The organism is Marinomonas fungiae, assembly GCF_001418205.1.
Lineage (GTDB): Bacteria > Pseudomonadota > Gammaproteobacteria > Pseudomonadales > Marinomonadaceae > Marinomonas > Marinomonas fungiae.
In genome coordinates this window covers 345,888-451,933 of sequence record NZ_LIQF01000002.1, presented here as the reverse complement: position 1 = coordinate 451,933, position 106,046 = coordinate 345,888, and the positions used below count along the sequence as shown (strand labels likewise).

At 46.1% G+C, this 106,046-nt stretch carries 108 protein-coding genes, 1 tRNA gene and 1 riboswitch (1 of these 110 only partly in view); of the genes, 26 read left to right on the top strand and 83 right to left on the bottom strand.

Annotated features, from left to right (window positions below; genetic code table 11):
• Position 1: 1 nt before the first annotated feature.
• Positions 2-76 (top strand) — tRNA-Gln (locus tag ASC49_RS04615).
• 95 nt (positions 77-171) lie between these two features.
• Positions 172-825, top strand: a complete 654-nt coding sequence (locus ASC49_RS04610) for a TIGR04219 family outer membrane beta-barrel protein (protein ID WP_055462042.1) — start codon at positions 172-174, stop codon at positions 823-825.
• Between the two features lie 86 nt (positions 826-911).
• On the opposite strand, the gene clpB is transcribed toward ASC49_RS04610, so the two are convergent.
• The 3 genes from clpB to rluD form a co-directional block, all read right to left on the bottom strand.
• On the bottom strand, positions 912-3,506 hold the full coding sequence (gene clpB, locus ASC49_RS04605) for an ATP-dependent chaperone ClpB (protein ID WP_055462041.1): 2,595 nt from the start codon (positions 3,504-3,506) through the stop codon (positions 912-914).
• 100 nt (positions 3,507-3,606) lie between these two features.
• Positions 3,607-4,350: a peptidoglycan editing factor PgeF gene (gene pgeF, locus ASC49_RS04600; RefSeq protein WP_055462040.1), complete on the bottom strand. Its 744-nt coding sequence runs from the start codon at positions 4,348-4,350 to the stop codon at positions 3,607-3,609.
• Positions 4,351-4,497: 147 nt separating this feature from the next.
• A complete protein-coding gene (gene rluD / locus ASC49_RS04595; RefSeq protein WP_055462039.1) occupies positions 4,498-5,475 on the bottom strand; it encodes a 23S rRNA pseudouridine(1911/1915/1917) synthase RluD in 978 nt (325 codons plus the stop codon).
• A 108-nt stretch (positions 5,476-5,583) separates the two neighbouring features.
• Here rluD and ASC49_RS04590 point away from each other — a divergent pair, with 108 nt between their 5' ends.
• Positions 5,584-6,429 (top strand): outer membrane protein assembly factor BamD, encoded by an 846-nt coding sequence (locus ASC49_RS04590; RefSeq protein WP_055462038.1) that lies wholly within the window; start codon positions 5,584-5,586, stop codon positions 6,427-6,429.
• 76 nt (positions 6,430-6,505) lie between these two features.
• On the opposite strand, the gene ASC49_RS04585 is transcribed toward ASC49_RS04590, so the two are convergent.
• Entirely contained in the window at positions 6,506-6,718 is a 213-nt protein-coding gene (locus ASC49_RS04585; protein ID WP_055462037.1) for a cold-shock protein, read from the bottom strand.
• Positions 6,719-7,201: 483 nt separating this feature from the next.
• On the opposite strand from ASC49_RS04585, the gene ASC49_RS04580 reads away from it, so the two are divergent.
• Complete coding sequence (locus ASC49_RS04580) at positions 7,202-8,413, top strand: ammonium transporter (RefSeq protein WP_055462036.1); 1,212 nt, start codon at positions 7,202-7,204, stop codon at positions 8,411-8,413.
• Positions 8,414-8,508: 95 nt separating this feature from the next.
• On the top strand, positions 8,509-8,985 hold the full coding sequence (locus ASC49_RS04575) for a tRNA-uridine aminocarboxypropyltransferase (protein ID WP_055462035.1): 477 nt from the start codon (positions 8,509-8,511) through the stop codon (positions 8,983-8,985).
• On the opposite strand, the gene ASC49_RS04570 is transcribed toward ASC49_RS04575, so the two are convergent.
• The 3 genes from ASC49_RS04570 to ASC49_RS04560 form a co-directional block, all read right to left on the bottom strand.
• Positions 8,982-9,683 (bottom strand): fumarylacetoacetate hydrolase family protein, encoded by a 702-nt coding sequence (locus ASC49_RS04570; RefSeq protein ID WP_055462034.1) that lies wholly within the window; start codon positions 9,681-9,683, stop codon positions 8,982-8,984. The two genes, ASC49_RS04575 and ASC49_RS04570, sit on opposite strands and share 4 nt — an antisense overlap.
• A 9-nt stretch (positions 9,684-9,692) precedes the next feature.
• On the bottom strand, positions 9,693-10,334 hold the full coding sequence (locus tag ASC49_RS04565; RefSeq protein ID WP_055462033.1) for a cupin domain-containing protein: 642 nt from the start codon (positions 10,332-10,334) through the stop codon (positions 9,693-9,695).
• Positions 10,335-10,563: 229 nt separating this feature from the next.
• Positions 10,564-11,505, bottom strand: coding sequence for a porin (locus ASC49_RS04560; RefSeq protein ID WP_055462032.1), 942 nt, complete (start codon positions 11,503-11,505; stop codon positions 10,564-10,566).
• 484 nt (positions 11,506-11,989) lie between these two features.
• Between ASC49_RS04560 and ASC49_RS04555 the strand changes: the two genes are divergently transcribed.
• Entirely contained in the window at positions 11,990-12,748 is a 759-nt protein-coding gene (locus ASC49_RS04555) for a sulfite exporter TauE/SafE family protein (protein ID WP_055462031.1), read from the top strand.
• A 70-nt stretch (positions 12,749-12,818) separates the two neighbouring features.
• Here ASC49_RS04555 and ASC49_RS04550 read toward each other — a convergent pair whose 3' ends face one another.
• Entirely contained in the window at positions 12,819-13,028 is a 210-nt protein-coding gene (locus ASC49_RS04550) for a cold-shock protein (protein WP_055462030.1), read from the bottom strand.
• A 339-nt stretch (positions 13,029-13,367) separates the two neighbouring features.
• Here ASC49_RS04550 and ASC49_RS04545 point away from each other — a divergent pair, with 339 nt between their 5' ends.
• The 3 genes from ASC49_RS04545 (at position 13,368) to gloA2 (ending at position 15,881) form a co-directional block, all read left to right on the top strand.
• Positions 13,368-14,378, top strand: coding sequence for a 2-hydroxyacid dehydrogenase (locus tag ASC49_RS04545; RefSeq protein WP_055462029.1), 1,011 nt, complete (start codon positions 13,368-13,370; stop codon positions 14,376-14,378).
• Between the two features lie 146 nt (positions 14,379-14,524).
• Positions 14,525-15,481: a LysR family transcriptional regulator gene (locus ASC49_RS04540; RefSeq protein WP_055462028.1), complete on the top strand. Its 957-nt coding sequence runs from the start codon at positions 14,525-14,527 to the stop codon at positions 15,479-15,481.
• A complete protein-coding gene (gene gloA2 / locus ASC49_RS04535) occupies positions 15,471-15,881 on the top strand; it encodes an SMU1112c/YaeR family gloxylase I-like metalloprotein (RefSeq protein ID WP_055462027.1) in 411 nt (136 codons plus the stop codon). The genes ASC49_RS04540 and gloA2 overlap by 11 nt, the downstream gene beginning before the upstream one ends.
• A 65-nt stretch (positions 15,882-15,946) precedes the next feature.
• Here gloA2 and grxD read toward each other — a convergent pair whose 3' ends face one another.
• Positions 15,947-16,282: a Grx4 family monothiol glutaredoxin gene (grxD, locus tag ASC49_RS04530; RefSeq protein WP_055462026.1), complete on the bottom strand. Its 336-nt coding sequence runs from the start codon at positions 16,280-16,282 to the stop codon at positions 15,947-15,949.
• Between the two features lie 199 nt (positions 16,283-16,481).
• Here grxD and argF point away from each other — a divergent pair, with 199 nt between their 5' ends.
• Positions 16,482-17,387, top strand: a complete 906-nt coding sequence (gene argF, locus ASC49_RS04525; RefSeq protein ID WP_055462025.1) for an ornithine carbamoyltransferase — start codon at positions 16,482-16,484, stop codon at positions 17,385-17,387.
• A gap of 92 nt (positions 17,388-17,479) precedes the next feature.
• Complete coding sequence (locus ASC49_RS04520; RefSeq protein ID WP_141656790.1) at positions 17,480-18,406, top strand: LysR family transcriptional regulator; 927 nt, start codon at positions 17,480-17,482, stop codon at positions 18,404-18,406.
• Between the two features lie 30 nt (positions 18,407-18,436).
• Here ASC49_RS04520 and ASC49_RS04515 read toward each other — a convergent pair whose 3' ends face one another.
• The 6 genes from ASC49_RS04515 to ASC49_RS04490 all read right to left on the bottom strand — a co-directional run bounded on the left by ASC49_RS04515 (position 18,437) and on the right by ASC49_RS04490 (position 23,782).
• A complete protein-coding gene (locus ASC49_RS04515; protein WP_055462024.1) occupies positions 18,437-19,927 on the bottom strand; it encodes an ATP-binding protein in 1,491 nt (496 codons plus the stop codon).
• 5 nt (positions 19,928-19,932) lie between these two features.
• Positions 19,933-20,652: a winged helix-turn-helix domain-containing protein gene (locus tag ASC49_RS04510; protein ID WP_055462023.1), complete on the bottom strand. Its 720-nt coding sequence runs from the start codon at positions 20,650-20,652 to the stop codon at positions 19,933-19,935.
• 43 nt (positions 20,653-20,695) lie between these two features.
• Positions 20,696-21,157: a DUF1499 domain-containing protein gene (locus ASC49_RS04505; protein ID WP_245624632.1), complete on the bottom strand. Its 462-nt coding sequence runs from the start codon at positions 21,155-21,157 to the stop codon at positions 20,696-20,698.
• A gap of 35 nt (positions 21,158-21,192) precedes the next feature.
• Positions 21,193-22,107 (bottom strand): 23S rRNA pseudouridine(2605) synthase RluB, encoded by a 915-nt coding sequence (rluB, locus tag ASC49_RS04500; RefSeq protein WP_055462022.1) that lies wholly within the window; start codon positions 22,105-22,107, stop codon positions 21,193-21,195.
• A 141-nt stretch (positions 22,108-22,248) separates the two neighbouring features.
• On the bottom strand, positions 22,249-22,869 hold the full coding sequence (locus ASC49_RS04495; protein ID WP_055462021.1) for an L-threonylcarbamoyladenylate synthase: 621 nt from the start codon (positions 22,867-22,869) through the stop codon (positions 22,249-22,251).
• Positions 22,870-22,936: 67 nt separating this feature from the next.
• Entirely contained in the window at positions 22,937-23,782 is an 846-nt protein-coding gene (locus tag ASC49_RS04490) for a PHP domain-containing protein (protein WP_055462020.1), read from the bottom strand.
• 66 nt (positions 23,783-23,848) lie between these two features.
• Here ASC49_RS04490 and ASC49_RS04485 point away from each other — a divergent pair, with 66 nt between their 5' ends.
• Positions 23,849-24,385, top strand: coding sequence for a septation protein A (locus tag ASC49_RS04485; RefSeq protein ID WP_055462019.1), 537 nt, complete (start codon positions 23,849-23,851; stop codon positions 24,383-24,385).
• A 3-nt stretch (positions 24,386-24,388) separates the two neighbouring features.
• Positions 24,389-24,685 carry a YciI family protein gene (locus tag ASC49_RS04480; RefSeq protein ID WP_055462018.1) on the top strand — a complete coding sequence of 99 codons (297 nt, stop codon included), beginning with the start codon at positions 24,389-24,391 and terminating at the stop codon, positions 24,683-24,685.
• Between the two features lie 64 nt (positions 24,686-24,749).
• Here ASC49_RS04480 and ASC49_RS04475 read toward each other — a convergent pair whose 3' ends face one another.
• Entirely contained in the window at positions 24,750-25,043 is a 294-nt protein-coding gene (locus ASC49_RS04475; RefSeq protein ID WP_055462017.1) for a SelT/SelW/SelH family protein, read from the bottom strand.
• Between the two features lie 87 nt (positions 25,044-25,130).
• On the opposite strand from ASC49_RS04475, the gene ASC49_RS04470 reads away from it, so the two are divergent.
• Together ASC49_RS04470 and mnmC are read left to right on the top strand one after the other, a co-directional pair.
• Positions 25,131-25,682, top strand: a complete 552-nt coding sequence (locus ASC49_RS04470; RefSeq protein ID WP_055462016.1) for a peptidylprolyl isomerase — start codon at positions 25,131-25,133, stop codon at positions 25,680-25,682.
• A complete protein-coding gene (gene mnmC, locus ASC49_RS04465; RefSeq protein WP_055462015.1) occupies positions 25,672-27,624 on the top strand; it encodes a bifunctional tRNA (5-methylaminomethyl-2-thiouridine)(34)-methyltransferase MnmD/FAD-dependent 5-carboxymethylaminomethyl-2-thiouridine(34) oxidoreductase MnmC in 1,953 nt (650 codons plus the stop codon). Before ASC49_RS04470 ends, mnmC begins: the two co-directional genes overlap by 11 nt.
• 18 nt (positions 27,625-27,642) lie before the next feature.
• On the opposite strand, the gene ASC49_RS04460 is transcribed toward mnmC, so the two are convergent.
• On the bottom strand, positions 27,643-27,972 hold the full coding sequence (locus ASC49_RS04460) for a hypothetical protein (protein WP_055462014.1): 330 nt from the start codon (positions 27,970-27,972) through the stop codon (positions 27,643-27,645).
• Between the two features lie 116 nt (positions 27,973-28,088).
• On the opposite strand from ASC49_RS04460, the gene cysE reads away from it, so the two are divergent.
• Positions 28,089-28,892 (top strand): serine O-acetyltransferase, encoded by an 804-nt coding sequence (cysE, locus tag ASC49_RS04455; protein WP_141656799.1) that lies wholly within the window; start codon positions 28,089-28,091, stop codon positions 28,890-28,892.
• Positions 28,893-28,942: 50 nt separating this feature from the next.
• Here the strand turns inward: cysE and ASC49_RS04450 are convergent, their stop codons facing one another.
• The 12 genes from ASC49_RS04450 to ccmA all read right to left on the bottom strand — a co-directional run bounded on the left by ASC49_RS04450 (position 28,943) and on the right by ccmA (position 39,036).
• Positions 28,943-29,176 (bottom strand): YheU family protein, encoded by a 234-nt coding sequence (locus ASC49_RS04450; RefSeq protein ID WP_055462013.1) that lies wholly within the window; start codon positions 29,174-29,176, stop codon positions 28,943-28,945.
• Positions 29,176-31,212 (bottom strand): NAD-dependent DNA ligase LigA, encoded by a 2,037-nt coding sequence (gene ligA, locus ASC49_RS04445; protein WP_055462012.1) that lies wholly within the window; start codon positions 31,210-31,212, stop codon positions 29,176-29,178. Before ligA ends, ASC49_RS04450 begins: the two co-directional genes overlap by 1 nt.
• A gap of 65 nt (positions 31,213-31,277) precedes the next feature.
• Positions 31,278-32,294, bottom strand: a complete 1,017-nt coding sequence (gene zipA, locus ASC49_RS04440) for a cell division protein ZipA (protein WP_055462011.1) — start codon at positions 32,292-32,294, stop codon at positions 31,278-31,280.
• Between the two features lie 66 nt (positions 32,295-32,360).
• Positions 32,361-33,539, bottom strand: coding sequence for a c-type cytochrome biogenesis protein CcmI (gene ccmI / locus ASC49_RS04435; RefSeq protein WP_055462010.1), 1,179 nt, complete (start codon positions 33,537-33,539; stop codon positions 32,361-32,363).
• Entirely contained in the window at positions 33,536-33,955 is a 420-nt protein-coding gene (locus ASC49_RS04430) for a cytochrome c-type biogenesis protein (protein ID WP_055462009.1), read from the bottom strand. Before ASC49_RS04430 ends, ccmI begins: the two co-directional genes overlap by 4 nt.
• Complete coding sequence (locus ASC49_RS04425; RefSeq protein WP_055462008.1) at positions 33,952-34,464, bottom strand: DsbE family thiol:disulfide interchange protein; 513 nt, start codon at positions 34,462-34,464, stop codon at positions 33,952-33,954. Before ASC49_RS04425 ends, ASC49_RS04430 begins: the two co-directional genes overlap by 4 nt.
• Before the next feature lies 1 nt (position 34,465).
• Positions 34,466-36,403 (bottom strand): heme lyase CcmF/NrfE family subunit, encoded by a 1,938-nt coding sequence (locus tag ASC49_RS04420; RefSeq protein WP_055462123.1) that lies wholly within the window; start codon positions 36,401-36,403, stop codon positions 34,466-34,468.
• Positions 36,404-36,418: 15 nt separating this feature from the next.
• Complete coding sequence (ccmE, locus tag ASC49_RS04415; RefSeq protein WP_055462007.1) at positions 36,419-36,850, bottom strand: cytochrome c maturation protein CcmE; 432 nt, start codon at positions 36,848-36,850, stop codon at positions 36,419-36,421.
• Positions 36,851-37,027: a heme exporter protein CcmD gene (gene ccmD, locus ASC49_RS04410; RefSeq protein WP_055462006.1), complete on the bottom strand. Its 177-nt coding sequence runs from the start codon at positions 37,025-37,027 to the stop codon at positions 36,851-36,853.
• The gene (locus ASC49_RS04405; protein ID WP_055462005.1) at positions 37,017-37,763 is read right to left on the bottom strand and encodes a heme ABC transporter permease; all 747 of its coding nucleotides are present in this window, start codon (positions 37,761-37,763) and stop codon (positions 37,017-37,019) included. The genes ccmD and ASC49_RS04405 overlap by 11 nt, the downstream gene beginning before the upstream one ends.
• Complete coding sequence (gene ccmB, locus ASC49_RS04400; protein ID WP_055462004.1) at positions 37,763-38,425, bottom strand: heme exporter protein CcmB; 663 nt, start codon at positions 38,423-38,425, stop codon at positions 37,763-37,765. Before ccmB ends, ASC49_RS04405 begins: the two co-directional genes overlap by 1 nt.
• Complete coding sequence (ccmA, locus tag ASC49_RS04395; protein WP_055462003.1) at positions 38,422-39,036, bottom strand: cytochrome c biogenesis heme-transporting ATPase CcmA; 615 nt, start codon at positions 39,034-39,036, stop codon at positions 38,422-38,424. The genes ccmB and ccmA overlap by 4 nt, the downstream gene beginning before the upstream one ends.
• Before the next feature lie 105 nt (positions 39,037-39,141).
• Here ccmA and fliK point away from each other — a divergent pair, with 105 nt between their 5' ends.
• Positions 39,142-40,947 (top strand): flagellar hook-length control protein FliK, encoded by a 1,806-nt coding sequence (gene fliK / locus ASC49_RS04390; RefSeq protein WP_141656789.1) that lies wholly within the window; start codon positions 39,142-39,144, stop codon positions 40,945-40,947.
• Positions 40,948-41,226, top strand: coding sequence for an EscU/YscU/HrcU family type III secretion system export apparatus switch protein (locus ASC49_RS04385; protein ID WP_055462001.1), 279 nt, complete (start codon positions 40,948-40,950; stop codon positions 41,224-41,226).
• A 7-nt stretch (positions 41,227-41,233) separates the two neighbouring features.
• On the opposite strand, the gene ASC49_RS04380 is transcribed toward ASC49_RS04385, so the two are convergent.
• From ASC49_RS04380 to bioB, 40 genes are all read right to left on the bottom strand, one after another.
• Positions 41,234-41,644 (bottom strand): DUF2802 domain-containing protein, encoded by a 411-nt coding sequence (locus ASC49_RS04380; RefSeq protein ID WP_055462000.1) that lies wholly within the window; start codon positions 41,642-41,644, stop codon positions 41,234-41,236.
• Between the two features lie 27 nt (positions 41,645-41,671).
• Complete coding sequence (locus ASC49_RS04375) at positions 41,672-42,166, bottom strand: chemotaxis protein CheW (protein WP_055461999.1); 495 nt, start codon at positions 42,164-42,166, stop codon at positions 41,672-41,674.
• Positions 42,167-42,182: 16 nt separating this feature from the next.
• Positions 42,183-43,433, bottom strand: coding sequence for a chemotaxis protein CheW (locus ASC49_RS04370; RefSeq protein ID WP_055461998.1), 1,251 nt, complete (start codon positions 43,431-43,433; stop codon positions 42,183-42,185).
• Between the two features lie 5 nt (positions 43,434-43,438).
• Positions 43,439-44,212 carry a ParA family protein gene (locus tag ASC49_RS04365; RefSeq protein WP_055461997.1) on the bottom strand — a complete coding sequence of 258 codons (774 nt, stop codon included), beginning with the start codon at positions 44,210-44,212 and terminating at the stop codon, positions 43,439-43,441.
• 68 nt (positions 44,213-44,280) lie between these two features.
• A complete protein-coding gene (locus tag ASC49_RS04360) occupies positions 44,281-45,087 on the bottom strand; it encodes a flagellar motor protein MotB (protein ID WP_055461996.1) in 807 nt (268 codons plus the stop codon).
• A complete protein-coding gene (locus ASC49_RS04355; RefSeq protein WP_055461995.1) occupies positions 45,080-45,817 on the bottom strand; it encodes a flagellar motor protein in 738 nt (245 codons plus the stop codon). Before ASC49_RS04355 ends, ASC49_RS04360 begins: the two co-directional genes overlap by 8 nt.
• A complete protein-coding gene (locus ASC49_RS04350) occupies positions 45,817-46,887 on the bottom strand; it encodes a protein-glutamate methylesterase/protein-glutamine glutaminase (RefSeq protein WP_055461994.1) in 1,071 nt (356 codons plus the stop codon). The genes ASC49_RS04355 and ASC49_RS04350 overlap by 1 nt, the downstream gene beginning before the upstream one ends.
• 21 nt (positions 46,888-46,908) lie before the next feature.
• Positions 46,909-49,218 (bottom strand): chemotaxis protein CheA, encoded by a 2,310-nt coding sequence (locus ASC49_RS04345; RefSeq protein ID WP_055461993.1) that lies wholly within the window; start codon positions 49,216-49,218, stop codon positions 46,909-46,911.
• A gap of 15 nt (positions 49,219-49,233) precedes the next feature.
• Complete coding sequence (locus ASC49_RS04340) at positions 49,234-50,028, bottom strand: protein phosphatase CheZ (protein ID WP_055461992.1); 795 nt, start codon at positions 50,026-50,028, stop codon at positions 49,234-49,236.
• A gap of 9 nt (positions 50,029-50,037) precedes the next feature.
• Positions 50,038-50,418 (bottom strand): chemotaxis response regulator CheY, encoded by a 381-nt coding sequence (locus ASC49_RS04335; protein ID WP_425324508.1) that lies wholly within the window; start codon positions 50,416-50,418, stop codon positions 50,038-50,040.
• A 57-nt stretch (positions 50,419-50,475) separates the two neighbouring features.
• Entirely contained in the window at positions 50,476-51,195 is a 720-nt protein-coding gene (locus ASC49_RS04330; RefSeq protein WP_055461990.1) for an RNA polymerase sigma factor FliA, read from the bottom strand.
• A gap of 122 nt (positions 51,196-51,317) precedes the next feature.
• Positions 51,318-52,658 (bottom strand): flagellar biosynthesis protein FlhF, encoded by a 1,341-nt coding sequence (flhF, locus tag ASC49_RS04325; RefSeq protein WP_055461989.1) that lies wholly within the window; start codon positions 52,656-52,658, stop codon positions 51,318-51,320.
• Positions 52,659-52,756: 98 nt separating this feature from the next.
• Positions 52,757-54,853 (bottom strand): flagellar biosynthesis protein FlhA, encoded by a 2,097-nt coding sequence (gene flhA / locus ASC49_RS04320; RefSeq protein WP_211262010.1) that lies wholly within the window; start codon positions 54,851-54,853, stop codon positions 52,757-52,759.
• A 54-nt stretch (positions 54,854-54,907) separates the two neighbouring features.
• Positions 54,908-56,047: a flagellar biosynthesis protein FlhB gene (flhB, locus tag ASC49_RS04315; RefSeq protein WP_055461987.1), complete on the bottom strand. Its 1,140-nt coding sequence runs from the start codon at positions 56,045-56,047 to the stop codon at positions 54,908-54,910.
• Positions 56,040-56,822: a flagellar biosynthetic protein FliR gene (gene fliR / locus ASC49_RS04310; RefSeq protein ID WP_055461986.1), complete on the bottom strand. Its 783-nt coding sequence runs from the start codon at positions 56,820-56,822 to the stop codon at positions 56,040-56,042. The genes flhB and fliR overlap by 8 nt, the downstream gene beginning before the upstream one ends.
• A complete protein-coding gene (gene fliQ, locus ASC49_RS04305) occupies positions 56,822-57,091 on the bottom strand; it encodes a flagellar biosynthesis protein FliQ (RefSeq protein WP_055461985.1) in 270 nt (89 codons plus the stop codon). Before fliQ ends, fliR begins: the two co-directional genes overlap by 1 nt.
• A gap of 2 nt (positions 57,092-57,093) precedes the next feature.
• Positions 57,094-57,852, bottom strand: coding sequence for a flagellar type III secretion system pore protein FliP (fliP, locus tag ASC49_RS04300; RefSeq protein ID WP_055461984.1), 759 nt, complete (start codon positions 57,850-57,852; stop codon positions 57,094-57,096).
• Entirely contained in the window at positions 57,842-58,183 is a 342-nt protein-coding gene (gene fliO / locus ASC49_RS04295; protein WP_141656797.1) for a flagellar biosynthetic protein FliO, read from the bottom strand. Before fliO ends, fliP begins: the two co-directional genes overlap by 11 nt.
• Positions 58,184-58,235: 52 nt before the next feature.
• Positions 58,236-58,697, bottom strand: a complete 462-nt coding sequence (fliN, locus tag ASC49_RS04290) for a flagellar motor switch protein FliN (RefSeq protein ID WP_055461982.1) — start codon at positions 58,695-58,697, stop codon at positions 58,236-58,238.
• A 9-nt stretch (positions 58,698-58,706) separates the two neighbouring features.
• The gene (gene fliM, locus ASC49_RS04285) at positions 58,707-59,678 is read right to left on the bottom strand and encodes a flagellar motor switch protein FliM (protein ID WP_055461981.1); all 972 of its coding nucleotides are present in this window, start codon (positions 59,676-59,678) and stop codon (positions 58,707-58,709) included.
• 10 nt (positions 59,679-59,688) lie between these two features.
• On the bottom strand, positions 59,689-60,207 hold the full coding sequence (locus ASC49_RS04280) for a flagellar basal body-associated FliL family protein (protein ID WP_055461980.1): 519 nt from the start codon (positions 60,205-60,207) through the stop codon (positions 59,689-59,691).
• Between the two features lie 93 nt (positions 60,208-60,300).
• The gene (locus ASC49_RS04275) at positions 60,301-62,148 is read right to left on the bottom strand and encodes a flagellar hook-length control protein FliK (protein WP_055461979.1); all 1,848 of its coding nucleotides are present in this window, start codon (positions 62,146-62,148) and stop codon (positions 60,301-60,303) included.
• A 47-nt stretch (positions 62,149-62,195) separates the two neighbouring features.
• Positions 62,196-63,890, bottom strand: coding sequence for a SpoIIE family protein phosphatase (locus tag ASC49_RS04270; RefSeq protein WP_055461978.1), 1,695 nt, complete (start codon positions 63,888-63,890; stop codon positions 62,196-62,198).
• 18 nt (positions 63,891-63,908) lie between these two features.
• The gene (locus ASC49_RS04265) at positions 63,909-64,208 is read right to left on the bottom strand and encodes an STAS domain-containing protein (RefSeq protein ID WP_055461977.1); all 300 of its coding nucleotides are present in this window, start codon (positions 64,206-64,208) and stop codon (positions 63,909-63,911) included.
• Positions 64,209-64,251: 43 nt separating this feature from the next.
• Positions 64,252-65,988, bottom strand: coding sequence for a hypothetical protein (locus tag ASC49_RS04260; protein WP_055461976.1), 1,737 nt, complete (start codon positions 65,986-65,988; stop codon positions 64,252-64,254).
• Position 65,989: 1 nt separating this feature from the next.
• Positions 65,990-67,699: a hypothetical protein gene (locus ASC49_RS04255; RefSeq protein WP_055461975.1), complete on the bottom strand. Its 1,710-nt coding sequence runs from the start codon at positions 67,697-67,699 to the stop codon at positions 65,990-65,992.
• Positions 67,699-68,136, bottom strand: coding sequence for a flagellar export protein FliJ (gene fliJ, locus ASC49_RS04250; protein ID WP_055461974.1), 438 nt, complete (start codon positions 68,134-68,136; stop codon positions 67,699-67,701). The genes ASC49_RS04255 and fliJ overlap by 1 nt, the downstream gene beginning before the upstream one ends.
• Before the next feature lie 49 nt (positions 68,137-68,185).
• Entirely contained in the window at positions 68,186-69,523 is a 1,338-nt protein-coding gene (gene fliI, locus ASC49_RS04245; RefSeq protein ID WP_055461973.1) for a flagellar protein export ATPase FliI, read from the bottom strand.
• A 9-nt stretch (positions 69,524-69,532) separates the two neighbouring features.
• Positions 69,533-70,315, bottom strand: coding sequence for a FliH/SctL family protein (locus ASC49_RS04240; protein WP_055461972.1), 783 nt, complete (start codon positions 70,313-70,315; stop codon positions 69,533-69,535).
• A 3-nt stretch (positions 70,316-70,318) separates the two neighbouring features.
• A complete protein-coding gene (fliG, locus tag ASC49_RS04235) occupies positions 70,319-71,326 on the bottom strand; it encodes a flagellar motor switch protein FliG (protein ID WP_055461971.1) in 1,008 nt (335 codons plus the stop codon).
• Position 71,327: 1 nt separating this feature from the next.
• Positions 71,328-72,998, bottom strand: a complete 1,671-nt coding sequence (fliF, locus tag ASC49_RS04230) for a flagellar basal-body MS-ring/collar protein FliF (RefSeq protein ID WP_055461970.1) — start codon at positions 72,996-72,998, stop codon at positions 71,328-71,330.
• A gap of 25 nt (positions 72,999-73,023) precedes the next feature.
• Positions 73,024-73,383 (bottom strand): flagellar hook-basal body complex protein FliE, encoded by a 360-nt coding sequence (gene fliE / locus ASC49_RS04225; protein WP_055461969.1) that lies wholly within the window; start codon positions 73,381-73,383, stop codon positions 73,024-73,026.
• 71 nt (positions 73,384-73,454) lie between these two features.
• Complete coding sequence (locus ASC49_RS04220; protein ID WP_055461968.1) at positions 73,455-74,798, bottom strand: sigma-54-dependent transcriptional regulator; 1,344 nt, start codon at positions 74,796-74,798, stop codon at positions 73,455-73,457.
• A 1-nt stretch (position 74,799) separates the two neighbouring features.
• Positions 74,800-75,951 carry a sensor histidine kinase gene (locus ASC49_RS04215; protein WP_055461967.1) on the bottom strand — a complete coding sequence of 384 codons (1,152 nt, stop codon included), beginning with the start codon at positions 75,949-75,951 and terminating at the stop codon, positions 74,800-74,802.
• On the bottom strand, positions 75,952-76,422 hold the full coding sequence (locus ASC49_RS04210) for a helix-turn-helix domain-containing protein (protein ID WP_055461966.1): 471 nt from the start codon (positions 76,420-76,422) through the stop codon (positions 75,952-75,954).
• A gap of 109 nt (positions 76,423-76,531) precedes the next feature.
• A complete protein-coding gene (gene bioD, locus ASC49_RS04205) occupies positions 76,532-77,218 on the bottom strand; it encodes a dethiobiotin synthase (RefSeq protein WP_055461965.1) in 687 nt (228 codons plus the stop codon).
• On the bottom strand, positions 77,211-78,011 hold the full coding sequence (bioC, locus tag ASC49_RS04200) for a malonyl-ACP O-methyltransferase BioC (RefSeq protein ID WP_055461964.1): 801 nt from the start codon (positions 78,009-78,011) through the stop codon (positions 77,211-77,213). Before bioC ends, bioD begins: the two co-directional genes overlap by 8 nt.
• The gene (locus ASC49_RS04195) at positions 77,992-78,798 is read right to left on the bottom strand and encodes an alpha/beta fold hydrolase (RefSeq protein ID WP_055461963.1); all 807 of its coding nucleotides are present in this window, start codon (positions 78,796-78,798) and stop codon (positions 77,992-77,994) included. The genes bioC and ASC49_RS04195 overlap by 20 nt, the downstream gene beginning before the upstream one ends.
• Positions 78,799-78,803: 5 nt before the next feature.
• Positions 78,804-79,988 (bottom strand): 8-amino-7-oxononanoate synthase, encoded by a 1,185-nt coding sequence (bioF, locus tag ASC49_RS04190; protein ID WP_055461962.1) that lies wholly within the window; start codon positions 79,986-79,988, stop codon positions 78,804-78,806.
• Positions 79,975-81,024: a biotin synthase BioB gene (bioB, locus tag ASC49_RS04185; RefSeq protein WP_245624630.1), complete on the bottom strand. Its 1,050-nt coding sequence runs from the start codon at positions 81,022-81,024 to the stop codon at positions 79,975-79,977. Before bioB ends, bioF begins: the two co-directional genes overlap by 14 nt.
• A gap of 221 nt (positions 81,025-81,245) precedes the next feature.
• On the opposite strand from bioB, the gene ASC49_RS04180 reads away from it, so the two are divergent.
• Together ASC49_RS04180 and bioA are read left to right on the top strand one after the other, a co-directional pair.
• A complete protein-coding gene (locus ASC49_RS04180; protein WP_055461961.1) occupies positions 81,246-81,779 on the top strand; it encodes a ComF family protein in 534 nt (177 codons plus the stop codon).
• An 80-nt stretch (positions 81,780-81,859) separates the two neighbouring features.
• On the top strand, positions 81,860-83,152 hold the full coding sequence (gene bioA, locus ASC49_RS04175) for an adenosylmethionine--8-amino-7-oxononanoate transaminase (protein ID WP_055461960.1): 1,293 nt from the start codon (positions 81,860-81,862) through the stop codon (positions 83,150-83,152).
• 74 nt (positions 83,153-83,226) lie between these two features.
• Here the strand turns inward: bioA and ASC49_RS04170 are convergent, their stop codons facing one another.
• From ASC49_RS04170 to rpsF, 6 genes are all read right to left on the bottom strand, one after another.
• Positions 83,227-84,789 (bottom strand): methyl-accepting chemotaxis protein, encoded by a 1,563-nt coding sequence (locus ASC49_RS04170; protein WP_055461959.1) that lies wholly within the window; start codon positions 84,787-84,789, stop codon positions 83,227-83,229.
• A gap of 76 nt (positions 84,790-84,865) precedes the next feature.
• On the bottom strand, positions 84,866-86,242 hold the full coding sequence (gene dnaB / locus ASC49_RS04165; RefSeq protein WP_055461958.1) for a replicative DNA helicase: 1,377 nt from the start codon (positions 86,240-86,242) through the stop codon (positions 84,866-84,868).
• Positions 86,243-86,396: 154 nt separating this feature from the next.
• Positions 86,397-86,843 carry a 50S ribosomal protein L9 gene (gene rplI, locus ASC49_RS04160; RefSeq protein ID WP_055461957.1) on the bottom strand — a complete coding sequence of 149 codons (447 nt, stop codon included), beginning with the start codon at positions 86,841-86,843 and terminating at the stop codon, positions 86,397-86,399.
• A 31-nt stretch (positions 86,844-86,874) separates the two neighbouring features.
• Positions 86,875-87,699, bottom strand: coding sequence for a hypothetical protein (locus ASC49_RS04155; RefSeq protein ID WP_245624629.1), 825 nt, complete (start codon positions 87,697-87,699; stop codon positions 86,875-86,877).
• 58 nt (positions 87,700-87,757) lie between these two features.
• Entirely contained in the window at positions 87,758-87,988 is a 231-nt protein-coding gene (gene rpsR / locus ASC49_RS04150; RefSeq protein ID WP_055461955.1) for a 30S ribosomal protein S18, read from the bottom strand.
• 22 nt (positions 87,989-88,010) lie between these two features.
• Entirely contained in the window at positions 88,011-88,412 is a 402-nt protein-coding gene (gene rpsF / locus ASC49_RS04145; protein ID WP_055461954.1) for a 30S ribosomal protein S6, read from the bottom strand.
• A 291-nt stretch (positions 88,413-88,703) separates the two neighbouring features.
• On the opposite strand from rpsF, the gene ASC49_RS04140 reads away from it, so the two are divergent.
• Entirely contained in the window at positions 88,704-89,603 is a 900-nt protein-coding gene (locus ASC49_RS04140; RefSeq protein ID WP_055461953.1) for a DMT family transporter, read from the top strand.
• A gap of 1 nt (position 89,604) precedes the next feature.
• Here ASC49_RS04140 and ASC49_RS04135 read toward each other — a convergent pair whose 3' ends face one another.
• The 4 genes from ASC49_RS04135 to thiB are packed head-to-tail and all read right to left on the bottom strand — an operon-like array spanning position 89,605 to position 93,775.
• Positions 89,605-90,462 (bottom strand): DMT family transporter, encoded by an 858-nt coding sequence (locus tag ASC49_RS04135; protein WP_055461952.1) that lies wholly within the window; start codon positions 90,460-90,462, stop codon positions 89,605-89,607.
• A gap of 45 nt (positions 90,463-90,507) precedes the next feature.
• Entirely contained in the window at positions 90,508-91,212 is a 705-nt protein-coding gene (locus ASC49_RS04130) for a thiamine ABC transporter ATP-binding protein (protein WP_055461951.1), read from the bottom strand.
• A complete protein-coding gene (gene thiP / locus ASC49_RS04125) occupies positions 91,199-92,779 on the bottom strand; it encodes a thiamine/thiamine pyrophosphate ABC transporter permease (RefSeq protein ID WP_055461950.1) in 1,581 nt (526 codons plus the stop codon). The genes ASC49_RS04130 and thiP overlap by 14 nt, the downstream gene beginning before the upstream one ends.
• Positions 92,780-92,782: 3 nt before the next feature.
• Positions 92,783-93,775, bottom strand: a complete 993-nt coding sequence (thiB, locus tag ASC49_RS04120; protein WP_055461949.1) for a thiamine ABC transporter substrate binding subunit — start codon at positions 93,773-93,775, stop codon at positions 92,783-92,785.
• Positions 93,776-93,820: 45 nt separating this feature from the next.
• Positions 93,821-93,926, bottom strand: a riboswitch (TPP riboswitch).
• A 223-nt stretch (positions 93,927-94,149) separates the two neighbouring features.
• On the opposite strand from thiB, the gene ASC49_RS04115 reads away from it, so the two are divergent.
• From ASC49_RS04115 to ASC49_RS04100, 4 genes are all read left to right on the top strand, one after another.
• Positions 94,150-94,734, top strand: a complete 585-nt coding sequence (locus tag ASC49_RS04115) for an RNA polymerase sigma factor (protein WP_055461948.1) — start codon at positions 94,150-94,152, stop codon at positions 94,732-94,734.
• Positions 94,735-94,770: 36 nt separating this feature from the next.
• Positions 94,771-95,784, top strand: a complete 1,014-nt coding sequence (locus tag ASC49_RS04110) for a FecR family protein (RefSeq protein WP_055461947.1) — start codon at positions 94,771-94,773, stop codon at positions 95,782-95,784.
• A gap of 175 nt (positions 95,785-95,959) precedes the next feature.
• Positions 95,960-98,392 carry a TonB-dependent siderophore receptor gene (locus ASC49_RS04105; protein WP_055461946.1) on the top strand — a complete coding sequence of 811 codons (2,433 nt, stop codon included), beginning with the start codon at positions 95,960-95,962 and terminating at the stop codon, positions 98,390-98,392.
• Between the two features lie 247 nt (positions 98,393-98,639).
• Positions 98,640-100,409: a DUF4153 domain-containing protein gene (locus ASC49_RS04100; protein ID WP_055461945.1), complete on the top strand. Its 1,770-nt coding sequence runs from the start codon at positions 98,640-98,642 to the stop codon at positions 100,407-100,409.
• A gap of 66 nt (positions 100,410-100,475) precedes the next feature.
• On the opposite strand, the gene ASC49_RS04095 is transcribed toward ASC49_RS04100, so the two are convergent.
• The 4 genes from ASC49_RS04095 to hldE are packed head-to-tail and all read right to left on the bottom strand — an operon-like array spanning position 100,476 to position 105,428.
• The gene (locus ASC49_RS04095; protein ID WP_082443694.1) at positions 100,476-100,970 is read right to left on the bottom strand and encodes an Lcl C-terminal domain-containing protein; all 495 of its coding nucleotides are present in this window, start codon (positions 100,968-100,970) and stop codon (positions 100,476-100,478) included.
• Positions 100,971-101,000: 30 nt separating this feature from the next.
• On the bottom strand, positions 101,001-102,230 hold the full coding sequence (locus ASC49_RS04090; RefSeq protein ID WP_055461943.1) for a 3-deoxy-D-manno-octulosonic acid transferase: 1,230 nt from the start codon (positions 102,228-102,230) through the stop codon (positions 101,001-101,003).
• Between the two features lie 4 nt (positions 102,231-102,234).
• A complete protein-coding gene (gene msbA, locus ASC49_RS04085) occupies positions 102,235-104,001 on the bottom strand; it encodes a lipid A export permease/ATP-binding protein MsbA (RefSeq protein WP_055461942.1) in 1,767 nt (588 codons plus the stop codon).
• The gene (gene hldE / locus ASC49_RS04080) at positions 104,001-105,428 is read right to left on the bottom strand and encodes a bifunctional D-glycero-beta-D-manno-heptose-7-phosphate kinase/D-glycero-beta-D-manno-heptose 1-phosphate adenylyltransferase HldE (protein ID WP_055462121.1); all 1,428 of its coding nucleotides are present in this window, start codon (positions 105,426-105,428) and stop codon (positions 104,001-104,003) included. Before hldE ends, msbA begins: the two co-directional genes overlap by 1 nt.
• A 64-nt stretch (positions 105,429-105,492) precedes the next feature.
• On the opposite strand from hldE, the gene ASC49_RS04075 reads away from it, so the two are divergent.
• Positions 105,493-106,046, top strand: partial view of an AGE family epimerase/isomerase gene (locus ASC49_RS04075; RefSeq protein ID WP_245624628.1) — the 5' portion only. It continues 598 nt past the right edge of the window; 554 of the gene's 1,152 nt are visible here — the first part of the coding sequence; its start codon is at positions 105,493-105,495; the stop codon falls past the right edge of the window.

The window sequence follows — 106,046 nt, the reverse complement described above, 5'->3', positions numbered from 1 at the left end:
TTGGGGTATAGCCAAGCGGTAAGGCAACGGGTTTTGATCCCGTCATGCGTTGGTTCGAATCCAGCTACCCCAGCCATCAAAAACTCTTCACTTTCTTCTTTCAGCCCTTAGATTTTAACTCACGCTTCGTTATAATTCGTGAAAATCAATATCAACATAGGGATTCCTTTCATGAAGAAAGCTTTGATTGCTTCTACTCTACTTCTTGCAAGCACGGCGCAAGCCGATGTTTTAGGGTTAACTGCTGAAGTAGGTCAGTTCTCTCCTGACGTTTCTTTTGATGGTCGACTAAACGATCAAAACGCCAATGTAGACTTTAGCGGCGAAGATAACACCTACTACGGCATTGCCTTAGAACACCCAGTACCATTGATCCCTAACGTACGCCTGCAAGGCTCAACCCTTGAAGGACGCAGCGCCAGTGTGGACATGAAGGTAGAAAGCACCGACTACACGCTTTACTACGAAATCCTAGATGGCCTAGCATGGATTGACTTGGATCTTGGTATCTCGATTCGAGACATGGACATCGATGCTCGCGTCAACAACAGCCGCGACTCTGAAAGCATTGTTATTCCGACTGGCTACCTATCTGCTTATTTCACAATTCCAACGCTACCTATTCAAATTGGTGGTGAGGTAAAAGCCATTTCAGCTGGCGATTCCAGCATGACCGATACAACGTTTAAAATTAAATACCAATCACCATTTATTGTCGGTCTAGAAGGTGGCTACCGCAACGCAAACTTTGACATTGACGAAGGTGGTATTGACTCTGAAATCGAGTTTGACGGTTTCTTCGTGGGCGTTTTCGCGGATTTCTAATCAGCTACTTAAAAAGCTATGATTTTGAACCATAAAAAAAGCCAGCTGATTTAAGCTGGCTTTTTTTGCATTAGGAAGTTTTACGCTTACAGCACTTCAGGTAAAGCTTCAAACGTCATGCCCTGCTCATTAACGTCGACCTTAATAAGATCACCGGCAACAAACTTACCGCCTAATAATTCATTCGCTAATGGGTTTTCAATCCATTTTTGAATGGCGCGCTTCAATGGACGAGCACCGTAAATCGGATCATAGCCCACCTCCGCTAAACGCTCCATTGCCGCTTCACTTAGAGTCATCGACATTCCCATTTCCGCTAGGCGGTCATTCAGATGTGCCAATTGAATCTTAGCAATGCCTTTAATTTGCGATTGCAACAAAGGATGGAACACTACGGTCTCATCAATACGGTTAATAAACTCAGGGCGGAAATGCATACCCACCACTTCCATCACCTTGCTCTTAATCGCTTCATACTCATCATTACTTCGGTACTCTTGAATCATGTCGGAACCAAGGTTCGAAGTCATCACCACTACCGTATTACGAAAGTCGACAGTACGGCCTTGACCATCTGTTAAGCGTCCATCATCCAATACTTGCAGCAAGATATTAAACACATCAGGATGGGCTTTCTCCACCTCATCTAGCAGCAATACCGAATAAGGACGTCGACGTACAGCCTCGGTTAGATAGCCGCCTTCTTCGTAGCCCACATAACCTGGAGGCGCACCAATCAAACGCGCCACAGAGTGTTTCTCCATAAACTCGGACATATCCACTCGTACCATGGCCTGTTCAGTATCAAATAAGAACTTCGCTAGCGATTTACATAACTCTGTCTTACCCACCCCGGTTGGACCTAAGAATAGGAACGAACCATTCGGACGATTAGGATCTGCAAGCCCTGAACGAGAGCGACGTACCGCATTCGATACCGCTGTCACCGCTTCATCTTGACCAATTACAGATTCGTGCAACGCATCTTCCATACGCAGCAACTTATCACGCTCACCTTCGAGCATTTTATCCACTGGAATCCCGGTCCAACGAGAGACAACGGTAGCAATCTCTTCTTCGGTAACACGATTTTTCAGTAACTGCGTTTGCGCTCCACTTTCTTCCGCTAGGGCAGCTTTTTCAATCTCCGCTTCCAGCATTGGGATCACGCCATATTGGAGCTCAGACATCTTCGCCAAGTTACCTTGACGACGCGCTTCTTCCATTTCTTGACGCACCCCTTCAAGCTCTTCTTTGAGTTTTTGAGCACCTTGAACCACGGCTTTTTCAGCATTCCAGATCTCTTCTAAATCTGAAAACTGTTTCTCAAGGGTTTCAATTTCACTTTCCAACTCCTCTAGTCGCAGCTTAGAAGCCTTATCTTTCTCTTTTTTCAGCGCCTCTTGCTCAATCTTAAGCTGGATCAAACGTCGCTCTAAGCGGTCCATTTCCTCAGGCTTAGAGTCCATTTCCATACGAATACGGCTAGCCGCCTCATCAATCAGGTCAATCGCTTTATCCGGCAATTGACGATCCGTAATGTAACGCTGAGATAATTTCGCTGCCGCAATGATTGCAGAATCCGTAATGTCTACACCGTGGTGCACTTCGTAACGTTCTTTCAAGCCACGCAAAATGGCAATGGAATCCAATACGCTTGGCTCTTCCACCAACACTTTCTGGAAGCGACGTTCAAGTGCCGCGTCTTTTTCAATGAATTGGCGATACTCATCTAAAGTGGTCGCGCCGACACAGTGCAATTCCCCACGCGCCAAGGCAGGTTTTAGCATATTGCCCGCGTCCATCGAGCCCTCTGACTTACCCGCACCCACCATGGTGTGAATTTCATCAATAAAGAGAATGATCTGGCCTTCTTGCTTCGCCAACTCATTTAACACGCCTTTTAAACGCTCCTCAAACTCGCCGCGATATTTAGCGCCAGCAATCAAAGTCCCCATATCTAAGGATAATACACGCTTATTTTTAAGGCCTTCTGGCACTTCACCATTGATGATCCGCTGCGCCAACCCTTCTACAATGGCTGTTTTACCAACCCCAGGCTCACCAATCAGTACAGGGTTATTTTTACGACGACGCTGTAAGACCTGGATAGTACGACGAATTTCATCGTCACGACCGATCACTGGATCGAGTCGACCTTCCGCAGCTCGCGCAGTTAAGTCCACAGTGAACTTATCCAACAATTGACGGTTTTCTTCAGCGTTCGGGTCATTCACTGCATCACCACCACGAACCGAATCGATCACACTAGCAATATCAGCCTTGGTCACCCCAGTGGCCTTCAACGCCTTAGCCACATCATCTTTGCCATCAAACATAGCCAACAGCAATAACTCTGAAGAAATGTATTGGTCTTTGCGCTTCTGCGCTTCTTTATCAGCAAGGTTTAGCAAGCGACCCAACTCTGGTGACATTTGCACATTACCATCGTGATGGCTGACCTTTGGCATGCGCTCTAAGATCGCCTTTAGCTCCTCACGGAACTTAGTGGCTTGTACACCTGCTTGTTGCAGGATAGGGCGCACTCCGCCCCCCTGCTGATCGAGCAAAGCAATTAACACATGCACCGCTTCGATATAATTGTGATCTTGCCCTAGTGCTACGGACTGAGCATCTGATAAAGCAACTTGTAATTTACTGGTTAATCGATCAATTCGCATACTGACCTCCGATGAATCGATAACAAAATTGAGCTTCTACATGCTTTATAGGTACTCTCATTTGCTTTTCAATGGCTGACCGTCATTTTTTTGACAGTCATCACTTTTCTATCCATATTAAGGTCGCCATACGCCCCGTTACACCATCACGACGGTAGGAGTAAAAGCGCTCTTGATCGGCATAGGTACAGAAATCACCACCATAAATCTGCCCACAGCCGAGTGCCGCCAAACGTTGCCTGGCTAGCTGATACAGATTGCCTAACCATTTACCTTCATTATGGGAAGGCTTAAACGCTTGCTGCGCTTGAGCATCGACCGCTATGAAGGCTTCACGCACTTCAGGGCCCACTTCAAATGCATCAGGACCTATCGCAGGGCCCAACCACACCAAGACTTCAGCGGGGTTTGGAAAGGTTTTTAGCGTTTCTTCTAGCACCCCATCACACAGACCACGCCAGCCAGCATGGGCGGCCGCTACTTGAGTACCATTTTTGTCTGTAAAAATCGCGGGCAAACAATCCGCTGTTAATACCGCACAAACAGTGTTCGTTTGCTTTGTATAACACGCATCTGCAGTACGGTCTTGCTGATCGGTAGGCAACTCAATAGCAATACTCGAGTGCACTTGATTGAGCCACTGCACGTCACCAGAAAAGCCCACTAAGTGTTTGAGCTCATTTCGGTTAGCTTCCACGTGTTTGGCTTGGTCTCCAACATGGGCTCCTAGGTTTAACCCTTGATAAGGCGCATTACTTACGCCTCCCAAGCGAGTGCTGACAAAGGCTTTAACGTGCACTGGTGCAGGCCAGTTGGGAATGATCAGTTGCTCTAGTTTTGCCATACTACAAACGTCCATCTATAGGTTTAGCTAATAAAAAGGCAGCCTAGCGCTGCCTTTGTTTGTTTGTTTGTTTGTTTGTTTGTTTGTTTGTTTGTTTGTTTGTTTGTTTGTTTGTTTGTTTGTTTGTTTGTTTGATTCTATTATGGATTACATATATTGGTTTTGGCCGCCATTTTTCAAATCGGCTTCCAACACTTCGATTAATTCCAACATATCTTGTGGAAGTTCAACTTCCCATTCCATCCACTCACCTGTTGCAGGATGAGAAAGCTCAAGCTTCTTCGCATGCAACGCTTGGCGACGAAAGCCACGCAGCGCATCTTGTAGCTCAGGCGAACAACCTTTTGGCATTTTCAAACGACCAGCATATTGCGGATCACCTACCAATGGGTACTGAATATGCGCCATGTGCACACGAATCTGGTGCGTACGACCGGTTTCTAACTTCAAACGAATATGGGTGTGGTTGTTGTAGCGCTTGATCAAACGATAATGAGTAATCGCTTCTTTGCCATGAATTGGCTCAACCGCCATTTTCTGACGATTGTGCGGATGACGACCAATTGGCTCATCGACCACACCACCTCCCGTCATCGCACCAATGGCAATGGCTTCGTACTCACGCCCCATACTGCGCTCTTGCAGCTGAGCCACCAGATCCGTTTGTGCCTGCAAGGTCTTGGCAACCACCATCAAGCCAGTTGTTTCTTTATCCAAGCGATGAACAATGCCTGCCCGCGGCACCGTGCCCGTTTCTGGCGCATGATGCAAAATCGCATTAAGCAGTGTGCCATCGCTGTGACCTGCAGCAGGATGAACAACTAGACCAGCAGGCTTATTAATCACCAAAATATCATCATCTTCATAGACGATATTCAAAGGAATCTCCTGAGCATCGTGCACTGCTTGCTCTTCTAATTCCACATCTAACGTAATTTTCTCACCGCCAAAGAGTTTTTCTTTTGGTTTAGTCTGTTTGCCATCAACCAGCAACACGCCCTCTTTGATCCAACTCTGGATGCGAGAACGTGAATAATCTGAAAATAATTCGGTAGCAATTTGATCAAATCGCTGACCAGAGAAATCCAATGAAACTTGGGCTTCTTTTACTATGCGCTCTGCCATACAATAAACTTTCTATGCTCGATGCTGCGTCATCGCGACGCGAAATATGCCAACCGCATAGCAATCTGTTAGAAATGCTATGCCTCGTTTACTAGGGTTGTATTATACATGGGATTTAATAAGACATTGTCACGATTTCTGACAATTGCAGGCTTTTACACCGCTTTGACAGCCTGTTCAAGCAACCAACCAACCGTAGAACCAGACCTACCGGAAAAAGAATATTTTCGCTTAGCTCAAGAGGCGTTGGACAATAGCCTTCCAACGACCGCAGCAGAACAGTTAAAAGAGCTCGAAACACGCTACCCATTTGGTGAATATACGGTTCCAGCACGTTTGGATCTGATTTATGCTCAGTTTGAAGCAGGCAATTACGCTGCCGCTCATGCTACCGCTGATCGCTTTATCAAGAACTACCCTGACCAAAGCAATATTGATTACGCCTACTATATGCGTGGCTTGTCGACTTACCGCGGCGCAGAAACATTCCTTGGTCGCTACCTAGACCTTAACGCAGCGGAGCGTGACACGGCAGAGTTTGATAAAGCTTTTGCCGAGTTTGCCGATTTTTTACGCCGCTTCCCTGATAGCCAATTTGCACCGGATGCAAAGGCTCGCATGATCTATCTGCGCAATCTGATTGCCGAGCATGAGGTGAGCATTGCCCACTACTACTTCAAACGCAAAGCACCTCTTTCAGCATTGCGTCGCGGACAAGAAGTGATACAAAACTATCCATCCACGCCTGCAGTAGAAGAAGCCTTGGCAATTACAATTCAAGCTTATATGGATTTGAAACTGTACGATGAAGCCAAACTGAATCTGTCCGTATTGGCTGATAGCTTCCCGAACAGTAAATTCTTAAACAAAAACAAAAAGTTCATCCCTTTTGAACTGCCACGCGAAGCCGATCCAGACCTGCTGTATTGGGTGAGCCTAGGTCTTATCAACTAATAGAACCTCGCTCAGGACGGTATTGCAGACACAAAAAAGCCAAGCATATTGCTTGGCTTTTTCCGTTTATGTCAGATCAAACAATCGTGACATTCTCAGCTTGAGGGCCTTTTTGGCCTTGAGTTACTTCAAACGTAACTTTTTGCCCTTCTTGCAAAGTGCGGCGACCTGTACCGTTGATTGCACGGTAGTGAACAAACACATCTGAACCACTATCGCGTTCAATGAAACCAAAACCTTTCTCATCGTTGAACCATTTAACGATACCGGAAACCAATTGATCTGACATAACAACCTCTTTTACGCTGACTACCCTGCAACGGTAGCTTATTCATCATCCATCTTGCTTAGTGCAAGACATTGTTCCTTTGTGCTGCCTAAATCCCTTTACATTTGAGTTATTTTTAAACAGCGACCTTTCGATAATATGTCGTGCGAAAAAAAATATAAACCCCCTATCTACACAAAGTGTACACAGTAGATCCATTTTCCTACCTATTCGTGACAAAATCGAAAACCAGTTTAGCATCACTCTATGACAGCCGTTTGACAGACAGTGACCAAGGTTTAGTCACTTCAACACCCCAACTCCCAAAAGAGAGCACCACCCAAGGATATAGCACCAAATATAAGCAATTTGGGCACATTAATTGCTTAATCTGATTCACGCCGAGGAATGGACACCTCAAAATCGCCATTTTCGCCCCATTAAATGGCAAACATAAAATAAAATTAACCAAACTGGTGCGTAAACACCTATTTAGGAGTGCATGTGGATCACATTAATAGTGCAGTTGAGACACTAGTCTCTAGCTCAAACACTTTATTTATTTTACTCGGCGCCATCATGGTTTTTGCAATGCACGCAGGCTTTGCGTTTTTAGAAGTCGGTACCGTACGCCATAAAAACCAAGTGAACGCTCTTGTTAAGATTATGACTGACTTCGCTATCTCAGCCTTGGTCTATTTCTTTGTCGGCTATCAAATCGCTTATGGTGTGACCTTCTTCGATAGTGCCGAAGTATTATCCGAGAATAACGGTTACGCCTTGGTAAAGTTCTTCTTCCTAATGACCTTTGCAGCCGCGATTCCAGCGATTATTTCTGGCGGTGTGGCTGAACGCGCCAAGTTCTATCCAATGCTGATTTCAGCAGCCATGATTGTCGGCGTGGTTTATCCATTCTTTGAAGGCATCATCTGGAATGGCAATTACGGTTTCCAAGCATGGCTGGAAAGCAGCTTTGGTGCGGGCTTCCATGACTTCGCGGGCTCGGTAGTGGTCCACGGTGTGGGTGGCTGGGTCGCTCTAGCGGCTATTATCTTATTGGGCACTCGTAATGGTCGCTTCCGCCAAGGCCGACTAGTCGCCTTCGCACCTTCTAACATCCCCTTCTTGGCTCTCGGGGCATGGATTCTGTGTATTGGCTGGTTTGGCTTCAACGTCATGTCAGCACAAACCTTAGATGGCATCAGCGGTCTTGTTGCGGTGAACTCTCTAATGGCAATGGTCGGCGGCGTCATCACATCGATGCTAATCGGTAAAAACGACCCTGGCTTTATTCATAACGGGCCTTTAGCAGGCTTGGTAGCAGTTTGTGCAGGCTCTGACATCATGCATCCTATTGGTGCTCTCGTTACTGGTGCTGTCGCTGGCGCACTGTTTACCGTTTTATTCACTTGGATCCAACAAAAACTTCATTCCGTCGATGACGTTCTAGGTGTTTGGCCACTGCACGGCATCTGTGGCGCTTGGGGCGGTATCGCCACCGGTATATTTGGTAGCACAGCATTTGGCGGATTAGGTGGTGTAAGCTTTACCGCCCAAGTTATTGGCACCTTAGCAGGAATCATCATTGCGTTACTAGGAGGCTTTGTCGTGTACGGTGCAAGTAAAGCGATTTCAGGAATCCGCCTAAGTGAGGAAGATGAATTCAACGGAGCGGATTTAAGTATTCATAAAATTGGCTCTATCGGAAAAGAGTAATACTTCCTAATTAGCTTAGATTTCAAAGGGGTGCGGACAGCACCCCTTTTCATTTTTTGATAACATAGCTTTTTCCCTGTTCGATATTTTATTCCATGCATATTTGGCTACTGACACACTCTGAAGAATTAAAAAAAGCTAACGGCACTGGCCAGTTGGTTCATGCTCATTTGCCGACCCTAGCCTCAGTGATTGTTTGGCAGCGAGCCACCCCATCAGAAACACTGCAAAACTTACCTCTCGACAATACCTTGTTGATATACCCATCAGCTATTGAAAAAGCGAGCGATGCGTTCTCTCCAGAGCTAGATGCACACAATGCCAAGCACTTTATTATTCTCGACGGCACTTGGCAGCAAGCCCGAAAAATATATAACCGCAGCCCCTATTTGCATCGCTTTAAAACCTATGAAATCCGTGGTGAAAACTCGCAGTACTTGCGTCGTAGGAACCAACAAAAAAGCGGACTTTGCACCGCAGAGTCCGCCATTCATTTGCTTCGAAAACAGAAACGAATCCTTGAAGCTACACAGCTAGAAGAGGCTTTTCTAGCGTTTAATATTGAGCGCTAGACTACTACCAGCTCCAACTCAGCAACTCCTTCAAGGGATGCACAGATACGATCCCCTACTATCACAGGACCCACATTTTCTGGCGTTCCTGTCATAATCAAATCGCCTGGATGCAGCTCAAACAGCTCAGATAATTTAACAATAACCTCAGCAATGTCCCATGTTAAATGGGACAAGTCGCTACTCTGCTTAATATCTCCATTAACCGATAACTCAATTCGACCTCGATTCAATAACGCAGCGCCACTACGAGGCACAATTGACGTCATTGGCGCACTGGCTTCAAAGGACTTCCCAGCCTCCCAGGGACGCCCCTTCTGTTTCGCTTGGCTTTGTAAATCTCGACGAGTCATATCCAAGCCTAAACTATAGCCAAAGACTGCAGCGTCAGCTTCTTCTATTGTTAGATTACGTCCCCCACTGGTTAGAGCAACCACCAACTCTACTTCATATTCAAACTTTCCGGTCGCTTCAGGATATACCAAGCTATTTTCCTGAGTCGGATTTATCCATTGCACACAAGTACGATCCTTACAGAAAAAGAATGGTAAGTCTCGACTTGGATCATCACCCATTTCACGAGCATGCTCGGCATAATTACGCCCTACGCAGAATACACGTCTAACAGGAAACAACTGATCCATACCGATAATGGGTAGAATCACCTCAGGTTCGGGCGTTATCAAATACTGAGTCATATCTGTTCCTTAAAAATGTCCAAATTTGAGCCATAGCATGCTGCTCTCTTTTGCTTTCAAATGATTAAGATCTATAGAAGGTGTACGCAACCAGCTTAGCGCTGACAGATCTTTCTCTTGATAACTCACTCGTCCTTCCACAACTAGAAGCTCGAAGGCCTCATTGACCTCATCGAATAATACTGAAAAATCAGAGTTGGCATTAACACGCAATAAATAGACTTGTTCTGTTTGATATTGATGCAGCAAGTGTGGCTGATTGCAAGGTAAGTCGTTAAAAACCTCTGCCGCCACCAACACCTGCTTACTATCAAGCGGAGCAAATTGATGCAACTTAACGAATAATACGCAGCCATCGGGGCTAAAAGGCGCATGACTGGAGCCTGGAGGATTACGGAAATAAGTTCCAGCAGGATAATGTCCTGTTTCATCACAAAACACACCTTGCAACACCAGAATCTCCTCTCCAAGCGGATGAGGGTGTGCCCTAAAAATTGAACCTGGAGCATATCGTACAATGCTGGTGGCATGTCCTCGCTCAGCATCTTCCCGCGCTAAAGGTTTGCGTTCTACCCCTTGCATCGGGCTAGGTAACCACTCCAACTCATCCACACTCTGTCGCACGGGGATACTAAAATCCATATTCAACATAGGAACATCTTCCTGTTTAAATAATGATCTAGTTAGTCTATCCAGTGATTTAGCCTCTAGGCAAACATTTCTACCTAAAAAAAAGGCACTAGGTCAAAGACCTAATGCCTAAATGTTCCAGTCAGTCTATCTCCGAACGAAAAAGGACGTATGGAACCTTGAATGATCACATTTAACATAAGGCTCCCAAATGGGAGCCTTAGAGTAAACGTAATCCGCTACATTGGGATTAGAATAGGTAAGTTGCACCTACTGCAGTTACGTCGTCTTCAGCAGCGCCTGACTGACCGAATTCACCGTAAACGTACATGTTAGAAGCTAGGTTGTAAGTCACACCTACACCGTATTCGTTGTAGTCATCAGAATTTGCAGCATCTGGATCAACGTTTTGGTAAGTACCGTAAACATCACCTGCACCGTAGTTAAAGCGCGCAGCTAGACCAAGAATAGTGTTTAGGTCTTCTTCTTCTTCCCATTTAGCACCAACAGAAAGCGCTGGAGTAGCTTGGAATGTCGCGCTTACACCGTACGTTGCAGAATCAGCATTTGAACGAGCAGTATCGTTTTCAAGGCTGTCATAACCCGCAGCAATTGTTAGCGCATCAACAGAGTATTTAACCACTGCTGTTACTGCAGTGCCGTCTTCAACGCTCGCGCCAGCACCTTGAGTTTCAGATTCTGCTTTGCCTTTGAACTGAGCAGAAAGTTGAACTTCAAAGCCACCCATTGATGGAGAGAAGTAAGCGATAGTATCGCCTTCTTTAGTTAGACCAGCGTTAGTTACGCCGTAGTATTCGAACTGGTCGTAAGTGTCTTGGATAGCGTTGTTGTAGATGCTATCAAATGAACCAACCTGAACTTTACCGAAAGAACCTTGTAGACCAATGTATGCTTGGTCAAGGTTTACATCTACACCGCTTGTTTTTTCATCGGCGTCTGCTTCAAGCTCGTACTTGAAGAAACCAGTTAGGTCATCGCTGATTGCAGTGCTACCTTGGAAGCCAAAAGTAGAACCGTTGTCAGTGATTTCAGAATCGTTTGCGTCAGAATCTGCGTAAACTAGCTGAATGTTACCGTATACATCAAAGTTAACTGTTTCATCTGCTGCAAAAGCAGATACTGAAGTCAACGCCGCACTTGAAACTGCGATAGCTACAAGAGTCTTTTTCATAAATCGGTTTCCTTTCTGTTGATTCACTTATTATGTTCAGCGCTCGAACTGTGCAAGCCACTTACCGACACTGTAATATTCGTCCACATTTAATCAATACAGCACAACATATTTGCACCCTCTATTCACCATGCGTACTTTTTGCATTCATATTTTAAATAATTGCATATCGAATTCTTACAGAAAAAATTAAAAAACCTTATATATCATAAACTTAAGTTAATTTATGACATAATTATTTTTAGCTAACACGTTTTAATTGCTTTTTTATGAAAAAAAAAAGGATGATCTATCTAGAATAGAAAAATAATATATATCTTAAATGAATATTAAAAAATATCTTGCACTGTATTAGTAACCCAAAAATCGACAACCTCTAATTGTTTAAAAAACATGCACTCATTTTATTTACACCTTTCCTGCTAAAAAATAAGACGCTTTTTCTCTACTTTGCTACGCTTGCGGCAAAACAGGAGGATCAATTTTGGAACTAGACTTAGCGTATAGCGCATTATTAATTGGAACAGGTTTTTTGGCAGGAATTATTAACACACTAGCCGGAGGAGGATCTAACTTAACTCTGCCCGCATTAATGGTCATGGGTATGCCAGCCGATGTGGCCAATGCAACAAACCGAGTAGGGGTATTGCTACAGGGGTTAGTCGGTGTAAAGGGTTTTCACAAGGCTGGCAAAGTAGATCAATCAGATATTGTTCCGATACTGATTCCAACCCTACTGGGGGGGCTAGTCGGAGGCTTATTAGCCTCGTTTGCGCCAGAGAGCCTTCTCAAGCCTCTTCTTTTAACAGCCATGATCAGTATGACGATTGTTATGTTGGTTAAGCCAACTATCGTGGCGCCGCCAGAGGGCACCACTCCATTTAAGATAACTGAACGACCAAGTGCATGGTTCGCTTTGTTTGCCGCTGGCATTTACGGGGGGTTTGTTCAAGCTGGTGTCGGCTTTGTATTGATCGCCGCACTAGCAGGTACGTTACGCTACGATTTAGTTAAAACGAATGCCCTTAAAATGGTCTGCACCATTTGCTTTACCTTTTTGGCTTTGCTCGTGTTTATCTGGAATGATCAGGTATGGTGGGTACCTGGTTTAACTCTTGCTTGCGGCACCATGTTAGGCTCAATAGTCGCAGTAAGGTTTGCCATCAAAGCCAAACCGCAGCATTTAAAATGGTTTTTATTTGTAATGACGGTTGTCGGCAGCGTAGCAGCCCTGTTGAGCTAACCTCTACTACGAGTTCAACAAAAAAGGCAGCCATTCGGCTGCCTTTTTTACTTAAAACGGTTGCTCTAAATTATAGAGGCTTAACGTTTTGAGCTTCTGGGCCTTTTTTGCCTTGAGCTACTTGGAACTCAACTTTTTGGCCTTCAGCTAGAGTTTTGAAGCCTGGTACGTCGATTGCAGAGAAGTGTACGAACACGTCAGGACCAGACTCTTGAGTGATGAAACCGAAACCTTTAGTTTCGTTGAAGAATTTAACTGTACCAGTTACTACGTCTGACATAATGATATTCCTGTTTGAAATAAGTTTTAAATTTGGTTGCTAGGCAACCAGGTAGTGCTTAAAAAACTCGGTATTACTTATGACAAAACAGGACTAACCGTATTTGGCCGCAAGGGACACTGTACATAAATAGCGCCAATTATTTAAACATCTTGATTGTAGAATTGTTTTATTACTGTGGTCAACGAAATCCACATATTTTTTGTAACTTTATAAATGTAGAACTTTTCACTAGATCTGTGAACTATTTGAGGCAAATCAACAGGCTAGAGATTGATTGTAACAATTTGCAGAAATCTACCTAGAATTAGTTTCTTCCAATGCTCCTAGGAGGGCTTTATGAAAGTCGCTGTTTTCTCTTGCAAACCCTATGACAAACGAACGCTTGATGAAGCCAGCGAAACCGCTTCCGATATCGAGCTGGTTTACTTTGAAAGTCGCCTTAGCCTTGAGACCGTATCCCTTGCTAAAGGTTACGATGCCATTTCTTGTTTCGTGAACGATGACCTAAGCCGTCCAGTCATAGAGCAGCTGGCAAATTACGGCATCAAAGCCATCGCTATGCGCTGTGCTGGCTACAACAATGTCGACCTTTATTGCGCAAAAGGCCTTTCGATTCCAGTTTTTCACGTTCCAGACTACAGTCCAACGTCTGTCGCCGAACACGCCGTGGCCTTAATTATGGCGTTAAACCGTAAGACCCACAGAGCGTATCATCGAGTCAAAGAAGGTAACTTTGCTCTTGAAGGCCTTATGGGGTTTAACCTAGAAGGCAAAACCGTTGGTTGTATCGGTACTGGGCGTATAGGTGAGGCTTTCTGCCGCATTATGAACGGCTTTGGCTGTAAGGTACTGTGCTATGATCTGTTCGAAAATGAACGCCTTCTTGCCTTAGGCGCTGAATATGTGGATCTAGAAACGCTCTACGCTGAAAGCGATATCATTAGCCTGCATTGCCCTTTAAACGCTTCCACTCACCACCTGATCAACAAAACCTCCATCCATAAAATGAAAGACGGTGTAATGATCATCAACACGAGCCGCGGCGCCTTGGTTAATGCTCAAGAAGCCATTGACGGACTCTACAGTGGCAAGATCGGTTACCTGGGCTTGGATGTGTATGAACAAGAAGGCAAGATTTTCTTTGAAGATATGTCTTCTCATATTATTTATGACAGTGTTTTCCAGCTACTACTCACTTTTCCAAACGTTGTCGTCACCGGCCACCAAGGCTACTTCACCGATATCGCATTACGTCATATCGCCGACACAACTCTCGCCAATTTAGAACAGTTAAGCAAAGACCCAGCAACGTTCAAGCGTGAACTCACGGCTAAAAACCAATACTAATTAAGTCGAATAATAAGCAAGCCCGCAAAATGTGGGGTTGCTTATTCCCCCTTCACTAAACTCGCTTAGAAAAAGGGTTGTACTTTCAGGTGACTGGAATACAATCAATCATATTAATTATCAATTTCCTGATCAGCATAAGACAAATGAATATAAATAAGATCGATCTTAATCTGCTCATCTACCTAGACGTATTACTTAGAGAATGTAATGTTACCCGTTCAGCAAATAAGCTAAACATTACTCAGCCTGCTATGAGTAATGGTCTAAAACGTCTACGAGACCTACTTAACGACCCGCTTCTTGTGCGCACCAGTGAAGGCATGAAACCGACTGAAAAGGCACTTCGCCTACAGCCGATTGTACGCAAAGTGTTGCTAGAGCTTGAAGAAGCTCTTCAGCCAGAAGCCGATTTTAATGAAAGGACCTCAACTCGAGTCTTTCGTATTATGGCTAGCGATTATGCTGCGTCCACCGTAATACCTAGACTATTGAATCGTCTTCGCGAAAACGCTCCTGGCATTACCATTGATATCATGACCCCAAGCGATGTCACCTTTCACGATGTGGAAGCAGGTAAGATCGATATGGCAATCAACCGTTTCGAAGAGTTGCCCCAATCTTTCCATGAGAAAAGTGTCTGGCTAGATACGTTTGTCTGCATGATGGCTGCAGATAATCCTGTTGCGCAAAACTTCACCCTTGAAACCTACTTAGAGGCGCAGCATATTTGGGTAAGTAAAACGGGTTTCGGGGTGGGCGTGGGCATGGACCCTACCGATGTGCAAAAACTCGGCTGGGTAGATGAAGCACTGCAACGTCAAGGCCGTAAGCGCAGCATTCGCGTTTTCACTCGGAGCTATCATACCGCCATGCATCTCGCCTTAGAGCGGGATTTAATCGCCACCTTGCCTAGAAAAGTGGCACTAATCAATCGCAATAATCCGGATTTGGTGATTTTAGAACCACCGTTCGCGATTCCACCCATTGAGCTGAAAATGATTTGGAGCCCATTACTTCATCACGATGCCAGTCACATCTGGTTTCGTAAGCAAGTGATTGAGTTGGCCAACGAGCTGAAATCCCAGAGCTATGTGCGCTAAAACCAATGATCAGCTTTTGCTTGAAAGCGTACACCACTTCGCCATCATTTGCTCAGATTACCAACGTTCAAAAACTTTCTATACTCAGTTGCTAGGGTTTTCTGTGATACGAGAAACCTACCGCGCTGATCGAGATTCGTACAAATTGGATTTAAAGATCAACGAAAATACTCAAATCGAGTTATTTTCGTTTCCAAATGCTCCCAAGCGCCCCTCTTATCCTGAAGCGCAAGGACTCAGACATTTAGCGTTTGCAACACGGAATTTAGACGAGAATGTTAAGTATTTAAGGGGCCAGAATGTCGTCGTTGAAGATGTCCGGCTGGATGAATTAACCGGTAAACGCTTCACCTTCTTTGCTGATCCAGATGGCTTACCACTTGAGTTATATGAGCAATAAAAGCCATTTAAAATAAAAAACGCGCCGTAGCGCGTTTTTTATTTTGAACGAATCAAACTAGCGAATTATTCAGCGTCTTTCGTTGCTGCGGCCGCTTCAGTGATCAAGGTTTGTAGCTCACCATTTTGCGCCATTTCAACCACAATATCACATCCGCCAACAAGCTCACCGTTCACCCATAGTTGAGGAAAAGTTGGCCAGTTTGCGAATTTAGGCAGTTCGGCACGGATATCTGGGTTTTCTAAAATGTTAACGAACGCAAAGCGTTCGCCGCAAGCCATCAACGCCTGCACTGTTTGCGCAGAGAAACCGCACTGAGGCATACGTGGCGTGCCTTTCATGTACAGCAAAATTGGGTTGTTGTTGATTTGCTCTTGGATTGTCTCAATTGTGTTACTCACGATCGGTAAACCTCGTTATTCGGTCGCTTTGGCTCGCGACGTGTAGGGATTCATTTGCAATGAAGTATGGGGATGTTTAAATATTTTACAACCCTCCAACAAGGAAAACCTTTGACAAAAGCCTCTTTACTCCACGCTACCAGTGTATTAAATTGGCGGATTCCTTAATTATTGGTTGATTTTTGACAGGAGCAATATCGTGTCGCCGAGACATTTTTTGACTCTGAAAGACCTTTCGTCTGATGAGCTAAAGCAATTACTTTCACGTGCCATTGAGCTAAAAAAAATGCACCGTGAAGGTACGCAATACCAACCTTTAAAGAACAAAGTTCTAGCGATGATTTTCGAGAAGTCATCTACTCGAACCCGAGTCTCTTTTGAAGCGGGTATGGCGCAATTTGGCGGACACGCTCTATTTCTATCTCCGCGAGATACCCAGTTAGGCCGTGGCGAACCTGTCGAAGATAGCGCGCGCGTTATTTCTAGCATGGTCGATGCTGTCATGATTCGTACGTTTGACCACGCAATGGTAGAGACTTTTGCTGCAAATTCTCGCGTTCCTGTTATCAACGCCCTGACGGATGATTATCATCCATGTCAGCTCTTGGCAGATATGCAGACCTACCTTGAGCATCGCGGCTCCATTGAAGGGAAGCGTGTTGTTTGGGTTGGTGATGGTAACAATATGTGCCACTCTTATATGAATGCAGCGGATTTGCTTGGCTTCCAGCTAATAGTTGCTTGCCCTAAAGGCTACGAGCCAAATGAGCAGATCCTATCTGAAAATCAACACTGCGTTATTGTGACTAACAACGTCCAAGAAGCCGTGCAAGACGCAGACCTTGTGGTGACCGACGTGTTTGCATCTATGGGCCAAGAAGACGAGCAGGAGCAGCGCCTACGAGATTTTGACGGCTTTCAGGTGAACAAAGAGCTGATGTCTCTTGCTAAAGCGGATGCATTATTTATGCATTGTTTACCAGCCCACCGTGGCGAGGAAGTCACTGCAGAAGTAATTGACCACCCCGACTCAGTCGTATGGGATGAAGCGGAAAACCGCCTACATGCTCAGAAAGCATTACTTGAATTTTTGATCTGTAACTAAGACAATCTCGTAAGGCTCGTTGTTAGAGTGATCTAGCGCGAGCCTTTTTTATACGTTATGAGCTGAATAAAACTCAAAAACTCGAGATTATTATGAGCATTATTGAAGTTAGGCATCTAAAAACCCTGACCGCATTAAGAGAAACTGGAAGCCTAGTTGAAGCGGCGGAACGAGTACACCTGACTCAGTCCGCACTTTCCCACCAATTAAAAGACCTAGAAGAAAAACTAGGTTGCCCATTGTTTATCCGTAAAACCAAACCAGTACGCTTTACCAGCGCAGGCTTGAGACTTTTACAATTAGCTGATGACGTCTTAATGGCTTTTCGTTCGGCACAGCGTGATATACAACGCTTTGCTGAAGGTGAAAGCGGGCGCTTGCACATCGCCATTGAATGTCACAGTTGTTATGAATGGTTAATGCCAACCATTGACCATTTCCGCGAACATTGGCCGGATGTGGAATTAGATCTGTCCACGGCTTTTAGCTTTATGCCATTACCCGCCTTAGCACGTGGGGATTTGGATTTGGTCGTCACCTCAGACCCACAAGAGCTGCCAAATATTGAGTATATCCCCCTGTTTCAATATGAGTCTCAGGTCGCCTTATCTCGCCATCATCCATTGGCGAAAAAGGACTACCTAGTACCAGAAGATTTTAAGAATGAAACGTTAATCACCTATCCCGTCGAATCTGAACGTTTGGATATTTTTAAACACTTCTTAACACCTGCTGGGATTACACCAGCCAAGATTCGTCATAGTGAATTAACTTTAATGATGATGCAGCTGGTTGCCAGCGGTCGTGGTGTTTGCTGCTTGCCAAATTGGGCCTTAACCGAATACACAAATCGCCAGTACGCCATCACGAAATCCTTAGGAGAAGAAGGTGTCTGGTGCAAACTATATCTCGCAATTCGAAAGGATCAGCGGGAAAATGCTTATATGGATGATTTGATCACGACCGCCTCAAAGACTTGTTTTAAAAACCTACGCGGTATTTTATCACCAGACCTTTAACAACTCTTTCCATAAAAAATACAGCCAGCACTAGCTCAAACTGTTTTGGTGCTGGCTTCGGGACCAGATAAGACTAAACTTCGCCCCACCCAATTCGCTTGAATCAATCAATACAGCACCGCCGTGCCAGAAAGCGATACGCTGCACAATCGCCAGTCCCAATCCATATCCCCCAGATGCCCGTGTACGAGAATTATCTAACCGCTGAAAAGGAATAAAGACTTTGTCGCGATCCTCTATCGGGATACCAGGACCATCGTCCTCTATATCAACCTGCCAACGCTCTTCGTCGGCAGTAAAAGTAATAGCAATGGTTGAGTTGGCGTATTTCGATGCATTCAATATCAAGTTTTGCAGCGCCCGATGCAAGTGGTGCGCGTCAGCATTGACCAGATCATCGCCCTGCACCACGATACGAACATCAAGTTTATTAAGTAAAGTATGGTTATGATCAACAATGCTATCCAGTATCTGCTGAATACTGGTCTTTTCAAAATTCAGCGCTAGGGTGCCTTCTTCGAGTTTGCCATAAGTAAGCACTTCGTCGACTAAAGTATTCAGCTCTTCAACATCAAACTCTAAAGCGGTAATAGAGTGTTCTAATGCTTCATCAACATCGTCCTTTAGCACTTCTAAACCAAAGCGAAGACGTGCAATAGGCGTTCTTAATTCATGGGAGATTGCATTAATCATTTCACGCTGAACTTTCAGTAAGCGTTGAATATGAGTCGACATTGAGTCAAAAGAATAGGCCAGTTCTTTTAGCGTACCAGAGCTGTCCACTACGCCTTGAGGTAACGTCCCCCTCCCCCTAGCAATTTGACGCGTGACCGTTTCAAAATGTGCTCGTTTGCGGTCAAGGCCCAAGAATTCAATCCAAACCAAAATTAGCAATGCAGAAATTGCCAGCAAAATGATTAAAAGAACAGCGACACTAATAGAAACTGGCGCCCCAACTTGCACCTGAATAACCCAAGCTTGAGCACCATTTTCAGGCTGCCATTGCAATTCAAGGATATCGGGAGAAATATGTTTCAGATATAAGTCGACTTCCGGCCATCCCATAGCATCTACGGGCTTTAACGAAATAACGTCCAAAGATTTCAGAATATCGACTTTCTCATTGTAAGACGCACTGGAAACAAGGAAATGCCGTAATAGTATTAGCACGGACTCTTTGCGCTTTTCACGCAAAGAGCCGGACAGCAACACCTGCCCATCCGCTAGCATGGCTACGTTAGCCATGTCACCATACTGGATATTGAAAGAAGAGGTTGCCGAGAAGGCGTGATTAGATTCTTTATCCCATTCATAAACCGAAAAAGCATTGAGCTCATCTAGGGACAAGAGTGATTGCTGATACAGCAGGGCAGAAAGCTCTGCGTCTATTTGCCAAAGTTGTACATGCTGATGACTGTAGTAACGCTGCTGTAGCCATTCAATAGCACCATAACAGCCAAGCGATATGATGATGCCCCCGATCAAAACATGCCGATAGAGGCGCCACATATCGCTTCGCATACTAACTAAACCTCTTTAACGAACAAGTAGCCTTTGCTTCGAATCGTTTTAATACGGCGCGGATGTATTGGATCATCACCAATCTTCGAGCGAATTCGAGAAATACGCACGTCTACAGAACGATCTTGACCATCATACTCAATACCACGAAGCTCACTAAAGATTTCTTCACGGCTCAAGATGCGCCCAGAGTTACTTGCCAGCAGCCACAGTAAATCGAACTCAGCACTGGTTAACTCAATTTCCTCTCCCTCACGCCACGCTTCGCGACGAGAGTTATCGATCACCAAGCTGCCGAACTCTAGCGTTTGCTCTGTCTCGGAATTCGCGACATTTAAATCAATATCCTGCGTACTTCGACGTAACAAGGACTGCACACGAGCAAGCAATACACGTGGCTTCGCAGGCTTAGAAACATAATCATCAGCACCGATTTCAAGACCTAAAATTTGATCAACATCGTCGCTTCGCGCCGTCAACATCAGAATCGGACCACGATAATCGTTACGTACACTACGACATACCGTAAAGCCATCAGCCCCTGGAAGCATTAAATCCAGAATAACCAACGATGGCTGCTCCTCTACTATTCGAGAGATAGCATTACGACCATCTGGCTCGATAGCAACTTTGAAGCCATTTTTTTGTAGGTATTCTTGAGTCAGCGTAGCAAGGCGCTCATCATCTTCAACAATCAAGATTGATTGGGGTTCATTCGCGCTCATAGTCCATCCTCGTCCATTTGATATTTGAATAAAGCCTTTAGGATCAATCTACTAAAAGATCTCGGATTTGTCTAACTCGTTCGCGATTTACATCCAAATCATCATAACCTACGCGAGAAGCAGAACGAACATGCATAATGCTGTCCGCTTCAGGAAAGTAGATTTCGAGATCATCTTTGAAGCCGAACAACTCACTGCTCACCTCAAAATGCGTATAGCCCAAAGCGCTGCTAACCACTCGAGCACCTCCAGCACTTAGCATGTAATGCTCAATGGCTAATTGAGCATCTATAACGCTAGTATGGTAGAAAATGGGCTCGACATAGTGTTCTGCATCCTCAGGCGAGGCTTGAGAGGAAACGCAGTTGGGCATGTCTGGGCATGGCGCTAACAGTCCTTCATTCACACCCAAGTTATCGGGCACTCCATTATTAATGTCTACGTAGACAAAAAATCCGATTAGCATTGCAATGACAACCACTAAAATCCATCGCACCATGCTCATAACATTACATCCCCTTTTATTAGAACGATCGATATTTATCTAAACGATCGGCGTCCTGGTCGACGCGGCTTGAACTCTGGTTGTTTTTCAGAAGACTGCCAGTCAAAACCTTTATCACGTCGTTTGGTTTTCGCCACACTACCGGAAACACGAGAGCTGCTGGTACGACGACGATCATGCTTATCTTGTTGGCTCTTAAGACCAGTGATCTTGTGCTCTAATCCAACCACTTCACACAAAGCACTTACATCCGTTTCTTCCATTTCGACCCAGCGGCCTACTTTAGCTTTTGAAGGAAGGAATACGGGACCAAAGCGAACACGCTTCAGGCGGTTAACTTTAAGATCTTGTGACTCCCAAAGACGGCGCACCTCACGGTTGCGACCTTCCATCAAACACACATAGAACCAATGGTTTATACCTTCACCACCACCGTCAACGATGTCTGTAAATTGCGCCACGCCATCTTCCAGCAGCACACCTTTTTTTAGGTTCGTGATATTTTCTTCCGTCACATTCCCCATGACACGCACAAGATATTCACGATCAATTTCTGTCGAAGGGTGCATGAGGCGATTCGCCAGCTCACCATCCGTTGTAAACAGTAATAATCCAGACGTATTGATATCAAGACGGCCAACAGCAATCCAGCGACTACCACGCAATTTTGGCAAACGATCAAACACTGTTGGGCGGCCTTCAGGATCTTTACGAGTACACACTTCCCCTTCAGGTTTGTTGTAAATAATGACTCGGCGCTCTACTTCATTCGACGCACTCGTCTTTACTTCCGCACCATCCAGCTCAATCACATCGCTCGGACGTACTCGATCCCCTAAAGTCGCTACTTCACCATTGACAGTGACACGGCCTTCACGAATACGGTTTTCCATTTCACGACGAGATCCTGCACCTGCTCTCGCCAACACTTTTTGTAATTTTTCGTCCATTACGACCTCTTTCGGGAATGCTTCGCAGCAACCCATTTTGTTAAATTCTTAAATGCGCTAAGTCTTATCAGTGCTTAGCAAAACTCTGACCGCAATTATAGTCATATCAAGTGACAGTTGATAGCATGCGACACCGTGTTTTTACTCAAATGGTGTCGGATCACCAGCGCCAATACGCAATACTTGAATCTCATCAGAATCCATGCCGATGACCGTTGTTGGCTGCATACCACAGAAGCCTCCGTCAATCACCAAATCCAACTGATGTTGCAACGTATCGCGAATGTCATAAGGGTCCATCATTGGGTCTGTTTCACCCGGTAAAATCAATGATGAACTCATGATAGGCTCCCCTAGCTCTTCAAGCAGAGCCTGCACAATTTTATTATCCGGAATACGGATACCAATGGTCTTGCGTTTCGGGTGCATTAAACGTCGAGGCACTTCAGATGTGCCGTTAAAAATGAAAGTGTAAGGTCCCGGCGTATTGTGCTTAAGCAATCGATAAATAGTGTTGTCATAGCGAGCATAGGTGGAAATTTCTGATAGATCCTTACACACTAAGGTGAAGTTGTGCTTATCATCCAAACGACGAATGACACGAATCTTTTCCAGCGCGGCTTTGTCACCAATGTGACAGCCTAATGAGTAGCCACAATCCGTTGGGTAAGCAATCACGGCGCCCTCACGAATCATCTGCGCAGCTTGTTTTATAAGACGTGCTTGTGGGTTTTCTGGGTGTATCTGAAAAAACTGGCTCAAAGTAATCTCTCCATAGCACCTCGGATAGAGGTGAACTTATCAAATTCATGGTTTAACGGGTGACGCGCTACCATTGATACCAAATGGGTGAAATCTCTTGTTCATGCACTTGGGTATAACGTCCAACTTGAGTCCAAGGCCCAAAGGGACCATGATAATCACTGCCAGCTGACGCTTTAAACTCAAAATCTCGGGATAGTCGCTCTAAAAAGCGCACATAATCGGGGCGTTCATTGCCAGATGCCACCTCTATGGCTGTCCCGCCTAAGATTTTAAAATCTTGCAGAACCGATTTAAGTTTAGTCACTGTTAACGGATAGCGCTTAGGGTGTGCCATGATCAGCTCACAACCGGTCGCCGCTAAATCTGGGACAATATCTTCTAGTTGCGGCCATACATCACGAATTTGCCCCAGTTTTTTATTGCCAAGATAATGATCGAATGCCTTATTAATATCTTTGACAATCCCTTCTCGCACCATGACCTTCGCAAAATGAGGACGCCCTAATTGGCTCTGCCCGGCTTCTTCGACCGCTTTATCAAACAAGTCAGGCAGCCCTTTCTTGCGCAACAAATCGGCGATTTGACGACCCCGCTCTAGACGCACGGCTTGATTGCGTTGAGTCCAAAACGCCATACGAGGGCAGTCTTTATCAAAGCCTAGCGCCACCATATGCAACGGAATCTTTTTCCATGCCACCGACAGTTCGCAGCCATTGATTAATTTAATACCGTGTTCTGAGGCCGCTGAGCTCGCCTCAGCCAAACCAGCAGTGGTGTCATGGTCGGTTAATGCCAGCATTTCAACACCTTCTTGATGTGCTAAAGCGAGCAGTTCTGAAGGCGTCAACTTGCCATCGGACGCAGTGGAATGCATGTGCAAGTCGATATGTTGGTAAGTCTTATCTGACATCAAAGGGGTATTCTTTCAGGCTGTTGCTAGGTATTATCATTCGAGCATACATAAACTGGCTTGACTATGAAATTACTATTTGACTTTTTACCAATTCTTGTATTTTTCTTGGTATACAAAACCACTGGCGACATTATTATCGCTACTGCCGTGCTAATTCCCGCCACTTTAATTCAAGTGGGTTACACTTGGTTTAAGCATCGCACCGTTGAAAAAATGCATGTCATTTCCCTTGCTCTGGTGGTATTACTCGGTGGCGCAACGGTTCTTCTTGGCAACGGTGATTTTATTAAATGGAAACCCACCATTGTAAACTGGCTGTTTGCGATTGCCTTCTTCGGTAGCCAATTCATTGGCCATAAAAATTTCATCGAGCGCATGATGGGTGACAAAATTGAGTTGCCACATAAAACTTGGCGCACCCTGAATTTGGCATGGGTGGGATTCTTTATTTTATCTGGTGCAGTGAATTTATACGTCGCGTTTAATTTCAGCGAAGACGTGTGGGTAGACTTTAAATTATTTGGTCTATTGGGTATGACCATTGTGTTTATTATTCTTCAGGGACTTTACTTAACGTCCCAAATGCAAAATAAGGATTAGTACATGCTTTATTCAATTGTCGGACAAGATGTTGCAAACAGCCTTGAAAATCGTCTGGCAGCTCGCCCTGCTCACCTTGAACGTCTACAATCACTACGCGATCAAGGTCGCCTAGTGTTAGCTGGCCCAAACCCTGCCATCGATTCAAATGATCCAGGTGAAGCAGGCTTTACTGGCAGTGTGGTAATCGCTGAATTTGCCTCTCTAGAAGAAGCAAAAGCGTGGGCAGACGCAGACCCTTACGTTGCTGCTGGCGTGTATGCAAGCGTTGAGATCAAACCTTTCAAACAAGTTTTCTAAGATTTTGAGACACACGTATTACGAAAAAGAAGCGGCCTCAGCCGCTTCTTTTTTATCGACTTGATTACTCTGCTTCAGGCTTCTTTACATCCGAATGCCCCAGATCTCGCTCGGGATCGATCACATCCCGCATACGTTGCTTCAGAACTTTCGCTTCAGGGAAACCGCCCTCAGCTTTGCGACACCAGATTTCTTCACCGTTTACACGAACTTTGAAAATCCCTCCTTGAGTCGGGATCAAAGTAACGCTCTTGATGTCATCATCAAAGGTCGTTAGTAACTCTTGAGATAGCCAAGCGGCACGCAACATCCAGCGACATAGGGTGCAATATTCGATTTCAACCACTGCGGTTCTCATGTTTCGACCTCTCAAATCAATTTCATCTTGGCGTTCGTTAGTGAACCCCCTAATATTATGGGCGCATTGCCAATAAGGAAGACTCACATGAAAAAAAGTTTACTCGCAGGCCTAGTGCTGTCCGCACTGAGCTTACCTAGCTTCGCAACCGAAGTGGATATTCAAACCAACCTTGGCGACATCCGCGTCGATTTGAATGAGCAAGCGGCACCGAATACGGTGAAGAACTTCTTGCAGTATGTTGATGAAGGCTTCTACGAAGGGGTAATTTTCCATCGCGTTATCAAAGGCTTCATGGTGCAAGGCGGAGGCTTTACCGCAGACCTAGACCGCAAGAAAACGCACCGCGCTATAGCCTATGAAGGCAATAATGGTTTAAAAAATGACCGCGGCACCCTAGCGATGGCGCGTACCAATGATCCAAACAGTGCTACCTCGCAATTCTTTATCAACCACGTAGACAATGCTTTTCTTAACCATGGTGCCCAAGGTGATGCCGGTTATACAGTATTTGGCAAGGTGATTTCTGGTATGGACGTCGTAGACCAGATTGCCAGTGTTCCAACGCGTACCGTTGGACCCTACCAAAACGTACCAAGCACTCCGGTGACAATCGAGAAAATCACCCGTGTTAACTAGTTATCGACTTGAACTACCCGCTCTAAACTTTGGCGAGGACGGTGTGCCTCGCTCCAGTGCCTTCGACGATGTCTACTTTGACAAAGATGCAGGTCTTGATGAAACACGCTATGTGTTCTTGCAACATAATCTACTTACAGAGCGCTTCAGCAATTTGGCGTCGCAGCAGCGTTTTACGATTGCCGAAACAGGCTTTGGCACGGGGTTAAACTTTCTTTGCGCTTGGCAACTCTTTTTAGACACGGCACCACAAGACAGTTGGCTGCATTTTGCCTCGGTGGAAAAATTCCCACTAAGCAAAGATAAATTAGAGCAGTCACTTGCCATGTGGCCAAGTTTAGCAGCGTTCGTCAAACCTCTAATTGAGCAGTATCCAACGCTTTGTCATGGCTTACACACACTGTTTTTCCCTGAACAACGTACCACCTTAACGCTATGGTTTGGCGAGGCCAGCGAAGGATTTACGGCTTTCAACGGCGATGTGGATGCTTGGTTTTTAGATGGCTTTGCCCCCAGCAAGAATCCTGAAATGTGGAGCGACGAACTGTTCCAAAACATCCAGCGTTTAAGTCACCAAGGCACTACTTTTGCTACCTTTACCGCCGCCGGCATTGTCCGACGAGGGCTCAAAGCTCATGGTTTTGAGGTACAGAAAGTCAAAGGCTTTGGTCATAAACGGGAAATGATGATTGGTACCTTTTCACTTGAGGAAGACACCCCAGCCATCGCTCCCTCCGCCCCTTGGTTTGCCACCCCAAAGGCAACAAGTGTCACAAGAGTACTCGTGGTAGGCAGCGGTATTGCCGGCTCAACAACGGCCCATGCCTTGGCGAACAAAGGTATCGAAGTAGACGTTTGGGAGCAGGGTGAGCAAATCGCTTGTGGCGCCTCTGGCAACGCCCAAGGCATGCTCTATCCTAAACTGGGAGCTTCCGACACCCCCGTCAATCGTTTTTACTTGAGCGCTTATTTGTACGCCAATCGTTTTTACAACGATCTGGATAAAAACGCTCAGCTTTGGCAGCAATCGGGATTATTGCAACTGCCAAAGAATGATGCTGAACAAGCCAAATTTACCAAAATGCTCGACAGCCACCTTTATCCAGAAAGCATCATCAAAGCTCATGCAAACGGCTTAGAATTACCTCTTTCAGGCTGGGTTAGGCCGCAAGCCGTCTGCGAGCAGTTACTTCAGCATGCACGTATCCATCTTTCTTTGAATACGAAATTACAAAGTTTAGAGAAGACCCAAGCGGGCTGGCTGGCAACACACTCGTCTTCAAGCTGCGAATATTCTCACGCAGTGATGTGTAGCGCGAATGAACTGCAAGTATTAGCCGCTTGGCAACAGTGGCCAACTAAAGCCATTCGAGGTCAGGTCACGCAATTAGAAACCAATAAACTCAGCCAGGATAATCAAGACAAAGTCCAGCAGGTTAGGCAGGTGCTTTGCGGCGAGGGTTATTTGTCCCCTGAGCTAGAGGGACAGATTAACTTTGGCGCGACTTACGACTTAGGTAACCATAGTTTGGAGCTTTGTCAGCAAAGTCATCAAGAGAACCTAACAAAGCTCGCAGCCCTGTTACCTATTAACATAGAGCAGATTGATCTTGAGGCGTGCAAGGGGCGTGTTGCTCTACGCTGCACTGTTACTGACTATACACCGATTATTGGGCCTGTGAGCCGACACCTTGATCTAGTTGAGAAATACGCGCCTCTGCGTCAAAACGCGAAATGGCAATCAGAGGAGCAATGTGAACTGATTGATGGATTGTTTATAAACGTAGGACATGGTTCAAGAGGCTTGGTCAGCGCACCTCTTAGTGGCTTTTACATCAGCAATTTGATCTTGAATGAGCTGGCTGCCCTAGAGCAAGGCGTAATAGAAGCCTTACACCCCAACCGCTTTAGCATTCGTCAACTAAAACGGGGAGAAGCCTAGGCTTCTCCCCTTAAATTCTTAGCGTTCGAATAAATCGCAGGCATTTGGAATCAAATCATCCAAACGACGGTACGTCTTTGGGCGGTACACAATATCACTCATCTCCGGATGCAGATCACGCAATTTATCGCTCAGCTGAACCACTCCAGGATTAATTGGTTCGTATGGATATATGTGATCTTGGACGCTGAGTTTGTGCAGCTCATCCAGCTCATCCTGCAGCATGGACTTCATCGCAAAAAATAAATCCTTGCAGTTAATATCATTTGTTTCCCAATATGCATCAGACAAAGCGCTATTTAGTTCGTAAAATATGTGTAACGCATCAGATACGGTTTTTTGACTCATAGTGTCTCCATAAAGCGAGCATTCTGTTTACATTCACCCTTGTATTGGTAGATGCTACCCCCATAACCACGTTCTAGCCACGAAAACATGTAGGTAAATTGATTTTGACTAATACAATCCAATCTGACGTGACATCTGACAATCTGTGGCCGTCATTACAAGCTGAAGCTGAAAAGCTAGCACAAGATGAACCCATTTTGGCAAGTTATTTTAACACCACCATCCTGCGCCATGATTCGATCAGCTCGGCATTGAGTTTTTTATTGGCCAGCAAGTTGGACAGCATTTCCATTCCAGCAATGGTATTACGCGAAGTTTTTGAAGAAGCAATGTCTGCTCCAGGCTCAGGAATCGTAGAGTGTGTTTCGCAAGATATCCTATCTATCAAAGAGCGCGATGCGGCCTGCGATTGCCTGACGACACCGTTGTTATTCTTCAAAGGCTTCCATGCACTACAAACTTACCGCGTAGCAAACTGGCTGTGGCATCAAGGTCGTGAAAGTTTAGCGTTATACTTGCAAGGTCAGATGTCCATGGTATTCGGTGTCGACATCCACCCTGCCGCGCGCATCGGCTGTGGCGTCATGCTCGACCACGCATCCGGGCTAGTCGTCGGTGAAACCTGTGTTATCGAAGATAACGTGTCGATTCTGCAGTCCGTAACCTTAGGTGGTACTGGTAAAGAAACTGGGGATCGACATCCAAAGATCCGCTCCGGCGTGCTAATCGGCGCTGGTGCGAAGATTCTAGGGAACATCGAAGTCGGTGAAGGTGCTAAAGTCGGTGCTAACAGTGTGGTATTGGACCCAGTCGAGCCCCACACAACCGTAGCAGGTGTACCGGCTAAAGTGGTCGGTCGCAACAAAGAGAAAGAACCCTCTCGAGAAATGGATCACACCATCAAAGGTTGCTACAAATAAGACCAAGGGGCTCACAGTTGAGCCCCTTTTTAGCGGATCTAGACCTGTATTTAATCGTAACGCTGCTGCAAGGCTCTTTTACCAACCAATTGAATGGTTTCGCTTTCTGTATCAAACAACAGCACGGCATCACCCGACTTAAGCGCGCGTAGGGCTTGTTCTCGCTTCTGTTCAAGAGATAAATCGTATTCCCCATAGTCAGTGCCATCTCGAGACACAATGTCGTTGAGAACGTTCTCGAGAGTTTCTCGTTCTAGGGACTCAAAAGGGATCACTGTATCCATTACACTGCTCCTAGCTCTACTAACATCGCATGCAAGGCGTCTTCGTCCATCACTGGTACTTCCAGAGACTGAGCTTTAGTCAACTTCGAACCCGCTTTCTCGCCTGCAACCAAACAATCAGTTTTCGCCGACACCGAGCCACTGACTTTTGCACCTAGCTTAATCAATAGATCTTTTACTTCGTCACGCGAATAACGACTTAGAGTTCCAGTCACCACATAGGTTTTGCCTGCAAGTGGCAGCTCACTAACATCCGTTTTAAGTGCTGTCTCCCATGTGATCCCCTGTGCTAATAAGCCTTCGACCGTCGCCACGTTATCCTCTTGATCAAAGAACAGTCGGATGTGCTGGGCGACAATTGGCCCAACATCTTCCACTTCGATCAACTCTGCCTCCGTCGCCGCCATCAGCTTGTCTAGGGAAACAAAGTACTGGGTTAGTGTTCGTGCCGTGGCTTCACCGACTTCACGAATCCCCAATGCATAAACAAAGCGATTAAATAAGGTGCGTTTGGACTGTTCTATGGCGTTTAGCAGCTTTTCTACAGACTTATCGCCCATGCGTTCCATCGCCAACAGACGTGCAGGTTTGTCTTTAAGAAGGTAAATATCCACCGGCGTCGTGACCAGCTTGGCATCCACCAATTGTTCAATCAACTTATCCCCAAGACCATCAATATCCATCGCTTTACGCGAGACAAAGTGTTTCAAACGCTCTTTTAATTGAGCACCACAGACCAAGCCTCCAGTACAGCGTTGGACCGCCTCTCCAGCCACTCGCTCAATATCCGAATCACACACCGGGCAGTGAGTAGGGAAAACAACCTCTTGGGCATTGTCAGGACGGCGCTCTTCCAACACCTGAACCACCTGAGGAATCACATCACCAGCACGGCGGATCACAACCCAATCGTTGACCTTAACGCCTAAACGTTCGATTTCATCTTGGTTATGAAGTGTCGCATTCGAAACGGTCACACCGCCAACAAAGGTTGGCTGTAAGCGCGCCACAGGCGTTATGGCACCAGTACGCCCCACTTGAAAGTCGACACCTAGGATTTGCGTTACTTCTTCTTGAGCTGGGAATTTACGGGCGATTGCCCAACGAGGCGCACGCGCGACAAAGCCTAGTTGCTTTTGCTGGGCAATACTGTCCACTTTATAGACAATGCCATCGATATCGTAACTTAAGCCATCACGTTCTGCGGCCAGCTTGTCGTAATAGTCTAGGCAGCCCTGTACCCCATTAACACGTGCCATCAAGCTATTGGTTTTAAAGCCCCACTCAGCAAGCTGTAGTAGGCCTTCATAATGACTTTCAGGTTGCTGCCATCCCTCAGCATAACCAATGCTATAAGCGCACAACACCAATGGACGGGATGCAGTAATCTTAGGATCAAGCTGACGCAAACTACCCGCCGCGGCATTACGCGGGTTTACAAAGGTTTTTTCGCCCTTTTCTACCGCTTGCTGATTCAGCTTGTCAAAGCCCGCTTTGGGCATATAAATCTCACCACGCACTTCCAGCACCGGAGGGGGGTTGTCCGTACGCAGTTTTAATGGCACCGAGTAAATGGTTTTGATATTAGAGGTAATGTCTTCGCCGGTTAAGCCGTCACCACGGGTAACGCCGCGAACCAAACGACCGTCTTCATAACGAATACTGATGGCTAATCCATCCAACTTGGGTTCGCAGCAATAGGTAATCGACGTAGCATTTGCCAGCTTACGCACACGCTCATCAAAATCAATCATGCTGTCGTGATCAAAAGCATTATCAAGGGACAGCATAGGAATCGTGTGTTCCACCGAAACAAAGCCATTGTCAGGCTTTTCACCTACTCGTTGCGTAGGTGAATCGGGTTGGACCCACTCCGGATGTAGCGCTTCTAGTTGCTGTAATTCACGGTAGCAGCGATCGTATTCCGCATCCGGCACTACAGGGGCATCTTGCACATGATAGGCATAACTGTAGTCGTTTAATTTTTTCGTTAACGCTTGAAGGTCTGCCAAAGTAGAGGCTTGATGGTCGCTCATAGTGTTCTCAAACAAATACAGATAGAAAGAATAAAGGCCCCTTTAGGGGCCTTATATTTGGGGAGTTACTGACGCAGTTTTTTGGTCAGCTGGCGGCGTTCAAAGTCTTTAATACGCTGACGGCAATGGGCTATGGTCTGTTCGCTCATTGGCTCACGGCGTTCATCTCGCAATTCACCACCTAAATTTCGTACTAAGGCCTGTGCCGTCTCGAGCATAAAGTCAAAGGCCTTCATGCTGTTCTTTGGTCCTGGCAAGCCCATAAAGAAGCTTACCCCTGGGCATTCAGTTTCACCCATGGTATCCAAATCAAACGTACCTGGCTCAATTGCATTGGCCATGGAAAACTGGATTTTACCTTTGTCGAAACCTTCTTCATGTCGATGAAAAATGTCCATATCGCCATAACGCATACCGCAGTTCAACACTAACTGCAGCAGTTCCATCCCGGCAAAAGAATCATCTTTTGGCGCAAACACATTAATGACAATAACTTCCTCAATTTCAGCTTCTTCATCCACATCTTCAGGTTCGTCCTCCTCGTTCGAGAAATGAGAAGACTGCCCTAGATCGACACTTGAGTAACTGCGTTCTAAATCAATTTCTTCTAGATCGGATTCTTGATGTCCAACATCCAGTTCATCGTATCCATCGTACAGCACATCGCCGTAATCTTGATCAGATTTGATTGGTTCTTTATCTGACTGGTCGAAACGCTCAGGGACAAGTGAAGCCAACTCTTCCAGCTCGAACTGATCATTACGATCCAACTCAGGTCCTGCATCTACCTTATGTGGTAAATCAGTTAACGGACTACGAGATGTCTTTCGAGCATTTTCGAAAGCATTCATAACTGGGTCTGCTGATTCCACTGGGCGAGCAACTGGACGCGCGCCACCGTTCGGCAACTCACGACGTAACACCGCTTCTTTTTGACGCTTTTCTGGGTCTTCATAATTATCATCATCTGAGACGTTGGCTAACGTCTGAGATTTGCGATAACGACGGAAACCATCAACTAGTATGCCAATGATAATGATGACACCAATTAAAATTAGCCACTCACGCAAGCTAAAATCCATTATAAAAAATCCGCTTTAGATCAATACATTTGCCCGTATTATCAGTCGAAGCGAAGCTGGTTTCAATTATAAGGAGACATTGACCTTAAAAATGTTACTGCTATGGCTTGGTACGGACGATAAATAACCAACTATTTCACCCTGTGTGAGGTCTTGGGCATTATTTTGAGAACGTTTCACAACGACTTCGACCTGCTCCACATCAGATAACGTCTTCCCTGGCATCAGATTATCAATATTCGTTAATACGATCGGTACGCCAAATTCCGCTGCCGAAATTCTCTGAATGGCAATCGGCATCGGTTGATCCGATGACTTAGCATACACTAAGAAAACATCGTCGTTAGACAACACGCCTTTTTCCAACACCAATTGCAACTGTAACCTATGAGTGATCAAGGCAGGAACTTGCTCCTCAGTAATTCCACCTTGCTTACGAGCTGCCGCAATTCCTGACAATAAATCCATACGTTCTTGACGATCACTGCCAAGCCGAATGGCTTTTTGCCAGGTCATGACAGCAGCTTGATAGTCGGCCGCATCAAAATCAATGATTCCTTGCAGACCAAGCGCTTTGACATTATTTGGTGCCGTTTTTAGAACTTCCGCCACCGTCTCACGCATCGTTTGCGAGACAGTATTGTTATTAGCGTAAAACATGGCCTGAGCTAGCTCAACTTGCACATTCACTCGATCAGCCGAATCCACTTCTAGCTTTTTTAAGACTCGGCGATAAGAGGCGATCGCCGCCGGATAATCCCCAGCTAACACTTGCTCACTGGCCAAATAATACCAATCTTCCGCTCGGTCATAACGCGCCACACGATAATTTAGGAACTCAGAAATATCTTCATCACTCGCACTACGCTCGACCATTTTCTGTGTAAACATGACATCCGGAGCAAAACCAAGACGCTGATAAAGGAAAACTGAACCAACCAAAATCACCGCTACTGCAGCCGACAAAGCAATACGAGCCCAACGAATTTCTTTATTTAGGGTCAAGGCACCATGTTGGTTAATATATTGCGCTTCGCTGACAATATCCGCATTTAACTGTTTCGCTTCATTATCAGTTAAGCGCCCTGCCGCCAGCTCTTCTGCCACTTCCTGCTTGCGAATCGCTAAAAAGCTTTTCCCAGAGTCTTCCTGCTGCTGATAGCCTCGCTGTAGCAAAATCGAACGCATCACATACAGCAAACTGATCGCAGTCACGGCAATCATTACAATCCAAGCGAGCATCATAATTTGGCGTCCTTGTCAGATTGACGTTTGTTTTTGAACACCACCAAGATGAAAATCAATCCGCCCACTAGCAGTAACACAAATGGGCCATACCAGAGCACGGCGGTACTTGAGTCATGTACAGGGCGATACAGGACAAACTCTCCATAGCGCGCGACCATGTAATCAATGATTTCTTGGTTGGATTTACCGTCGTTAACCATAGCGTAAATTTGACTACGAAGGTCCACAGCAATCCCAGCATTGGAATCTTCTAAATTTTGGTTCTGACACTTAGGACAACGCAGTTCTTCCGTGAGGACACGATAGCGCTCTTGATCTTCTGGCGTCTGAAACTCTAAAACCTCCATAGCGATCGCAGCACCGCCCCATACTCCTAGGGTCAATAGCATCAAGCTTAATAAACGTCCAATCATTGCATATGTTCCTTGAGAAGGTTTTCCCATACCTCGGCGTCTACCACACCTTGGTGACGATATAGGATTTTACCCTCAGCACTGACTACAAACGTCTCTGGCGCCCCCGTGATGCCCATATCGACCCCGAAGCGCCCCATTTCATCCAGTAAGACAAGTGAATAAGGATTACCACGTTCCGCTAACCATTTTTTAGCAGCAGGGGGTTCATCTTTGTAATCCACACCAACAATGTTTACGCCCTGCTCTGCTAACTCACCAAGGTACGCGTGCTCAGCACTACAAGATGGACACCAAGTGGCCCAGAAATTTAGCAGATACGGCTCATTTGGCATGTCACCGTTACTGACCACGGTATCGCTTTCCATGTTCACCAGTTTAAATTCTGGAACATTCTTACCGACTAAGGCAGATGGCATGTATTCCGTGTCTTTACCTAGTTGCTGATAAAACACCACCCCCAATGCGACGAATACTAGGAAAGGTATAAAAAAGAGTATTTTCTTCACGTTAAGCTCCTATTTTGCGGCGGTAACGTTTGTCCCAAGCAGCCAATAAGCCACCGGCCATCATTAAAAGGCCACCTAACCAAATCCAACGCACAAAGGATTTGATGTAAATTCGAACCCCCCAGGCACCATTCGCCAATGGCTCACCAAGAGAAATGTATAGGTCTCGGGTAAACCCCGGATTCAAAGCGGCTTCCGTCATCATTTGTTGGCGCGCTTTATAAAGACGCTTTTGCGGCAGCATTTGAGCAATAACAACACCATCTTGGTACACATTAATAACGCCCGTGTCTGCCGTATAATTAGGTCCTTCGACATGGCGCGTACCTAAAAATTCAAACTCGTAGCTTCCCAAGGTGACACGATCACCAGGCGCCATACGAACAATCGTTTCAGTGCTGTTCATGCTAACAAAGATCACGCCGATCAAACTCACAGCCACCCCCATGTGTGCGAGTTGCATACCATAGTAATGGCGCGGTAATTTTCGTGCCCGCTGCCATAATGATTGGCGTGCCGAAAGTACCTTATCTAGCCAATCTCGAACACACATGAGTACCAGCCAAAGGGCAATAGCAAAACTCAGCCACAAATAAGCGTCAAACGTATGAAAAGTAAACACAAGCGCCGAGAGCGTAACCGCCAACAGCGCTGGCAACCATGCCATCCGCCATAACAAAGCTCCTTTGGTGCTGTGCCACTTCGCTAACGGAGCAATGCCCATAAAGACAATCAGCAACAAAGCAATCGGGCTGAACACTGCATTGAAGTATGGTGCCCCAACTGAAATTTTACCTAGATCAAATGCATCAAAAATTAGCGGATATAGCGTTCCTAGCAGTACCGTCAGCGTTAGAATCGTCAACAAAATATTATTGATTAAAAGCCATGACTCACGTCCGGTTAGACCAAAACTGACCTGCGATTTGACTTGCGATGCTCGCAGCGCATAAAGGAATAGACTGCTACCAATAATGATGACCAACAACGCCAAAATAAACACACCACGAGTTGGATCCGAAGCAAAAGCGTGAACGGAAGTGAGTACCCCCGAGCGCACTAAAAACGTGCCAAGTAACGATAAACTGAAGGTAAAAATGGCCAGTAATACCGTCCAGCTTTTAAACACTCCGCGCTTTTCCGTTACCGCCAATGAATGAATCAAGGCCGTTCCCGCCAACCAAGGCATTAGCGAAGCATTTTCCACGGGATCCCAGAACCACCAGCCGCCCCAGCCTAACTCGTAATATGCCCACCAGCTACCCAAGGCAATACCAAGTGTCAAAAATGCCCACGAGACATTGGTCCAAGGGCGCGCCCAACGGGCCCACGACGCGTTTAAGTTACCGGTAATCAAAGCGGCAATGGCAAACGCAAAGGCAACAGAAAAACCAACGTAGCCCATGTACAGCATCGGCGGATGAATGATTAGACCGATATCTTGCAATAAAGGGTTCAGATCGACGCCGTCAACAGGCTGGTCCGGTAATAAGCGAATAAAGGGGGATGAAGTAAACAGGATAAATGCTAAAAAGCCTGTGGCAACAACCCCAAGGACACTCAATACTACGGGACCGGTGCTGTTCGGCAAGGTCTCACTTTTGTACGCAACCAGAGACGCCCACAAGGTTAAAATCGTTATCCAAAGTAATAACGAACCTTCATGACCGCCCCAAACTGCACTGACTTTATACCAAATTGGCAATAGACTGTTTGAATTTTGGCTCACATAGAGGATAGAAAAATCATCACGGGCAAAGGCAATGGCAAGTATGAGGAAACTGGCACAAGTCAACGCCATCATTACATATGTCAGCGGTTTTGCTGCGGCTAAGAGAATCGCATTGCGCTGCCAGTAGCCAAGCATTGGCAAAATCGCTAATGCCAAGGCAAACAGCATTGCGAGAATTAAAAAGTAGTGCCCGATCTCGGGTAACATAATCATGTTGTGTCCTTACTGGGCCTTCGCCTTTTCTAGCGCATCGGTGACTTCTGGTGGCATGTATTCTTCATCGTGTTTTGCCAACACCTCGCTAGCAATTAAAACACCATTCTCATTCAGCTTACCCTGAGCAACGATACCTTGACCTTCACGGAATAAGTCCGGCAAGATCCCCGTGTACTGAATCCGCACATTGTGTTGGTAATCTGTGACGCTAAAAGCAACATCTAACGTTTCTGAATGACGTTCGACACTGCCCTCCACCACCATACCACCAGCGCGAATGGTGACATTGTGCGGTGCTTCACCTTGAGCAATTTGCGTCGGCGAATAGAACAAGTTGATATTTTGTGACAGGGCATACATCACCAAACCAATGGCTGCCGCCAAGATCACTAAGATAACGGCAATCGTGATCATGCGCTTTTTACGAACTGGATGCATTTAACGACTTTGCTCCCTTTGATAACGTTTCTTCAACTGCTTACGAAGCTTGCAATTGCTCACTCGCGTCGAAACAAATAAGCCAACTAATGCAATCAGGCTAATCCCATAGGTAGACCAGACATAGATGCCGTGTGTTCCCATTTTCAAGAACTCAGGAATAGACTCAAACGCCATGTTCTAATACCTCTTTTTTAACCCAGCTGGCTTTACGTTCACGCACTAACACTTCATTCTGCATACGCCACATGGCAAGCCCTGCAGCAAATAAATACAACCCTAATGCTGAAAACAGCAACGGCAACCACATTTCCATTGGCATAGACGGCTTTTCCGTTAACTTGAACGTGGCAGGTTGATGCAGTGTATTCCACCATTCCACCGAGTATTTAATAATCGGCAGATTGATAACGCCCACCAAGCTCACCACCGCAACCGCTTTGTCTGCAAACACTTGATCATCGATGGCATTCTGGATTGCAATTACCCCCATATACAGTAAAAACAACACCAATACTGAGGTTAAACGGGCATCCCAAACCCACCAAGTGCCCCAAGTAGGTTTTCCCCAAATCGCCCCCGACACCAATGCGATAAAGGCCATGACCGCCCCAACCGGTGCCACCGACTTAATAAACACTGGCGCCAACTTCATCTGCCATACCAAAGCCACAAATCCGGCGATCCCCATACCTAGATAGCAGCTTTGTGCTAGCACGGCGACTGGCACATGAATATAGATAATACGGAAGCTATTGCCTTGCTGGTAATCCGCAGGAGCAAAGCCTAAGCCCCAGATGATACCAATTACCAGTAATGCAAGACCGAGATAAACACAGCGCCCACCCCAGTTTGAGGCCCATTGATAAAACCACTTTGGTGAGCCAAGCTTATGAAACCACGTCCAATTCATTAATTAACACTCGCTCTGATTGAAATCGCCGCCATCACAGGGGACAGCGCCAAAGCGACCAAAGAAATGGCCGCAAGAATAGCTAGTTGACCTGAATAAGCCATCTCTAATTGCGCCGCTCGGATTGCGCCAGTCGCGAACACAATTACCGGAATATACAAGGGCAATATTAACAACAACATTAATACGGCGCCGCGGCGCAATGATACCGTTAGAGCAGCACCAATAGAGCCGATGAAAAACAGTGCTGGTGTTCCCAATAAAATTGACAGCATGACCACACCGAGTACAGACATAGGTAAAAACAGCATTTGCGCTAATATAGGCAATACAATCATTAACGGCACCACGACTATCAGCCACTGTGCCAAGACCTTTAAAAACACCAACAAGGTAACGGACAAACCGCTGACCAACCACTGCTCTAAAGAACCATCGTTGTAGTCTTCTTTATACATACCTTCCACGGCCATCAAAACCGACAGAGCGGTCGCACACCAAATAATGCCGCCAGCGGCGGGGGCAAGAAAGTCAGCGCTAGGGTCTACACCAAGAGGAAACAGGGTAATAACCATCACAAAAAACAGCAGTGCATTAAGCGTATCCTGCTTACGTCGCAGCAATGAAAGCCACTCGGCTTTAAAGTAGGATCGATAATTCATGCTGCGAGCTCAATGACCTTAGGCGACAGATTTAACAATGGCTGATGGGTGGTAATCACTATCGCTCCACCAACACTTAAATGCTCGGACATACGCTTCTCTAAGGCTTCGACACCTTTCACATCCAACGCCGTGAATGGCTCATCCAAAAACCACAAGGCTTTATCCGTCAACCACAAGCGGGCTAAGGCGATACGGCGCTTCTGTCCAGCGGATAACTGCGCCGCAGGGGTATCGGCAAACGCCCCTAATTGAACTTGTACCAAGGCTTGTTCTAAGTCATCCTCGGCAGCATCTGGGCAATAGAGCTTTAGATTTTCCAATGCGGTAAAAACATTTTTAATGCCTGGGGTATGGCCAAGATAGAGCTGATTCTGCAATAACATATCCCGGTGTTGTGTGACATCTTCACCATTGAATTCAAGAGTGCCTTCTGCAAAATGAAGCCATCCTAAAATAGATTTCATCAGCGAGCTTTTGCCTGCGCCATTCTCTCCTGCGATGCGAACCAACTCACCACTTTGGACTGAAAACGTCAGGTGACGACAGAGATCTCGCTCACCTCGCTCAATCCAAAGGTCTTTCACTTGTAAGTCCACTGTTTTTTGCAAAAGAATTACCCATACTGGCCGTTAATAGAGTTAGAGCAAGGCTCTAAATTGGCGCCTATTATAAAATATATTTCTAGCTTTTCAGAAAGAAAGGGTGGTGAAAGCATGATCACGGACATAAATTCGCTTGTTTCTGGGCAAGGAAAAACCTCGACAGCACCAACCACGTCGACGGCGAACCTTGGTGCCCTAGCCAAACTCGGCAGCGAATTAAAATTGATTGATGGCCTGCACCCTATTCAAATTACTTCGGTTAAGAATGCACAAACCACGAGCGGCAATCAGCAACTAATCGGTATAACCCGTAGCGACCAACAGCAGTATACGTTAGTCAATAATAAACCAAGCCCCAACCTACAAGCGGGCGACAAGGGAACCTTAAACGTATCTGGTAACCAAGCATCTCTAACGGTTTTCAACCAACGCCCCGCTCAAACAACAAATGTGGTAACTCAGCCTCAAATCCCCTCACCTGCGGCCAATCCAACTAGCTCTGCAAGTTCGAGCACAGCTATGCCAGCTAGTTCCGTAGCGGGTCAACAAAACCTTACAAATGCCACACAAAATACCTCAATGACATCCAACCCAGCACCCGTCAGTCCACAGCAGGCTCAGACCATCGCCCAAGTCGCTATTGCCAGTCGCCCCATCATATTAACGGTGATTGGCAGCAATACGCCGCTACCTAAAACAACCACAACGCCGTCACCACAAAGCCAAACAAGTTCAACCAACTCAAACATATCAACCAGCAGACCAACTTCGCCATCCAATGCGCAAGCCACTAACAGTGCAGCAGTCTCTGCACCGGCATCAACAACACCAGCAGTCAACAAGACAACTATTAATCCAACAGTGATCACGCAAGTGTCACCACAAGAGACACGCCCCCCCCTCCCTCAAACTGCAAATACTGGGGCCAATGCGACATTTAGCGCTGTAGTTACCGACGGTAACGAGCAATTCACGCTCAACACTCAGCATCCACTCAAAGTGGGAGAAACACTGACGGTCATGGTCGATAAGCAAGGTCAATTACAACTTTACCCTACCGAGCGACCTTCACCGACCGCAACGACCCTAACTGAAGGTCTAAAACAGACACTACCCAAACAAATTTCGCCTCAGGAGTTTGTTTCCATGATCCGTCAGCTTAATCACTTGGCACAAAGTGGAACTGCTCTGCCGGAAAAAGTCGCTGTTGCCTTAGAGCAGCTGGTCAAACAATTACCAAATCTACAAAGTTTGACCCAATCAAGTGATGGCATTAAACAAGCCATTCAGAATTCAGGGCTTTTTAGTGAGCATAATTTGTCACAGAAAACTAATTTAACTTCAGACTTGAAGCTCAATCTATCTCGTTTGGAAGGTGCAAATCTTGAAATATCTAAGCAGGCTAATACGACAGGTCCACAAGCAACGCACTCTCAGCAAGCAATGAGTTTAGTGGCTGGCGCCATCGAGCGCATCACCACCAGCCAAGTGCGTCATCTTATCGAAAACGCGCAACAAGACGGCTCCATTTTACCCCTGAGCATTGAAATCCCTATAAAAGATGGTCAAAGCACCTCCGTAGTGAATTTAAGGATTGATAAAGATGCGTCTGACAAAGACAAGGAAGTTGAGCCCCATAAGCGACGTTGGCTTGTTCAGTTAAAATTCGACTTTGAGGAAACCGGTCGATTCGAGGCTCGTGCCAGCATCCAAGATAAAAAGGTTGGTATTTTATTCGCCGTAGAAGCTCCTACTACGGAACAAATGATTCGCCAGCGTCTTGATGAGTTACGCGACAACCTAAGAAGTAAACAGGTCGAAGTCGAAACCCTTGATTGCTTTCGTGCTAAGTTGAACGATAAGCCAAACCAATATCAAGAGCCGACACAACAACGCCTAATTGATGTGAGAACCTAAATGACTCCCCCCAATCCCAAAAAAGCCGTCGCACTGAAGTATGATTTCCAAAGTGCACCGATCGTTACTGCAAAAGGTACAGGGTATTTAGCAGAACAAATCATGCGGGTGGCGGAGGAAAACAATGTGTTGTTACACAAAAGCCCCGAATTAGTAGAAGTATTGTCCACGCTGGAGCTGGGCGACGAAATACCAGAAACGCTGTATTTAGCCGTCGCTGAAATCATTGCCTTCTCACATTCGCTGAAAGGCACATCTGATTTTTACAAGAAGGGATAGCAACCAATTAATGCGATTGGTTGCTATTACGACGCGACTCTTTCTTTAATAGGCTGATTAATTCTGCTTCGGCTCGGATCAAACCACACTTTGATACCAAGTCATCCACAGATGCCCCCATATCAAGAAGTTCCATTGCGCGATTATAGGAGACACTACTGCCTTCTTTTGAGATCAGTTCTGACTGGCGTTCCACCGCCATATTTAGACGTTTCTCAATGGCAACTAGACGACGTCCCATGCCAATAGAGCCTGAAGCAAGTACTTGTACTTGCTTTTTCTGCGCTAACTCGGCTTCATGCACAGAGCGTTCAAATTTCTTTAACTTACGCGAAAGACGGTACGCCCACACTGCCAATGCCAGTAATAAAAAAAACTGCAGCACTAACAATAAGTTAAAAATCCACTGAGATTCCATCAATCGCCTTCCAAAACTGGATCTAGTTTACATGGAAGCGATTTCGCTCCACTCATCTTCAGAAAGCATTTTATCTAAATCTACCAGAATCAACAAAGTATCATTTTTATGACAGACACCTTGGATGAATTTTGATGACTCGTCATTACCCACACTTGGCGACACTTCGATCTCAGATTGACGCAGATACACGACTTCAGAGACTGCATCCACTAAAATACCGATCACATGACCTTCTACTTCGACGATCATAATACGAGTCGCATCGGTAATCTCACCCGATATCAGACCAAAACGCTGGCAAGTATCAATGACGGTGACGACCGTACCGCGCAAATGAATAATTCCTAGTACAAAGGCTGGAGCCCCTGGTACTGGAGCAATTTCGGAATAACGTAAGACCTCTTTGACCTGCATAACATTCACGCCATAAATCTCTTGATCAAGACGGAATGTCACCCATTGCAACATTGGATCATCGTTTTCTTTGACTTCTTTTTTTAAAGCGATACTCGTCGACATAACGACCTCTACAAGCTTAATCTTTTAAATGTTTTCGAAAACCGTTAACCGGATCTTCGAGCAATTCAATAAAACCCTGAACATCTAATATAGCGCACATATGGTCAATTACTGTACCCGCTAACCAAGGACGACGGCTACGGTCTGAACGCCATTTTACTTGTGATGGCTCAAGAGAAATGGCTTCGGCAACTTTCTCACAAGCCAAGCCCCAATCTGAGCGATCCAATTGAATGACAAATTTAAAATGATCTTTCAAATCTCCATCATAGTGATTCGGCATCACCCAGCGGGCCGTGTCAACCGTTCGGATATTATGGTCGCCAACATTTGCCATTCCCATAAACCATTTAGGCTGACCAAATATTTCCGTTAGTTTGTCATCGTTAGATTGATAGATACCACCCAGCTCCACTAACGGCACAGCCATTTTTAGGCCGCCCACATAGAATAACAAACACTCAAATCGGCTCTTAGCCCACGGTAAAGGCTCGGTTTTGGCAACGTATTTTGACGGGGTCGGTTGCGCGATTACTGGCACATCACTATCAGTCGTTTCAGCTGGCTCTGGCTCTGGCTCTGGCTCTGGCTCTGGCTCTGGCTCTTCAATCTGAGCCACTTCCTCTAGCTCGTCAACCTGCTGCATAGCGGCTTCTTGCGCTGCAACTTCTGCAAAGGCTTTTTCTAAGTCAAAGCTTGCATCATCTTCTTCCGTCGCTGGCACTTCAGCGTCTACACTTTCTGGCTCATCAACCAGTTCGTCATCTTGAACAGTGTCCTCTTCCAACGACATGTCGACAGAAGATAGCGTGGCCTCAACATTCCACGTCGGAATAGTTCCTGCTTGTGTCAAAGGAGGACTATACTCCGCTTGCAGGGTCTGAATAGCAGTTTCAAAGTCAGCAAACGAAGCATCCAACGCAGAATAATCCATCTCGTCCGCCGCTTTGCTTGCCTCTGCTTCTGGAACATCGATATGTGCCTCAAAAGCTAGATCAAATTCAGGCTCATTAAACGCATCCGACGACGCTAGATCATCATTTAACACTTCCTGATCACTGACAAGTTCAGCTGAACTCTCGACAAAGTCAGATTGCTCGACATTCGGCTGTGAATCACTTAAGACCTCAGGAGCCTCTACAGTATTCGCCTCGTCTACCGTTTCAGTCTGCGAGAAGGTCGTCTCTTGCAGCAACTCATTAAGATAGTTTTGTAGTGCTTGTTGCGGACCATTGAGAGTGTGGTCTTTCGTTTTGATATCTTTCATCGTTTCTAACCAGATGGATTCAACAAAGTATCCATCAAACTGGCGTAAGCTTTAACACCCCGGGCACTGGCATCTAGCGCAGAAGGTGCAACACCGGCTGTACTCGCATCACGCAATTTAGTGTCGACAGGAATTACCGAATGCCATACCGCATCGTCATAAAGATCTTTTAAACTGCGTAGGCTTTTATTCGAAGCTTGGGTACGTCGATCATACAGTGTCGGAACAATGGTATAAGGGACAGGTCTTTTTCGAGCTCGGTTGATCATAGTCAACGTTCGAATCATACGCTCCAATCCTTTGATCGCTAAGAATTCAGTCTGTACAGGTATCACTAGGTGCTGGCATGCCGCCAAAGCATTAATCATTAGTACACCTAGAACTGGCGGACTATCAATTAATACATAATCATAATCATCCCAAAGGATCGCTAGTGTTTTCGAGATGACTAACCCCATGCCGCCTTGGGCATGAGCATTTCTTTCAAGGGTTGCTAAAGCTGTTGAAGCTGGTATTAGCGAAAGATTAGGATGGCCTGTTTCAAGAATCACTGAACGAGGCAATGTCTCTGGAATTTTACCGTTTACCTGAAATAAATCGTAAGCACTGTGCTCAATGGAATCAGGGTCAAAGCGAAAATAGCTAGTGAGTGAGCCATGTGGATCCAAATCGATCATTAATACGCGATGACCAGCATCCGCTAGCAATCCGGATAAACTAACTACGGTCGTGGTTTTCCCTACGCCACCCTTTTGATTTGCCACCGCCCAAATGTGCACACCGACCCCTTAGATGCTATGCAAGAAATTTACGTAATTATTGCACCACAATCATATACATTAACTTGCTAGTTAAACAAGTAATCGTGCAAGTTATCCGATCTATGCTTGCTAATTTTCAACGTTACTCGCCGATTTTGTGCCCGCGCAAAATCATTGGTATTTCTGACTTGCGGGTTTTCACTTGAAAAACCTATTGGTGCCAACAACTTAGGATTTATCCCACGGTATACTAACTCATCTACAACCGAGGCCGCACGCAGGCTGGAAAGATGCCAGTTTGATGGAATGCGTGTCGAGTTTGTGGGTAAATCATCCGTATTACCCAACACCATAATTGGGGCTGGATATGCTCGCAAAATATTGGAAATGACAATCATCAAAGCAACCGCTTCATTCGTCAGTTCAAAATCCCCTTGATCGAAAACCAAAGCAGCCTTCATGTCTAGGGTAATCCAATCAGCATCTTCGGTGATAGCAATATCTCCCTTTGATTGTAAGGTAGGAAATTGCGAGTTGATTGATTGATTTAACGCCTCATACAAGGGGCTACGCCCCTCCACTTCACCAGGAGGGTTGTCCGCATCCGATTCTTCAGGCGGTGCCACCTCTAGTAAACGCTCACTGTCTGGCTGGCCAGCCACAGGCTCACCAACATTAATAGGCTTTATAGACTTTTGTACCGCCTCAAAAACACCATTAAGCGTTTCACTAAGCACTTCCTGATCCCCGGCATCCTTTAACGAGATAGAATACAAGGCGACAAAGAAAGCAAACAGTAGCGTAATGAAATCAGCGTAAGACAGTATCCAGCGATCGCGCCCCGGAGCATCCGCATCACGCTTACGTGAGCGGCGGCGTCTAGGATTACTCATAGCCACTTAGCTCCAAATCCAAGCGCTGTGGGTGTTTTCCTATGGCAATACCATGAATGCCATCAATAAACATTTGATTATTTAATAATTCACGATCAGCGTAGCGATTAAGCTTACGGCAGAGAGGGAAAATAACTAAGTTAGCAAAACCTTGTCCGTATAGAGTCGATACAAATGCCACAGCAATACCATGGCCCAGCGCTTCAGGACTGTCTAAATTCGCCATTGCCTGAATCAAACCAAGCACCGAGCCCATAATCCCAAGGGTCGGAGCATAACCGCCAATAGATTCAAGGAAACTAATATGAGCACTGCGCTGATCACGAATACGCTCGGCTTCATCGTGCAAGCGGTCCGAGAGGAGCTCAGGATCAGCACCGTCTACAGCCATTTGCATGGCACGTATGGCAAAACCGTTATTAAGCGCCTGCACATCATTTTCTAATGCAAGAATCGAGAAGCGCCTTGCCTTATGTGCGAGATGATTAATAGTCCTTCGGTTACTTTCCAAGTCGAAAACAGGAGGAAATAAAGACCATGACAACATGCGTAATGCGGAAATAGCCTCATGGACAGTACTCTGTGCTAAAGCAGCACCTAAACTTCCGACAATAACTATAATGGCTGAAGGCAGGTTAAGTAATAATACAACTTCTCCCCCCCCTAGCCAGTTCGCTAGGAATACCGAAGCAAAAGCTACGATCAAACCACCTAGCGTCAATAAATCCACTAGCCAACCTCTTTCACGATACGCTCACCAATATGATCCAAATGAATCACATCATCGGCTAGCCCCGCTTTCTCAACCGCTTGAGGCATACCATAGATGACACAAGAATCTTCACTTTGAATCCAAACTCGTGAGCCTGAATTTTTCAACATTCGCGCGCCATCACGACCATCCGCCCCCATGCCAGTCATCACTACAGACAACACTTTACCTGGGTAACATTTAGATGCAGAACCAAAGGTAATATCGACAGATGGTTTGTAATTGAGACGCTCGTCACCTTCTAGTATGCGAACACAGCCACCATTACGAGGATCCACCATCATTTGCTTGCCACCCGGAGCGAGCAAAGCCACACCAGGTATTAATTTGTCGCCATCTTCTGCTTCTTTCACTTTGATTTGACAAATGTTATTCAAACGATCCGCAAAGGCATGAGTGAATGCCGCAGGCATATGCTGCACTAGAACTATTGGCACAGGAAAATCTTTCGGTAATTTCGTCAACACCGCCTGCAATGCCATAGGTCCACCTGTAGAGGTGCCAATCGCTACTAAACTTACTTTTTTACGGGCGCGTGGAATAATAACACCACGGTCACCACTCACAACGATTGGACGAGGAGCAACCTTAGTTGCTACACGCGCCGCGGGGGCAATGCTTGCCCCAACACGGGTACGCGCAACCGTTAATACTCGATCAACTAATGCGCGCTTTACTACCGCCGAATCACGAGAAATATCCTCAAAATTCTTCGGCATGAAATCAACGGCACCAGCCTCCAAAGCATCTAACGTGACCCGTGCGCCCTCATGCGTTAATGAAGAGAACATCAACACTGGCGTAGGCTTACGCTTCATAATTTCGGTTACGGCAGAGATACCATCTAACACTGGCATCTCATAATCCATCGTTACGACATCTGGAGATAGAGCTTGAACTTTATCAACGGCTTCCCTGCCATTATTTGCTGTCCCCACAACTTGTAAACGTGGATCAGCACTAAATATTTCAACGAGTCGACGACGGAAAAAACCTGAATCATCAACTACCAGCACCTTCACTGGCATAATACAGCTCCTATAACTTGTCTATCGCGAAGCATAGGATTTCAGCATACTCGGGACATCCAAGATAATGGCAATACGGCCATCACCTGTAATGGTTGCACCCGCCATACCAGGCGTACCTTGCAACATTTTTCCAAGAGGCTTAATCACTACTTCTTCTTGGCCAACCAACTGATCCACCACGAAGCCAACTTCATTCATTCCGACTTGAACGACAACAACATGCGCCTCAGCCGGTTTTTCCTCGTAAGCAGCTCCCTTAATCAACCAGTCTTTTAAATGGAAGATTGGTAAAGTCTTACCACGGATCACCACTACTTGTTGACCATCTACAATATTTGTCTTTTTAAGATTTAAGTGGAAAATCTCATTGACACTCACCAATGGGAACGCGAATGCCTGATTACTCAGCATAACCATTAAGGTCGGCATGATTGCAAGGGTCAAGGGCACTTTAATACTGAAGCGCGAGCCTTGCCCTAATACTGATTTGATATCGAGCGTACCATTCAGTTGTGAGATTTTCGTCTTAACAACGTCCATCCCCACACCACGCCCAGATACATCGGTAATCTCAGCTTTTGTCGAGAAACCTGGAGCAAAGATAAGATTAAAGGCTTCATCGTCTGATAGTCGTTCAGCGCTATCGGTGTCCATCAAGCCTTTTTCGACGGCTTTTCTTCGCAATAAGTCCGCATCCATACCCGCGCCATCATCATCGATGGATAGCAAAATATGGTCGCCTTCTTGTTCAGCAGAGAGAATAACCGTACCCACTCGCGGCTTACCTTTCGCTTCACGAACATCCGGAGCTTCGACACCATGGTCAACAGAGTTACGAACTAAGTGGACCAAAGGATCGGCAAGGGCTTCAACTAAGTTTTTATCTAGATCTGTTTCTTCACCGCGAAGTTCTAGGTTGACTTCTTTTTTCAGGTTACGCGCCAAGTCACGAACGACTCGCGGGAAACGGCCAAATACTTTCTTAATTGGCTGCATACGCGTCTTCATTACCGCGTTTTGTAGATCGCCTGTTACCACATCTAGATTGGCAACAGCTTTGCCCATAGATTCATCGTCACTTTGCAAACCTAGACGAACCAATCGGTTACGTACCAATACCAATTCGCCCACCATGTTCATGATGTCATCTAGACGTTTAGTATCAACACGTACAGTGGTTTCTTGGACCACTGGCGCATGCTGAGATTTTTCTTTCTCGGCGTCAGAACTTTCTACTTTTGGTTTTGGAGCTGGTGCTACAGGTTTCTTCGGCGCTGCTTTAGCTTTTGGTTTAGTTGCTTTCTTTTCAGGCTCAGCTTTTGCTGCAGCAGGCTCAGGTTTAGGATCTGAATTAGTAGCAGGTTCGTCTTTAGCTAAGTTTGGACCTTGGCCTTTGCCATGCAAGCTATCTAATAGCTGTTCAAACTCATCTTCAGTGATGAGATCAGATTCAGAAGACGCAGGCGTATCACCTTTCGAGGCTTCTTCTTTAGGAACCTCAACACTTGCCTCATCACTGTCAGAAACACCTGGAGCTCCACCACCATGAAGCTGATCTAACAGTGCTTCAAATTCATCTTCGGTGATGTCATCAGAATCTGCAGAACCTGTCGCCGATGGCGTTTCTGCAGGTGCATCCATACCTGGTGCACTATTACCATGGAGTTGGTCTAGCAGCGCATCAAACTCATCTTCTGTAATGTCGTCAGACGCTGACTCACTGTTACTCGCTGAAACATCACTTGCTGCAACATCGTCGGAGGAGCCTAAGGCACTAAGGAGAGATTCAAATTCGTCATCAGAAATATCATCATGCTGAGAAGCATTCGTAGGCTCCTCAGTCGTCTCATCCATAGCACTGTCATCTTCTGAAGCGTCTTCTACAGACTCATCTTCCTCTTCGTCCTCAACATCGTCGTCCTCTAACTCATCCTCTGATTGAGGCTTAGCAAAGTAACTCAACGATTCGATAATTTGAGGGTCTGCTGGTTCAGGCTCGCCGCCTGCGCGGACGGTTTCAAACATCTCATTAACAGCATCAAGTGCCTGTAACACAACATCCATCAACTCAGAGTCAACTTTACGCTGATGGTTACGCAGGATGTCAAAGACGTTTTCCGCATAGTGACAGCAGTCAACTAATGCAGTTAGCTGGAGAAAACCAGCACCACCTTTAACTGTATGGAAACCACGGAAGATCGCATTGAGTAATGCGGTATCCTCTGGATTTTGCTCCAAATCCACCAATTGCTCTGAGAGCTGTTCCAGGATTTCTCCAGCTTCTACTAAAAAATCCTGTAGAATTTCTTCATCGACCTCGAAACTCATCCGCAGCAGCTCCTTTTAAAAACCAAGACTCGAAAGTAAATCGTCAACTTCGTCCTGGTTATTTAGTACTTCAGGGTTATCATTCTTATTAATCGCTGGCCCATGGCCTCGATCGTCATCACGTTCCTTGTTCTCCGACTCATGCTCGATACCAGAGATACTATCAACCCGACCGGCAACAGAAACAAGATGCACTAAACGCTCTTCTACATCACGTATTAGTTCATTAACTCGTGTAATGACTTGTCCCGTTAGATCTTGATAGCCTTGCTCCAACAAGATGGTATTCAAGTTATTATGCAAGGTAGTGGCGCTTTCATCTGTGTATTTCAAAAACGCATCAATCCGCTTATACAAATCGCGAAACTCTTGAGGAGTTAAGTCACGCTGAATCAGACGATTCCAGTCTTTATGTAACTCTCGAGCTTGACTCTGTAATTCACTGGCCACTGGCACACTACTATCGACCATATCCATGGTTTTATTAGCAGCTGAACTAGTCATTTCGATGACATAGTTCAAGCGATCCGAAGCATCCGTAATGCGAGAACCGGCTTCTACATCAGACACGCCGCTTTTCACCATCATGTCTACCGAGTCAATTTGAAAATCTCGAATGGCATCATGCAAACTACGAGTTAAACAACCCACCTCGTTATAGAAACTTTTGTGGCGAGCGTCGCTTAATTCTTGGATAACTTTGATTGCTCCACTGAAATCACCGACCTCAATTTTATTTAGCAAATCAACTGCGCCATCTTTTACGACTGACTCGAATTCCCCAAGTTTTGACTCGTTTTCACTAGACATTTACAGCCCCTATTTTGCGGAATCGATACGTTCGAAAATCTTTTCGATTTTTTCCTTCAAGGCCACTGCAGTAAAAGGCTTAACAACATAACCGTTCACCCCCGCTTGCGCTGCGGCAATGATCTGATCACGTTTCGCTTCAGCAGTTACCATTAAAACAGGAATAGTTTTCAGTTTTTCATCGGCTCGAACAGCTCGAAGAAGTTCGATACCTGTCATACCAGGCATGTTCCAGTCCGTCACAAGAAAATCAATTGTGCCAGTTTGCAGAATAGGCAGCGCAGTCGTTCCATCATCTGCTTCGACTGTATTGGTAAATCCCAAATCCCTCAGTAGATTTTTGATGATACGTCTCATCGTTGAGAAATCATCAACAATCAGGATTTTCATATTTTTATCCAATGCAACCTCCACAACCCTTAGGTAAAGTCATTTCTAACATATTCATTAATCTTGCCAGCCACTAAGCCTTGAGCGCAGTCGCATCGCAGCTTGACTATGTATTTGACTGACGCGTGATTCACTGACACCGAGCACGGCACCAATTTCTTTTAAATTCAATTCATCGTTATAGTAAAGCGATAACACTAATTTTTCACGCTCTGGCAAACGTTCAATCTCCTGTGCAAGTTGGGATTGAAAACCTGCTTCAGCAACTAACTGGTCAGGTTGACTGGTTTCACCTTCAACCTTTATATCCAGTTCGTGGCTACCTGTCTCACTATCCAACATTTCTTCGTAGCTAAACAACTGAGTAGACATAGATGAATGCAGGATTTCATGATATTCGTCAATACTTATTCCCATGTGAGCCGCTACTTCCATATCCGTCGCTTCTCGACCACTCACGGATTCGACTTCTCGAATAGCACTACTCACCGCTCGGCTGTTTCGACGAACTGAGCGAGGTGCCCAATCACTCTTTCGGACCTCATCCATCATAGCTCCGCGAATACGAATACCGGCGTAGGTTTCAAATGAGGCGCCTTTGGTTGATTCAAAGCGTTTGTAAGCCTCTATCAAACCCATCATCCCTGCTTGGATCAGATCATCAATATCGACACTGCTTGGCAATCGAGCCAACAAATGATAGGCGATTTTTTTAACCAGAAAATCATACTTCAGCACAATCGCATCTATCGATAACGTCGCCTTCTTTGTATACATGCTACATCCATCTTTGCGTTGTCATACGCTAAAACTCTAAATCTGGTACCTGAGGTACATCTGTTATCAATGTACTACACAGTCTTTAGAATTTCTCTGCCAAATAACGTAATTTTACGAAACTAACTACCATACTTAAGCGCCCCATATAATTGACCGAATTGTTCAGCAGTATAAACTGCCCGACTAATGAGGTTATGCGCCCTAGCAGGCTCTATGTCATCGGGAATTCTCTGACCATCCGCCACATACATCACAGGCAGACCTTCTTCTATTACCACACTAATGGCTTCGCCTAGAGAAGCCGATTCATCTAGCTTACTCAGAACACAACCATCAAGCTGAATTTGAGAATATACATCTACTACTGTTTTTAAAACTTGCCGCTGGCTGGTGCAAGGCAAAACGAGCAGTTTTTTGAGATATCCTCGAGCCCGCTTCATCATCGCTAGCTGGCGCTCAAGGTTGCGATCACGTGGATTCATCCCTGCAGTATCCACCAATATTAATGAATAGTTTGAATATTTATCCAACACTTCATTTAAATCAGTGTATTCATTAACCACTTCCACCGGTACATTCAGGATTCGCCCAAAGGTTCTTAGCTGCTCATGTGCTGCAATACGGTATGTATCGGTAGTAATCAGGACCACACTTTGTGAGCCATATTTCAGCACATACTGGGCGGCAATTTTACCTATCGTCGTGGTCTTACCGACACCCGTGGGCCCCATAAAGGCAATGCAACCACTGAAGGCTTCGGTAGAAGAGCGAATAGGAATACTATCAGCTAAATGTGACAGAGCTTTTTTCCAATCTTCCTCTCGCCCGGTTAAAGAAAGATCGGAAACAATTTTATCGATGACACGGTCAGATAAGCCTAATGTTTTTAGCTGTTCATGCAGTCGCTGATCATATGTCTGGCGTTTTACCGCACTAGCTTGAGCAGCGGCTTGCTGCTTATCTTCTTGGCTCTGTTCAAGCATTCGACGCACTTGCTCGAGCTCTTTCTCCATTGCTCGAAGCTTCTCTTCATCTGGCGAAGGGCGTTCTTGAGTATGAGGTCGAATAGATAGATCTTCTTGAATAGCAGGCTCTGGTTCAGCATATAGGTTAGGCTGAGCCACGGGGGCCTCTTCAAACACCTCATACGCTTCACCTTTTGGCTTAGGAGAAGCAGCGCTTCCGCTTAAGCTGCGAGCTTGTGCAATTCGTTCTTGATATGAGGGGCTTGGTTGCCCAGCTCGGCTGCTCGTGGATGCAGCAGGAGCACTTTTTCGCGCTGCACTCTGATGGCTTGCTGTAGGAGCCATAGAGCCATCGTAATCTATAGCAATTAGGATCTCGACTTCACCAGTAGGGAGCCGCTTATTGGACATAATGACAGCATCAGGCCCCACAGCGTCACGTATTTTACGTATCGCCTTTTGCATATCGGGAGCTCGAAACCGCCTATACTGCATTGAATACCAGTCCTTTAAGTCTATTTATGCATACAAATCCATAGCTTACCCGAAAGGTTTTGATAAATATAGCTCGAAAATCAATGCTTTTCCTTATTTCACTGGCCAATGACAGCAACAACCGTGACGCGTTTATTATCAGGCACCTCTTGATATGAAAGCACTGACATGCCAACCCCTCCATAGCGCATAAAACGCGCCAACATTGGGCGAATAGGTGCGGATACTATGAGGATAGGAGCATTTCCCATGGCTTCTTGCTGTTCCGCATGCTCTCGGAAAGATCTTTGTAGCTGCTCGGCCATTTGTGGCTCAAGAATAAGCGCCTCTTCATTTTTAATACCAGACTGCTGACTCTGCTGTACGGTTTGCATTAACATTTTCTCAAGCTGAGGATCTAAAGTCATAACTGGCACTTCCTCAACCCCTTCAGCCAACGATTGCATAATCATACGAGCTAATGATGTACGTACCGCCGCGGTTAAAATCATTGGATCTTGAGACTTGGGTTGGACTCCCATAATCGCCTCGGCAATGGTTCGCATATCCCGTAGCGGCACACTTTCTTGCAATAGGTTTTGCAGCACTTTGAGTAGCACACTCAGCGGCACAGTATTAGGCACCAACTCTTCTGCCAGCTTAGGATTGTGCTGCTTTAATAAGCCCAGCAACTGTTGCACTTCATCGTGACCAATCAATTCATAAGCATGCTTTTGCATTACTTGGTTAATATGCGTCGCTACAACAGTACTCACATCCACTACTGTATAGCCATAGGTTTGCGCTTGATCGCGCTTTTTCACATCAATCCAAACCGCATCAAGCCCAAAAGAAGGATCTTTGCCAGGAATACCATCAATCGTGCCGAACACCTGCCCGGGATCAATGGCTAACTCTTTATCTGGGTGCACTTCGGCTTCAGCAAGACTAACCCCCATCAGAGTAATGCGATAAGCGTTAGGCATTAAATCTAGGTTATCCCGAATATGCACACTCGGCACAAGAAAACCAAGCTCCTGAGATAACTTTCGACGCACACCTTTAATACGTGCGAGCAACTCCCCGCCTTGGCTTTTGTCGACCAAAGGAATCAAGCGGTAGCCTACTTCTAAACCAAGCATATCCACTGGAGCAACATCTTCCCAGCTAAGATCTTTACTCTCAGCAGGCGGCTGCGCTGCCCCGGATGAGTCACCTTGGGCAGCCCCTTTAGCGGCCGACCTAACGGTTGCTTTCTGTTTCTTACGATGTTCAAGAAAGTACGCCAAACCAGCGATAGCAGCAGCCAATGATAGGAATGAAAAATGCGGCATTCCCGGCACAATCCCCATAATCGTAAGGATCGCAGCGGCAACATATAAAGCCTTGCTCGATGCAAACATCTGGCCGTAGATTTGCTGCCCCATATCACCCGATTCATTCACTCGGGTTACCATAATGGCAGCTGCGGTGGACAGCATTAGCGAGGGGATTTGCGCAACCAAACCATCACCGATCGTTAGCAGAGAATAGACTTGAACCGCCTCTACAAACGACAAGCCATGCTGCATGGTGCCTATAGCCAGACCACCAATGATGTTAATCCCCAAAATCATTAAGCCGGCAACAGCGTCACCCTTTACAAATTTTGAGGCACCGTCCATAGCCCCATAAAACTCAGCCTCAGCAGCCACCTCATCACGACGCTGTTTCGCCTGATTTGAATCAATCATGCCAGCGTTTAAATCCGCATCGATAGCCATTTGCTTACCTGGCATGGCGTCCAAGGTGAAACGTGCACTTACTTCCGAAATACGTCCTGCACCTTTGGTCACTACGGCAAAGTTGATGATCATCAAGATAGCAAAAACAACGAAACCAACAACATAGTCGCCACCAATTACCACTTCACCGAAGGCTTGAATCACCTTACCGGCAGCATCCCCACCCTCATGACCGTTAAGCAATACAACTCGGGTAGACGCCACGTTCAGCGCCAAACGCATCAAAGTAGAAACTAAGAGAATGGTTGGAAAAACCGCAAAATCGAGAGGCCTTAGGGAGTACACTGCCACCAACAAAACGACAATGGCCAAGGCAATATTAAAGGTAAACAGTACATCTAACAGGAACGCAGGTAGCGGCAGAATCATCATGGCCAGCAGTGCCAATAGAATAAAAGGCACCCCTAAATTGCCACTTAGGATCCCCCTCATCTGTCCACTTATGCGCTGACGATCAAACTCCACTTATACCTCGATACATAAAAATCAAATATCCCCATTCCATTGAAACTCTTCTGGCACATCAAGATTGGGCATACGCTCAGGTGGTTTTTCACCGCTTCGTGCTAACCTGAGCTGATATACATAGGCCAGTAACTGCGCGATGACTTTGAAAAGGCCTTCAGGGATTTCATCACCGATTTCGGTATGTTTATACACTGCACGGGTCAATGCGGGGGATTGTATCACAGGGATATCGTAGAAATTGCCAATCTCCCGGATCTTCAAAGCAATAAAGTCGTTCCCTTTCGCAAGAAGGACTGGAGCTTTACCACTTGTCTGATCGTACTTTAACGCAACCGAATAGTGCGTCGGGTTCGTAATAATCACATCGGCTTTAGGGACATCGGACATCATACGTCGCATAGCAGCCTGGCGCTGCAACTGGCGAATTCGACCTTTCACCTGAGGATCACCCTCAGATTGTTTGTATTCGTCCTTTACTTCCTGTTTGGTCATCTTCAACTTATCTTTATGCTGCCAAGCCTGAAATGGCACATCAATGGCGGCAATAATAATCAATGAAGATGACACTAGAATAAACGCCCAAATCAGTATTTCTAGAGTATGACTTAAAGCGGTACCGATAGTTTCAAAGGCCAATCCGGTCAAGGTAGGCAAATAATGCATTAATACAAATGCCGCCACCGTACCAACCAGCAGAATTTTTAGTGTCGACTTTAGTAGTTCAACCAGAGATTGAACTGAAAACATACGCTTCAAGCCGGTAATCGGGTTCATCTTGGAAAGCTTGGGCGCTACCGCCTGCAAGGTGAAGTTAAAGCCCCCTAAAGCAATGCTACCCAGAATACCTGCCACAGCGACAATCAGCATAAAGATGGTTAATGAGTCAATGGCAGCCATAATGGAAACATATAAATGACGAATCATCATCGCTACATCAAATAGGTCTTCCCGAGCAAGGGAGAAATTGAATGTATATAAGCGCATCAAATCATCAACGATGAGCATTCCGACCATATACATCGACAGCGCTGAAACCACTAAAAGCGCCGCACTGCTCAGGTCCCTCGACCGAGCCACATTCCCCTTTTCACGGGCGTCTTGAAGCTTCTTGGAACTGGCGTCTTCGGTTTTTTCTGTGCCGTCTTCGTTCTCAGCCATTAGCGCTGATCCCCCATGTATCTTGCAGCCAAGTCGTCATTTCTTGAAAGAATAACCGATAGATATCCAAAAAGTCTTGCAACATGATCCAGATGAATACCAAAGAGAACAACATTATGACAGGAAATCCCATGGCAAAAATATTCAACTGAGGAGAAGCCTTAGCCACAATACCAAATGAGATATTCATAATTAGAGTAGCCACAGCAAGTGGCAAAACAACCAACAACCCCTTTTCAAACAGCCAGCTACCTAACATCACCACATTCCAATAACGCTGGCTATCAAAACCACTGCCTACTGGCCAATATTGAAAGCTTTCAACCAGATATTCGATCATGATCAAATGCCCATTGGTACCTAAAAAAGCCAAACCAGCCATGGTCATATAATACTGGCCAACCGTTGCCACCGTTATACCGTTCGCAGGGTCATTGGACATAGCAAAGCCTAAACCTGCTTTCATCGCTGCCAACTGGCCCGCTAAAGCAAAAATCTGGAAAAGCACACTGACAACAAAGCCAAGCACAATCCCCACAACAAGCTGTTCAGCGATCAACAAAATAAAACCCGGGGAGATCGGGTCGTAGGCGGGAATGCTGATTACTGGCGTGACAATAATAGAAATGATAAAAGCAAAGATCAGTCGAACACGAACGCTCACTAGCTGACTGCCAAACAAGGGCAACGCCATAAGGAATGCGCCAATTCGAAAAAATGGCAACAAGAAACTCACCACCAACGACATTAACTGATCTGGATTGAGCTCCAACATCAGCCGATCAACATAGGGATGTCAATAAATAGCTGATTGAAAAAGTCCGTTAGACTCATCAGCAACCATGGTCCCAAATGCATGATGGCAAAAATGGTTACCACGAATCGTGGTAAGAACGTCAAAGTTTGCTCGTTAATCTGCGTCGCGGCTTGGAAGACACTCACCATCAAACCAACCACCAAACTCGGCACCATAACCGCAGAAACCATCACTACAATGAGGTAAAAACCCTGCCCATAAAGATCAAGAATCACCTGTGGATCCATCGTTACACCCCGAAGCTCGCGGCTAATGTACCCATAATCATAGACCAGCCATCCACCATCACGAAGAGCATAATTTTAAATGGTAAAGAAATAATGACTGGTGATAGCATCATCATACCCATCGCCATTAAGACGCTGGCAACGACCATGTCAACGATTAGAAAAGGGATAAACAACATAAAGCCAATCTGAAATGCTGTTTTCAATTCACTGGTAACAAACGCCGGCATCAAAATTGTAAAAGGCAATTCATCCAAGGAGTTAATCTCTCCTTCTTTACCTGCAAGCTTTACGTATAAAGCCACATCATCTTCACGGGTTTGCGCCAACATAAACTCTCGAACAGGACCTGAAGCCGCCTCTACCGCCTGCAACGAAGTCATTTCGTTATTGAGATAAGGCTGAAGAGCCAGTTCATTTATTTTATCTAGGGTAGGCGTCATGATAAACAAGGTCAAAAACAATGCCATTCCTAGCATGATCTGGTTCGAGGGCGATTGCTGTAAGCCTATTGCCTGACGAAGAATCGACAAGACGATAATTATTCGAGTGAATGACGTCATCATAATCAAGGCCGCTGGCAAAAGCGTCAGCGCCGTCATAATGAACAAAATCTGTAAGGTTACCGTGTACTCTTGGCTGCCATCAGGGTTCGTTGTTACCGTAATGGCCTGCAAGCCAGGCTCAGCCCAAGCAAACACTGGCACTATTAAAAGTAGTGCAAAGAGCATTCGACAAAAGTTGGAAAGATTATTTTTCATTGGCTAACTGTTCATTCATCAATTCGGCAAACTGATTTCCATTAGCCTCAAACTCATTCAAACAGGTAATGCTGTGAGCTGTTGCTCCCAGTAAAAGCCGCTTCCCCTGCACTTCAACTAAGATCAACTTCTCTTTTGTTCCAATGGATTGTGATGCAATGATCTGAATCTCAGATTTAGAGAGTTTATGCTGCAAGCCTTGTAAACGCTTTAACCCCCAAATTACTAAAGGAATCAAAACAATCAAAAATGCCAAGGCCAAAAATACTCGCCAAATAGACGAAGCATCAGCCATTTTTATACCGCCAGAATAAGGCTCTGAAAACGCCATCACAGGCAGTAAAGTCAAAACAAAAAAAACCGCTAATCGAACCATCAAAGGATTACTTCAGTCGCTTAATGCGTTCACTTGGGCTGACCACATCGGTCAAACGAATGCCGTACTTATCGTTCACAACCACAACTTCACCATGCGCAATTAATGTTCCATTAACCAAGACATCCAAAGGCTCACCAGCAAAACGATCTAATTCAACCACCGAACCTTGGGTCAGTTGTAGTAAGTTTCGAATGGCAATTTCTGTGTTGCCCAACTCCATTGACAGCGTCACCGGGATATCCATGATCAGCTCCATATCGGAGCCTAAACCAGCAACACTTGGCGCCGAGCCTAACTGGTCAAGTTGAACAGGTTTCACATCTTGTTCAGACATGGCCGCAGCCCATTCATCATCCAGATCACCACCATCACCACCAGAATCGCCTGCCTCAGACATGGCCGCAGCCCATTCGTCCGCCAAGTCTTGGTCCATTCCTTCTGCATCTGGATTTGTTTCTTCTGCCATACCTAAAACCTAATTTTTTGAATTCTTACAACTTTCAATCATTTCGACGGCATAGTGTCCATTACTGACACCTAGCTTACCCCTAAACGAGGGCACATTATTGGCTCTAACTGTTACCAATTCAGGCATTTCAATCGGGATAACGTCACCAGCTTTAAATTTCATCACATCGCCAAGTCTGACTTTTTTATTCACGACATTGACCTGCAACTTAACATCTAACTCGCGAACATCTTGTTCTAGAGATTTCCCCCAACGTTCATCTTTCTCATCTACGTCACTTTGAACACCGGCATCAAGCAGCTCTCGAACTGGCTCAATCATCGAATAAGGTAACGTAATGTGTAGCTCACCACCACCGCCATCTAGTTCTATATGAAAAGTAGATACCACTACCACTTCACTCGGGCTCACAATATTGGCCATAGCAGGGTTTACTTCGGAGCTGATGTACTCAAGGTCAACTTTTAGTACCGGCGCCCAAGCCTCTGTTAAATCAACAAACACTTGCTCCAGCATCAACTGAACGATACGAATTTCTGTTGGTGTAAATTCACGGCCTTCGATTTTTGCATGGCGTCCATCACCACCAAAAAAGTTATCCACCAATTTAAAGACCAATTTGGCATCGAGAATGAACAGAGCGGTGCTTCGTAACGGCCTGAATTTAACCAGATTCAAACTGGTTGGTACGTATAAGGTATGTACGTACTCACCAAATTTCATAATCTGCAGACCACCGGATGACACATCAGCCGTACGGCGCAGTAAATTGAATAGGCTAATACGAGTGTAACGCGCGAAACGTTCGTTAATCATTTCGAGCGTGGGCATTCGCCCACGCACAATACGCTCTTGGCTGGTAATATCATAAGACGATATACCACCTGAATCGGCATTATCATCCTTATCAGGCTTTTCATCTGCGCCATGTAATAACGCATCAATTTCATCTTGAGATAATAAATCTTGCGCAGCCATCTAACCGCCCCTATTGCATCACAAAGTTTGTGAACAATACGTCTTCAATACCACCCATACCGGTTTCTTGAGTCAGGATATTATTAATCGTTTCAACGGCTGAGCTTTTAAGTTTCTGCTTGCCTTCAATGGTTTGCAACTCATCGAAAGATTGACTAGAGAACAGCAATACTAAGCTATTACGAATCAATGGCATATGCAGCTTAACCGCGTCAATCTGGCCTTGATCACGTGATTTCAACGTCATATTAAGCTGTAAATAACGCTGTTTTCCAGATACCAAAAAGTCGACTACGAAGGGCTGATCTAAGTCTAAATAAATCGCAGGGCCGTCGGTTTGAACCATCTCTGTTGCTGCTGCGCTTTCCCCTTCTGCAGCCGCCTCTGAATCGTCACCACTAAACAGAAAAAAATAGGCCGCAGCACCGCCTCCACCAAGAACTAACAACGCCACCACAATAATGATGATCAGCTTCTTTTTGCCGCCTTTTTTACCTTCTTCAGCGCCAACATCTAATTCATCTGCCATATACAACCCTTGTTCATGCAAATTAGCGAGTTACATTCTATGAATGTGCAAGACCACTATTCTACAAAGATTATTATGAATCACCACGGTTTTCTATGCGTAATAGTCAATCCCTTGCTCTGCCGGTGAGACATAGCTAACGTTTTCATCATCGCCATCAAGCAGACCGTCTCCGGCTCCCAAGCCTGCCCCACGACCGTCTTGACCAGCATTCTCATCCGACTGGCTAGAACCAAACGCTTGCCCGTTACCTTGAGACACTTCAACATCTACAGAGTCTAACTCAACCCCCTGCTGCTGCAACATCTCTCTTAGTCGTTGCATCTGCCCCTCTAAGGCCTCTTTCGCTTGAGCCGAGCTGGCAACAAAGCTTACGTGGGCATTTGCATCATGATCAACGCTGATCTTCACGGTTAAACTACCAAGTTCGGGAGGGTCTAGATGAATATGCGCCGTTTTAAACCCCTCTTTTGCAATCCAAGACACTTTAGTAGCCATCTCAGAAGGGAAAGCCGCAGCATCTGGCAGCGATTGCATAGTTAATTGTGCCGCTGCACCGTCAGGGCGCGCACTACCAAGATTATTGGTTACTGCACTCAATACAGATTGAGGTTGAGCTAGGTTTTGAGATTGCGCCGCAGCAGGCTGCAATTGGCTACCTAGATTAGCCATAAGTTGGTCTAACGTTTTCTTACCACCAAGCATCTCACTAACGTCTTTAGGCAACTCGATTTTTCCACTATCTAAAACAAGCTCTCCGTCAGTTAATGCCCCCAGAAACTCAGTTTCATTGAATTCGCTGTTCGCCGGCGCGGCTTGATTCAAAGTATTATTGCCGGCTTGTTCCGTTTTTTTCGACATTTGCTCCATTACCCAGCGCAAATTATCACTGGCTTTGGTGTCAACATCATTCAGCTCACCGCTGGTTGAGTTTTGCGCTACACTCTCAGCTGGTCGAATATTTTGCACCGCCAGAGAATCAACTTCTGATTGAATGCTGACATCACTTTGCTCGGATTTCACGGCAGCTGTATCAATAGTTGTGTTCAGAGCATCAACATCGCCAGCCAACGCCGTATCCGAAGCAGCACTCGCTCCAGTTGTGGCGTTCAAAGTCGAGTCACTTTTAGCATCGACACTGACCGTGATATTTCCCAACGTTTCATCAGCAACCGATACGTCTGTTTCAGATTCAACATTTGTAGCAAGTTCAACATTTTCTGTAACTGTCGAACTGTCTAAGTTGATTTCGCCCCCTATGGCTGCCGCTTCATTTGATAAAGGTTCTTCGCTAGCTTCTGTCTCAGTGTTCACATCCGATGTAGCGGCAGTAGAATTGTCTGACATTACCTCGGATGCTTCTATAGAAGCATCGATATCTGACGACACGACTTCCACAGAAACATCAACTTGTTCCATGACGACATCCTCAGAGCCCTCTGATTCGTCGACCATAGACTGGTCCGAAACTGTATTCACAGTCGTCTGATCCACTGCAAAGTTTTGCCCATCTACTTGCAGTGAGTTGCCGCTTTCTTGCCCATCAATATTCTCTTTATTGCTCTCTTTAGCAGTGGCTACACTCGTCTCACTTTTCTCAGTAAGAGTGCCATCACCGCCGGTTTCTAACTCATTTTCAGAGGTCTCTTCAGCCTTAGACTTTTGAACCACTTCATCACTAGACACAGCCTTAGAGCTCTGTTCACGCCCATTTACTTGCGACAGTGCCTTCTCTTGATCACTCTGAGCCTGATTAGGTGTTTGATTAGAAGAATTATTTATAGACTCGCGCTCAGCTGGAATCTTATCCTGCGCTGCTTGATTGGCAACCTCAAACGCTGAACTAAAGCTTTGCTGACCACCGGTTGATGCAGGCACCGCAGGAGCTTTTGCGACTTTTGGGGCTGAGGGTAAAACGGATAAAGTTGGGCTATTAATCATGGGCGACCTCCACTGTTCACATCATAGCTGCAAATAGGAGGCCAAGTTTACCAGCGATACTCTATCGATATTCGAGACCCATTGTCGGTGATTTCCAGCTTATGGCAAAGCTGATTAATCAAGCTGAGACCTCGATTGAAAGGCATCTCATGATCCAAATTATCAAAATTTAAATGACTGATGTCGAAGCCATCACCACTGTCCGACATCACTATTGCTAAACAACCTTCGTGACTGTCTGCACTTACTTTTACCTCAATAGAAACGCAACCTTCATTCAATTGCTTTAGCTTTGTCTCACGAGAAGCATAATATTCAGCAAACCCTTCCGCTGTTTCTTTCAAACTTGAATCTAGTTTCAAAATGCCATGCTCTAAAGCATTGGAATACATTTCAGACAAAATCATAAAGATTTCACCAGAACGCTTACTGAGCTCAGGCACAGTGGTCAGTATTTGTAATAGGTAAGGCAGAGGGTCTGTATTCCTAAGTGATTTGGCATTTAATTCATAACAGAATGCGAAGCTAGCAGGCTCACTAACCCCTCTTGTAACATCAGCCGGTTTTGACTGAGGAGCATTATTCAAGGCTTGGGTCAAATCTATACCAAGAACCGAAATATCATCATGTGGATTTTCTAAAATGCCTTCTTCTTGTAGCATGTTTTCAAGCCAAACAAAGGGACTACCGGATACTTCACCAGCGTAAAGAGGATTTAAAGCGCTGTTGTAATGTATCTTATTATCCTCTGAACGCGCTTCATACACTCCATCAGTAAAAGCGATCAAATAATCGCCAAACTCATAAGACAACATGTCAATATTGGCTTCAAACTCATATTCATTAAGTATCCCTAACGGTAAGGAGTCGGACGCAATCAATCTCGGCTGGGGCTCTCCCGCAGAAAAATATAGCAAATCAGGTAAACCCGCATTCCATACCGATGCGGTTCGGTTATGTAGATTAATATCGATAAAAGCTGCTGCGCAAAACATATTAGGAGGCAGAATGTTATGCAGGCGTTTATTAATCTCAGGCAATATTTGACGCATGAGAAAGCCTTTCTCAGTCCAATCAAAGAAAATATCTGCTAGAGGTAATGCACCGATGGCAGCGGACAAACCATGACCAGTAAAGTCGCCCAATAAAATATGCATACCACCATTAGGCTTATAGGCCGCCAAAATTACATCTCCATTAAAAATATGACTGCCCTGATGCAAAGTATTCAATGCCGGATCAGAGAGACAGTTGGAGTGGGTAATGCGCTCATACACCATTTTGGCAACTTCCTGATCATGCACCATTTGCTGATTCAGAAAAGACAGCTCGTCACGCTGTTCAGAGAGGGTGTTTTGCAATACAAGTAGACGTGCGATCGCATTAAGCTTGGCGGAGACCAATGTTGGGTTGTAAGGTTTGGAGATGAAATCCGTCGCCCCAACATCCAGACACTTTTTTAAAATATCAGGATCTGAAACACCCGACAAAAACACAATCGGGATGAGTTTTTCTTTAGCAATCTGCAAAATCTCAAGCGCAGCTTCCCAGCCATCCTTTCGGGGCATTTTGACATCCAAACAGACAAGCTGAATACTATTTGGATCAAACTTTTCAACCGCATCTTGACCATCCACAGCGGTTTCTACCACATGCCCTAGTTGGGTCAGCATGCTCTCCAAAAGCATTCGATCTGATGGATTATCATCAGCCACTAGAATTTTGAGATTTTGTTCCTTCATAAACACTCTCTATCTTTATCAGCTTAATACAAAAAGACGCTCAAAATGAGCCATTTTCAAAGCACTGATAACAAATTCCGAAGCGCCTTTGATCACCACGTTACTGGTGTCACCACCAGCATGATCACGAAGTAACAGCAACATACCTAACGCTGAACTATCGATATAACTAACACTGCTAAGATCTATAATATAATCGGTACCTTTAGGGTAACGCGCAAAAAATTCTCGAAATTCTTGTTGGCAGGAATAATCAAAACGTCCTTTCAACACCATAGTCGCCGTAGCTGACTTTTCATCAAACTGCCCAATAATCATACATCTTGCCTCACAATGATTAGATGAAACATGACTTATGCAGTTATTGGTGAGAGACTTTATGCTCTTGTTGCGCTACCTCAGAAAGATGATCTAACTGAATTTGCACATCGTTCAAACGCCTCATCAACTCTGACTCCGAGCTTTTCACATGCTCGATTCGTAATTCGCCAGGAATCGGTTTGGACTCAAGGATATCGTTTAACACGGTATCAATATCATGCGTTAAATCGATAACACTGTGTTCAATGACACTGGCGCTTGTTGGTTCCGTATGAACAATTGTCAGAAGATTCAATATTGCTTCTTTGGTGTCTAGCAACCCTTCGTTTACTGTCGCTACCCAAGTCGCCTGCGAAGCCTGCCACTCCACCATCTGCTGAAGATAAGCCTCATAGAGCTCAAAGCGATATTCAACCTGTTCTCTCACCCGCAAGAAATCTTGCCTGCTAATATCAATTTCTGAGACGATCAAATGGCGCTGCTCAGAGCACTCATCCGACTTCATTTCATTACTATTGAGTTTAGCAATCAGCCAGTCAGACAACTGTTGCAGTTTAGTAATCTTGGGATATTCTTTGTCAGCATTGTTTATCAATTCATTGCTTTGCTGAAGAAATCTGAACACTTGTTGACGAGTACGCTCCAACTTTTCAGAAAAGCTGTAATACGGTGACGACTCGTCCAAAATCCGAATTGGCGCATCCCATACATCGCTAGACATGAGACTTAATGTTGCTTCTAGCACCCGCAGCTCAGCATGGGATTCGATCGGTGCAAGCTCTATCAAATAACCTGAAACCGGTTCATGCTCAATCTTAGATAAGCGGACTTCATAAAGACGATTAGCAATACGAATAGGACCCATTGGAACGTCGAGAAACACACTCTCTGCCACCACCTCTCCTTCTAAAGAGGTTAAGTGGGCATCGACACCGAGAGCCTCGGACAAAGCACTCGGCTCCAATATCCACAACTCAGACAGCCCTTCGCTGACATTAAGAATTTCATAAGAGTGATTCACCACTAGTTTCAACGACAATGATGTGGATAATGCAGAACGGTACAACTGAGCAAAGCTCCGATGGTACGCCAAATCCCCAGAGATTGAGGTCAAAACGCTATTCAAATATCGAGCAAAATCCCCAAATTCATCATTACGATGTAGCGGCGGAGACAAATGAGAGCCTGATTGCAGGCGATCTACTTGCGAATGAAAAAAACTAAGCGCCACCTGTCGGTCCAATAGCACGCGACGCCACCCCCAAATCAAATAGACCAGTAGAGCCGTCCAACCCAGTATCAGCCCCACAACCATGGGATGCTGAAGGACATTCATTTGCCCTAATCGAGAACTGTATTCGGTTGCAATCTGCTGTATCTGAGATAAACGGCTTTCGGCTAAGCGAACCTGTTCAGCAACCGTGAATTGGGAAATGGTCACTGGTGCGCTGGGCAAATCTACCACATTAGGCATTTGTTCACGTAAACGCTGCACCAATAAACGCTCTTGCTGCAGCAGACTTGCAATGTCGCCTTGCTCTCGATCAGGCGATATTGTCTGCCAGCCTTGAGTGATTACTAGGCTAGAATAAGCAATATCATGCAATTCACTGGCCGATTTTAGGGTCGCCTCAATGCGCTCATTAGCCACATAGTAGGTTCCTGACAAAAGGCCAAAAAACAGTAACGTGAACAGCAATCCATACTGAACGATCCAGTCGGAAAAACGAGTTCGACGCTGATCAAAAGCAGCATGAGCTGAATTAGTCGCATCCATCTTATTTTAAAATCTCTAACAACTGTTTATGAAACAAGTAGGTATGTCGCTGATCGAGTAAAAACCAACCTTTATCACGCAAGCTTATGTTGATCCGATCATCTTGCCAACTTAGCATAATTACATCGCCATCTACCAACTTATGCAGTGTCTCTTTTTCTAAACTGTAGCGCCCTCTAAATGCAAAATAAGCACCTCGAACCATGACAATCATCACCATATCATCGGGGTGGCAATGGCGCATCTCAGGCTCAATTAAGGGCATCACTTGGCCATTGAAGTAGATAAAACCAGACATCACCCTTTCTATAGAGCGGTACGGTTGTAGCCCAATAATCATATCGGCAAATAGCTCTACACCATGATGCTCTGTGAATTGGAAATATACAGGAGTATGATTTTTCGGCCGAGCTAGAGCCGAGTAGGACACAGACCACTGACGCTCAGCAGCTTGTAATAATTCGTTTGGCAATACAGGTTCCAATTGAAAGCTATTCCGTATTCGCCAGACATTTCGAGTACTTCGAGGTAAACACCCACTTCGCAATAACACACCATAATCTCGGGTAACTCGGTCTGCTCCAAGGCATAAGCCTCCTTGTTGAGTCGCCACTCGAACAAGCTGCTGGCCTACCAGAGCGTCTTGCTGTTCAAACAATCCACCCTTTGTATAAGTCCAGACCTGTCCCGTCGTCTGCTCATCTTGACGAAGCAACTGCGCACGGTATGCCGGAATGGCGAAGCTATGAGTACCGCATTCTAATAGGTAAACGGGGATAACCGATTCGGATAATGTCAACACTTGGCACGCTTGCCCAAGCTGATCTAACAAATATACGCGACCGCCGTATAAATCAAATTGCGTCGCTTCAGAGACCTGCTCCGCAGCAGGAATCACCCAAACATTAGCGGCATTCGGCAACTCGTAAAGCTGGTTTAACGCAACAGAAAATTGCTCACGCACTTGCTCTTGCAACGATTTATAGAAGCCCATAAAAGAAGGTGAGCGGCGCCAAACTTCACGCTCTGACGCCATGGTATGAAGCCAATCCACCCAATAGTTCTCACTTTCAGGCGCCAGACTTAAGGCATGATCCTCTTCACAAGGGGCTAATTGCCATTGCCAATTAGGTAAACGTTCGGTCACCCCCATTAAAGACAGTCCAGTCTCTAACACAACTCGTATTACGACCGTATTACTTTGAGAACTTGCACCAGGCAGTGAATTCTCAGCGTGACGAATTACCCAATAGCCAACGTCAGACAGGGTTGAGAAATCCTCAAACCCATGGGGAACTCGCCCTGAAAACTCTCCCATAAAACGGTTTACTTCGACACGCATGATCGTCGATAAGGAGTTGAGCAACCGTTGCTGAAGGGTCTGCAATACAGAGCAATCTAGGACATCTTCAAAATCTTGTTGCGCGATCCAAACGGAGCGAAAACCACTCACCCAAGCAACCAAATCCGCCAGCTGCGAAGCACTTAAAAAGTTGCCTGCTTCAATGACTTGATCAAGGGAGTCAATCAGATCCTTTAAAAGATGCTGCAAAGAGTCTTGGAAATTGAACTCAGCCTGCAACACATGCAAACCAGACTGAATGGCTAAATGGGATTTAAGAGGATAAACGTGTGACGTAAAAATGGCGGTTTCAAGATCAAATAAAACCGACACGATAGAAGGCGCTGAGGCTATAGAAACCTCAGGCATCAGGAGCGCATCCGCTCAAAAAAAGCACGGTTTGACAGCTCGTCAATTTGCTTTTGCTCTTGCTTGTCTGCGAAAGCCACTTCTTCATTGATATTTTTCTGCTTAAGCCAGTCCATACCTTTGGTTTTTGCTCGTGCATCTTGCCAGCGTTTTAAGGCCATATTGACCTGCTGCTGAGAGCGTTTGACTTGTTGCTCTTGTTGCTTAATCGCTTGCTGTAAGCGTGTCACGAAGTGCTGATAGTTGGTGGTTAAATACGGCGACAAGCCCAATAGATTTCGCTGCTCATCATACTGCGCCGCATACTCTCTCAGCTCCTGCAATTTTTGTTGATCATGCTGCAAACGTGCTTGATCCTTTGCGAGTGCTTTTGCTACCTCATCTTCCTTGCGTTGAGAAAGATCAACTAATACCTGCATTCGCTGAAACTTTTTCATAATACCCCCTCACAACTAGCTTGATATTAGCGGCTTAAAGAAAAAGCGTCTACTTGGTAGGTGCCGACGTCATCGCCGTCACTAAGGCTTCCAAGCTCTTATCAATGTTAAAACTCTGCCCCAATGATTGACGCAGGAATTCATTGATCGCAGGCATCAAAACAATGGCCTGATCCAATTCTGGGTCAGAGCCTCGAGTGTAAGCTCCCACGGCTATTAAATCTCGGTTCTGTTGATAACGCGAGTACAACTGCTTAACACGCATTGCGCCTTGAAGATGTGCTTCAGACACGATATGTGGCATCGCACGAGAAATAGAGGCTTCAATGTCAATTGCAGGATAATGGCCTTCCTCAGCCAGCCGCCTCGACAATACAATATGGCCGTCAAGAATGGCTCGGGACGCATCAGCAATGGGGTCCTGCTGATCATCTCCCTCTGTTAGTACCGTATAAAATGCAGTAACTGAGCCTCCCCCCTCTTTACCATTCCCCGCGCGCTCAACCAACCAAGGGAGCTTGGAAAATACCGATGGTGGATAACCTTTGGTGGCAGGCGGCTCCCCCACAGATAAGGCAATTTCCCGTTGCGCTTGAGCATAACGGGTCAAAGAATCCATTAGCAACAACACATTTTTGCCCTGATCGCGGTAATACTCGGCAATCCGAGAGGTCAATACCGCAGCTCGTAAGCGCATTAACGCCGAATCATCCGCCGGTGACGCCACCACAACCGAGCGCTTAAGGCCCTCTTCGCCTAGAATTTGCTCAATAAATTCTTTCACCTCACGGCCACGCTCACCAATCAAACCAACAATGGTAATGTCGGCTTCAGTAAAACGAGTCATCATTCCGAGCAGCATACTCTTACCTACACCACTGCCGGCAAATAAACCAAGACGCTGGCCTTTACCAACTGTTAGCAAGGCATTAATGGCCTTAATGCCTACATCCAAGGTTTCACTGATGGGCTTACGCTGCAGCGGGTTGATAATCTCACCCTGTAAACTAATGCTTTCCTCTGCCTGTATTGGACCTTTACCATCCAAAGGGCGACCTAAACCGTTCACCACCCGCCCTAGTAATCCGGGGCCAACAGGCATCTGACTGTCTTCACGCAATGGACGAACACGGGCTCCAGGGGAAATGCCATCAATCGCTTCAGTAGGCATCAAATATGTTAAGTCGCCGGTAAAACCAACGACTTCTGATTCTACCCAACGATTTCTACCTATTTGTACAGCACAACGATCACCTAAGGCCGCAGCACAGCCTACCGCTTCCATGGTTAAGCCCACCATACGCGTCACTTTGCCCTCAATATCAATTGAGTGTTCAGGCAGGTTCTGTTCAGCTAAACGACTTAGACGATCTAAAAGTGTAGGCATTAAAACGGCTTATTGAGGCTTATCCAGCGACTTTAAAACTTCATTTAAACGAGATTCCACCGTGCCGTCTACATAAAAGTCATGGGAATCAAGGATGAATCCCCCTTCCATAAGACTAGCATCAGGCTTGATTTTGATGGTCAGGCGTTGCTCCGCGGCAAGCGCCTCAATGGCTTGAATCGATTCTGGGTGAACCAACAGTACAGCACGGCCTTCGTTTTCACCCAATGTATTAAGGATCTTCTCTAATTCTGCATGAATTAATTCACTCGAATCTTCACTGAGCTCACGCCGTATGACGTGTTCAACAATACGTTTAGTCGCCGTCTGCAACAGCTGTTCGAGCCGATCACGAGAGCTCTCTAATGGCTGCTCAAACTCTTTCAAAACGCCGTTTAGCAGAGTCTCTAGCTCTCCTACTTGTGCCTGTGCCAGCTCAATACCTTGCGTATGAGCTTCCGCTTTGCCTGCTTCATGACCTTGTTCAAGGCCCTGCTGTAGACCTTCCTCTTGCCCCTTGGCAAAGCCTTCTTCATACCCCGCAGCTTGACCCTCTTGTTGCCCTTGAGCAAACCCTTCTTCGTAAGCAGCCAGACGAATTTCTTCAAGCTGTTGTGCCGTTAGCGGTTCGTAGACGACAGAGTCTTCATCTATTTCTTCGGTAATTTCTACTGCTTCATCGTCTTTGATGACCAACGCTTGAGACAGCGGCCTTGGGTTACTATTTTGCCCCTCTAGATTAGGCAGCTCCCAACGCTCATAGGCAGTCAGTTTCTTTTCGTTGTCAGACATTTACTAAACCATCTGCTCGCCGCTACCGCCTAAAACGATTTCACCGTTATCAGCCAGACGACGGGCGATTGCAAGAATTTCTTTTTGTGCGACCTCTACCTCACTAACACGAACAGGCCCCTTCGCTTCCAAGTCATCTTTCAACATATCCGCCGCACGAGAGGACATATTTTTGAAAACCTTTTCCTGCATATCTGGATCAGCACCCTTCAAGGCAAGGATCAAGGTTTCTGATTCCACTTCACGAAGAATCGCCTGAATGCCACGATCATCGACTTCCAATAGGTTATCAAACACAAACATCAAGTCCTGAATGCTGCTGGCGAGATCTTCGTCCACATCACGAATCGATTCCATTAGCTCAGCTTCCACCGAACTGTCGATAAAGTTCATAATATTGGCCGCCGTACGAACGCCACCAATCGAAGTCGACTTCGTTGAGTTATTACCAGAGAACTGGCGTTCAAGGATGTTGTTCAGTTCTTGCAGCGCCGCAGGTTGAACCGTTTCTAAGGCAGCTACACGTAAGACGATATCAAGACGAACACGTTCGTCAAAGTTCGACAAGATATCAGCTGCTTGATCGGGATCGAGATAAGAGATAACAATGGCTTGGATCTGCGGGTGCTCGTAACGAATCACATCCGCCACGGCTCTTGGCTCCATCCATTTTAGCGTATCCAAACCAGTGGTATTGCCACCTAATAGAATTCGGTCGATTAAACTGCCGGCCTTTTCTTCACCCAATGCTTCTTTCAGCATGTTTCGAATATAGCCATCCGCCCCTAAACCCAAGCCTGTTTGATCGCCTACCAGAATTAAGAATTCATCTAAAACTTTTTCCACTTGATGCCGCTGCACGTTGCTCAGTTGCGCCATCGCTTGACCGATTCGCTGAACTTCTTTCGGCCCCATGTGTTTTAGAATCTGAGCCGCATCCGACTCCCCCAGCGACATCAATAAAACCGCCGCTTTTTGGATGGAGCTCATATCTCCAGCTGCTTCACTCATACTAGCCTTCCAACACCCATTGCTTCACCACTTGCGCAACACGCTCTGGCTCTTCCGCAATCAGTCCACGAATCACATTCAACTGACGCTCAATCTTCTCAGGCGATCCAGGCACCGAAACATCCTCAGCACTGACAAGGGAGACTTGATCATCGGAAATCTCGTCGGTCTCATCGGCAAAAATAGCCGCTTCGGTATCTTCCGCCACCGCAATCTTGTTTTGCTCACCCAAGGTTTTCAGAATTGGGCGCACTACCATTAACAACAATAGCAGAATAAACATGCCGACTAAGACTGGCTGCAACAAATCTAGGAACCAGCTTTGTTTGTAGAAAGGCACCACGTCTGGCTCTTCAGGTGGTTCAGGCATGGCAAATGGCGAGTTAATCACACTGACACTGTCGCCACGAGAAGGGTCATAGCCCACCGCATCTCGTACTAGGAGTGTCAAACGACTCAGCTCTTCATCACTCCAAGGTGTCCTGACAATACTTGAGGACTCAGGATCCAATGAAACAATATCATCAACGACCACCGCCACAGAAAGACGACGCACCGTCCCCTGCTGACGCTTGGTGTAGCTAATACTGCGATCTAACTCAAAGTTTCGCGTGGTTTCCTCTCGTGACTGCCCGTTAGCGCCACTATTACCACCAATAGGAGCACCATTTTCATCCGCTGCTTCAGGTATGGTCACAGCGCCTGGTGGCTGATTTGTTAAAGAGCCGGGGACACCACTATTGCTACCATTAGCCGAACGACGTTCACGCAGTGTTTGTTCACTACGCAGTGCCAACAAATCAGGATTGTATTGTTCATCCGTTTGCTCGACTGCCGTAAAATCAATATCCGCGGATACTTCCGCTTTAAAACGACCACCACCAACGACTGGCGATAGGATATTATTCACTCGTTGCAGCATCACGTCTTCAACACGACGAGTGTATTCAAACTGCTTACCAGCTATGGAAAGTTCAGAGTTGTTATCTTTTTCAGTCAGTAAAGTACCGCGCTGATCCACGACAGTGACATCTTTATCACTGAGCTGGGAAATACTGGAGGCGACTAAGTTAACGATGGCGTCGACTTGACTACGATCCAAGCGTCGTCCTGGATAAAGCTCAAGAAACACCGATGCACTAGGCTTGCGCGTATCCCTTACAAACACAGACTCTTTAGGTATCGCAAGATGTACACGCGCAGATTTAACACTTTGGAGGCTGGTTATGGTTCGGCTCAGCTCCCCTTCTAAACCACGACGGTAACGGGTTGTTTCAACAAACTGAGAAGTACCAAGGGACTGGTCTTGATCCATGATCTCAAGGCCAACAATATTGTCTGAGACTATACCTGAGCCAGCTAATTTAAGCCGTGCTTGATGATAAAATTCTGACTCAACCAACAATGCGCCAGTGCTCTCATCAAGTTTAAAGGGGATGTTATTGACGTTGAGAATTTCAACAATTTGATCGGCGTTATAGTCCGTGATACTACTTAGCACAGGCTTATAATCTGGCCCAGAGCTCCATAAAACGGCGGCTAACGCAATAGCGATAGACGCAGCAAGACCGACCATCAACGCAAGCTGGCGAATTACCGTCAGTTTGTTGAAGCCCGTCAATAACTCCAGATAGAGTTTTTGCTCTGATCGTTCTGCTGGGACATTATCCATTCAGTACTGCCGCGTCCAACCCATACTAAATGGGCATATTCATTATTTTCTCGTAGGCATCTACCAGCTTATTGCGCACTTGAGTCATCGCTTCAAAGGATACACTCGATTTTTCCAAGCCAATCATGACTTGTGGTAAATCTACACCTTCTTCACCACGCTCGTATGCCTGCGCTAAGGAAGACGCTTCTTTTTGCAATGAGTTTACATTATCGACAGCAGCTTTAAGCATGTCTGCAAAATCCGGACGCTCTACCTGTTGGGTTGCTTGCGCGCCTACCTGTTGAATACCAGACTGGGCATTCGCACTTGGCGTTTGGATCTGACTACGCAAGTCACGCATCTGAGAAAGCACCTGATTGATGTCAGGTCTATCGGTCATCATCTTACTTGCACCCAAAAAATCATTAGTTCGTAGTAGCTTAGCACACTGTTATTAAAAACTAGACTTTAAAATCAATCAACTTCTATGCCACACTCTCGCATCTTAGCAATTTTGTAGCGCAATGTTCGCGGGCTAATCCCCAGTTTTTCTGCCACTTCTTTGCGTTTGCCTTTGGCATCCATTAAGGCCTGAGCAATAATTCGAAACTCATGTTGTTGTACACCACGTCCAAGAATAGAAGCCGCTTCGAGCGCATCCTCATTAGACTCTTCTATCTTAGGTGCCGTCACCATATCAAACACAATATGGTTTTGGTCCACACGACCTTGATCACTTAGGATCAAAGCGCGCTGAATCACATTTTCCAGCTCTCGAACGTTACCAGGCCAAGCATGGGACTCTAGTTTACTCAATGCAGAAGGTGTTAACGAAGCGTTATCAATGCGCATCTTTTGTGCATGCTTAAACAATAATGCTTCTGCTAGCGGTTGTATATCGCCTTTACGCTCACGAATTGGTGACCAGCGTAACGGAAAAACATTTAAACGATAATACAAGTCTTCACGAAAACCACCTTCACGCACATATTCCGCCAAATCACGGTTAGTCGTTGCAATGATGCGTACATCCAGTTTAATCGTTTTCTTGCCACCAAGGCGCTCAACTTCATGCTCCTGTAAAACACGTAACAGCTTAGCTTGTAAGCCTACATCCATTTCCGTGACTTCATCCAACAGCAAAGTGCCACCATTGGCTTGCTCAAACTTACCCGCTTGCGATGACACAGCACCGGTATAAGCCCCTTTTTCATAACCAAACAAGATGGCTTCTAGCATATTTTCCGGAATAGCAGCACAGTTGATTGCCACAAAAGGTTGGCCACTTCGCTCGGAGACGGAATGGATGTACTGTGCCAGCACCTCTTTACCCGTACCGCTTTCACCACAAATCAATACCGTAGAATCGGTCACAGCGACACGCTTGGCCAACTCTAACAAAGCCACACTCGCTGGATCCTTAGCAATTGGCGTATTGCTTTTTACTTTCGCCACGCGCGAAGTGTGTTTCGCAATAACATCCAGTAACTCTTCTTCCTTGAATGGCTTCAATAAGTAATCCACAGCACCACTGCGCATGGCCTCCACTGCCTGGGCAATGTCTCCATAGGCCGTCATCAACATCATTGGCAACTCAGGGAAATGCTCCATCACATGCTGAAGTAGGCCATAACCATCCATGCCAGGTAAGTTAACGTCCGACACCACCATATCAAAGTTTTGGCGTCGCAACGCCAATATAGCGTCTTCTGAGCTCTCCACCATAAAACACTTGTAGCCGGCCAACAGCAACGTATCTTCCAACGCCTCGGCTAGACCTCGGTCGTCTTCTACGACTAACAAACTCACTTCCGACATGTTAACTCCCTAAAATTGGCAATGTTATGGTCGCCTTTGTGCCGACCTGAGGTTGGCTTTCAATATCAAAGGTGCCATGATGCGCACGAACTATCGCTTTCACAACCATCAAGCCAAGCCCCGTTCCATGTTGTTTGGTAGTAACAAAGCCTTCTTGGACTTTGCTCAATTGTTCTTCACTCATACCGCGCCCATGATCTTCCACGACAATAGACAGCTGTTGTTCAACTTGAGCAAAATGAAGGTAAATGCAAGCCCCTCGCTCCGACGCCTCTATCGCATTGTTCACGAGATTTAAAATCGCCCCGATTAATACTTCTGGATTACATTGCAACAAGCAGGAGTTTAATTGGCTAACCGTTGCCTCAAGTGTTGCATGGTTCTGCTCTGCCTGCTCATGAGCTCGTTCGATAAGTTTATCGCTAAACTCGCTTAAACTAAGCTTCTCATCAAGCTTTATGTCCGATTTTGAGAAAATCAGCATATCCCGAATCTGGCGCTCAATATTGTTTAAGCGTTCGGACAGTTTCCCTGAAAAACGTACTCGCATGTCTTCAGACAAGGAATCTTTCTGTAAGTGCCCAGCGTATAGCATGGCTGATGAAAGGGGGGTGCGAATTTGATGGGCCAGCGCTGCGACCATTTGGCCCATCGTTGATAAGCGTTCATGATGCGCCAGTTGTCGCTGCAAAGAATGGGTTTCCGTTAAATCTACCAAAATAATAAGTTGCCCCGGCACATCGCCTAAGGAAGACGTCTCCACTCGAACTCGACGCCCAGTTACCATGGTGATTTCATGACCATCGTCTTTTTGCGGACGAAAACTTTTTGGCACAATCTCCGACCAAACACCACCTAAAATCGATTCGCCAAACAACCGATCTACAATCGGGTTAGTCATGACAACAATCCCTTCGGGATTGAGTAGCATGACACCAACTGGCATCGACCAAAACAACTGCTGAAACTGTTTCAATAGAATTTTATTTTTCGATTCCTCGTCGCGCTTGGCTTGCTCAGCTTGCTCCAACTTTGTCGTTAAGCGTCGCACTTCACCTTGTAGCTCTGCATAGGAATTCTGTAGGGAACGCGAGGTTTCTTCAAATAGCTCAAATGCCTCTTTTAAGCGAGCAATTTCTTCATCCTTGTCCACTTAAAACTCCGATTTATCGATACGATAGCGACGCATTTTTTCAATTAAAGTGGTGCGTTGAATTTGTAATAAATTCGCCGCTTGAGACACAACGCCATTAGAACTAGTCAGGGCATGGCGAATCAGCAATGACTCTAAATGACGCACATAAACATTTAAGTTCACCCCCTGCGCGCGCGGCATGTTCGGGGACTCTGCAAGGCGGTTTAAAATAGGCATTATCTGATCCTGACGCCAAGGTATAGGACAACACCAAATGGCACTGTCGGTTTCTATCCCCTCACGCGTCTGCAACCAAATAGAAGGCAGGGGCAGAGACAGCTTAGTCACATCGACTAAGCTCCCCACCACAAAGAAATCCACCAGCTCATCCTGCTGCGGATCTAACACGACTTCAATGCCGAGGAAATGCAGGATAGGCGCGACGGCTTGAGTCTCTTCTTGACTGACACCAACTAAACAGGCTTTCATAATTCTCTATTAATGACCTTAACTAACCTTAAACTTTAGCACAGAGTCGTCCAAGAGACATGATTTCATGCTCAGTAAAATGACAATAATGTCTTTATAAGGCAATGATTTAACTACTTAGATTTTGTAGCAATTGATCAAACTCTTCTTCAGCAGTTTGACTATCTTGCTGCCATGACAAACTACCCAACAAAGGTGCAGACACCATGTTATTAAGTGTTGCCAAGTTTTCCTCATAGCAGTTCATTTCATTTTGCCCGCCATTGGCAATCCAACCAGCAATCGGCAAGCCATCACGGCGAATGGCTTCCATGGTTAAAAAGGCATGATTCAAACAGCCCAAGCGCATGTCCACGACAACAATCACAGGTATGGCTAAACGCTTTGCTAAATCAGATAACAATTCACGATCATTAAGCGGTACACGCCAGCCCCCAGCGCCTTCTACTAAGGCAAAATCATGTGGCGTTAATAGCGTGCCACGGACAAATCCCTCTAAACGAGAGACCGTAACGATCTTATTCTCTTTGGCTGCGGCGATATGAGGCGCAATCGGCGGTTCAAATACCACAGGATTAACCTGCTCGTAACGCAAAGAAATAGAACCTGCCGCTTGAATTTGCAAAGCGTCATCGTTGCGCAATTTACCATCGATTTTTTCGGCGCCCGCAGCAATCGGCTTTATCCCCATTGAGCGCAACTGGCGGCGCGCTGCTGCTTTCAATAAGCCAACACAAACATGGGTTTTGCCGGCATCCGTGTCGGTTCCGGTGATAAAGTATTGCTGTTTAGCCATGATCTACCTTCATTAATTGAATAAATGCCACTTCATAGGAAAGCGGAATACCTTTCTCTGTGGCTTGTTTCGCGTAGGCGACTTCAAACGCTTTCCACTTAGACGGTGATGAAACTCCTGAGTCGTCCGCGACCAAAGAAGCTCCGACCTTTTTAAGCGAATAGACGGCCGCTTTAACACTGTCAAAGTACACAGTCAAAGTTCGTTGCTCTGCTCGTAAGACATCAAAGCCCGCAGCCTTGCAATGTTTCAAGAAGTCGTCTAATTCTGGATAGTGGTTATGATGGCTGCGTCCATCAACACATTGCCACGCTTGCCCCAGTTCCGACATTGAGCCAGCCAACAGGGTCGATACGACCACTTGCCCCCGATTTTTTAATACTCGATGCAGCTCTCGAAACAACTGCTGCGGATCCAAGCACCACTGAATCGCTAAACTAGAAAAAACGCCATCAAGAGACGCGTCCTGAAAAGGCAAGGCTTCTGCATCGGCACAGACAAACCCAGCAGTGCTCACGCGCCGCCGCGCCTGTTGCAACATTGAAAAAGACAGGTCCAAAGCGATGCTCTGCAACTCAGGCTGCGCCATCTGCATAGCTTGCAAGGACTTTCCTGTCCCAGTACCAAGATCCAGCCAACGTTGGTTCGACTTAGCAGTAAACCAAGCCATCAGCTTAGTTAACACTTGCTCTTGAAACAGAGCATACTCATCGTAGCTGTGTGCCGCACGAGAGAAACTCGTCGCGACTTTTTGTTTGTACGATGAATCAGATTCAGAGGAACGTGTTGTCATTAATATATTGAGTTACCAAGGCCACAAATTGTGACGGGGCTTCTAGAAATGGCTGGTGCGCCATATTAGGCAAGGACACTATCGTTTGCAGTGGATTGCTTGGCATAGCCTGCACCACTTTAGCCTCGGCCACCAACGCATCATTAACGCCAAAAACATGTAGGTTTGGTAAATCTAGCAAAGCAATCTCTCGACGCACATCCAGAGTCTCCAGCAAGGCCAAACCACGAATCAATGCTTCTGGATCAATCAGCTCTTTGGGCTGTAGCCCTGCTAGCATTTTGGTTAAAGCTTTAGGATCTTGTGCCCCTTGGGTTTGTAGAGACAAGAAGCGACGTAGACCTTTTTCAGGGTACTGCTTTACTAGATCAAAAAACTGCGTGTAGGTTTCCTGCGCCATGCCCATCGGCCAATCGGAAGACGCCACAAACTTCGGCGCACTTGCTACACTGATGACGCCTTTGACACAACTAGAGCGGCGCGCTGCAATATAATTTGCCACCATGCCGCCAAGTGACCAACCAATCCACCAGCAAGGCTTTGGGGCCGCGCGTATCAACTGTTCAGCCAAGGCATCAATATCATAGTTGGGCCCAAATCGATTGGCTTTATGCCAATTCGGGTCGACCGACACGCCCGGCAAGTTTGCCAGCACCACATAGAAAGACTCACTAAGCAGTTTAGCTACCTCGTGAAATACTTCTTTTGGCATCGCCCAGCCTGGCACTAAAAAGATTGCGGGGTAATTGGGGTTACCAAAGACTTCGGTTTCAATTGGAGTACGCATATTGATCACTTAGAAACATCATGGAAGATAGCATCTAGGGTATCACACAAATGCCCGACTTCCCCATGGCTGTGCTCAGCACTCAAAGTAATACGCAATCTTGCTGTATTAGGTGGAACTGTAGGGGGACGTATTGCCTTACACATGATACCGCGCTGCTCTAACTCATAACTGATACGCAGGGCTTGTTCACTCGAACCAATCAATAAAGGTTGAATGGCGCTGTCAGACGGCATCATTTCATAGGGCCACGCCTCGGCACGCTGACGCAGTAATGTTACGTTACTTGCTAGGGTTTCTCGCCGCCGCTCACCCTCTTCGGATTGAATCAGCTGCAAACTCGCCAACACCGTTGCCGCAACAGCTGGAGGCATAGCAGTAGTGTAAATATAAGGACGCGCAAACTGGGTTAGGTAATCTGCCATATCATGGGAGCAGGCGACAAATGCCCCCGCCACACCAAAAGCCTTGCCAAAGGTGCCCATCAGGAATGGCACCTGCTGTGCGCTCAAGTTCTCCAGTGCCAAACTGCCTTTGCCAGCTTCGCCCATGCAACCTAAACCATGCGCATCATCCACCATCAACAACCAACCTTGCTCAGCAGCTAACCTAGCCAACTCAGACAACGGCGCTCTATCGCCATCCATACTGAAAATGCCATCGGTGGCGAGTACACCGGCTTGCCCGAGGCTGGCCATGTGCTTGGCAGCGCTTGCTACATTGTTATGCAAATAACGTTTGAATGTCGCTTCACTTAGACGAGCACCATCGATTAACGACGCATGATTCAGCTTATCCATTAAAATAGGATGCTGTTTGCTGCCGAGTGCGGAAATCACCGCCAAGTTAGCCATATAACCGGTACTAAACAGTAACACCCGCTCGTAGCCCAGCCACTCACACAAAGCTTGCTCCAGCTTTTCATGAATATCTAAATGACCACACACCAGATGAGACGCGCCACTTCCAACACCGTAACTCAATGCCGCATCCGCCATGGTTTGCTTTAGCATTGGATGGTTAGCGAGGCCAAGGTAATCGTTAGAGCAAAAAGCCAAGTAGTCTTTGTCGGCTTGCCTTAAATGGGTAGTCTGCGGACTGGTAATGACTTTAGTTGAACGAAACAGATGTTGCTCGCGGCGCTCCTGAAGCGCCGCAAGCATCCAATCGGGTGTATTAAACGGTGGCATCGTAGAAAAATTTCGCTTCTTCTTGCGCTTTCGCTTGAGCCACAATGGATTCCTGTACCGCTTCATCAGAAACATCGTGACGTTGCTCAGGCTGAATGCCCAGTTTTGCGAACAACATGCGGTCTTTATCGGCTTCAGGGTTGCCCGTCGTCAGCAGTTTCTCGCCGTAGAAGATCGAGTTCGCACCGGCCATAAAACATAGCGCTTGAGTCTGTTCACTCATGCCTTGACGGCCTGCAGACAAACGTACATGCGACGTAGGCATTAGGATACGTGCCACAGCGATGGTGCGGATAAATTCAAATTCGTCTAGATCATCCACGTTTTCCAGTGGCGTGCCTTCAACTTTCACCAACATATTGATCGGCACACTCTCTGGGTGCGGCGTCATTTGCGACAGTTGACGTAATAGACCGACACGGTCTTTTTGCTCTTCACCCAAGCCCATAATACCGCCACAGCATAGCTTAACGCCGTTATCACGCACGCGTGACAAGGTATCTAGACGCTCTTGGTAGGAACGAGTAGTGATGATGCTATCGTAAAATTCAGGTGAGGTATCTAGGTTGTGGTTGTAGTAATCAAGACCCACTTCCGCCAGTTGTTTAGCTTGCGCATCGTTTAATGTACCTAGCGTAACGCATGACTCAAGACCCAGTTGCTTCACGCCTTTAATCATTTCCAATACGTATGGGAAATCTTTTTCCGATGGATGCTTCCAAGCCGCACCCATACAAAAGCGCGTTGCGCCCTTGTCTTTTGCCAGTTGAGCCTCTTGCAACACTTTCTGCACTTCCATTAACTTTTCTTTCTCAAGCTCAGTGTTGTAATGGCCACTTTGTGGGCAGTACTTGCAGTCCTCTGGACATGCGCCAGTTTTGATGGACAATAAGGTACTGACTTGTACTTGATTTGGTGCAAAGTTAGCACGGTGAACGGTTTGCGCATGGAAGAGCAAATCCATAAATGGCATGTCGAACAAAGCTTGAACTTCTTGGCTAGTCCAGTCGTATCGAGGTTGAGTCGCAATAGTCACCGCTGTGGCTCCATAATTTTATTGTTGCAAGGAACGCAATACTAATGACCTTATCTAATCTGTCAACCAACTTAGCCTCGACGGTTTACAATAGACTATTTTTAAATCGATGCTATGTCTGCAATATCCGCAATGAAGGCAGCCTCTGCCTAAGTTGCCAATCACTACTAAGCGTCAACCGCAATCACTGCCAACTATGCTCCCGCCCCACCCGAGTCAGCATGACATTGTGTGGCGAATGCCAAAAGAAACCTCCCAGCTTTGATCGCATCATTGCGCCGTTGAGATACGAAGGACTTTGTCGAGCCCTAATCCAAAAAGCCAAATTTGAAAACCAGCTTCATCTGCTAAGACCTCTAGTAGCCATAACCGCGCAGCACATTCTGAATAAAGGCATCATACTTCCTAATAATTGGTGCGTGGTTCCCACCAGCCGTCAATCTCTAGCAGAGCGGGGTTACTGCCAAACGTCGTTCATCTGCACACAGCTGAGCCAATCCCTATCAAGCACACCAATACAGCGTATCCAGCTACAACGCACCCTTGACGTGAGCGCTCAACATACCCGCTCAAAGCAACAGCGACAGACACTCTCTCACCGTCATTTCCACATCGACCAGCCAGTACCAGAGCAAATCCTTCTGATCGATGACATTGTCACCACAGGCAGTACCGCTGAAGCTTGTGCCAAAGCTTTACGTCTGGCTGGAGCCAAGCGAGTGACCATTTTAGCCTTAGCTCGAACAGCAGAATAAGACTTATCGAGGTGACACAAGCCACCCAACTTCGTTAGTATCGCCCTAACTTTATTGACGCATGTGAGTGAGAAAGCGGAATGAACCAAGCAGAGCAGCAACGGCTAACCGAGCTAGACAAACAGCTTTTATGGCACCCTTATACTTCCATGAGTCACCCGACACCTCACTTTCTGGTAGAGCGCGCTTCTGGCTGTGAATTTCATCTAGCCGACGGCCGCACACTCATTGACGGCATGTCTTCTTGGTGGAGCGTGATTCATGGCTACAGCCACCCCGCTATCAACCAAGCGTTACATAAGCAAATTGATGACTTTTCACATGTGATGTTTGGTGGCCTGACACATAAACCCGCCATTGAGCTGGGACAGAAATTAGTTGCCATGACACCTGCCAGCTTAACTCGTGTGTTTTTCTCTGATTCTGGCTCGGTGTCTGTAGAAGTGGCACTGAAAATGGCGATTCAGTACTGGCACACACAAGGCAAACCTAGCAAGCAGCACTTTGCCACACCTCGCTCCGGCTACCATGGTGACACCTTTGCCGCCATGTCAGTATGCGATCCAGTCAATGGCATGCACAGCATGTTTAATCAAGCGTTAACGCCGCAATGTTTTGTATCACCGCCACCAACAGGCATCGACACGCCATTAGACACGGCCTACCTTAAAGAAATTCGTGAAACCTTTGTTGAACACCATGAACATCTAGCCGGTTTTATCATCGAGCCCGTGGTACAAAATGCAGGGGGTATGCGCTTTTACAATCCTGCCTACTTAGATGAAATTCGTGTCCTCTGTGATGAGTTCGATATTTTGCTCATCTTTGATGAGATTGCCACGGGATTTGGACGCACTGGAAAACTGTTCGCAACTGAACACAGCAACATCGAACCCGATATCATGTGCGTTGGTAAAGCCTTAACCGGTGGCTACATCACTCTGGCGGCAACCATTACCAACGACAAGGTGGCTCTAGGCATTAGTGACCAAGGCGGTGTCTTTATGCACGGCCCTACTTTTATGGGTAATGCCCTAGCCTGCACCGCAGCCAACGCCAGTTTAGATTTGGTTCAAAATTACGATATTGAAAAGACCGTTGCACAAATCCAAGTATGGCTAGAAAGCGCCTTAAGCCCCTGCTTAGATCTGGAGGTAGTACTTGATGTGCGCTGCCTTGGCGCAATTGGCGTGGTAGAACTTTCCCATCCCGTGGATTTACATAAGATCCAACCTTTATTCGTAAACAAAGGTGTCTGGATTAGACCATTCGGCCGCTTGATTTACCTAATGCCACCGTATGTTATTGAACAGGAGCAGATTACCAGACTTGGGCACGCCATTTACGGGGTGATTCAAGAGCACTTTTCCTAATCTAGAAAAGTGAGTATTGCTTAAAAACAAAAACACCGAGCCGAGCTCGGTGTTTTTTTAAGTGTACGTAAAGTCTACTGCTTCATACGCTCTGCAAGGTTACCTTGTTCGTAGGCTTCCTCTTCGATGTGCGCAATATTCGTAACGATGTGTTCGGCGCGCTCAATGCTTTCGATACTTAGCTGATCCACTTCCATCATCTGCTGACTCAAAGAAGTTGCTACTTCAGCCTGTTCTGCTGTGGCGGAATTAATTTGCGCTGTCATTTCAACAATATGATGAATGGCTTCCTCAATGGCATTCATACTCTCAGCCACCTCCGTTACCCCTGCGACACCCTCATTAGCAACACTGGCGCCTTTATCAATTGCTTCCAAAACAGCTTGAGTGTTGCGCTTTAGCTCTTCAGTCGTCTCATGAATACTTTGGGTAGCATCCTGAGTACGAATCGCCAAGGCACGAACTTCGTCTGCCACGACTGCAAAACCTCTTCCCGCCTCACCAGCGCGAGCCGACTCAATCGCCGCATTCAACGCCAGCAAGTTAGTCTGCTCGGCAATATCACTGATTGAGTTCACCAAGCCGTTAATGCGATCACTCTGTCGGGCAAGGTCTTCTACCACACCTTTGGCAGAGTTTACTTCTTGATAAACCTTCTGCATGGTTTCACCCGTATGTTTCGCCATGGCACGACTAGCTTTCGCTTTATCTTCCACAGAAGCGGTGTCTTCAGCAGCAATTCGCACATTGTCAGCGATTTGATTCACACTGGCCTGCAACTGGGTGCTTGCCGATACCACAGTACGGAAGCTATCACGCTGCTTATTAAAATTACCTAGATTCGAAGTAACACTGTTTTTCGCTTGCTGAGCGGTGTTCTGAAGCTGTTTAGAACCCACCATCAAACGATAGCGGAACGTGAACGCAGCGGCATTTTTATGCAATTGAGAGAAACTGAGCGCTACATTCGGCCCTACTGCTTTGTAGTACAAATACTGCCCAATGGTGTTATGAGCCTCTGGGGGCAATTTGGCAATCGTGGAGCGTAAAGCATGGCGTTGAGTAAGGTTCAGTGTCGCCCCAACCACTGCTAGAATCGGTGCAAGAATTTGCCACCAGAGCCAAGGTGAAAACATCCCCATGATACCAAACGCCACAAAGAAAATCGCATTCAGCCATGTTTGACGCCACATCCAACCTTTGAATCGCGGCATACTAGGCACAGGATGTTTACCCGCATTGACGCGCTCGTACACCATTTGCGCATGAGCTTTCTGATCATTGGTGACTTTCTGACGCACAGATTCATAACCGATCACTTTACCATTATCGATAAGGGGACTAACGTGGGCACTGACCCAGTAGTGATCGCCGCTTTTACAACGGTTTTTAACAATTCCCATCCAGCTGCGGCCCGCTTTTAGGTTCTCCCACATGTCAGCAAAAACGGCAGGAGGTACATCTGGATGACGAATCAAATTGTGAGGCTGGCCAATCAGCTCTTCTCGCTCATAACCCGCCACTTTACAGAAATCATCATTTACAAAAGTAATACGCCCTTTAACATCCGTGCTGGAGACTAGGGTGTAGTGCGAAGGAAAATCGTTTTCCTTGTTTGTAACAGACATCTTACGCATAACTTCACTCGATACAAAATGTTACTTATTTAGTCTAACCATAAGATTTACGTATACTTTTCGCAACAAAAAAGACCTATTCATCCTCAAAATCTCGGTAAGCATCCGGCGCCAAATCCTCAAAGCGCGTAAATTTACCGATAAAAGCTAAGCGACAGGTCCCAATCGGACCATTACGCTGCTTACCAATGATAATTTCAGCGATCCCTTTGTGAGGCGTATCTTCATGGTATACCTCGTCTCGATATACAAATGAAATAATGTCCGCATCCTGCTCGATTGCACCCGATTCACGCAAATCCGAGTTAACTGGACGTTTATTAGGACGCTGCTCAAGACTACGGTTAAGCTGAGACAGAGCAATAACCGGACATTCCATCTCTTTGGCAATAGCTTTAAGAGATCGCGAGATCTCAGAAATCTCGTTAGTACGCCCCTCGCTGTAACCCGGAATTTGCATCAGCTGCAAATAGTCGATCATGATCAACGCTATACCACCATGCTCACGGGCGATACGTCGTGTACGTGAACGCATTTCTGTTGGGCTGATCCCTGCGGTATCGTCAATAAACAATTTACGGTCTTTTAGCATTTTGACCGCTGACATCAGTTTATCCCAATCTTCCTGAATCAATTGCCCTGAGCGCATTCGCGTCTGATCAATGCGCCCTAAAGACGACAACATACGCATCATCAGCTGCTCTGCAGGCATCTCAAGACTGAAAACCACCACCGGCAGCTCACTAATCATAGTAGCGTTTTCTACCAAGTTCATGGCAAAGGTCGTTTTACCCATCGATGGACGACCAGCTACGATAATCAAGTCCGATGGCTGCAAGCCAGAAGTCATTGCATCTAAGTCGGTAAAACCGGTACTTAAGCCAGTAATGGAGCCTTCACGGTGGTACAGCTCATCAATTTTATCAACGGTTTTACTAAGAATTTCAGAGACAACACGAGGCCCCCCTTTTTTCTCACCGTCACCACTGAGCTGAAAAATACGGCGCTCCGCATCTTCAACAATTTCTGAAGCCGTCATCCCTTCCGGGTGATAAGCGCGCGTGTTAATTTCATTGGTGGTGCTGATCAGGCGGCGCAATACCGATCGTTCACGGACAATCTCGGCATAAGAAGCAATGTTTGCCGCACTAGGTGTGGCTTCTACCATTTCAATCAGGTAGGCGATACCACCCACATCCTCCAGTTCACCGCGCTTATCTAGACGCTCACTGATGGTGACCACGTCTGCCGGCTCAGTATCGTCGGCTAAGCGAGCAATCACTGAAAAAATAGCGCGGTGCTCAGGTCGATAAAAGTCATCCGCCATGACCACTTCAGACACTTTTTCCCAGGCTTGTGGGTCCAGCATCAAGCCACCAATAACCGAGCGCTCTGCCTCAATCGAGTAAGGCGGTAATTTAATGGAGGAGACTTCAGAATCTTCTAATTGCACGTAACACTCTCTCGTGAGTCAGGGGTAGACAAGACCACAAAGCTTATCACTCTAGCCTAGCTTTTCAATGTTGATTTTGTCGTGGTACAGACATAAAAAAAGGCACTCCGCCTAAGCGGAATGCCTCTCTTTGAAGCAATAATTTCGTTAGAAATTACTGAGCTACAACTTCTAGAGTAACTGCAACAGTTACTTCAGAGTGTAGTTGAACGTCAACTTCGTAAGCACCTACGTTACGTAGAGCACCTTCTGGAAGACGTACTTCAGATTTAGCAACTTCAACGCCACCAGCAACGATCGCATCAGCGATGTCACGAGTACCGATAGAGCCGAATAGCTTACCTTCGTCACCAGCGTTAGCAGTGATTGTGAAAGTCTTACCTTCTAGAGACTGAGCACGAACTTCTGCAGCAGCTTTACGCTCAGCAGCTTGAGCTTCAAGCTCAGCACGACGCTCTTCAAAAGAAGACAAGTTTGCTTTAGTAGCCATTACAGCTTTTTTGTTTGGAATCAAAAAGTTACGTGCAAAACCTGGTTTAACAGCAACAACGTCACCGATACCGCCTAGTTTGCCTACTTTGTCGAGTAGAATCACATCCATCTCGATCACCTCTAAATAAATTAACTAGCTTTTAATTGACGTCAGTTGGTTTTGATGACATTCGTCCACGAATGTTTACAAAGCTATCGACCACCGCAAGGAAGATCAAAATATTCGCGAAGTAAACACTCAGTACCAAAATGCCAATCAGGTAAAATACAACCAGACCGACCATCCCAATTTTCTTTAATGCCAGAATACCATGGACCAGTGCGAGACCAGGGATTACTAATGCCGGTACAGCAGCGCGAGACAATACCTCAAAGCCGCCACCAAGGCTTTCGCCAACCAACACCATTGCACCGAGAATCAATGCAACTGACAGAGGGAGTCTAAATTCATTAAACTCCTTCTTTAATCCGCCTGGATTGTACAATCGTGCCTGCCAGCGACGCGCCAAGAATAGCGCTGCCACCGCAATGTACGCCTGCACAACAGACATGGCGATCACCGCTTGCTGGATAATATCTTCCTTTGAAGGAATCGTTACCCCTTCCTCACTGCTGCTTAAAATCTGCTGGATCAGGTCTGCGACCATATCTAACAGATCCGCCATGAGTAGCGGCTGGATCAGGGATGACAGCACAGCAAGAAGACTTGCCCCTAGCATCACCCAAGCCCAAGACACCTTTTCTCTCAGCACATAGGCTAAAATAAATGTGTCAATCAACACCATGAATGCCGTCGCATCACCTTGAATGACCCACAGCACAAGTGCCGGTAAGCCACCCCAAGCGATCACGGGTATTCCGTCTTTTACACCTTTGCGAAGTACAACCAGTCCTAAGACCGCAGCGCCTAGCCAAAACATCATCGGTATGATGCTGCACAATGCCACCACAAGGATCGCATTCATGCGTTTTATCATTACCCAGTTAGCCAAGCCGCCCATGAAATACTTCTTAAATCACTTATTAATTGAAGTGACCGTCAGTGTAAGGAAGCAAAGCGATGTAGCGAGCGCGTTTGATAGCAGTCGCTAGCTGACGCTGGTAGCGTGCACGTGTGCCAGTAATACGGCTTGGTACAATTTTACCAGTTTCAGTGATGTAACCTTTTAGAGTGTCTAGATCTTTGTAATCGATCTCTTTAACGCCTTCTGCACTGAAACGGCAGAATTTACGACGACGGAAAAAACGAGCCATAGTGTATCTCCTAATTAATCAATTATTCAGCAGAGTCTTCTGCGTTGTCCGCAGCTTCTGATTTGTGCTCTTCACGCTGTGGAGCAGAACGACGCTCTTCACGGCTTTCAGCAGCTTTGATTGGAGACACTTCAGTTACCGCTTCTTTACGACGGATAACTAGGTTACGGATGATCGCATCGTTGTAACGGAAAGTGTCGTTTAGCTCAGCCATCACACCTTCAGACGCTTCAATGTTCATAAGAACGTAGTGCGCTTTGTGGATTTTGTTGATTGGGTAAGCTAGTTGACGACGGCCCCAGTCTTCTAGACGGTGTACTTTACCGCCGTCTTCAGTGATCAAGTTAGTGTAACGCTCGACCATTGCTGGAACTTGTTCGCTTTGATCTGGGTGTACCAGAAACACGATTTCATAATGACGCATGATTGCTCCTTATGGGTTCTTAGTCTCCACGCTTTCCCCGTTAAAAAGCTGTGAGACAAGGAGTATGGTTTACGGGGACGCGAATTATATACTGCCCCCATAAAATTAAAAAGCCTAAGCGGATAAAATTTAACCTTTTCTTTGGTGCCTTTTAAAAAGACTGTTTCACTGGGTCGCCTAAATGGCGTAAGTTCCACCCTGCAATCCTAGACAGGTCAGTGATTACTGGTTATGTTGAGCCACTATTGTAATGATTCTGTTTTGCTTAGAAAAAATCAGCAAGGACTTGCTATGCCCGCTTTTGTCTATTTATTGCTACCGATTTTATTTTGGTCCGGAAACTATGTATTAGGACGCCTAACGGTATCGGATGGTATTGATCCTTACACTATCTCTTTTTTCCGCTGGAGTATCGCCTGTTTGCTGATCCTGCCCTTCGCTTATAAGAAAATCATCAGCGACTGGGGATTAATCCAAAAACACTGGCCCATGCTGCTGTTTTTTGCCTTTTTAGGCATCTGTAATTACAACCTATTTCTCTACATTGGCCTGACGTCCACTACGGTTACTAATGCCGTATTACTCAACTCCATCATGCCAGTGATGATTTTGATCACCGCTCGACTGTTACTGGGCAGCAAAACCAGTGCGTTACAGAATACCGGCATTTTGATTTCAACGATTGGCGCCATTGTGATTGTCAGCCGCGGTAGCCTAGACACCTTTTTACATTTAACCATTTCCAGTGGCGATCTGTGGATCATCAGCGCTGCAGTAAGCTGGGCTATTTACTCAGTGTTGCTAACCAAGCGTCCTGCGATGAACATTCTGAGCTTCTTTGCCGTCACTGCAATAATGGGCACCTGCATTCAGTTCCCACTATTTTTACTATTCTCCAGCAGTGATGTTACAGCGCTTACCAGCGCCAACTGGGGAGCCATTGTCTATATGGGGATTTTTGCTTCGATTGGCGCGTTTATCTGCTGGAATATCGGTGTACAAAAATTGGGGGCAGCGGTAGCAGGCCACTTTGTTCACCTGCTGCCGGTATTTAGTATTTTTCTATCTGTACTCTTCTTGGGAGAGCAAATTGAAAGCTTCCATGGTATCGGCATCCTGCTTATTTTCACTGGCATTGGCATCGCCACCATTTTGAACCAACGCGTTAAACAGGATAAAGCCAAAGCTTAATTTACTTTCGATTCAAACGTGCACTGATCAGAATACTCAAGAAAATCAACACGGTCCCAGAGATGGCCAGCCAATCTGGGACATGCCCCCAAATAACCCACCCCCAAAATCCAGCAAACACAATACCAATATAGCTCACAGGTGATACCACACTCGCGGGCGCATAAGTGTAAGCTAACGTGTATAAATACATGCCCACATACAAGGTAGCAGAAACTAGCAATACCCAAATCCAGGTATCTGAAGGCAACGCTAAGCTTTCCCCTTGCCCAAATGCCAATGGCAACGACATCAATGCCGAGAACGCAAAATAGACAAACATCGTCTCTTGCCCTGATACATGACTGCTCAGCATACGAGTGGTAACCATTGAGAAAGCTAAGCCAACGGCCGACAAGAACCCCACTATATGCCAAGGGTTAAAATGTCCTGGGGTTGGATTGATAACCAACGCCACCCCAATAAAACCTATCAATAATGGTAACCAACGGGCTTTTGGAATCATCACACGATGCATGATCAACACTACAAAAGGCACACACAAAGGGGCACAGGAACGCAACAAGGACGCTTCGACTAACGGAATATGATTCAGTGCCCAGTAGTAAAATAAGAAGCCAACAAAACCACCGAGACTACGAAGAAAGTGCGCTTTGATGACATGCAACGGGCGTCGCTGCCATTTCCCCCACATCTGAGGAAACAAAATCACAAGACAAAACAAGCTTTGCCAAAATACCAACACAGGTACCGCTATTTGGGTTTGCACCTGCTTTGCAGCCACCGCCGTAATAGACATAATAAAAGCGTAAGCAATGGTTGCGTAGATACCTTTTTTCACGAGGTAAATATCGTTCACAGACAGTTCCTTGCGGGTCAAACAGAGTGGTGCGCTATCATCGCTTTATTTAACGGGCATGGAAATATGCAGATAGCGGTTAAACGGAGAATCTGGTGGAATTTCGCTTAATATTTTAGCGTCGGCTTGAACAACCACCCTACCTTCCTCCAGCAGCAACGCTTGCCCCCCCAACAACATTGCATCCGCTGGACTATGAGTCACCATAAGGGTGGTCCATTGATAGCGATGAGTAAGATCTTTAATCAAATGCAGCATATCTGAACGCAACTTAGGGTCCAGCGCACTAAAGGGCTCATCTAACAACAAAATGGGCTTTTTACGAACCAGCACACGAGCGATAGCTACTCGCTGGGCCTGACCTCCAGACAACTGATCAGGAAACTTGTCGGCATACACTTGTAGCTGAACCTGCTCTAAAGCCCAATGCACTTTGTGTTTTTGCTCGTCGCTCAATGAGCGTGACGGCGACAGACCAATGGCAATATTGTCCCAGACACTCAATTGCGGAAAGAGATTATCGCTCTGAAATAAGGTGGTAATAGGGCGCTCATAAGGTGCTAACGACAGCAGCTCTTGACCCTCAAATTGAATGCTACCTTGCCCTTCAATGTACCCACCCAGCAAGGCCAGCAAGGTACTCTTGCCTCCCCCACTCGCTCCCAGTATCGAAGTGACACCTAATGGGAGTTGCGCTTGATAGTGGGCTTGAAAATCTTGCCAACGATAGCGTAAATCAAACGACAACACGGCGACCTCCTATTAGGCGATTGATCAAAGAAAATAAAACCAAACAGAGCAAAATCAACACAACAGCCACACAGGCACCTTGCTCAACACGGTAAGAGCCAATCAGTTGATACAAATACATGGGCAAGGTTTCCAAGCCTTTTGAGCCAAACAAAGCCACCACACCTAAGTCCCCAAGACTGAGCAATACCGCATAGGCCAAGCCTTGCGCCACTGCTGAACGAATCTGCGACCATTCCATACGCAAGCGAGCCAGACCAACCACATTCATCTGCTCATACAAATGACGAAAGCGCTTTTCCTGCTGATATACCGTCGGCATAATGGCCCGCAGCACAAACGGCAAAGCCATTACCGCATTGACCCACACCACAATCCAGTACGCATGCTTAATGCTGATGCCGATATTACGGAACATTAAAAATAAGCCTGTTGCCAATACCAAACTTGGCACCATCAACACCAAGTTACCGGATTGTTCCAATTTTTGCGCCCACCCGTCGCCACCTCGACGCCAACGTAAAGCGCGCGCCAACGCGGCAATGCTTAAACCAATCAATAAAGCCAACACCCCCGATGGCAAAGCGATGCGAACTGAGTGCCACAACGACCACCACAGATCACTTTGCCATAAGGTTTGCCAAAACAACGGCGTCACAATCGGCGCGAAAATGGCAATAAATGGCGGCAATATCCACAACAACACAATGATTAACGACCCAAAGTCCACCAGCATGGCCAAACGGCTGCTGCGCATAAGCAAACGCGCCCCTTGATACAAGCTGACATCTTGTCGAATAGCGGGCACCAGCTTATACACAGCCAGGGCAACTAATGAGCAAATAAACACCTGCAGTAAAGACAAATAACTGGCTTTATTCAAATCAAATTCAAAGCGTAAAGCCTGATAAATGGCCACTTCTAAGGTACTGGAGCGCGGCCCGCCCCCCAAACTTAAGACCACAGCAAAGCCTGAGAAACACAACATAAAAATCAGCAGAAACAAGCCTGGCAGATTCTTTTTAAGATAGTGCCATTCAATCAAACGAAATACATGCCAACGGGACAACCCCAATTGGCTGGCAAGACGCCACTGAGCATCTGGAATCAATTGATAAGCCTGCAAGATCACCCGTACCGCAAGCGGCATATTGAAAAACACATGGGCTAATAAAATGCCGCCTAGGCCATAAAGGGGAAATGACACACCAAACAGCGAAGTAAACCAGCTGTTACGACCATAGACCACAACAATGCCAAGAATCGCCACGATGGTCGGCACCACCATGGAAATGGCAAACAGAGACAACAGTGTTTGACGCCCAATAAAGCGCCGATGAAACAGGCAGGACGCCATCGGTATGGCAAGCAGAATACTTAACAGTGCACTTAGGCTCGCTTGAGTAAACGAAAAACGCACCACACGCCACGTATAGGGATCCGCGAGATAGCGCCCCCAATCACTTGGCGACGCGTAACCAAGCAACGCAACCAGCGCAGCGCCCGCGATTACCAGATAAACAGCAACGCCCAGCCATGCTGGGCGTAAATGGGAGGAGAAGATCAAAGCTTAGTGGGTCGTCGCTTCCAACCATTCATTGATCCACGCCTGACGATTTTGAGCCACTTGCTCAGCATCCAGCGTTAGCACTTTGGTTGGTTGCGGTTGAGAGGTAAAGGCTTCTGGCAGTGGATCCACATTCGCCATGACTGGGTACATCCAGTTGCCCGTCGCCACCACATTTTGGAAGCCCGGCTCTAGGATAAACTGCATAAACTGTTCAGCTAACGCTTTGTTTGGCGCATTCTCTAGCACTGCCGCCACTTCGATTTGCGGGTAAAACCCTTCACTTGCTTCAGCGGCTTTGTATTTGTGTTCGCCCTCAGCAACGATGTGGTAAGCAGGCGATGTGGTGTAGCTTAATACCACGTCCGCTTCCCCTTTTAGGAACAAACTGTAACCATCGTACCAGCCTTTCGTGACCGTCACGGTATGACTTGCCAGCTTCGCCCATGCGTCTGCAGCCTGATCACCGTAGACAGCTTTCATCCAAAGCAATAACCCTAAACCTGGTGTTGACGTGCGAGGGTCTTGGTAAATGACTTTCAGATCTTGGTTTTCCACTACATCCTTTAGCGATGTCGGGGCTGTTGCCAGCTTTTCACTGTCGTAGATAAAGGCAAAGTAACCTTGGTCGAATGGCACAAAGTTGTCGTCATTCCAACCACCAGGTGTGGTGACGTTTGAGGTATCCACGCTGTGTTTCTCTAGTAACCCCGTTTGTTTCGCCGCCTCCATCACGTTGAGATCAAGACCAAGCAGCACATCCGCTTCAGACGCTTCACCTTCAAGTTGAACACGGGACAAAATGCCTACCGATGAATCCAGCGCCACAAAGTTTAGTTCACAGCCACACTGTGCTTCAAAATTGGTTTTGATTTTAGGGCCCGGGCCCCATTCCGATGCAAAGGCATCATAGGTATACACAGTTAAGGTTTCAGCAGACACCAAAGAGGTCGCTAATAAAGCCGTTGTTGCCAACGCAAACGATTTGAAAGACATAGTCGCTCCTAAATGAGCGGCGTATAACTGGATGGGCAAGATGTGAAGGGCTTGCTATCTCAATTCCTACGCCAGCATGATCTGGTTCAGGTTCAATGGGTTAACCAGCAATGGTTTCTCAGCGGCCAAAGCCACACCCCATGAGATAAATCAGCGCTATTCTAGCAAACCCTAAGCGGATGTCTAAACATTACGTAATAGTCTTAAAAAGACTGCGACTCCAACTGACATTGAGTTGTTCGCCTGCAGCGCCTTCCCTCTTCACACATTTCTTTTGATAAAAATGTGTATAATAAATATTCTCATTTGATAATAATTAACATTACTAAATAAAGACGTATGCTTTCCCCCAACACCCAACCCGAGTCAGGAAAATGAGTAGCATTTTTTTGGATAGTCCCGTTAACAAGGAAGATGTCTTACACAAAGCTGACATTTCGGATTCTCGCCAAAGTCAGAAAGAGCAGGTCATAGCAAGGATGTATCAGGAGCACAGGCAAAATATTCTTTCGCATTTGCTCAGTATGGTAAAAAATAGGGACATTGCAGAGGATCTTTTACAGGATACTTTTGTGCGTTTGTCTAACATCCCAGGAATTGAAGTCATTCGCCAACCTAAGTCGTTCCTCATGAAGGTTGCCACCAATTTAGCCCTCGATCATTTACGTCAGCAGCAAAAAAAGCCCGTGTTTGAGACAGATGAGGCATTAGAAGAGTTGATATCTCCAGAACCAGAGCACCTAGAAGAGGTGATCAAAACGCGTCATTTAGAACAGTTACAGTGGGCCATTTCTCAATTACCGGAGCGAGCAAAGGAAGCCTTAGTGTTGGCACGACTGCAAGAAATGACACTTAAGGAAGTCGCGAAGGAGATGGATGTCTCTCAAACCATGGTGGAAAAACACTTGAAAAATGCATTACAAAAATGCCGTAGCGCATTAATCACCGACCTTAACTAATGCGTATCAAGAGTTAATGGGCAGAACATTAAAACTATGAAAACCAACATTCCCCAAAATATCAACAACACGGCCCATGAACAGGCCCAAGAATGGTTTATCAAACTTCAAGCTGAGCCAGATAATCAGCCATTACTCGATCAATTTAAACAGTGGCTTGAGCAAGAGAAAGAGCATGAAGCCTTATACCTAGAAACTTGCCTGCTGTGGCAAGACATGGGCACAGCAACAGAGAAAGTAGTTTCTTCAGCAAAAGAAGATGCGACGAAAACACAAGGCTCTCATTGCAAGCTTGAGACACCAAAACACGTTCCCAAATGGTTCTCCAAGCAACGCGTTTTGTCAGCACTGTCAGTGACCACATTAGTCGCTTTAGTGGTCGCACTTTTACCCCCCCATCTCTGGTATTCCCCTGACTATTTCACGACTGTCGGCGAGCAACAAACCATTCGCTTGGCGGATGGCAGCACGCTGCATCTTAATAGCCAAAGTGCCGTGAATGTAAACTACTCAGACTCGTTTCGTAGTATTGAACTATTGTATGGCGAAGCTTTTTTTGAAGTCGCGAAGAGCAAAACACAGCCTTTTCGTGTTAGTAGCCAAGGCGTAATCGCAACGGCCGTGGGCACAGCGTTTAATGTTCGTCAGCTAGAACATGAAGTTCAAACGACATTAACTGAAGGTAAACTGAAGGTCGATTTCCCGCGGCATAATCAGGAAAAAATAGCCAGCCTTACATTAGAAGCAGGCCAAGGTGTCTCATTCAGTAAAGATACAGGCTCACTCTCTCTAACTAAGAACCATGAACTGTATTTGCCAGACTGGAAGCGTCACTTACTGAGGTTAGATGATGTGCCATTATCTGACGTAGTAGCCCTACTAAACCGTCACTATTCGCAAAAACTCGTTCTATTAGACATTGATCGTAGAGCAGAGAAAATAACGGGAGTAATACCTTTAGGAGATTTGGATCTGACCCTAAAGATGCTAAACAAAAGCCTTCATCTCGAGGCGAACACATTATTCCATCGTCTGGTGTTATTGCGCTAAACAGCCACTCTCCAGATTTTACGAGTACTTAGACCACCTCCCCCAACCCTATACGCAAAAAACTCAGAAAAAGTGCTCATTAGGGTTGGGCGTCTGACCTCCTAATACGTCTTACCTAACATTGAAAACGAGAATTATTCTCTGTAAATATATCGGTAAACAACAGGAGTAACGGATGTCCGTTCCAAAACTGACCCACCTTAATGTGGCCATTCGCCAGAGCAATCAAAACCAATACAACAAATATATCGCCGCGGGACTACTCACAACAGCCCTAACCATTAGCTTGATACCAAGCGCTTATGCTCAACAAAGTTCGAGCTCCCAACTGACACAAAGCCAATATTTTGATATTCCGGCACAAGCTCTAAGCCGTTCAATCACTGACTTAGCGGAGCATACGGGCTTACATATCATCCTCACGCCGGGTCAACTCGACGGTCTTCAGGGGCAAGCAGTAAAAGGTAATATGAGCACAAAGCAAGCGCTTGATACCTTGTTAAAACATACCAATGTGGTCTATCAGATTGATTCGGATAACCTATTAAGTCTAGAAGTCATCAAAGCGAATAACGCCCAAAGTGTCGAATTAGATCAGTTATCTATTACTGGAGACTGGCTGAGCAATGTGGACCAAGGTACTGTACATACTTTCCCCGGTGCCCGAAATCGTTTGACTCAAGAGGAAATCGAAAAGTCTGGAGCAAGCTCTCTTAGCGAGGCATTTCGAAAAATCCCTGGTGTTCAGGTACGAGTTCCGGCCGAAAGCTACGGCGGTAATCATGCCCTTAGCATTGGTGTACGTGGTTTACAATCACGTTTTTCCGAAAAATCCACCATCCTGTTAGACGGCATGCCATTATCGTTTGCTCCATATGGTCAACCGCATTTGTCTATCGCCCCTACCGCATTGGGTAACTTAGCTTCTATCGACGTAGTCAAAGGTGGTAGTTCGGTCCGTTATGGACCACAAAACGTGGGTGGCATCATTAACTTTGTTACTCCCAAGATTACTGAGGAAACCACATCTCGCCTACGTTTAAAATCGGAAACAGCCATTGATGCTGGCGAGCAAAATTTCCTTGGGCAAGTTAGCGCTTCGGCAAGTGGCAAGTTAAATGAAGATACAGGCCTAGCCGTATTTTACTCCGGCAGTCATGGGGAAGGTTATCGAGAAAACTCCGATGAAGACATTGATGATTTACTTGTAAAAGGCGAGGTTTGGCTCTCTGATACTGAAAGCCTAGACGGCCACCTGCGCTATTATAAAGGCAAAACGAAAATTCCTGGAGGCTTGAACCCGCAAGAATACGCCTCTGATCCTTGGCAATCCCGTTATGATTACAACCATTTTAAAGGCGATCGCACAGAGGGCCGAATTCGCTATATCAATGATTTAAGCGACGCACAGCAATTCGAAATCCAAGCGTATGCCGCCAATACTTTCCGTGGTTATGGTCTGCAATTTAACCCTGATTCGCGCCAGCGCTATGACGAATGGGACCGAGAATACAATGTCTTTGGTATAGAGCCTCGTTTTAGCCAACTCTTATATATCGGTGATACCGATCACGAAGTGTCCGTTGGTTACCGCTTTATCAAAGAAGAAGCCGATATAGAAAGATACCGCTGGAATAACTTCGCTGCTGGTGCTGCTCCAAGGTCTGTTACTGGCGTTTTGCGTAGCGTCGACAGTGCCGGTACCACCGCTCATGCAGCCTTTATTGACGATAAAATCAGCATGGGTGATTGGCGCATCACTCCTGGGGTTCGTTTTGAGGATGTAACCGTCTTCCGTCACAGCAAGGTCAGAAAAAACAACGAAAACGATTTCCGCAACGAAAGGCACTACAACGAAGTCTTACCGTCATTGAGTGTCGCTTATCTAATGTCTCCAGCAACAACCTTATTCTCTAACTACAGTACATCCTTTGGTACCTTGCAGCACTTACAGTTGTCAGATACCGAAAGAAATACGCTAAAACCAGAGATCGCGAAAACGATTGAAGTTGGCGGACGTTATAACAAGGATAATCTAAGTGCTGAAATGACCTTGTTTAATATCAACTTTGATAATCAGCTACAGTACGACGACGGTTTGGAATACCACGTCAACAAAGGTGAGACTCAACATTACGGTGTCGAACTAGGGGCGAGCTATGCTTTTCCAAACACAGGGGTTAGCGTGTACGGAAATTTGGCTTATACCCAAGCAGAGTTCCGTGATGGTGACTTAAAAGGAAAAGAGCTACCTTATTACTCCAATGTTGTCACAAACCTTGGTATGGAATATCAAACAGGCCGCTGGACATGGAACCTAGATAATTACAGTCAAACATCCCAATACGCAGACAACGAAAACACCGATGATCTGACGGTAAACAGTAATACCTATTACACTGGAAAACTACCATCTTTTTCTCTCTGGAATACCCGCATTAGCTATCAGTTTAACCCAAGTAATCAGGACAATATCATTGCCTTTGGTGTGAAGAACCTCTTCAACGAAGACTATTACTCACTGAGTGGGCCGGACCAACCTTACGGTGCCGGTATCAGCAAAGGAGCGCCAACAACCGCTTATGTTGAGCTGGACATGAAGTTTTAAAATCCGTAATAGTTTTCTGATAAAAACGCCTGATTCGATCATGCTATTTCTAAAAGCCTATGAATCAGGCGTTCGCTATAACGCACCTCACAACAGCTATTCTTTTCGGCCTCTTTGCCCCTCTCGCCAGTCTGTGATGCTAGAGCCTTTTGAGTAGGCATTTACATTGACTAACACGACTGTCCCAGTATGATTCATGTTAAAAACAAGCACCTCGTAGTTTCGGCGTTTAAAAGGATCTAACACTTTGAAATTATTAAACAAAATTTTTCCATTCAATGACTTAATGGATACGGTTATACGCTTTCCTTTATCCGTAATATGCACGTCAACATTGTTTGTGATTAGTCTACTACTTAACCATCAAGCCGTTAGCATTGATGACAAATTTATCGAGCGTTTGATCGTTGTCCTAGGGACATCATTTATCATGCTTGGAATCATTCGACTGCTGGCCCAAAGCCAAGGCTTAAGCCGGACTAAAGAATACGGTGTATCTATTCTGTGTGTCGGTGCGATTACGGCATTGGCGTGGTTACCATCTTTATGGTGGATGCATTTTTTCTACTTGCTCCCTGCGCTCCTGTTAGCATTGATGATTGCGCCTTACTTAAGGAGTGGGGACGATCTTTCTGTTTGGTTTTTCAACCATAAAATGTGGTTCGGGGTTGTGGTGTCCTATGTCGCCCTACTACTCTTCGCTGGAGGTCTGTGCACAGCGCTTTGGGCGGTTGATATTCTGTTTAGCGTGCCGATTCCGAGTGAGGTATACAACGATATTTGGTCATTCGCCTGCTTAATTTTAGGTCCCTTATATGCACTAAGCTGGGTGCCAGAGCGCTTTACGTTTACCAAGGAAGATTGCAACACACCTACCGGGCTTAAGTTTATTGTGAACTGGATTTCAGCCCCCATGGTGTTTATCTATCTTGGGGTTCTTTATGCGTATTTTATAAAGATTCTGGTAACGGGTGAGGTACCGAATGGGCATTTAGCTTATTTGATTAGCGGCTTTATTGGCGCCGGAATCATCACGTATTTGTTGGCACATCCTCTACGTGAGCACGGAGCCCCCCAACTACGCTTATTTTACCGAATACTGTTTCCGGCCATGATCGTTCCTGTCGGCTTCCATTTCTATGCAATTTGGGAACGCATCAACGCTTATGGCATCACTGAATCGCGCTACATGTTAGCCATATCAGCCATATGGTTTGCATTTTTAGCGATTGCCGGAACTCTCAAGCGTTTACCTATTCGAGCAATCCCCATGTCGCTAGCCGTATTGATGCTCATCGCCACCATAGGGCCATGGAGTGCTATTTCCGTTTCAGGGCAAAGCCAAAAAGCTAGATTGGAAACTATGCTGATAGAAAACAATATCCTAGTAAACGGAAAGATCGTTGCCCCAACGGTTGAGCCAAGTTTTGAAACACGAAAGAACATCAGCTCTATCTTGATGTATCTATGCCAAACAGAACGCGATGATCTGATTAAAACTTGGTTTAGCGCCCCAAAAGAAGACAATGACTTTGAATGCATCGCTCACTCGTTAACAGAAGCCATGGGATTCGAGTTTGTTAGCTATTACAGTGAGACACCAGACGAGAACAGCTTTGCATTTTACCCACAAGATCAGCACTACAAAGATATTGCTGGCTATGATCGTTTAATTGAAAGCAACTACCTATACATGCTCACTGATGAGCAAGACTCGCCGAAGCATGAAATCACACTGACAGGTGAAGAAACCTTTATAGTGGAATATAAGGCGCCCTATTTGAGTGTGACATTGACAGGTATGGAGCCGGTGACACTTGATTTAGAAGCTTTTGCTAAGCAATTACTTGCAACACAGAGTGGCGAAGATAACCAGCGTGATGACATGAGTATTCGCGGTGAAAATAAAGATATGCTCTACCGCATCGACTTCAATCATCTAAGCGGGGAAACACAAGAACAACGCGCGGACATACAAAGCATCAGCTTTGACTTTTATTATAAAACGAAACCGTAAAGATCAGCCTCAACAGGTAAAGGGATTCCCCTTTACCTGTGAATGACCTTAAGACTCAACACATTATTACTCACCGCGTACAAGACGCACTGAAAGAGCAAAACCATCACTGTGACCATCTACTCGGCCACTCATAAAATCCACATAGTATGTAAGTGGAGGAAGCTCTGCAATTGGCGTAACACTCCAATAGGGAGCCCCTTCGCTTGAATCTATGATATCGGGAAAAACAGTCGCATTGATTGCTGGATTCACTTGCTCTGGTGCGACAAGACTGTACAACTCCTCAATACTAGGAACTCGCCATCCATCCCCCGATTGGGCGGCGGCGAACTTAGCTTCGGCAAGTGTCATCAACTCAGGTTCCCCAAGGCAGCCTTGCTCTGCTTGCCAGCGGGCGCCTAAACTGCACCGTTGCCACGTCAATCCAGTCAATGTATCCAGTACCACTCCATCTTCATGAACAGTGAAGCGCCCTGAAAAGCCATCGTCATTCGCCGATACCAAGCCAGAATAGCTACTCCCCAGTAGCAACATACAAACCATAAAATATCTATGCATTTAAATTTCTCAAATAGGTCATGTTCCAACCTAAATTTTTAAATAATCTAATACCCGCGCCAACGCACCTTGATTTGATTGAGCGTTAATAAGGGCTTTTTGCCCCATGGTTTGTCGCTGTTTGACGTCTTGCAGTATAAGCAACTGTTCCAACAACTCACTCACCGAGTGCACTCGTGCAGCACCGCCATCGTGTATCAGTGATTCTGTGATGTCGGCAAAGTTAAAGGTGTGTTCACCAACGATTACTGGCTTAGCTAATATCGCGGGTTCTATTGGGTTGTGCCCTCCCCGTTCGATCATGCTGCCCGCAACAAAGGCTACATCAGAGATAGCGAAGTAGCGCATCATTTCACCCATACTATCACCGAGCAGCACTTCTGCTTGCGCCCAAGTATCCAGCTGATCAGCCGAGCGCCGAGCGGTGTGAAAGCCTTGTTGTTGGCTGAGTTCATAAACGGCATCAAAGCGCTCAGGATGGCGAGGGACTAAGATCAATTTTGCTTGCGGTATTTGTTTTCTAAGAGCTTGGTGCGCCTCTAAAAACTGCGCATCTTCGCCCTCATGAGTGCTGGCGGCAACCCAAATAAATTCGTGGTTGGGAGCAATTGCTTCGCGCCAAACAGGCACTTCACTGTCTTCTGGCGCAGTGATATCAAATTTGATATTGCCCACCACTGAGACGTCTTTTGCGCCCAACGATCGAAAGCGTTTTGCATCGGCTTCAGCGTGAGCCAAGAAACGATCCGGCAAAGCCATCAGAGGTTTAGAGAAGCAGCCAAACTTTTCATAACGCTTGGCTGAACGCTCACTTAAACGGGCATTAATGATTTGAATGGTTATGCTTTTGGCTTTTGCTACTTGAAGTAAATTGGGCCAAAGCTCGGTTTCGATAATAGCGAACTGAGAACAATGAAGCTGGCTTAAGGCCCGCTGTACACAGATCTTGTGGTCTAAAGGTAAATAACGGTGTTGAACGTTACCGGCAAACCATTTTTGCACTTGCTCTTCACCGGTTGGCGTCACCGTGGTGATCAGCAGTTGCTTGCTAGGATGCGCCTCAAGCCATCGCGTAATTAATGGCTTAGCTGCGAGCACTTCGCCAACGGACGCACAGTGCAACCAAAGATCCGCTTGCACAACTCCCCAGTTACCGAGCGCTTCCTGCACTCGATAGTTATCGTAGCGTTTGTGAAAACGCCAAATACGTCGCGCGATAAAGGGGGACGCAAGGGCAAGCAACACACGATAGAGCCACATACACTTACTCTTCGTTGAATTGTTTCTGATGCAATTGCGCGTACGCACCGTTTTGCGCCAATAGCTCTTTATGTGAGCCTACTTCAACAATAATACCGTGATCGACAACCGCGATAATATCTGCGTTTTCAATGGTTGAAAGTCGGTGTGCAATGGCAATGGTAGTGCGGTTTTTCATCAAGCTATCTAACGCTTGCTGAATCGCACGCTCAGATTCGCTATCCAACGCAGAGGTCGCTTCGTCTAAAATAAGAATCGGCGCATTTTTCAAAATCGCTCGAGCGATGGCAATACGCTGACGCTGACCGCCGGAAAGAAGCACGCCGTTTTCGCCAACCATGGTATCCAAACCATGCTCAAGACCTTCGATAAACTCCCAAGCGTTGGCTGCTTTTGCGGCGGCAATCACATCTTCTTCTGGTGCACCCCGAAGATAACCGTAGGCAATGTTTTCACGGATCGAACCATTAAACAGCACCACATTTTGGTTGACGAGGGCAATCTGACTGCGCAAGCTTTTCAGGCCGTACTCACGGCTATCTGAGCCGTCAATCATCAAGTCGCCATCTGTAACGTCATATAAACGCGGAACTAAATTCGCTAATGTGGATTTACCACCGCCGGAGCGCCCTACTAATGCCAAGGTTTTCCCTGCTGGCAACACCAAGTTGATGTTATCTAGAGTTAAGCGCTCACTACTAGGGTATTGGAAGCTCAAGTTACGCCACTCAATTTCACCCTTGGCATTTTTTAGCTCTTTTTTACCTGTGTCCGCTTCTTCTGCCATATCTAAGAATTCAAAGATACTTTGTGCTGCCGCAATACCTTTCTGCAAGATACTGTTCACATCCGTCAACTGACGAGCAGGCTTACTCAACATGCCAGCCGCACCAATAAAGGCAACAAAATCACCGGCGGACATATGTTGACTCAAGGTCGGATCAAGCGCTAACCAGATCAACATTGCCAACGAAATAGCGACTAAAAACTGCACCACAGGAATATTCAGCGCCTTGGTAAGCTCCATCTTCAATTGGCTGCGCTTATTATCCCCCGCTGCTTGGCGAAAGCGATCACGCTCGTATTCAAAGCCACCAAAGATTTTCACCACTTCATGGCCTTTGATGGATTCAGACGCCACATCGGACACGCCGCCCATGGCATTTTGAATACGTTGGCTCAGCTTGCGAAAACGCTTGGAGGCGTAAGAAACCACGTAACCAATAAGAGGAATGATAAGCAGGAATAGAAGAGACAGTTTCCAGTTGGTGTACAGCATGTAGCCCAGTAGGCCGATCACCGTCAAACCTTCGCGAAGCAAGGTTTTTACCGCCGAGGTCACGGCACCAATTACCTGCTCAGTATCGTAAGTCAGTTTGGATAGCAGGCGTCCTGAAGGCATTTCACTGTAGTAGCTGGTGGGCAACAGCACTAACTTATCGAACATGGTGGTACGAAGATCGTAGACCACTTTGTTGGCGATCTTAGCCATAAAGTAGCTACCAAAAAATGTTCCGATCCCACGTAGCAAAAAGATGCCTAGGATAGTTGCCGGAATCAGCAAACGATTTTCTTCAATGGCGCCAGTCGAGACCACATCAACAATATATTTAAGTTGCGCGGCTAACGCCGGTTCCATCGCACCATAAAGCATGTATCCCAACACACTGACAAGAAATACCGCCCATTGGGCTTTAATATACCCCAGCAGGCGTAAGTAAATCTTAACTCCCGATTTTCCGTCTGGAGCTTGCTGATCAGGGGTTGTCATTAGCTATTCGCCTTTTCAATAATTTTGGTCGTGGAATAACCGTCCACGAAGGTCAACACTTTCACTTCGCCGCCATGATCCAGCACGTGGTCTGCACCAACAATGGATTCGATGGTGTAATCACCACCTTTGACTAATACATCCGGTGTAAGTTGCTGAATGATTTCTAACGGCGTGTCTTCGTCGAACCACGTAACCCAGTCGATGGCACCAATCCCTTCAAGCACCGCCATACGATGGGTTAAATCATTAATCGGACGGCTTTCACCTTTTAGGCGCTTGACCGAGGCATCGGTATTCACGGCCACCACTAGACGATCACCTAAGGCCTTCGCTTGTTTAATATAGGTCACATGGCCTGGATGCAGAATGTCGAAACAGCCATTTGTGAAAACTATTTTCTCACCATTCAGCTGAGCCAGTTTGATCTGCTCTTGTAGCTCCTCTGGTGATAGCACCCCAAAGTTACTCGAATGAGAGCGGGCAAACATAATTGCTTCAAGGGTATCTGCATCAATGGACGCAGTCCCTAATTTACCCACCACATAGCCAGCAGCTTGGTTAGCGTAGTCTACTGCGTCAGAAAAACGTTTGCTGGTCGTGAAAACAGCCGTTAACACCGCCACGACCGTATCACCAGCTCCCGTTACATCAAACACTTCTTTGGCTGCTGTGGCCAATGAGAATGAGGGTTTACCGTCTTCTAATAACACTAGGCCATCTTCACCACGGGTCACTAACAGCGCTTTCCAGCCAAACCGCTGACGCAGCTCCAGACCTTTAGCTTCAATCTCTTTCAAGCTTGCACACTTGCCTACGATGGCCTCAAATTCCACCAAGTTAGGTTTCACCAAGGTTGCCCCTTGGTAAATAGAGAAATCGTCCCCTTTGGGATCAACAAAGCTCGGTACGTTCGCGCCGTTGACCATCTTAATCAAGCTTTGCACATCAGACAGACAGCCTTTAGCGTAGTCTGAAAAGATCACGGCATTGGCGTGTGGCAGCAATTGCGCCACCTTGTCTGCCACCGCTTGGTTTTGGCTCAAGGAGTCTTCACGCTCCTCAAAGTCCAAACGAATCAGCTGCTGATGACGACTAATAACACGCAGCTTGGTAATGGTTGGCAGTTTGTCCGCGGTGACAAAATGACATTCAACGCCATGCTTAGTAAGAGAGTTTTCCAGCGCCACAGCGTTTTCATCATTGCCCACTACGCCGACCAAGGACACGCGTACGCCGAGTTTGGCAAGACCTAAAGCAACGTTGGCAGCGCCACCTGGGCGGTCTTCAACATTGGAAACTTTTACCACCTGAACGGGCGCTTCCGGTGAAATACGAGAGGTGCCACCGTGCCAGTAGCGATCCAGCATTACGTCACCGACAACAAGGATGTGTTTGTTCTTAAAGTTTAAATGTGAGGATATCATGGCGCTTTTCATCGATTTTTGAGGGCAAACATTTTATCATAACGAACTTTCAATTTGGACTCATGTGAAATTGATCAACATGGAAATGCCTAAAACCTTGCACAAACGCATCGAATCCTGTGCAAACCACATCTTCCAAGGTCTGATTCCAAACTGGGTCAGCCACGGTTTCACTATCGAAGGCTACAGCCGCGAAAGCTTAACCCTTGATTGGCAACATAACCCAGTGGGTCGTGTACGCCTACTCACCCAATGTCGTCAACTTTACACACTCAGCCATGCCACTAAGCTTGGTTATATGTCAGGTTATGATGCGCAAATCCAGGCTTTGTTCAACGCTATTCTTGAACTTTATTTTATTGAAGGTCGCTGGATCTTCTCGCGCAACGATGACATGGCCATTCTCGATACGCAAAGTGATGCTTACGCGTTAGCGTTTATACTGCTGTCTTTTAGCCATTATTACCAGCTGACGCAAGATAGCCGCGCGCTTGAGTTCATTGAACTGACGGATCAATTTTTAGACCAACAAATGCGCCATCCAAGCGGTGGTTTTTACGAAGCTTACCCGCTTAACGAAGACACCGTCCGTCGCCAAAATCCGCACATGCATTTGTT

Coding starts and splice junctions, on each gene's coding strand:
- ASC49_RS04430 (WP_055462009.1), bottom strand. CDS start 33,955: ATGATTGGACGTTTATTAAGCTTGATGCTATTGACCCTAGGAGTATGG.
- flhA (WP_211262010.1), bottom strand. CDS start 54,853: ATGAGGGGGATCCTAAGTGGCAATTTAGGGGTGCCTTTTATTCTATTG.
- ASC49_RS04345 (WP_055461993.1), bottom strand. CDS start 49,218: ATGAGTTTCGAGGTCGATGAAGAAATTCTACAGGATTTTTTAGTAGAA.
- ASC49_RS04335 (WP_425324508.1), bottom strand. CDS start 50,418: ATGAAAATCCTGATTGTTGATGATTTCTCAACGATGAGACGTATCATC.
- clpB (WP_055462041.1), bottom strand. CDS start 3,506: ATGCGAATTGATCGATTAACCAGTAAATTACAAGTTGCTTTATCAGAT.
- ASC49_RS04510 (WP_055462023.1), bottom strand. CDS start 20,652: ATGAGCGCGAATGAACCCCAATCAATCTTGATTGTTGAAGATGATGAG.
- ASC49_RS04375 (WP_055461999.1), bottom strand. CDS start 42,166: ATGTCGACGAGTATCGCTTTAAAAAAAGAAGTCAAAGAAAACGATGAT.
- fliQ (WP_055461985.1), bottom strand. CDS start 57,091: ATGGATCCACAGGTGATTCTTGATCTTTATGGGCAGGGTTTTTACCTC.
- ASC49_RS04340 (WP_055461992.1), bottom strand. CDS start 50,028: ATGTCTAGTGAAAACGAGTCAAAACTTGGGGAATTCGAGTCAGTCGTA.
- rpsF (WP_055461954.1), bottom strand. CDS start 88,412: ATGCGTCATTATGAAATCGTGTTTCTGGTACACCCAGATCAAAGCGAA.
- ccmI (WP_055462010.1), bottom strand. CDS start 33,539: ATGATGCTCGCTTGGATTGTAATGATTGCCGTGACTGCGATCAGTTTG.
- ASC49_RS04420 (WP_055462123.1), bottom strand. CDS start 36,403: ATGTTACCCGAGATCGGGCACTACTTTTTAATTCTCGCAATGCTGTTT.
- ASC49_RS04570 (WP_055462034.1), bottom strand. CDS start 9,683: ATGACTCAGTATTTGATAACGCCCGAACCTGAGGTGATTCTACCCATT.
- rplI (WP_055461957.1), bottom strand. CDS start 86,843: ATGGATGTGATTCTACTCGACAAAGTAGGCAAACTAGGCGGTATCGGT.
- ccmD (WP_055462006.1), bottom strand. CDS start 37,027: ATGGCGTTTGAGTCTATTCCTGAGTTCTTGAAAATGGGAACACACGGC.
- ASC49_RS04170 (WP_055461959.1), bottom strand. CDS start 84,789: ATGCGTAAGATGTCTGTTACAAACAAGGAAAACGATTTTCCTTCGCAC.
- ASC49_RS04155 (WP_245624629.1), bottom strand. CDS start 87,699: ATGAATGCGATCCTTGTGGTGGCATTGTGCAGCATCATACCGATGATG.
- ASC49_RS04280 (WP_055461980.1), bottom strand. CDS start 60,207: ATGGCAGATGAATTAGATGTTGGCGCTGAAGAAGGTAAAAAAGGCGGC.
- ASC49_RS04485 (WP_055462019.1), top strand. CDS start 23,849: ATGAAATTACTATTTGACTTTTTACCAATTCTTGTATTTTTCTTGGTA.
- fliF (WP_055461970.1), bottom strand. CDS start 72,998: ATGGATAATGTCCCAGCAGAACGATCAGAGCAAAAACTCTATCTGGAG.
- ASC49_RS04460 (WP_055462014.1), bottom strand. CDS start 27,972: ATGAGTCAAAAAACCGTATCTGATGCGTTACACATATTTTACGAACTA.
- ASC49_RS04475 (WP_055462017.1), bottom strand. CDS start 25,043: ATGAGAACCGCAGTGGTTGAAATCGAATATTGCACCCTATGTCGCTGG.
- ASC49_RS04240 (WP_055461972.1), bottom strand. CDS start 70,315: ATGTCTGACAACGAAAAGAAACTGACTGCCTATGAGCGTTGGGAGCTG.
- ASC49_RS04385 (WP_055462001.1), top strand. CDS start 40,948: ATGACTCCCCCCAATCCCAAAAAAGCCGTCGCACTGAAGTATGATTTC.
- fliG (WP_055461971.1), bottom strand. CDS start 71,326: ATGAGTGAAGCAGCTGGAGATATGAGCTCCATCCAAAAAGCGGCGGTT.
- hldE (WP_055462121.1), bottom strand. CDS start 105,428: ATGATATCCTCACATTTAAACTTTAAGAACAAACACATCCTTGTTGTC.
- fliN (WP_055461982.1), bottom strand. CDS start 58,697: ATGGCAGAAGAAACAAATCCAGATGCAGAAGGAATGGACCAAGACTTG.
- ASC49_RS04545 (WP_055462029.1), top strand. CDS start 13,368: ATGAAAGTCGCTGTTTTCTCTTGCAAACCCTATGACAAACGAACGCTT.
- ASC49_RS04350 (WP_055461994.1), bottom strand. CDS start 46,887: ATGCCAGTGAAGGTGCTGGTAGTTGATGATTCAGGTTTTTTCCGTCGT.
- ASC49_RS04590 (WP_055462038.1), top strand. CDS start 5,584: ATGGGATTTAATAAGACATTGTCACGATTTCTGACAATTGCAGGCTTT.
- ASC49_RS04265 (WP_055461977.1), bottom strand. CDS start 64,208: ATGATTATTGGGCAGTTTGATGAAAAGTCAGCTACGGCGACTATGGTG.
- ASC49_RS04110 (WP_055461947.1), top strand. CDS start 94,771: ATGAAAACCAACATTCCCCAAAATATCAACAACACGGCCCATGAACAG.
- ASC49_RS04090 (WP_055461943.1), bottom strand. CDS start 102,230: ATGTGGCTCTATCGTGTGTTGCTTGCCCTTGCGTCCCCCTTTATCGCG.
- fliO (WP_141656797.1), bottom strand. CDS start 58,183: ATGGCGTTTTCAGAGCCTTATTCTGGCGGTATAAAAATGGCTGATGCT.
- ASC49_RS04115 (WP_055461948.1), top strand. CDS start 94,150: ATGAGTAGCATTTTTTTGGATAGTCCCGTTAACAAGGAAGATGTCTTA.
- ASC49_RS04490 (WP_055462020.1), bottom strand. CDS start 23,782: ATGTCAGATAAGACTTACCAACATATCGACTTGCACATGCATTCCACT.
- fliK (WP_141656789.1), top strand. CDS start 39,142: ATGATCACGGACATAAATTCGCTTGTTTCTGGGCAAGGAAAAACCTCG.
- pgeF (WP_055462040.1), bottom strand. CDS start 4,350: ATGGCAAAACTAGAGCAACTGATCATTCCCAACTGGCCTGCACCAGTG.
- ASC49_RS04330 (WP_055461990.1), bottom strand. CDS start 51,195: ATGTATACAAAGAAGGCGACGTTATCGATAGATGCGATTGTGCTGAAG.
- fliI (WP_055461973.1), bottom strand. CDS start 69,523: ATGCCTACACTTTTAGATCGTCTAAGTCGTTTAGCTGAACAGAACCTG.
- msbA (WP_055461942.1), bottom strand. CDS start 104,001: ATGACAACCCCTGATCAGCAAGCTCCAGACGGAAAATCGGGAGTTAAG.
- rluD (WP_055462039.1), bottom strand. CDS start 5,475: ATGGCAGAGCGCATAGTAAAAGAAGCCCAAGTTTCATTGGATTTCTCT.
- ASC49_RS04380 (WP_055462000.1), bottom strand. CDS start 41,644: ATGGAATCTCAGTGGATTTTTAACTTATTGTTAGTGCTGCAGTTTTTT.
- fliE (WP_055461969.1), bottom strand. CDS start 73,383: ATGATGACCGATAGACCTGACATCAATCAGGTGCTTTCTCAGATGCGT.
- fliR (WP_055461986.1), bottom strand. CDS start 56,822: ATGTTGGAGCTCAATCCAGATCAGTTAATGTCGTTGGTGGTGAGTTTC.
- ASC49_RS04575 (WP_055462035.1), top strand. CDS start 8,509: ATGCATATTTGGCTACTGACACACTCTGAAGAATTAAAAAAAGCTAAC.
- ccmB (WP_055462004.1), bottom strand. CDS start 38,425: ATGAATTATCGATCCTACTTTAAAGCCGAGTGGCTTTCATTGCTGCGA.
- fliP (WP_055461984.1), bottom strand. CDS start 57,852: ATGAAAAATAATCTTTCCAACTTTTGTCGAATGCTCTTTGCACTACTT.
- gloA2 (WP_055462027.1), top strand. CDS start 15,471: ATGTGCGCTAAAACCAATGATCAGCTTTTGCTTGAAAGCGTACACCAC.
- ASC49_RS04180 (WP_055461961.1), top strand. CDS start 81,246: ATGACATTGTGTGGCGAATGCCAAAAGAAACCTCCCAGCTTTGATCGC.
- fliM (WP_055461981.1), bottom strand. CDS start 59,678: ATGGCTGCGCAAGATTTATTATCTCAAGATGAAATTGATGCGTTATTA.
- rluB (WP_055462022.1), bottom strand. CDS start 22,107: ATGGACGAAAAATTACAAAAAGTGTTGGCGAGAGCAGGTGCAGGATCT.
- flhB (WP_055461987.1), bottom strand. CDS start 56,047: ATGGCTGAGAACGAAGACGGCACAGAAAAAACCGAAGACGCCAGTTCC.
- ASC49_RS04195 (WP_055461963.1), bottom strand. CDS start 78,798: ATGCGTACTCCAATTGAAACCGAAGTCTTTGGTAACCCCAATTACCCC.
- ASC49_RS04405 (WP_055462005.1), bottom strand. CDS start 37,763: ATGAATTGGACGTGGTTTCATAAGCTTGGCTCACCAAAGTGGTTTTAT.
- ASC49_RS04270 (WP_055461978.1), bottom strand. CDS start 63,890: ATGAAGGAACAAAATCTCAAAATTCTAGTGGCTGATGATAATCCATCA.
- ASC49_RS04275 (WP_055461979.1), bottom strand. CDS start 62,148: ATGATTAATAGCCCAACTTTATCCGTTTTACCCTCAGCCCCAAAAGTC.
- ccmE (WP_055462007.1), bottom strand. CDS start 36,850: ATGCATCCAGTTCGTAAAAAGCGCATGATCACGATTGCCGTTATCTTA.
- bioC (WP_055461964.1), bottom strand. CDS start 78,011: ATGACAACACGTTCCTCTGAATCTGATTCATCGTACAAACAAAAAGTC.
- ASC49_RS04450 (WP_055462013.1), bottom strand. CDS start 29,176: ATGGATACAGTGATCCCTTTTGAGTCCCTAGAACGAGAAACTCTCGAG.
- ASC49_RS04550 (WP_055462030.1), bottom strand. CDS start 13,028: ATGTCAGACGTAGTAACTGGTACAGTTAAATTCTTCAACGAAACTAAA.
- flhF (WP_055461989.1), bottom strand. CDS start 52,658: ATGCAGTATAGGCGGTTTCGAGCTCCCGATATGCAAAAGGCGATACGT.
- ASC49_RS04260 (WP_055461976.1), bottom strand. CDS start 65,988: ATGGATGCGACTAATTCAGCTCATGCTGCTTTTGATCAGCGTCGAACT.
- ASC49_RS04220 (WP_055461968.1), bottom strand. CDS start 74,798: ATGTCGGAAGTGAGTTTGTTAGTCGTAGAAGACGACCGAGGTCTAGCC.
- ASC49_RS04210 (WP_055461966.1), bottom strand. CDS start 76,422: ATGAAAGCCTGTTTAGTTGGTGTCAGTCAAGAAGAGACTCAAGCCGTC.
- ASC49_RS04610 (WP_055462042.1), top strand. CDS start 172: ATGAAGAAAGCTTTGATTGCTTCTACTCTACTTCTTGCAAGCACGGCG.
- rpsR (WP_055461955.1), bottom strand. CDS start 87,988: ATGGCTCGTTTTTTCCGTCGTCGTAAATTCTGCCGTTTCAGTGCAGAA.
- ASC49_RS04540 (WP_055462028.1), top strand. CDS start 14,525: ATGAATATAAATAAGATCGATCTTAATCTGCTCATCTACCTAGACGTA.
- ASC49_RS04520 (WP_141656790.1), top strand. CDS start 17,480: ATGAGCATTATTGAAGTTAGGCATCTAAAAACCCTGACCGCATTAAGA.
- zipA (WP_055462011.1), bottom strand. CDS start 32,294: ATGGATTTTAGCTTGCGTGAGTGGCTAATTTTAATTGGTGTCATCATT.
- ASC49_RS04560 (WP_055462032.1), bottom strand. CDS start 11,505: ATGAAAAAGACTCTTGTAGCTATCGCAGTTTCAAGTGCGGCGTTGACT.
- ASC49_RS04370 (WP_055461998.1), bottom strand. CDS start 43,433: ATGAAAGATATCAAAACGAAAGACCACACTCTCAATGGTCCGCAACAA.
- ASC49_RS04480 (WP_055462018.1), top strand. CDS start 24,389: ATGCTTTATTCAATTGTCGGACAAGATGTTGCAAACAGCCTTGAAAAT.
- thiB (WP_055461949.1), bottom strand. CDS start 93,775: ATGTCTTTCAAATCGTTTGCGTTGGCAACAACGGCTTTATTAGCGACC.
- ASC49_RS04470 (WP_055462016.1), top strand. CDS start 25,131: ATGAAAAAAAGTTTACTCGCAGGCCTAGTGCTGTCCGCACTGAGCTTA.
- ASC49_RS04565 (WP_055462033.1), bottom strand. CDS start 10,334: ATGTTGAATATGGATTTTAGTATCCCCGTGCGACAGAGTGTGGATGAG.
- ligA (WP_055462012.1), bottom strand. CDS start 31,212: ATGAGCGACCATCAAGCCTCTACTTTGGCAGACCTTCAAGCGTTAACG.
- ASC49_RS04105 (WP_055461946.1), top strand. CDS start 95,960: ATGTCCGTTCCAAAACTGACCCACCTTAATGTGGCCATTCGCCAGAGC.
- bioA (WP_055461960.1), top strand. CDS start 81,860: ATGAACCAAGCAGAGCAGCAACGGCTAACCGAGCTAGACAAACAGCTT.
- ASC49_RS04140 (WP_055461953.1), top strand. CDS start 88,704: ATGCCCGCTTTTGTCTATTTATTGCTACCGATTTTATTTTGGTCCGGA.
- bioF (WP_055461962.1), bottom strand. CDS start 79,988: ATGCCACCGTTTAATACACCCGATTGGATGCTTGCGGCGCTTCAGGAG.
- fliJ (WP_055461974.1), bottom strand. CDS start 68,136: ATGAAAAAGTTTCAGCGAATGCAGGTATTAGTTGATCTTTCTCAACGC.
- ASC49_RS04505 (WP_245624632.1), bottom strand. CDS start 21,157: ATGAGCATGGTGCGATGGATTTTAGTGGTTGTCATTGCAATGCTAATC.
- ASC49_RS04095 (WP_082443694.1), bottom strand. CDS start 100,970: ATGCATAGATATTTTATGGTTTGTATGTTGCTACTGGGGAGTAGCTAT.
- ASC49_RS04515 (WP_055462024.1), bottom strand. CDS start 19,927: ATGCGAAGCGATATGTGGCGCCTCTATCGGCATGTTTTGATCGGGGGC.
- ASC49_RS04255 (WP_055461975.1), bottom strand. CDS start 67,699: ATGCCTGAGGTTTCTATAGCCTCAGCGCCTTCTATCGTGTCGGTTTTA.
- ASC49_RS04360 (WP_055461996.1), bottom strand. CDS start 45,087: ATGAGTAATCCTAGACGCCGCCGCTCACGTAAGCGTGATGCGGATGCT.
- ASC49_RS04585 (WP_055462037.1), bottom strand. CDS start 6,718: ATGTCAGATCAATTGGTTTCCGGTATCGTTAAATGGTTCAACGATGAG.
- bioD (WP_055461965.1), bottom strand. CDS start 77,218: ATGGCTAAACAGCAATACTTTATCACCGGAACCGACACGGATGCCGGC.